This is a genomic window from Acinetobacter sp. neg1 (assembly GCF_000788125.1).
GTDB lineage: Bacteria > Pseudomonadota > Gammaproteobacteria > Pseudomonadales > Moraxellaceae > Acinetobacter > Acinetobacter vivianii.
This window is the reverse complement of sequence record NZ_JSZD01000014.1, coordinates 51-115,393: the sequence shown is the minus strand read 5'-3', so window position 1 is coordinate 115,393 and position 115,343 is coordinate 51. Positions and strand designations below refer to the sequence as shown.

100 protein-coding genes, 4 tRNA genes and 1 pseudogene (1 of these 105 only partly in view) are annotated in these 115,343 nt (G+C 42.6%); 29 read left to right on the top strand and 76 right to left on the bottom strand.

Going from position 1 to position 115,343, the window contains the following annotated elements; all coding sequences use genetic code 11:
* A protein-coding gene (locus PJ15_RS10125; protein ID WP_004775981.1) for an FAD-binding oxidoreductase crosses the window boundary here: on the bottom strand, positions 1-580 show its start. Its footprint begins 830 nt before the window's first position; the window shows 580 of its 1,410 coding nt (coding positions 1-580); its start codon is at positions 578-580; the stop codon falls past the left edge of the window.
* A 347-nt stretch (positions 581-927) separates the two neighbouring features.
* Between PJ15_RS10125 and serA the strand changes: the two genes are divergently transcribed.
* The 5 genes from serA (at position 928) to PJ15_RS10100 (ending at position 5,489) form a co-directional block, all read left to right on the top strand.
* Positions 928-2,160 carry a phosphoglycerate dehydrogenase gene (serA, locus tag PJ15_RS10120; RefSeq protein ID WP_004775983.1) on the top strand — a complete coding sequence of 411 codons (1,233 nt, stop codon included), beginning with the start codon at positions 928-930 and terminating at the stop codon, positions 2,158-2,160.
* A gap of 104 nt (positions 2,161-2,264) precedes the next feature.
* Positions 2,265-3,146, top strand: coding sequence for an EamA family transporter (locus PJ15_RS10115; RefSeq protein WP_047430385.1), 882 nt, complete (start codon positions 2,265-2,267; stop codon positions 3,144-3,146).
* Positions 3,147-3,168: 22 nt separating this feature from the next.
* Entirely contained in the window at positions 3,169-3,639 is a 471-nt protein-coding gene (locus tag PJ15_RS10110) for a GNAT family N-acetyltransferase (RefSeq protein WP_047430383.1), read from the top strand.
* 39 nt (positions 3,640-3,678) lie between these two features.
* The gene (locus PJ15_RS10105) at positions 3,679-4,536 is read left to right on the top strand and encodes an EamA family transporter (RefSeq protein ID WP_047430672.1); all 858 of its coding nucleotides are present in this window, start codon (positions 3,679-3,681) and stop codon (positions 4,534-4,536) included.
* Positions 4,537-4,571: 35 nt separating this feature from the next.
* Positions 4,572-5,489 (top strand): LysR family transcriptional regulator, encoded by a 918-nt coding sequence (locus PJ15_RS10100; RefSeq protein WP_004775986.1) that lies wholly within the window; start codon positions 4,572-4,574, stop codon positions 5,487-5,489.
* 54 nt (positions 5,490-5,543) lie between these two features.
* On the opposite strand, the gene madM is transcribed toward PJ15_RS10100, so the two are convergent.
* From madM to ispH, 29 genes are all read right to left on the bottom strand, one after another.
* Entirely contained in the window at positions 5,544-6,305 is a 762-nt protein-coding gene (gene madM / locus PJ15_RS10095) for a malonate transporter subunit MadM (RefSeq protein ID WP_005259911.1), read from the bottom strand.
* 39 nt (positions 6,306-6,344) lie between these two features.
* Positions 6,345-6,746: a malonate transporter subunit MadL gene (gene madL, locus PJ15_RS10090; protein WP_004657521.1), complete on the bottom strand. Its 402-nt coding sequence runs from the start codon at positions 6,744-6,746 to the stop codon at positions 6,345-6,347.
* Between the two features lie 40 nt (positions 6,747-6,786).
* Positions 6,787-7,731 (bottom strand): malonate decarboxylase subunit epsilon, encoded by a 945-nt coding sequence (gene mdcH, locus PJ15_RS10085; protein ID WP_047430379.1) that lies wholly within the window; start codon positions 7,729-7,731, stop codon positions 6,787-6,789.
* 12 nt (positions 7,732-7,743) lie between these two features.
* Positions 7,744-8,352 carry a malonate decarboxylase holo-ACP synthase gene (locus tag PJ15_RS10080; protein WP_155766458.1) on the bottom strand — a complete coding sequence of 203 codons (609 nt, stop codon included), beginning with the start codon at positions 8,350-8,352 and terminating at the stop codon, positions 7,744-7,746.
* Positions 8,343-9,170 (bottom strand): biotin-independent malonate decarboxylase subunit gamma, encoded by an 828-nt coding sequence (gene mdcE, locus PJ15_RS10075; RefSeq protein WP_047430375.1) that lies wholly within the window; start codon positions 9,168-9,170, stop codon positions 8,343-8,345. The genes PJ15_RS10080 and mdcE overlap by 10 nt, the downstream gene beginning before the upstream one ends.
* Positions 9,167-10,018 (bottom strand): biotin-independent malonate decarboxylase subunit beta, encoded by an 852-nt coding sequence (locus PJ15_RS10070; RefSeq protein WP_047430372.1) that lies wholly within the window; start codon positions 10,016-10,018, stop codon positions 9,167-9,169. The genes mdcE and PJ15_RS10070 overlap by 4 nt, the downstream gene beginning before the upstream one ends.
* On the bottom strand, positions 10,011-10,310 hold the full coding sequence (locus PJ15_RS10065) for a malonate decarboxylase subunit delta (RefSeq protein WP_047430667.1): 300 nt from the start codon (positions 10,308-10,310) through the stop codon (positions 10,011-10,013). The genes PJ15_RS10070 and PJ15_RS10065 overlap by 8 nt, the downstream gene beginning before the upstream one ends.
* Before the next feature lie 2 nt (positions 10,311-10,312).
* On the bottom strand, positions 10,313-11,197 hold the full coding sequence (locus PJ15_RS10060) for a triphosphoribosyl-dephospho-CoA synthase (RefSeq protein ID WP_047430369.1): 885 nt from the start codon (positions 11,195-11,197) through the stop codon (positions 10,313-10,315).
* On the bottom strand, positions 11,197-12,876 hold the full coding sequence (mdcA, locus tag PJ15_RS10055) for a malonate decarboxylase subunit alpha (RefSeq protein WP_047430366.1): 1,680 nt from the start codon (positions 12,874-12,876) through the stop codon (positions 11,197-11,199). Before mdcA ends, PJ15_RS10060 begins: the two co-directional genes overlap by 1 nt.
* Before the next feature lie 160 nt (positions 12,877-13,036).
* Positions 13,037-13,810, bottom strand: coding sequence for a sulfite exporter TauE/SafE family protein (locus PJ15_RS10050; RefSeq protein ID WP_047430363.1), 774 nt, complete (start codon positions 13,808-13,810; stop codon positions 13,037-13,039).
* A 12-nt stretch (positions 13,811-13,822) separates the two neighbouring features.
* Entirely contained in the window at positions 13,823-14,716 is an 894-nt protein-coding gene (truB, locus tag PJ15_RS10045; RefSeq protein WP_005259935.1) for a tRNA pseudouridine(55) synthase TruB, read from the bottom strand.
* 138 nt (positions 14,717-14,854) lie between these two features.
* Entirely contained in the window at positions 14,855-15,226 is a 372-nt protein-coding gene (gene rplS, locus PJ15_RS10040; protein ID WP_004657502.1) for a 50S ribosomal protein L19, read from the bottom strand.
* Positions 15,227-15,418: 192 nt separating this feature from the next.
* Positions 15,419-16,159: a tRNA (guanosine(37)-N1)-methyltransferase TrmD gene (gene trmD / locus PJ15_RS10035; protein ID WP_005259937.1), complete on the bottom strand. Its 741-nt coding sequence runs from the start codon at positions 16,157-16,159 to the stop codon at positions 15,419-15,421.
* 45 nt (positions 16,160-16,204) lie between these two features.
* Complete coding sequence (gene rimM / locus PJ15_RS10030; RefSeq protein WP_004776004.1) at positions 16,205-16,753, bottom strand: ribosome maturation factor RimM; 549 nt, start codon at positions 16,751-16,753, stop codon at positions 16,205-16,207.
* Between the two features lie 16 nt (positions 16,754-16,769).
* On the bottom strand, positions 16,770-17,027 hold the full coding sequence (gene rpsP / locus PJ15_RS10025; RefSeq protein ID WP_004776006.1) for a 30S ribosomal protein S16: 258 nt from the start codon (positions 17,025-17,027) through the stop codon (positions 16,770-16,772).
* Positions 17,028-17,190: 163 nt separating this feature from the next.
* Positions 17,191-17,625, bottom strand: a complete 435-nt coding sequence (locus PJ15_RS10020) for a type IV pilin protein (RefSeq protein ID WP_406935476.1) — start codon at positions 17,623-17,625, stop codon at positions 17,191-17,193.
* 109 nt (positions 17,626-17,734) lie between these two features.
* A complete protein-coding gene (locus PJ15_RS10015; RefSeq protein WP_047430357.1) occupies positions 17,735-22,261 on the bottom strand; it encodes a pilus assembly protein PilY in 4,527 nt (1,508 codons plus the stop codon).
* A gap of 12 nt (positions 22,262-22,273) precedes the next feature.
* The gene (locus PJ15_RS10010; protein WP_005259943.1) at positions 22,274-23,005 is read right to left on the bottom strand and encodes a PilX N-terminal domain-containing pilus assembly protein; all 732 of its coding nucleotides are present in this window, start codon (positions 23,003-23,005) and stop codon (positions 22,274-22,276) included.
* Positions 23,002-24,030, bottom strand: coding sequence for a PilW family protein (locus PJ15_RS10005; protein WP_005259945.1), 1,029 nt, complete (start codon positions 24,028-24,030; stop codon positions 23,002-23,004). The genes PJ15_RS10010 and PJ15_RS10005 overlap by 4 nt, the downstream gene beginning before the upstream one ends.
* Before the next feature lies 1 nt (position 24,031).
* Entirely contained in the window at positions 24,032-24,517 is a 486-nt protein-coding gene (gene pilV, locus PJ15_RS10000) for a type IV pilus modification protein PilV (RefSeq protein ID WP_005259948.1), read from the bottom strand.
* Complete coding sequence (locus PJ15_RS09995) at positions 24,514-25,017, bottom strand: GspH/FimT family protein (RefSeq protein ID WP_005259950.1); 504 nt, start codon at positions 25,015-25,017, stop codon at positions 24,514-24,516. Before PJ15_RS09995 ends, pilV (PJ15_RS10000) begins: the two co-directional genes overlap by 4 nt.
* A gap of 320 nt (positions 25,018-25,337) precedes the next feature.
* Positions 25,338-25,802, bottom strand: coding sequence for a type IV pilin protein (locus tag PJ15_RS09990; RefSeq protein ID WP_005259952.1), 465 nt, complete (start codon positions 25,800-25,802; stop codon positions 25,338-25,340).
* The gene (locus PJ15_RS09985) at positions 25,796-26,290 is read right to left on the bottom strand and encodes a type IV pilin protein (RefSeq protein WP_005259954.1); all 495 of its coding nucleotides are present in this window, start codon (positions 26,288-26,290) and stop codon (positions 25,796-25,798) included. The genes PJ15_RS09990 and PJ15_RS09985 overlap by 7 nt, the downstream gene beginning before the upstream one ends.
* Before the next feature lie 9 nt (positions 26,291-26,299).
* Positions 26,300-30,127, bottom strand: coding sequence for a pilus assembly protein (locus PJ15_RS09980; RefSeq protein ID WP_005259956.1), 3,828 nt, complete (start codon positions 30,125-30,127; stop codon positions 26,300-26,302).
* Between the two features lie 17 nt (positions 30,128-30,144).
* Positions 30,145-30,933, bottom strand: a complete 789-nt coding sequence (locus PJ15_RS09975) for a pilus assembly PilX N-terminal domain-containing protein (protein WP_005259958.1) — start codon at positions 30,931-30,933, stop codon at positions 30,145-30,147.
* Positions 30,930-31,988: a PilW family protein gene (locus PJ15_RS09970; RefSeq protein WP_005259959.1), complete on the bottom strand. Its 1,059-nt coding sequence runs from the start codon at positions 31,986-31,988 to the stop codon at positions 30,930-30,932. Before PJ15_RS09970 ends, PJ15_RS09975 begins: the two co-directional genes overlap by 4 nt.
* Before the next feature lies 1 nt (position 31,989).
* Positions 31,990-32,493, bottom strand: a complete 504-nt coding sequence (pilV, locus tag PJ15_RS09965) for a type IV pilus modification protein PilV (protein ID WP_005259961.1) — start codon at positions 32,491-32,493, stop codon at positions 31,990-31,992.
* On the bottom strand, positions 32,493-32,975 hold the full coding sequence (locus PJ15_RS09960; RefSeq protein ID WP_005259963.1) for a Tfp pilus assembly protein FimT/FimU: 483 nt from the start codon (positions 32,973-32,975) through the stop codon (positions 32,493-32,495). The genes pilV (PJ15_RS09965) and PJ15_RS09960 overlap by 1 nt, the downstream gene beginning before the upstream one ends.
* Positions 32,976-33,115: 140 nt before the next feature.
* Complete coding sequence (ispH, locus tag PJ15_RS09955) at positions 33,116-34,066, bottom strand: 4-hydroxy-3-methylbut-2-enyl diphosphate reductase (RefSeq protein WP_005259965.1); 951 nt, start codon at positions 34,064-34,066, stop codon at positions 33,116-33,118.
* Between the two features lie 103 nt (positions 34,067-34,169).
* Between ispH and gmk the strand changes: the two genes are divergently transcribed.
* The 6 genes from gmk to bfr all read left to right on the top strand — a co-directional run bounded on the left by gmk (position 34,170) and on the right by bfr (position 39,117).
* Positions 34,170-34,793 carry a guanylate kinase gene (gene gmk / locus PJ15_RS09950; protein ID WP_004776023.1) on the top strand — a complete coding sequence of 208 codons (624 nt, stop codon included), beginning with the start codon at positions 34,170-34,172 and terminating at the stop codon, positions 34,791-34,793.
* A 69-nt stretch (positions 34,794-34,862) separates the two neighbouring features.
* Positions 34,863-35,141 carry a DNA-directed RNA polymerase subunit omega gene (gene rpoZ, locus PJ15_RS09945; protein WP_004657467.1) on the top strand — a complete coding sequence of 93 codons (279 nt, stop codon included), beginning with the start codon at positions 34,863-34,865 and terminating at the stop codon, positions 35,139-35,141.
* Between the two features lie 207 nt (positions 35,142-35,348).
* Positions 35,349-37,463 carry a RelA/SpoT family protein gene (locus PJ15_RS09940; protein ID WP_004776025.1) on the top strand — a complete coding sequence of 705 codons (2,115 nt, stop codon included), beginning with the start codon at positions 35,349-35,351 and terminating at the stop codon, positions 37,461-37,463.
* 165 nt (positions 37,464-37,628) lie between these two features.
* Positions 37,629-38,009 (top strand): RidA family protein, encoded by a 381-nt coding sequence (locus PJ15_RS09935; RefSeq protein WP_004657462.1) that lies wholly within the window; start codon positions 37,629-37,631, stop codon positions 38,007-38,009.
* Between the two features lie 181 nt (positions 38,010-38,190).
* Positions 38,191-38,385, top strand: coding sequence for a bacterioferritin-associated ferredoxin (locus tag PJ15_RS09930; protein ID WP_047430351.1), 195 nt, complete (start codon positions 38,191-38,193; stop codon positions 38,383-38,385).
* A gap of 267 nt (positions 38,386-38,652) precedes the next feature.
* On the top strand, positions 38,653-39,117 hold the full coding sequence (gene bfr, locus PJ15_RS09925; RefSeq protein ID WP_004657459.1) for a heteropolymeric bacterioferritin subunit Bfr: 465 nt from the start codon (positions 38,653-38,655) through the stop codon (positions 39,115-39,117).
* Positions 39,118-39,178: 61 nt separating this feature from the next.
* Here bfr and PJ15_RS09920 read toward each other — a convergent pair whose 3' ends face one another.
* The 18 genes from PJ15_RS09920 to PJ15_RS09835 all read right to left on the bottom strand — a co-directional run bounded on the left by PJ15_RS09920 (position 39,179) and on the right by PJ15_RS09835 (position 60,992).
* Positions 39,179-40,831 carry a PglL family O-oligosaccharyltransferase gene (locus PJ15_RS09920; RefSeq protein WP_047430347.1) on the bottom strand — a complete coding sequence of 551 codons (1,653 nt, stop codon included), beginning with the start codon at positions 40,829-40,831 and terminating at the stop codon, positions 39,179-39,181.
* An 81-nt stretch (positions 40,832-40,912) separates the two neighbouring features.
* Positions 40,913-41,647, bottom strand: coding sequence for a TfpX/TfpZ family type IV pilin accessory protein (gene tfpZ / locus PJ15_RS09915; RefSeq protein ID WP_047430344.1), 735 nt, complete (start codon positions 41,645-41,647; stop codon positions 40,913-40,915).
* A 35-nt stretch (positions 41,648-41,682) separates the two neighbouring features.
* Positions 41,683-42,198, bottom strand: a complete 516-nt coding sequence (locus PJ15_RS09910; protein ID WP_047430341.1) for a pilin — start codon at positions 42,196-42,198, stop codon at positions 41,683-41,685.
* Positions 42,199-42,395: 197 nt separating this feature from the next.
* On the bottom strand, positions 42,396-42,917 hold the full coding sequence (locus PJ15_RS09905) for a pilin (protein WP_406935475.1): 522 nt from the start codon (positions 42,915-42,917) through the stop codon (positions 42,396-42,398).
* A 435-nt stretch (positions 42,918-43,352) separates the two neighbouring features.
* Entirely contained in the window at positions 43,353-43,913 is a 561-nt protein-coding gene (locus PJ15_RS09900; RefSeq protein ID WP_047430335.1) for a TPM domain-containing protein, read from the bottom strand.
* Positions 43,907-44,974, bottom strand: coding sequence for a TPM domain-containing protein (locus PJ15_RS09895; RefSeq protein ID WP_047430332.1), 1,068 nt, complete (start codon positions 44,972-44,974; stop codon positions 43,907-43,909). The genes PJ15_RS09900 and PJ15_RS09895 overlap by 7 nt, the downstream gene beginning before the upstream one ends.
* Before the next feature lie 37 nt (positions 44,975-45,011).
* Positions 45,012-45,602 carry a LemA family protein gene (locus tag PJ15_RS09890; protein WP_004776042.1) on the bottom strand — a complete coding sequence of 197 codons (591 nt, stop codon included), beginning with the start codon at positions 45,600-45,602 and terminating at the stop codon, positions 45,012-45,014.
* A gap of 178 nt (positions 45,603-45,780) precedes the next feature.
* The gene (locus tag PJ15_RS09885; protein WP_047430330.1) at positions 45,781-46,671 is read right to left on the bottom strand and encodes a metal-dependent hydrolase; all 891 of its coding nucleotides are present in this window, start codon (positions 46,669-46,671) and stop codon (positions 45,781-45,783) included.
* A 170-nt stretch (positions 46,672-46,841) separates the two neighbouring features.
* Positions 46,842-48,263: an FAD-dependent oxidoreductase gene (locus PJ15_RS09880; protein ID WP_004776047.1), complete on the bottom strand. Its 1,422-nt coding sequence runs from the start codon at positions 48,261-48,263 to the stop codon at positions 46,842-46,844.
* 71 nt (positions 48,264-48,334) lie between these two features.
* Positions 48,335-52,813, bottom strand: coding sequence for a glutamate synthase large subunit (gltB, locus tag PJ15_RS09875; RefSeq protein ID WP_171248586.1), 4,479 nt, complete (start codon positions 52,811-52,813; stop codon positions 48,335-48,337).
* 461 nt (positions 52,814-53,274) lie between these two features.
* Complete coding sequence (locus PJ15_RS09870; protein WP_047430324.1) at positions 53,275-54,132, bottom strand: hypothetical protein; 858 nt, start codon at positions 54,130-54,132, stop codon at positions 53,275-53,277.
* Positions 54,133-54,151: 19 nt separating this feature from the next.
* Complete coding sequence (gene aroB, locus PJ15_RS09865; RefSeq protein WP_047430320.1) at positions 54,152-55,234, bottom strand: 3-dehydroquinate synthase; 1,083 nt, start codon at positions 55,232-55,234, stop codon at positions 54,152-54,154.
* Between the two features lie 19 nt (positions 55,235-55,253).
* Positions 55,254-55,823: a shikimate kinase AroK gene (aroK, locus tag PJ15_RS09860; RefSeq protein ID WP_104021896.1), complete on the bottom strand. Its 570-nt coding sequence runs from the start codon at positions 55,821-55,823 to the stop codon at positions 55,254-55,256.
* Between the two features lie 10 nt (positions 55,824-55,833).
* Positions 55,834-57,969, bottom strand: a complete 2,136-nt coding sequence (gene pilQ / locus PJ15_RS09855) for a type IV pilus secretin PilQ family protein (protein WP_171248589.1) — start codon at positions 57,967-57,969, stop codon at positions 55,834-55,836.
* 61 nt (positions 57,970-58,030) lie between these two features.
* Positions 58,031-58,558, bottom strand: coding sequence for a pilus assembly protein PilP (locus PJ15_RS09850; RefSeq protein ID WP_004776058.1), 528 nt, complete (start codon positions 58,556-58,558; stop codon positions 58,031-58,033).
* 3 nt (positions 58,559-58,561) lie between these two features.
* Positions 58,562-59,281 carry a type 4a pilus biogenesis protein PilO gene (locus PJ15_RS09845; protein WP_004776059.1) on the bottom strand — a complete coding sequence of 240 codons (720 nt, stop codon included), beginning with the start codon at positions 59,279-59,281 and terminating at the stop codon, positions 58,562-58,564.
* Positions 59,278-59,934, bottom strand: a complete 657-nt coding sequence (locus PJ15_RS09840; protein WP_004776060.1) for a PilN domain-containing protein — start codon at positions 59,932-59,934, stop codon at positions 59,278-59,280. The genes PJ15_RS09845 and PJ15_RS09840 overlap by 4 nt, the downstream gene beginning before the upstream one ends.
* Entirely contained in the window at positions 59,934-60,992 is a 1,059-nt protein-coding gene (locus PJ15_RS09835; protein ID WP_004776062.1) for a pilus assembly protein PilM, read from the bottom strand. The genes PJ15_RS09840 and PJ15_RS09835 overlap by 1 nt, the downstream gene beginning before the upstream one ends.
* Before the next feature lie 163 nt (positions 60,993-61,155).
* Between PJ15_RS09835 and ponA the strand changes: the two genes are divergently transcribed.
* On the top strand, positions 61,156-63,747 hold the full coding sequence (gene ponA / locus PJ15_RS09830) for a penicillin-binding protein PBP1a (RefSeq protein ID WP_081402765.1): 2,592 nt from the start codon (positions 61,156-61,158) through the stop codon (positions 63,745-63,747).
* A 15-nt stretch (positions 63,748-63,762) separates the two neighbouring features.
* Here the strand turns inward: ponA and PJ15_RS09825 are convergent, their stop codons facing one another.
* From PJ15_RS09825 to PJ15_RS09790, 8 genes and pseudogenes are all read right to left on the bottom strand, one after another.
* Complete coding sequence (locus PJ15_RS09825) at positions 63,763-64,581, bottom strand: putative RNA methyltransferase (RefSeq protein WP_047430312.1); 819 nt, start codon at positions 64,579-64,581, stop codon at positions 63,763-63,765.
* A 59-nt stretch (positions 64,582-64,640) separates the two neighbouring features.
* Positions 64,641-65,759, bottom strand: a complete 1,119-nt coding sequence (gene mraY, locus PJ15_RS09820; RefSeq protein ID WP_047430309.1) for a phospho-N-acetylmuramoyl-pentapeptide-transferase — start codon at positions 65,757-65,759, stop codon at positions 64,641-64,643.
* Positions 65,760-67,157 (bottom strand): UDP-N-acetylmuramoyl-tripeptide--D-alanyl-D-alanine ligase, encoded by a 1,398-nt coding sequence (locus PJ15_RS09815; RefSeq protein ID WP_047430306.1) that lies wholly within the window; start codon positions 67,155-67,157, stop codon positions 65,760-65,762.
* Between the two features lie 24 nt (positions 67,158-67,181).
* Entirely contained in the window at positions 67,182-68,681 is a 1,500-nt protein-coding gene (locus PJ15_RS09810) for a UDP-N-acetylmuramoyl-L-alanyl-D-glutamate--2,6-diaminopimelate ligase (protein WP_047430304.1), read from the bottom strand.
* A 3-nt stretch (positions 68,682-68,684) separates the two neighbouring features.
* Positions 68,685-70,518, bottom strand: a pseudogene (gene ftsI, locus PJ15_RS09805) (penicillin-binding protein PBP3).
* A gap of 10 nt (positions 70,519-70,528) precedes the next feature.
* On the bottom strand, positions 70,529-70,867 hold the full coding sequence (locus tag PJ15_RS09800) for a cell division protein FtsL (protein ID WP_005227681.1): 339 nt from the start codon (positions 70,865-70,867) through the stop codon (positions 70,529-70,531).
* 2 nt (positions 70,868-70,869) lie between these two features.
* Complete coding sequence (gene rsmH, locus PJ15_RS09795) at positions 70,870-71,790, bottom strand: 16S rRNA (cytosine(1402)-N(4))-methyltransferase RsmH (protein WP_004776074.1); 921 nt, start codon at positions 71,788-71,790, stop codon at positions 70,870-70,872.
* 197 nt (positions 71,791-71,987) lie between these two features.
* Complete coding sequence (locus tag PJ15_RS09790; RefSeq protein ID WP_047430299.1) at positions 71,988-72,983, bottom strand: sulfate ABC transporter substrate-binding protein; 996 nt, start codon at positions 72,981-72,983, stop codon at positions 71,988-71,990.
* Between the two features lie 405 nt (positions 72,984-73,388).
* On the opposite strand from PJ15_RS09790, the gene PJ15_RS09785 reads away from it, so the two are divergent.
* From PJ15_RS09785 to PJ15_RS09755, 7 genes are all read left to right on the top strand, one after another.
* Entirely contained in the window at positions 73,389-73,694 is a 306-nt protein-coding gene (locus tag PJ15_RS09785; RefSeq protein WP_004776077.1) for a hypothetical protein, read from the top strand.
* A gap of 104 nt (positions 73,695-73,798) precedes the next feature.
* Entirely contained in the window at positions 73,799-75,307 is a 1,509-nt protein-coding gene (gene gltX, locus PJ15_RS09780; RefSeq protein ID WP_047430296.1) for a glutamate--tRNA ligase, read from the top strand.
* 58 nt (positions 75,308-75,365) lie between these two features.
* Positions 75,366-75,441, top strand: a tRNA-Ala gene (locus tag PJ15_RS09775).
* A gap of 63 nt (positions 75,442-75,504) precedes the next feature.
* Positions 75,505-75,580: transfer RNA gene (locus PJ15_RS09770), tRNA-Glu, on the top strand.
* 111 nt (positions 75,581-75,691) lie between these two features.
* A complete protein-coding gene (locus PJ15_RS09765) occupies positions 75,692-77,098 on the top strand; it encodes an amino acid permease (RefSeq protein WP_047430293.1) in 1,407 nt (468 codons plus the stop codon).
* Between the two features lie 212 nt (positions 77,099-77,310).
* Positions 77,311-77,386: transfer RNA gene (locus PJ15_RS09760), tRNA-Glu, on the top strand.
* A gap of 96 nt (positions 77,387-77,482) precedes the next feature.
* Positions 77,483-77,558, top strand: a tRNA-Glu gene (locus PJ15_RS09755).
* 56 nt (positions 77,559-77,614) lie between these two features.
* On the opposite strand, the gene PJ15_RS09750 is transcribed toward PJ15_RS09755, so the two are convergent.
* A complete protein-coding gene (locus tag PJ15_RS09750; protein WP_047430291.1) occupies positions 77,615-78,553 on the bottom strand; it encodes a hypothetical protein in 939 nt (312 codons plus the stop codon).
* 173 nt (positions 78,554-78,726) lie between these two features.
* Positions 78,727-80,346: a hypothetical protein gene (locus tag PJ15_RS09745; protein ID WP_047430288.1), complete on the bottom strand. Its 1,620-nt coding sequence runs from the start codon at positions 80,344-80,346 to the stop codon at positions 78,727-78,729.
* Positions 80,347-80,564: 218 nt separating this feature from the next.
* Here PJ15_RS09745 and PJ15_RS09740 point away from each other — a divergent pair, with 218 nt between their 5' ends.
* Positions 80,565-80,903, top strand: coding sequence for a hypothetical protein (locus PJ15_RS09740; RefSeq protein ID WP_005260013.1), 339 nt, complete (start codon positions 80,565-80,567; stop codon positions 80,901-80,903).
* Between the two features lie 32 nt (positions 80,904-80,935).
* On the opposite strand, the gene PJ15_RS09735 is transcribed toward PJ15_RS09740, so the two are convergent.
* The 7 genes from PJ15_RS09735 to PJ15_RS09705 form a co-directional block, all read right to left on the bottom strand.
* Positions 80,936-81,874: a cation diffusion facilitator family transporter gene (locus PJ15_RS09735; RefSeq protein ID WP_005260015.1), complete on the bottom strand. Its 939-nt coding sequence runs from the start codon at positions 81,872-81,874 to the stop codon at positions 80,936-80,938.
* 244 nt (positions 81,875-82,118) lie between these two features.
* Entirely contained in the window at positions 82,119-85,286 is a 3,168-nt protein-coding gene (locus tag PJ15_RS09730) for an efflux RND transporter permease subunit (RefSeq protein ID WP_047430285.1), read from the bottom strand.
* On the bottom strand, positions 85,276-86,517 hold the full coding sequence (locus tag PJ15_RS09725) for an efflux RND transporter periplasmic adaptor subunit (RefSeq protein ID WP_047430282.1): 1,242 nt from the start codon (positions 86,515-86,517) through the stop codon (positions 85,276-85,278). The genes PJ15_RS09730 and PJ15_RS09725 overlap by 11 nt, the downstream gene beginning before the upstream one ends.
* Complete coding sequence (locus PJ15_RS09720; protein WP_047430279.1) at positions 86,517-87,938, bottom strand: TolC family protein; 1,422 nt, start codon at positions 87,936-87,938, stop codon at positions 86,517-86,519. Before PJ15_RS09720 ends, PJ15_RS09725 begins: the two co-directional genes overlap by 1 nt.
* 53 nt (positions 87,939-87,991) lie before the next feature.
* The gene (locus tag PJ15_RS09715) at positions 87,992-88,390 is read right to left on the bottom strand and encodes a cation efflux protein, CzcI-like (RefSeq protein WP_205620025.1); all 399 of its coding nucleotides are present in this window, start codon (positions 88,388-88,390) and stop codon (positions 87,992-87,994) included.
* A 181-nt stretch (positions 88,391-88,571) separates the two neighbouring features.
* Positions 88,572-88,748, bottom strand: coding sequence for a hypothetical protein (locus PJ15_RS18620; RefSeq protein ID WP_171248585.1), 177 nt, complete (start codon positions 88,746-88,748; stop codon positions 88,572-88,574).
* 234 nt (positions 88,749-88,982) lie between these two features.
* Positions 88,983-89,381, bottom strand: coding sequence for a cation efflux protein, CzcI-like (locus PJ15_RS09705; RefSeq protein WP_205620024.1), 399 nt, complete (start codon positions 89,379-89,381; stop codon positions 88,983-88,985).
* A 147-nt stretch (positions 89,382-89,528) separates the two neighbouring features.
* On the opposite strand from PJ15_RS09705, the gene PJ15_RS09700 reads away from it, so the two are divergent.
* A complete protein-coding gene (locus tag PJ15_RS09700; protein WP_047430269.1) occupies positions 89,529-90,221 on the top strand; it encodes a hypothetical protein in 693 nt (230 codons plus the stop codon).
* Positions 90,222-90,366: 145 nt separating this feature from the next.
* On the opposite strand, the gene PJ15_RS09695 is transcribed toward PJ15_RS09700, so the two are convergent.
* Positions 90,367-90,960 carry a hypothetical protein gene (locus PJ15_RS09695; RefSeq protein ID WP_005260030.1) on the bottom strand — a complete coding sequence of 198 codons (594 nt, stop codon included), beginning with the start codon at positions 90,958-90,960 and terminating at the stop codon, positions 90,367-90,369.
* A 184-nt stretch (positions 90,961-91,144) separates the two neighbouring features.
* Complete coding sequence (gene ettA, locus PJ15_RS09690; protein WP_004776096.1) at positions 91,145-92,806, bottom strand: energy-dependent translational throttle protein EttA; 1,662 nt, start codon at positions 92,804-92,806, stop codon at positions 91,145-91,147.
* Positions 92,807-93,105: 299 nt separating this feature from the next.
* Here ettA and PJ15_RS09685 point away from each other — a divergent pair, with 299 nt between their 5' ends.
* Both PJ15_RS09685 and PJ15_RS09680 read left to right on the top strand, forming a co-directional pair.
* Positions 93,106-94,383, top strand: a complete 1,278-nt coding sequence (locus tag PJ15_RS09685; RefSeq protein ID WP_047430266.1) for an O-acetylhomoserine aminocarboxypropyltransferase/cysteine synthase family protein — start codon at positions 93,106-93,108, stop codon at positions 94,381-94,383.
* A gap of 255 nt (positions 94,384-94,638) precedes the next feature.
* Positions 94,639-95,526, top strand: coding sequence for an SDR family NAD(P)-dependent oxidoreductase (locus PJ15_RS09680; protein WP_004776098.1), 888 nt, complete (start codon positions 94,639-94,641; stop codon positions 95,524-95,526).
* A 60-nt stretch (positions 95,527-95,586) separates the two neighbouring features.
* Here PJ15_RS09680 and PJ15_RS09675 read toward each other — a convergent pair whose 3' ends face one another.
* The gene (locus tag PJ15_RS09675) at positions 95,587-96,690 is read right to left on the bottom strand and encodes an SDR family NAD(P)-dependent oxidoreductase (RefSeq protein WP_047430263.1); all 1,104 of its coding nucleotides are present in this window, start codon (positions 96,688-96,690) and stop codon (positions 95,587-95,589) included.
* A 105-nt stretch (positions 96,691-96,795) separates the two neighbouring features.
* Here PJ15_RS09675 and PJ15_RS09670 point away from each other — a divergent pair, with 105 nt between their 5' ends.
* Positions 96,796-97,173, top strand: coding sequence for a heavy metal-responsive transcriptional regulator (locus tag PJ15_RS09670; protein ID WP_047430261.1), 378 nt, complete (start codon positions 96,796-96,798; stop codon positions 97,171-97,173).
* 630 nt (positions 97,174-97,803) lie between these two features.
* A complete protein-coding gene (locus tag PJ15_RS09665; protein WP_005260039.1) occupies positions 97,804-99,096 on the top strand; it encodes an MFS transporter in 1,293 nt (430 codons plus the stop codon).
* A gap of 69 nt (positions 99,097-99,165) precedes the next feature.
* Here PJ15_RS09665 and PJ15_RS09660 read toward each other — a convergent pair whose 3' ends face one another.
* A complete protein-coding gene (locus tag PJ15_RS09660) occupies positions 99,166-99,927 on the bottom strand; it encodes an HD domain-containing protein (RefSeq protein WP_047430259.1) in 762 nt (253 codons plus the stop codon).
* 406 nt (positions 99,928-100,333) lie between these two features.
* Here PJ15_RS09660 and PJ15_RS09655 point away from each other — a divergent pair, with 406 nt between their 5' ends.
* Complete coding sequence (locus tag PJ15_RS09655; protein ID WP_047430256.1) at positions 100,334-101,641, top strand: CitMHS family transporter; 1,308 nt, start codon at positions 100,334-100,336, stop codon at positions 101,639-101,641.
* Between the two features lie 89 nt (positions 101,642-101,730).
* Here the strand turns inward: PJ15_RS09655 and PJ15_RS09650 are convergent, their stop codons facing one another.
* On the bottom strand, positions 101,731-102,615 hold the full coding sequence (locus tag PJ15_RS09650) for a LysR family transcriptional regulator (RefSeq protein WP_047430253.1): 885 nt from the start codon (positions 102,613-102,615) through the stop codon (positions 101,731-101,733).
* A gap of 106 nt (positions 102,616-102,721) precedes the next feature.
* Between PJ15_RS09650 and PJ15_RS09645 the strand changes: the two genes are divergently transcribed.
* Positions 102,722-103,477 (top strand): SDR family oxidoreductase, encoded by a 756-nt coding sequence (locus PJ15_RS09645; RefSeq protein WP_004776112.1) that lies wholly within the window; start codon positions 102,722-102,724, stop codon positions 103,475-103,477.
* Between the two features lie 46 nt (positions 103,478-103,523).
* On the opposite strand, the gene PJ15_RS09640 is transcribed toward PJ15_RS09645, so the two are convergent.
* The 5 genes from PJ15_RS09640 to PJ15_RS09620 all read right to left on the bottom strand — a co-directional run bounded on the left by PJ15_RS09640 (position 103,524) and on the right by PJ15_RS09620 (position 110,500).
* Positions 103,524-103,841, bottom strand: coding sequence for an AzlD domain-containing protein (locus PJ15_RS09640; protein WP_004776114.1), 318 nt, complete (start codon positions 103,839-103,841; stop codon positions 103,524-103,526).
* Positions 103,838-104,551: an AzlC family ABC transporter permease gene (locus tag PJ15_RS09635; protein WP_047430249.1), complete on the bottom strand. Its 714-nt coding sequence runs from the start codon at positions 104,549-104,551 to the stop codon at positions 103,838-103,840. The genes PJ15_RS09640 and PJ15_RS09635 overlap by 4 nt, the downstream gene beginning before the upstream one ends.
* A gap of 77 nt (positions 104,552-104,628) precedes the next feature.
* Positions 104,629-105,459, bottom strand: coding sequence for an AraC family transcriptional regulator (locus PJ15_RS09630; RefSeq protein ID WP_047430247.1), 831 nt, complete (start codon positions 105,457-105,459; stop codon positions 104,629-104,631).
* 231 nt (positions 105,460-105,690) lie between these two features.
* Positions 105,691-107,880 (bottom strand): SulP family inorganic anion transporter, encoded by a 2,190-nt coding sequence (locus PJ15_RS09625; protein WP_047430243.1) that lies wholly within the window; start codon positions 107,878-107,880, stop codon positions 105,691-105,693.
* A gap of 274 nt (positions 107,881-108,154) precedes the next feature.
* Positions 108,155-110,500 carry a Tex family protein gene (locus PJ15_RS09620; protein WP_005260062.1) on the bottom strand — a complete coding sequence of 782 codons (2,346 nt, stop codon included), beginning with the start codon at positions 110,498-110,500 and terminating at the stop codon, positions 108,155-108,157.
* Positions 110,501-110,916: 416 nt separating this feature from the next.
* Here PJ15_RS09620 and ompR point away from each other — a divergent pair, with 416 nt between their 5' ends.
* Together ompR and PJ15_RS09610 are read left to right on the top strand one after the other, a co-directional pair.
* Positions 110,917-111,681, top strand: a complete 765-nt coding sequence (ompR, locus tag PJ15_RS09615; protein ID WP_004657337.1) for a two-component system response regulator OmpR — start codon at positions 110,917-110,919, stop codon at positions 111,679-111,681.
* 17 nt (positions 111,682-111,698) lie between these two features.
* Entirely contained in the window at positions 111,699-113,156 is a 1,458-nt protein-coding gene (locus PJ15_RS09610; protein WP_004776124.1) for an ATP-binding protein, read from the top strand.
* A 238-nt stretch (positions 113,157-113,394) separates the two neighbouring features.
* Here the strand turns inward: PJ15_RS09610 and PJ15_RS09605 are convergent, their stop codons facing one another.
* Positions 113,395-115,332 carry an NHL repeat-containing protein gene (locus PJ15_RS09605; RefSeq protein ID WP_227504690.1) on the bottom strand — a complete coding sequence of 646 codons (1,938 nt, stop codon included), beginning with the start codon at positions 115,330-115,332 and terminating at the stop codon, positions 113,395-113,397.
* Positions 115,333-115,343 lie beyond the last annotated feature (11 nt).

Below are 115,343 nucleotides of genomic sequence, written 5' to 3'. Positions count from 1 at the left end.
CCGTCGCATTCTTAATCATGCCTTTGTTTAAACGCAGGACATCACCTTTACCTGTAACGACTGTCAAGCCAAGTACCCAGTTACGGGTCATACCGTATTTAATGACTTTAATACCGCCCGCATTGGTCCCGATATTACCGCCAATCTGGCTTGAGCCCGCTGATGCAAAGTCCACTGGATAGTACATACCTTGCTCTTCGGCATAATTCTGTAATTGCTCAGTCACCACACCTGCTTGTACTCGTACCATACGATCCGCTGGGTAGAATTCAAGAATCTGGTTCATCTTGTCAAAGCTAATTACAATCTCGCCATTGGTTGCGACAGCGCCCGCTGAAAGACCTGTACGACCGCCTGATGGGGTAATTGCAACATTAAACTGGTTGGCAAGTTTGACAATGGCCTGCACTTGTTCAGTGCTTGAAGGGAAAACGATGACTGATGGGTTCGGATCAAAATGTTTAGTGTGATCACGTCCCCAATTTTCCAAACTGTCGGCATCGGTTTTAATACGGTTTTCACCCACAATTGCCGTTAATTGGGTCAATAACTCAGGTGTTAAAGCGACTGAAGCATTCATCGTTTACAGGCCTAGCAAGAAGTAAAGATAGAGCGTCTGGATAACAATATAATATTTTTCAATATTTTAAATTGTAGTATCCAACATATAGAAACTCGGCAGAACAGCGCAAACCTGATGGTTTCAGGTTTGACTATCAGATACCTGCATTTTACATAGAAGCAGGCATGGGATAAAGCGTAGGTTAAAGATACTGTGATAACAAAATGTGTTTAACCAATAAAATTCACTCTTAACTGAAAAATTATCATCAATTCTGATGCGGTAATTTTAAACGAAATATTTATATCTCAAAGCTGTATGCTATAGTACTGCAACTAAATTTTGGCCTTTGTAGCGGAGCCGTAATGAGCCAACATCTATCACTACCTAAAGACAAAATCCGTTTCCTTCTGTTAGAAGGTGTGCATCAAAATGCCATCGATACCTTAAACGCAGCGGGTTATACCAACATCGATTACCACAAAACTGCGCTTGAAGGCGAAGCTTTGAAAGAAGCGGTTAAAGACGCTCACTTCATTGGTATTCGTTCCCGTACACAATTGACTGAAGAAATCTTTGCAGCTGCGAATAAACTGATCGCGGTTGGCTGTTTCTGTATTGGTACAAACCAAGTCGATTTAAAAGCGGCAATGTCTCGTGGTATCCCAGTTTTCAATGCACCGTATTCAAATACACGTTCGGTTGCAGAATTGGTTCTTGCTGAAACGATTCTGTTGCTTCGTCGTGTACCTGAAAAATCGAAAGATACGCATGCGGGCGGTTGGAATAAAGCTGCGGTGGGTTCGTTTGAAACTCGTGGTAAGACTTTGGGTATCGTCGGTTACGGCTCGATCGGTTCACAACTTTCTGTATTGGCAGAAAGCTTAGGTATGAAAGTCATCTACTTTGATGCTGTGACTAAATTACCATTAGGTAATGCACGTCAAGTTGGCTCTTTAGATGAACTTTTAGAAACTGCGGATGTGGTGACTTTACACGTTCCAGATGTTCCATCTACGCGTAACTTCTTCAAGAAAGAACAGTTCGCGAAAATGAAAAAAGGCTCAATCTTCTTGAACGCAGCACGTGGTACATGTGTTGTGATCGAAGACTTGGCTGACGCAATCAAATCAGGCCACATCGCTGGTGCAGCGGTTGACGTATTCCCGAAAGAACCAAAAGCAAATGGCGAAGAATTCCTGTCTCCACTGCGTGGCTTAGACAATGTGATCTTAACCCCGCACGTGGGTGGTTCGACGATGGAAGCGCAAGCAAACATCGGTTTAGAAGTTGCTGAAAAATTCGTTGCTTATTCAGATAAAGGTATGACCCTTTCTGCGGTGAACTTCCCAGAAATCGCATTGCCACTTTCTGATGGTCAGCACCGTTTACTTCACATCCATAAAAACGTTCCAGGTGTGTTATCGAAGATCAATACATTATTTGCTGAACAAGGGATCAACATCTCTGGTCAGTCTTTAATGACCAAAGGTGATATCGGTTACCTCGTCATGGATGTTGATGCATCTGCGTCTCAAGAAGCGCTTGATACATTGAACCACGTTGAAGGTACCATCCGCGTTCGCGTATTGTTCTAATCTCTGTCTTAGAACAATCCAGAAAAAGCCACAGTTGATGCTGTGGCTTTTTTATAGGCATTTGAATTATTATGTGAATATTATACTGAATGTAAAAAAATAAGATGTCTAACCCTGTACTGAAAACACCTCTACATGCTTTATTGCTCCTGATGATTGCCATGTTATGTGTACAAGGCAGTGGTTCTTTAGCCAAAGTCCTGTTTCAAAGCTTTCCTGTACTGACCGTCTCTGCGATGCGCCTATTTTTTGGTGCAATCATTCTGGCCATCATTTTTAAGATCTGGACTATTAATTTCAAAGTGGTTCGCTGGAAAGCCATTCTGACTTATGGTGTCGCCCTTGCAGGGATGAATGCCCTGTTCTATTTATCGCTTGAACGTTTACCTCTTGGTCTAGCTGTAGCCTTTGAATTTATCGGCCCCTTAAGTGTGGCGCTCTATCATGCTCGCCAAAAATACGATTTTATTTGGGTCGGCTGTGCCATTTTAGGTCTGGTCTTATTGTTTCCATTACAGCAAGCGCAACAAGGTCTGGATCTCGTCGGGGTATTCTTTGCTGTGAGTGCGGGTGCATGTTGGGCACTGTATATTATTGCGGGGCAAAAACCGTCAGGTATTTCGGGTAATCACACCGTCTGCTTAGGCATGTCGATTGGTATGCTCTGCTTACTGCCTTTTGCGCTCTTTTCAGGGGCAATAGATCGGGTGTTTGAACTGCCAAATTTATATTATTTTATTGGTCTTGCGATTTTAGCCAGTGCCTTACCCTTTACCTTAGAAATGATCGCCTTGCGCAGTTTAACTCCGCTTAGCTTTGGTACATTGATGAGTCTGGAACCCGCGGTTGCTGCACTCTCAGGCTTTATCTTTCTGGGTGAAATGTTACTTTGGAATCAGTGGCTTGCCTTGGGTACGATTATCATTGCTTCGATTGGTTGTACCTTTACCACACAACATGCTCGACAGCAAAAAGAGGCTGGATAATCAAAGTATTCAGTAAGTGCATATGGAAGAATATTTAGAACTCACGTTGATGACCTTAAACACCTTGTCTGAGCAAGCTGGTAAACCCATCAACCAGTCAGCTTATCTGGCCTCTTTAATGCAGGCTTCAACTCAAGGCTATCTATTCGAATACCGAAATAATCAGCAATTACTGGGTTACTTCACTGTTGAGTACATGGAACAGCAGACCTGGTTTGTTCCAATTTTAGTTGTTCATCCAAAGTACCGAACACGAAAGGTATTTACATCATTACTTTCGCAACTCATTCAATTTATTGAAGCTAAACAGGCGACAACTTTAATCAGCCACGCATTAAAAAATAATACCTTATCTATAAAATTCCATAAACGATTAGGCTTTAACGTCATTCGAGAGAATCACATCGCTTTTGAATTTCAACTCGATATTAATGAAACAACCAAAAAGGCATGGTGTTCTTTTTATTCACAAGGAATACATTCTCATGGCTAAACACCTTATCATCGTCCTATGCATGAAGTGGCTACCAACATGAAAAATCTTCAGTTAGTCGCTGTGTTGTACATGGTTTTATCCATGCTGTCTTATCAAATCAGTGCTTCATTCGCCAAGCAATTGATTGCCACACTCGATCCACTCACAGTGACGATTTTAAGACTGTGTTTTGCCACCATTCTGGTTGCAGTCATGTTTCGTTCATGGAAAATCATTTCCAAATTAAAGGAACTCAAATGGCGTGATTTACTGTGTTATAGCGCTGCCTTATGCTGTATGAATATTCTGTTCTATACCTCTTTAGGCAAGCTTCCTCAAGGAATTGCTGTTGGTCTGGAATTTATTGGCCCGCTGGGTTTGGCACTGCTCTCGATTAAACAGCGCAGTGACTATATTTGGGTCGCATTTGCGATTTTAGGTATTGCTTTAATGGTGCCGTGGCATGATGCCAATGCGCAACATTTTTCCTATATCGGTGCGGCATGTGCATTGAGTGCAGGTTTCTTCTGGGCACTGTATATTTATTATGGACATCGTGTGGTACAGCAAAATATCGGCATGCATGCGCTGACCATTGCGATTGGTTTATCCGCCATGACCTTACTGCCTTTTGGTCTATGGAATAATGCTCCTGTACTTCTGGACACGCAATATTGGGGCAAAGCACTGGTCATTGCACTGCTAGCAACTGCGATACCTTATGCACTGGATTTAATGGCACTGAAACGTCTCAGCAAACTCAGTTATGGGACGCTTTCCAGCCTTGCGCCTGCACTTGCAGCTTTAGCAGGTCTGGTATTGTTACACGAGCGAATTAGCCTGATTCAATGGGTGGCTTTGGCTTGTATTATGGTCGCGTCGATTGGTGTCACGTTGCGCGGAGGGAAGACATAATTTTTTAAGGAAAGTATTAGGAACTGGAGATTGATATGGAAATTGATGAAGAGCTCACCCTTAAAAAAATACAAATCTTTCTGGCTTTTATGCGTTGTGGAAATCTTTCCAAAACAGCAACTGAAATGCAGCTCAGCAATGTCAGTGTTCATAAAGCCTTACACTCACTGGAAAGTGCCCTACGTTGTCCACTTTTTAAAAATGAAGGTCGTAATTTAATTCCATTAAAGAGCGCTTATGTATTTGAAGAACGTGCGCAAAAAATCGTACAGGACATTTTTATTACGGTAAATAAAACCAGAGAAGCTGCGGGCTTTGCAGCCAAAGTTCTACATTTAGGTTCTCTTTATTCTTTAACCGTAAAAACGATTCCCAATGTGATTAGCGGACTCAAATTAAGACGTAGTGAACTCGATATTCAATTACTTCTTAGTTCCAATCAGGATCTGGTGAAAAAGCTTAAAACTACAGAACTTGATGCCATTATTGTGGCACTTAATGAAACAACACAAGATGATGACTTTGAAATTTTACCGATGTTCTGTGATGATATTTTTTTAGCGGTAAATAAAGACTCTAAATATGCTGATTTTGAGGAAATTGATCTCAGTCTACTCAAAGAAGAGACCTTTTTGACTTTAACTCAGGGCTTTGCCACCCATAATGACAGTGATTTCATTTTTAAAAAAGCTGGTTTTTCACCTAAAGTCGCCTTACAGCTCAATGATATTTTTACTTTAATCAGTATGGTTAGCTCAGGCGTTGGTTTTGCTCTTTTGCCCGGCCGTATTTCTGCGGTATATGAAAGCTCAGTTAAGCTCATTCCTTTAAAACAGCAATACCATCTGCAACAGGAAATTGGGCTGGTATTTCTAAAAAGTAAGGAACGTGATCCCAATTTACTGGCATTAATTGCAGAGTGCCGTATGTTTGCTTCTCATGTGCAGAAATGAATGATAAGCAACTTATAACAAATGAATAAGTTGCAAATATTCATGCTTGATTAGTTAGCCGAAAATTGCATTTACCGTGAGAAAAAAGACAGATGGGCCAAGTAAACAGCCTAGACCTGTATAAAAGGTTGCCACTAATGCACCATAAGGAACTAATCGGACATCTGTACCTGCCAATCCTGCGGCTGTACCACTGGTTGTGCCAGCCAGCCCACCAAAGACCATGGCTGAACGTGGACTTTTTAGATACATGAATTTTGCAAGGAGTGGTGTGCCAACCATAAAGAACACCGATTTGATCAGGCCAATTGCGATAGAAAGCGCAATCACATCTGAACTTGCACCAATGGCTGTGCCTGTAATTGGACCCACAATATAAGTCATAGCGCCTGCGCCAATCGTTGTCATGGAAATCGGATCTCGATATCCCATAACCCATGCAACCATTACACCAATTACAAAAGGAACAATACAGCCAAGCGTGAGTGCAATCAGGCCAATTTTTCCTGCTTTTTTGACTTCTTTGACATCCACTTCAAACGCAGTCGATGCAATTGCCAGATCACGGATCATTGCACCGCCCAACAGCGCAAAGCCAGAGAAAATAGCAATATCAGAAATCCCTTTTGTACCTTGTGTATAGACGCCTGCAAAATACGCCACCACAAGCCCTAAAGTAATGGCGATTGCTGAGCTTTGCAGTTTTCCTTTGGTCAAATATTTTGACAGCAGATGAGATACAAACATCATCAAACCTGTGACCGCAAGTGCAGTCACCAAAGCATTTTTTGTAAATACCGTAATTAACTCGTCCATTGTTTAAGTCCTTTTGTTATTCATTATCGTGAGGATTATTTATGCTGCTTTTTCAGTGCCTTCTATTGTCCATTCATAGGTTTCATAATCACCACTTAATCGATTTAAATGGCGAATAACCAGCACCGTCCCAATCAGGGAGGTAATAGAAACGATCAGTCCCAACATACCGCCAGATAACGCTGCAACCACATTTTGCCCTGCCGACATCGCCACCACGATTGGAATATACATACCGGACCAATATAAGATTCCAAACTGTGTCACCTGTGGTAAATAACCTTTTTTTGCTAATAATTCTTTAGCGAGAATCAAAAGAATCATAGAGATGGCGACACCACCCACATTGGCTTTTACCCCGATAAGGACGCCTAAGGTATTGCCAAGATAATCACCGAGTAAATGACAAATCGCTAAAATTGCTGTTCCATATATAATCATTGTAAATCCCTCATATCCTTGGATTACTTACATTTTTAAATCACATTCCCATAGAAATCTGATTTTCCTGTTCTTTTTGCATTGCCATTCGAATGCTATCTAAGCGCGTTCCCTGAAATGACAATACAGTTCCTTCTTGAAAAGTTCGACGTGCAAGTGTCGTCAGTACCGTTCCCGGTAAAGCTTCAATCTGTAATCTGACACCTCGTTCCCATGCCGCCTGAATAGTGCTTTCCCAATCTACAGTGCGACTCATATTAAAAGCCAAGTCATCACCAATCTGTTCTGGCCTGCCAAGTGTACGCGCCGTTGTACCACTTAAATAACGTATTTTAGGCTGCTTTAAAGTCACTCCCTCCATAGACGCTGCAAGCTGCTCAGCTTGCTGACTTAATAATTCGCAATGCGATGGCACCGATACATCTAATTTTTTTGCCACTACACCTTGTTGCTTCGCCAAAACTGCAACTTGGTTCATGGCTTCAAAGCGACCTGAAATAACGATCTGGTTATGTGCATTAATATTGGCGACAAAAACCTGTGGCGTTATTTCATAAACTTGATTCACCCACTTCTCAACAGATGTGCGATCTGTACCTATTAATGCGGTCATGCCATATCCCGAAGGATAGGCGTTTTGCATAAGTTCACCACGATAGGCAACCAAACGAACAGCATCTTCATAGGCTAAAACGTCTGCTACAACTGCAGCTGACCAAGCACCAATCGATAGACCCGCGACATAATCAGGCATTAATTTTTCAGCAGTTAATAGGGCTGAACTCACCACACCTGAAATCAGTAAACATAGCTGTACTGAACGTGTCGATTGCAATGCAGCCGAGCTGTCCAACAACAAGACATCTTCTTTAAGTGCATCCGATGCACGCTCAAGGTATTCTTTAATCAGAGTCGTTTGTGGCAGGTCGTGCAGCATATTGCTTCTTTGCACTCCCTGTCCTGGATACACCCAAATCGAAGCCATGATACCTACTCCCTAATTCCATGGGTTTTCTACTAAAACAGCACCATCAGGACGCTTCAATAAAACTTTTCCACGATTCCCAGCCCATTCTTTTAACGCCAATCCACCTTGTGGAAGTTGAAGCTGTATATCCACATTCAGCCCTACTTGCTGAAAATTTTCGAGTAGCTTAATTGCCTGCTTTTTGGCAAAAGGTTGTTCAGCTCGAATCAACAAATCTATATCACTTTGCTGAGTTACCGTTTTAATGCCAGTTGCTAGCTCAAACCCGAAACTTCCTGTATACCCCCAACATCCTGAAAAGTTTTTCATAATGCTAGAAATGCTCTGTAAACGTTCTGCCAAGTGCTCAAACTGTTGCGTATCTACGCGAGTCAGCGCTTCTGGCTTAAGCTGTTTGCTAATTGCAGATCGTGGCATCTGAGCTGCATAGCGTTGATGACGAAATTGCCCTCTTACACCCACAGCCACCTGATCTACAGGAGTAATTGCCCGTCGAACGACAACAGGATCGCCTCGTAATAACACCTCTCTCACCCAAAGTGGAGCATCATCAGCCAAGCAATCGACCGTCATGCCCCACAGTAAATCATGGGCTTCGAGTTTAAGTTTCATGACCATTGCTCACGCAATAATTCACGGACTTTTTTAGACATCTGACGATTTTGTCCGTGAAGTCGTTGTTCCAGACCTCTGGACGGCTCAGCATGAATCTCTTTAAATGCTCGAGCAACTATCTGCTTCACTAACAAAAGATCTTCGTTTGTCGGTTGTTCAGGGTTTTCGACAGATAACAGTTCAGATAACAAACCAAGCGTGGCATAACTTTCAATGTCATAAGCCATTGGCGGAATGCTTGATGCCAATTGCTCTAACTCATCAACCGACCGCAAGGTAACGCGTGCAGCAGATTCCTTACCCATCGCATGCACCATAACACCTGAATCTTTTAAGGCAATAATACGATTGGCTTGGTATCCATGCGCCAGGAAAGCACCCGACATCGACTTACCAACCAATAAACTGACAATAGGATGGCCTGCTAATCTAGCTCTAGCATAGCTATCTACTGCACCCGCTAAAGCTTGATGAATACCTAATAATTCTTCGCGGCGCCCATAGGCCTGACTCGGGACATCAACCAAACATAAAATGCCGCGTTTATTTTCAGTCTGAGCATCGGCTTGAATCACGTCATCAACTGCTTTTGCTAAATTCCAGCCTTCCAGCAGTCCAACTTCACCTTGTCTCGCGCGTGGGAACAGATTATTACTGTCTTGGACAACTGCAATCACACGTACTGCTTGCTGATCGATCAGACCATCAGCCACCCAAACAGAAGCTGGAAAACCTTCAACTGTCTTAAAGTCCTGTGTAAATGCTTTAAACCAATGTGCACCACGAGTAGATGCTTTTAATGTATCAACGGCGATATTCATGCTTGCTCTCCTTGATACAAAGCCTGAACCTGTGCCGGAGTAATTTGCTCGGCAGTATCGACTTGTTGTAGCTGCGCTAAATAGAATGCGTAATTTGAACTGCGATGTTGATGAGGCAAACCTTGTTGCAAATAATCAATCACTTGTTGACGGATTATATTACGGTCATCATCAACATAAGCATCGGCCAAACCACTGGCGAAGCGCTGATTACCACCTGTAATACTCCAAATAAATGGACGATCTTTGGCGTTATATTCTTGTATGCCTGCTTCCTGCTCAATCACTTGTGGGCCATTCAACCCCAATCTGCCTTCTTGCGTCATCACAATATAACTGCATAATCCAGCAGCAATTGACATACCACCAAAGCACCCGACACTCCCAGCAACCACAGCAATCACGGGTTGATACTGACGTAAATTCACAATTGCGGCCTGAATTTCAGCAATTGCAGCCAAACCCAGATTTGCCTCTTGTAAACGAACGCCACCCGTCTCTAACAGTAAAATTGCAGCAGTAGGAATACCCTTGAGATTATCTTCAACCGCAAGCTCTAAAGCGCCCGCAATTTTGGCACCACCAACTTCACCCAAGCTTCCACCTTGGAATAAACCTTCAATTGAAATTAAAACTACTGGCTGTTCTTGAATAGAACCTTTTGCAATCACCACGCCATCATCGGCTTGCGGGACAATATTCTGCCGAATCAGCCAAGGTGACATGACGCGTGCAAACGGATCAAGCAACTCTCGAAAAGTGCCTTTATCTAACAATGCTTTGGCACGTTCCCTTGCGCTGAGTTCAATAAAATCCTGTTTATTTAACAAGCTCTCGATATCAGTCATGCGCAATCTCCTCTAATGCTTGTTCCAGACGTAAGCGAACCACACCGGGGGTTGCACCAAAGTCATGAATATCAATTTTGACCGCTGGCGGTGTTTGTGCAGTAAAAATTCGTTCAAACAGATTGTGCCAACGTGCCGCACTACCATCTACCGAAGTGACGACATGAATAGAAGCTTTCCCTTTCTCGCCAGGTTCCATCAAAATTTCTAAATCACCCGAGCCCACACATCCAACCAATGCTTTTTTTACAGGTGGCTCTGTCGCAACAAACTCAAAATGAAGTGTTTCCATCATCAAAATCCCTCTTTATTTTTTAAAGTTGACTGCTCAACACGATCTATAAACAAGGTTGCTGCCAACAAATCTGCAGCACCGCCGGCAGAAGCTTTCATACGAAGCAGATCAATCTCTAAAAGATGCAAAGCACGTCGGCCTTCCAAGCTTGAGCTTCCGCCCAAATCCAGTACTTGCTGTGCCCCTTGTTGCATACGCTTTAAACCCGATATGCCCGAGCGATAAAGCACGCAGGTATCGGTCAGGTCAGTCATCATGGCAAGCAAGGCATCTAGACGAGCGAACGCTTCTTTCATAGGTTTACTGCGACTTTGATAAAGCTGCTTTAAACCAAAATTCACAATCGTTGGAAAACCTTGTTGAGCCTGTTCTTTGGCGCCTAAGATGCCTAATTTCTTTTGTACCTGCTGACCATGACTTAAAGCCTGCTCAGGAATAAAACGATCTTCAAGCTGGGCAATCTGACCTGCTAACTGACATAGCTCAACAGCCGATAAATATTGTTGATTGGTACGTGCCAATGCTGCCGCCGTCACCATTAAACCCAAGGCCCAAATTGCACCGCGATGTGTATTGACGCCATCTGTCGCCAACATCATGACTTTTTCACCTTGGCGGCCAATTTCACCAATGTCTTCACGCAAAGCTAAACAAACTTTCCCGTGATGCACTGCGGCTTGAGCCATTGTCTCGAACATGGGCTGTAAACTTTTTGCAGAGCGCTCCATTAAGTCCAAAGTGAGATCATCATGTGCACCACTACCACGGCGATCAACCAAGGCAGGTTTTGGTGTCAGATTCACTTCATCAATCAGAGCCTCGACCGCCATATCTGCCAGAAGCTGACTATCGCTGAGTGTTTGATATTGAACTTGTGCCATCATTACCAACTCCTGAATTTTGCAGGGGGTTGATATAAACCATCTGACCATGTCACCAAGTCGGCAATATTTTTCGCAGCTAACAGCTCACGCGTTGCATCGGTGCGGCGAATGCCTAAATCCTCAGGAAATACCACCAAACCTTCACGTCTTAAACGCGCTGTCGTTTTAGGGTCTTGGCTTAAACCAATACTGGTCACGCCTGCCACCGCAGCAATCATGGCTTGACGCTCTTCTTGGCTGCTTGCTTTATATAGATAAGCAATGCCTTCTTCGGTCAGTAGATGGGTGACATCATCGCCATAAATCATGATTGGGGCTAAAGGTAGACCTGCCGTTTTAGCCACATCAATGGCATCAAGACGATCTACAAAAGTCGGCTTGCCACCCTCTTGGAAGGTTTCCACCATTTGAACAACTAACTTTTTACCACGTGCCAAATAGGTTTCTGTTTCATTGGCACCTTGCAAACGCATATCAAGCCACGCTGGCGTATCATGACGACGTCCACGCGGATCATGCCCCATATTTGGTGCTCCACCGAAGCCCGCTAAACGCCCTTTGGTCACAGTCGAAGAATGACCCATGCCATCAACCTGCAACGTTGCACCAATAAATAAATCAACCGCATATTGACCTGCCAGTTGACACATCATGCGGTTGGAACGTAACGCACCATCACGACCTGTAAAGAAAACATCGGGACGAGCTGCAACATATTTTTCCATACCGAGTTCGGTACCAAAACAATGCACACTTTCAACCCAACCCGTTTCAATTGCTGGAATTAAGGTTGGATGCGGATTCAATGTCCAGTTTCGGCAAATTTTTCCTTTTAAACCTAAAGACTCGCCATAGGTCGGCAAAATCAGTTCAATCGCCGCAGTGTTAAAACCAATGCCATGATTTAAAGATTGCACATTATGCTTTTCATAAATTCCGCGAATTGCCATCATCGCCATAAGCACATGCACAGGCTTAATGTGTTTTGGGTCACGAGTAAATAACGGTTCGATGTAAAATGGCTGGTCTGCCACAACCACATAATCAACCCAAGAGGCAGGAATATCGACACGTGGTAACTCTGAGACGTCATCAACCAGTTCATTCACCTGAACAATCACGATACCGTCGCTAAAAGCCGCTGGTTCAATGAGTGCAGGAGAATCTTCGGTACTTGGCCCTGTATAGATATTGCCATGACGGTCTGCCATAAAGCCCGCCGACAGCACCACATTTGGAATTAGATCGACCACCAAACGCGAATACAGTTCGATATAAGTATGAATCGCACCGACTTCCAATAAACCATCTTCAATGAGCTGGCTAATGCGCAAACTCTGGGGACCAGCAAAAGAAAAGTCCAGTTTTCGTGCAATGCCTTTTTCAAATAGATCTAGATGTTCGGAACGACCAACGCTTGGCATGATCATATGCAGATCATGCAAAACATCTGGATTGGTTTGCGCTAAAGAACGCGAGAGGAAATCTGCCTGTTTTTGATTATTGCCTTCGAGTACAACTCTGTCGCCCGGTGTAATCAATGTTTCTAAGACTTTAATAATGTCTTGAGTTGGAATGACCACACCATCGGTATATTGGTTTGCCATATCCAGCTTTAGCTGTTTAGCATGACGCCGCTTTGTCCATAACCGTTCTTTATTCTGAACTGAGCCTTCCATGTGTACTTACCTATAGATCACAGTTTTATTCTGAATCTATAAAAGCGCTTTATGAAATTTTGATCAATCAACCTACAGCGCTGGTTATTAACCTGAAGTTAATGGTTTTTCAGAAATCGCTGTAATATCAAAGGGTTTAAGCCTTTATTTATTAAAATATTTATGATGTTCCATTCAAAATCTGATATCCCAATCGACAAATCAAGATACTCACCAAAATCAGGAATAAAATACGGATAAAGCCACTGCCATATTTTAAAGCCAAACGTACACCCAATAATGAGCCTGCAATATTAGCAACCGCCATCATCAAGCCTAGTTCAAACAGCACATGACCAGTTGGAATGAAGAAGCTTAATGCCGCCAGATTGGTCATTAAATTGCCAATCTTTGCCAATGCCGAAGCATGTAAAAAATCGACCTGTAGAAAACGAATAAAAAAGAAAATAAAGAAACTGCCCGTACCAGGGCCAAAAATACCATCATAGAAACCAATGGCTAGACTACCCATTGCAGCCAGTACCAATAATTTTGGCGTGATTTGTTGATCGACATGGACTTGCCCAAACTGCTTTTTGGCGAAGGTATAAATCGCAATCACAATCAGCATGACCAAGACAATGGGTCTTAAGATATGTGTCGGAATCAATGATACACATGCTGCACCAATAAAGGAGCTAATAAAGGCAAACAGTGCAATCACGCCCAACAGCGACCACTGCAATTTCACCCGACGTACAAATGAAAATGCAGCAGAGCCTGTCCCAAAAATGGATGCCAGCTTATTGGTTCCAAATAAGGTGGCTGGTGCGGTCTGCGGTAAAGCGCCCATCAATGCGGGAATCTGAATCAGCCCACCTCCGCCTACGGCAGCATCAATTGTTCCTGCACAAAAAGCAAAGAACACCAGTGTCAGAATCAGTTCCCATTCCATGGATAATACCTTTTATAAATTTAACAAGCGTTTTGGTACCAAACGTTTTTTATCTGTGATTTCAGCCAGACCTAGACAACGTTCGCCATCGAAAACCAGTACTTCAGGCGCAGCTTCATGATCAATATTACTTTCCTGACCATTGCCAAAATATTTTTCACGGCCTTCTGGCAATTGCACACGCGGAAAATGCTCAACGGGTGCATACACAGGTAGCAATAAAGCATCCCGTTGTTCTAAAGTCAGGCCTTCAAGATATTCGATGGTATAATCTGGATTAATTTCAAAATGCCCGGTTTGGGTACGGTGCAACTTGGTTAAATGCCCACCACATCCCAAAGCTTCACCAATATCTTCACCCAATACACGAATATATGTGCCTTTCGAGCAGGTCACATCTAGCGTCAGGCTATCTTCGGTAAAATCAACTAAGCTTAAATCATAAATCGTAACTGGACGTGCTTCACGTTCAATCTCAATGCCTTTACGTGCCAATTCATATAATGGACGGCCTTCACGCTTCAATGCTGAATACATTGGTGGTACTTGCTGAATATCGCCTCTGAATTGCGCCAGCACCTGTTCAATACTTTCTGCCGTTAAAGTTGGTACTTCTCTCTGCTGGAGAATTTCACCTTCAACATCACCCGTCGCCGTGGTTTGCCCTAACTTGACCGTAGTTTGATAGCGTTTGGTTGAATCGAGTAAATAATGCGAAAACTTGGTCGCCTCACCTAAACAGATGGGCAATAGTCCTGTTGCCAATGGATCAAGTGCACCTGTATGCCCTGCCTTTTGAGCATTAAAAAGACGACGCACCTTTTGCAATGCTGAGTTAGAACTTAAACCTAAAGGCTTATTTAATAGGAAAACACCGCTTAAATGGCGGTAAGCACTTTTTTTCATAAAAAGAAAAATCAAAGCATAAAGACCTATTTTAGCAAAACTAGGTCAAGGATTTAGAAAAGGATTGGCTTTTAAGCACAAACAGACATAAAAAAATGCGCCAAAGGCGCATTTTTTTGCTTTACAACAAAGTTAAAATTAACCTTGTTTACGAGCTGGTAACTTTTCACGAATACGTGCAGCTTTACCAGACAACTCGCGTAGGTAGTAAAGTTTAGCACGACGAACGTCACCACGACGTTTCACTTCGATCTTAGCAACGATTGGAGAGTGAGTTTGGAAAACACGCTCAACACCAACACCGCTAGAGATTTTACGAACTGTGAAAGCAGAGTTTAAACCACGGTTTTTCTTCGCGATTACAACACCTTCAAATGCTTGAAGACGCTCACGGTCACCCTCTTTTACTTTAACTTGAACGATAACTGTATCGCCCGGTGCAAAAGCAGGGATGTCTGATTTTAACTGTGCATTTTCAACAGCTTGAACTAAAGGATGTTTACCACTCATGTGGAATCTCCAATATGTGCGGGAGAGAAGAGGTCTCTGACACCGCTGGGAATAGAGGCTAAAGCGCATATTTCCCGTTTAACTTTCCCCTTAAGACAAACGTCCTAAAGAGCCTATTTTTAACTTAAACCAAGTTTAAGTAGAACTCGAAGCGAAGCTTCTCGTTGGGTGCGAAGATAAACTGATACCAGTTTAACCTTTCGAATTTTTTAACCATTTAATTTGCTGTTTGCTCAACTCTACTTTTTCAACCAGTTCTGGTCGACGATCTAAAGTTCGTTGATAACGCTGCAAAAAACGCCATTTCTCAATATTGGCATGATGTCCTGATTTAAGTACCTCAGGCACATCTAACCCTTCGAAATGGTCAGGCTTTGTATATTGTGGACAATCCAGAAGACCATCTACAAAAGAATCTTGTATCGCAGATTGCTCGTCAGTCATAACATTGGGCAAACGGCGAATAATACTATCGAGCAACACCATGGCAGGAAGTTCACCACCCGATAAAACGTAATCCCCGATTGACCATTCTTGATCAACATAATGCTGGATTAAACGCTCATCGACGCCCTCATAACGCCCACACAATACAATCAAACCATCATAATCAACGAATTGTTGTACTGCCTGCTCATTTAAGGTTTTGCCTTGCGGTGACATATACACCACTGGGGCATGAACACAGCCTGCTTGTGAAGCAAGTTGTTTGGCATGATTAATTGCTTTTGCCAAAGGCTCAGCCATCATCACCATACCTGGGCCACCACCGAAAGGACGTTCGTCCACCCGTTTGTAATTGCCCTCAGCAAAATCTCGTGGGTTAATGCAAGTCACTTGCACGATGTCACGCTTTGCTGCACGTCCGCTAATCCCGTACGCTGTAATCGCTTCAAACATTTCAGGAAACAATGTGATGACTGCAAAAAACACCGCAGACTCCTCTATTTTCCTGCTGCGCTACTTTCCCTAAAAGGATTAGTAGTCTACGCCCCAATTGACGTAAATACGACCAGCTTCAAGATCAACGCGTTGTACCACATCTTTATGCCACGGAATCATTCGCTCTTCAGCATCAACACTGTCAGCAGTCGCTTTAACGACCATGACATCATTGGCACCTGTTTCAAACAGTTCGTAGATTTGACCGAGATTGACTTCTTGTTCTTCATCATCAAGACCTAACACCGTTAGACCTTTAAGATCAGACCAGTAGTACTCGTCTACATCTGCTTTTGGAAGCTGAGATTTGGCAATCCAGATATTTGCGCCAACCAGATTTTCTGCACCAGTGCGATCATTTACGCCCTTTAATGCAACAACCAAGCCTTTGCCATGTGGTTTCCAACGTTTCACATCTATTGTTTGCCAACCTGCCTTGGTCTCAATGTACCAAGGAAGGTAGTCAAACATATTACTCATAGGTTCAGTATTTGAATAAACCCAGAGCCACCCATTCAATCCATAAGCTGAACGTAACTGTCCAATCTGAATACGATCTTCTGGCACATTCTGTGTCGATGTCATGGGCTACCTACTACTATTACGCAGCAGTTGCAGCTTTTTTAGCTTGAGCAGCTAAAGAAGCAACGCGCTCTGAAGGTTGAGCACCTTGAGCAACCCAGTGAGCAAAACGGTCAGCGTCTAAACGAACTTTTTCAGCTTTACCTTGTGCAGTTGGGTTAAAGAAACCAATACGTTCGATGAAACGACCGTCACGTGCGTTACGGCTATCAGTTACAACGATTTGATAGAATGGACGTTTTTTTGCACCACCGCGCGCTAAACGAATAACAACCATGAGAACAACCTTATAATTTTTACGGATTATCCCTGCGCCGACCATCGGCAACACTTCAAACCCCTTTCATAGAGGGCGATATTCTACGTTAAATTGACTTTGAAATAAAGATTATTTTTCGGCTTATCCACAGCTTTGAATTTAATTGATAAAATCTGCTGGCTTACCAGTCTTCTTTATCTAATCCACAATCTTGAGCTGTAATATTTGCAGGTGTTTTGGTCTTACATTTAATGCCCGCACTGGTCAAAAGTAATGAATAATTTCGCGGGCTCTGGCTCACTGCTTTTAAAGACCATGTTTGAGCATTCACAGTTAAGGTAAGGGTAAATTTCTGCTTGCCACTGCTTGCGTCTAAAGGTAAAAGTAGACTGTTATTGGTTGCATTCGCTACCGAGTAATAAGGTCCCTGATTTGTAGATGTGCCTTTTAGTACAAATCCATCATAACTAAAGTTACGCGCCCGATGCTTTTCCAGCAGCTCTGCAACCTTTAGCATTTCCTGTTGTGCTGTAGATAGTTCTGCACGGCGGATATAAACCTGATAACTCGGAATAGCGATCGCTGCGATAATCGCAATGATTGCCACCGTAATCATCAGTTCAATCAAAGTGAAGCCTGTAGCTTTAATTAATTTACGCTCGTCGCAGGAAGGAGAGTGCACATCTCTCCTTCCTCTTAAGGCAACATAATAGTATCGCTTCCTTTTATTCATTACGTTCATACCAAGTCAGTGGAACCAGTTGGCGACGCATGGTATTCGCAGATAATTTGCTACTTCCGATTTTGTCTTTGGCATTTGGATTGAGCAGCTGACGTGTAATTCCATTTTTGTCACCCAGTCCAATACCCGCACCCACCATCGACTCAACAATTCCATGCCCAGCCCCAAAACTCATCGTGGTATCTTTGACATCTTGTTCACATACACCAAAAGGTAAGCAATAACGTTGCACTGTAGTTGCGCCATTGGCCTGAATTTTACAACCATTCCCTGCAGTGGTGTTTGGATTATAGACGCTGACATAGAGGCTCTTATTCATCACCACCATTTCACCCAGCACCTTACTTCCAGTCTGACTGGTTAAAGCAGTTTCATTGCCCTGAGCATCCAGTTCTTTTCCAACCACACTATTTGCCTGTACATACCAGCCATTTGGAATCATGGCCTTCACTTGTACCAGATTTTTGCCTTTTAGTTCACTTGCTGTCAGCATTGCTTTAATATCCGTGGCTAAAAATTTTGGCGTGCTATTACTGCTACTTGCAGTGGAGAAATTACGACGAACCACATCCTGATCAAAAAGATTATAAACAGTGCTGCTTGAATTCTTATCGCTATATGGCAGGCTGCGATTTCCTGATGCAATACTAATCACAGCAAGGGGTTGTTCATAGCCGTATACACTAAAGTTTAGTGCTTCATAGAAACGGCTATTGGCATCTTTAAACAGCATACTGTAACTACCACATCCGCCATCTTTGGTTCCGAAATCTTTACTCAAATCGATCCGCCAGACTTGACCTCCCAAATCACCAAAATAAAGATGATCAGTCACTCCATCTCCGTCTCGGTCAACTGCATTGATACGGCTCACAACACTATATAAGTCTTTCATTTTCATGCCATGATTGGTATCACCTGAACCACATGATGTGCTTTGATTATCGCCGCCTGCATACCAGATCAGGTCACCATTGTCTGCATCGAACATATACACCATACGTCCTTTGGTTGCATTTGAAATCACTGGTGCGGTTTTTTCATATTCCATATCATAGCCACCACCAACAATCATGACGCGTTTTGCTGCACCTTTATACATGATGCTGGTAATGGTCGGTTTAGACCAGCTTTGTCCCATTGCAGCTAAAGCCGTATTGGTTGTGGTTTTATAGGTTCCATCAGCTTGCAGACTAATAATACGATTGCGATCTGGATCAATGTGGAATTTAAGTTTAGGTTGACTGATATCGCTGAGATCTAAGGCATAGTAACTACGCCCTCCCATACGTAAACCACCATAGGCGATTTGTTTGCCTTTCGCGACCACTTTACCATCGCTCTTGATCTCACCAACAGTCGCGACAATTTCACTGCTGACACTGCCACTACTTACTGCTTTCATCCCATAAGCATATTCGCTATAAATAGTCCATGCACCATCAATGCCGTATGCCATATCTGCTTTTACGCCAGCTGGTTTTTCTAAAAATGCTTTGCTTTGTTGGGTATTTTCCAGCATTTCATTGGGTACAAAAGCAAAGCTTTCTTCACCCGTTTTGGCATCAACGACATGCAACAAACCTTGTGTGGTGCCAAATAACATATAATCCTTGCGTTCTTTAACACTGTTATCTGCATTAAAAACAGCTTCCTGAGTCAATTTAACAGGTGTTGAATGCAGGTTCATGCCCACTTTCCAGTTGGTACGATTTGCTTCAGTCAGGTCTGCTGTGGTTGCGGCATTACCCACGTTATATCCCAACAGATTCATAAGCAGATAACCTTTATCATCTGAACGGACTGTAGTTCCAGAACCGCATTTAACGTCCAGATACTTATTATTAATTGTCTTTAAGGCACCCACCTCAGTGAATTGATAGGCGGTTGTATTGTCAATTTGCTGACAGTCGCGATTGATCAGAACTTTACGCTCTGTAATGATCGGCTTGGTCGGATCTGAATTATCCGTTTTATTTTTCAGATTTTTGAGCTTGGCAAGCAACCCGCCCTTATTCCAATCCTGAACATCATAGCTGCTTGCTGAAATATCCCAGGCATCTTTCAGCTTATTCACAGAATTGTCTGTTTCAACATAGTATTTTTTGAAGTTACCTATCCAACTGGCTTTTTCAGTTGGTTCAAACATACTTTTATAAACATCATTACTCATACGATAAGGCGTAAGTGGATCTTCAGGAATGGTTTGTAAACCAATCGGATCACCGTCTGTTACACCTAAATTATCGTGAAAGTCTTTAATACTTTGTGCAATATTCTGGCTATTGGCTGCGTTATACCAGCCACCACCACCAATCACACCCCAACGTGCCATATTCTTGATATCTTCTGGATTACGCGGTAATAAACGATCTAACAAACTGGTAATTCCAGTTGTTAGGCCACTACCAATCAGACTATTCGGTAATAAACCATCTAATAGAGAACCCGTTACGCCAAGCAGATCCCTTACTGCTTTTGGCACAATACCCGTTAACAACTGATCCTGTGCAACATTGGTACTTGAAATCTGGGTCAAACCTTTAGTATCAGTGCTATTTTCTTGCCCAGCGATATAGTCAGGAAGTTGCAAGAAAGAGCGATCAAGTCCAATCACGGCCGTCTTAATTGGATTCGTTTTTAGTGCGCGAATATCACGTGCATAGGCGCCGATACACTGCCATGTCGCAAAGTCAGTATTGTCATTTGAGTTCTTATTATTACCTAGGGTGGTCGACTTCAAATCTGTTGAATTACATCTAAAGCTCCAACTATCATTCAAACGTCCATCTTTATATTGAACATTTAAACTCTGAGAGTTATCCAAAGAACGCGCCATTAAACGTTCCATTGCGACCTTAGTCGCTTCGGATTGGCTGCCTTTAGGTTGTAATAAAGAGTCAGTTAAAGTTGGAGCTATTGTCGGTACACCGCCAGCAATGACCATTAAGCCATTTGCATCACATTGTGGAGCAGTTGAAGGTGCTTGATAAAAATTACCATTACTTTTAATCAATGGATTAATTGTACTGTTATTCTTTTGGCTATCAGTAAAACCGCTATATTTCGCACTAACATCTGAGCGATATTCATAAAATATTTCTTGTGATCCTACACTTAATATCCCCAACACATTGAGCAAATTCGCATCAACAGATTTATAACCATTCGTATCTAGATTACCTAGACCTAAAAGCCCAACAAGTTCCCATTGTCCACTTGCACACGTTGTACCATCTGCCTCCCATCCAGTACACTTATAACTTGTTGGAATTCCCAAACCTCCTAATTTAAGAAGATAATTACGTTTTCCATATTGTCTTGCTCCAGTCCCTTTGGTGGTATTGCCAAGTAAATAAGCTCCTGTTTCTGCATAAGTACTTGCCATTGGGTTGTTCCCACCTAACCCCAGCATATTCAAAACATCTTTTAATGCATTGTTCGTATTTTCTAAATTTAAGAGCTCACCTACTGCATCAAATGGATTACTTAAAATTTTTCCTAATGTCGCAACTACATCATTCAGCAAACCACCCACCAGCTTAGGAACAATAGCCAATAAACTTTGTAAATTAAACTCACCTTTTGAGTCCATATTGGCGCTAGCAATATAATCAATGATATGTTGACGATGACTCTGTGTTTTTCCGTTATAGGTATAGACATCACTCAGCAATTTAGGCTCAAATACAATTGCCCCAGCACGATCATTCGCAATATGGTTATAAGGTGAAATTGATAACCCGACCATAGTGCTATCAGGTATCCGCTCCATATCTGGCAGACCCGCCTCACCCTTCTTACCTTTTAACACATCAGTCAGCGCCATACGGACGCGGGAGTTTTTATCATAGCAACGATAGATTCCCACAGTAGATGAATTGGTAATGGATTTGAGTAAACTAATATCAATCAACGGATCGCAGGTTTCACGAATATACTGTTCTGCCGATAAACCTGTTTTTACCCCTAATAGACCATTCAATAAATTATCTAACAGCTTGACGGTTGCATCTGTAGTTACGACCGTACAGGATTGGCGCGGGAATGGATAAGTTGTATTCGGCTGTTCAGTTTTGATTTCAGCAATAGAATCTAAAATTCCCTGCCCTTGTCCATTGCCGAGCACGCCTTTCAAAATTGCTTGATTAATAAGATCAGTTGCTTCTTTTGTGACATTAATTAGATCAGTCTGACCCGCAATTTTTATACCGAGATTTAATCCGTTTTTGCCCAGTACATCCGTAACACCTTGATCTACACACAGTGGATAATCTTTCACCAGATCCAAAAGACCAGCTCCCCCCATACTACGAGACTGATCTACCATCAACATTAATCGTTTTTTATTGCCCGCTGCAGGTTGATAAATTTCAATATCACTGGCCGATGTCACCGATGACAGGATTAAAAGGCTAGACAATACCGTACAACCCAACAGCAGGCCTTTAACTTTGTTCTTTTGTTGTTCTTCACACCTGTTGAGTTTCTTCATCTTCTTATTATTCATGGCATTTCTCCCTTATGAACCTGTAGGTTCAAAGTCAGACAAGAAACGATATTCTGCGACTTGTATGTTATATATTGGCTTTTCTGTATTTTGTTTTAGGCAGGCGGCAACAGCATTGACGCCATTATTGTCTATGCTTTTCGTCAGGCAACCTTTGTCAGGATCATTGTCGGCTTTAAATAAAGCATCGGCCGTTAATAATCCCTGCATTACCGATACAACATAGACACGCAAGCGAATATTGTTTTCAGTTTTTGCCCCTGTTACCTCTGTACCACGAGATAGGTCTGCAAAAGGTGACGTTGGTGTTAAGGCTCTTTTGATATAAACCTGAGTCACAACCTGTTTACGGCCACTTGAAGTTTTTGCTGAAGCCTCTGTACATGCACCTGCACCAGAACTATTAATATTAAAAGACTGACTATTTAGCCGATAACCCGCTTTACTTAATGCAAATGGATCCGTTCCTGAAAAACAAAATACGAGTTCTGCATCTTTGTTATTTTCGTTTTTAAAGAATCCCACAATGCCATTTGCAGAGGCTAAATTTTGTTGAGTGTTGGGATCTTGAAAATACATCAATGCTGCGTCCGCATTTTGGGCCAGCAGAGTCTGGATCTGATGATTACTCACCAGCTTTAATGAACTCACACTTTGACGTATCGCTAGCGTCCCAATAATCGTAATCATTAATAAAATCATGAGTACAACGATGAGTGTCGCACCACGTTGAGCCTGAATCATGTTCCAGCCCCCCCATTTGTACAGGTTGTAGTCTTACTGCTATCACAACCTTCCGAAACCCAACCCATTGCGTTTCGTAAAGAGATCGTTTGATTCACGACCTGACGTAAATAATTATCCTGATAAGTCGGTGTAAGTTTCACCGAGGTCCCCAAGACCTGAAATGGCTCTTTGTTCCGTTCTTTTATGATCGACTGATTACCCGTTCTATCATCAGAACGAACTAGCACTCCCAATTGAATGGCATGGACATGTGGCCGAACAGCCTGTGTGACTCCATCAATATTTTTTGACGTTGCCTTTAAGGCCATATAGTTTTTAATATCCGCATAGGCCAAGGTACTATTTGCACTATTGAGGTCGCCATCCATATACCCCAAACGCACCTGAAAGAAATCAACATTAGGTAAAATGACCTGACTATCTTCCCAAGCAAGTTTTAAACGATCAGTCGATGTCTTGGCATCCAATGAGGTTTGACTATATTGCGCAGCTTGGCAGCGTAAAGATTTACGTGAATCTTTTACAGTAGAATCAACATAGTAGCGCTGTACCACAAATGTTCCGCTACTCACATCCTTGCCTGAGCAGTCCAACCCACCTTGTGGCGCTTGATAACGGATGAGTAATTGATCATTGGTTAGGCCCGTCACATTGGCATTACCAAAACTGGTGAGCTGATTATTGGCAAAGCAATCTGCACAATTCAGATCAATCTTTTCACCAACATTGTTTGAGGTCAGCAAAATTCCCGCATAACCAATCTGGTCATTAACGGCGGGTACAGGCGAACTCAGATTGGCTTTACGAATATCATCAACAATAAAATTCAAGCCCAAACTGGCATTGTCCTGAATATGTGCCATGGCTTTTTGTAATTTATAGCTGGTAATCCCAGTAATAAACAGTTGAATTGCCGCAGCGACAATCAACAAACCTAAAGTCAGTGAAATCATTAGCTCAATCAATGTAAAGCCTGATTGACTGTTGGTATATGGCTTAAAATCTGCAAGGCTTCTTCCCATTTTAATAAGCCTCCAGAAATAGACAATGTGATCCTGAAACGTAAGCCCCATCTTTTATGCATGAAGCAATTCCAGTATTTCCTGCCAGATTGGTCTCGTCCCAGGCGACATAAATACATTGTCGGTTATTTCCAGTTGGACATTGATCCACAGCGAGATTCATTCCACTATCTTTGGCTTGTAGCGCAGCATTTTGTAAATCTTGTAGCGCGATCTTTTCAGGTTTATCCGCTACATTTGATACTGCTATTTTTGGCACCTCTACTGCTGCAACCTTATATTTCCCTGCTCGGGTCGCCTGTGGATTTGCACGCATTTTCTCTGCCAGATCGCGTGCAATGGTGAGTGCTATCACCTGCTTATTGGCTTCCAGACTGGAATCCACCGCCCGTAACTGCAAAGCAGCAAAACCCAATACGCTGATCGCTAATAAAACCAGCGCGACCAAGACTTCAACCAGTCCAACCCCTTGTTGTTTTATATTCATGGGCAGGCTCCTTCCGTGATAATGGTATCCCCAATGACACCGACCCGAACACAATAAGAAAGACCTTGTCGCTCTAACATAAAGTCTTTTTGTGCAGCAATGCTGCCATTGGTTCTAAAACTGAGACTTGTGGCTGAGGCATTTGTTTGAGACACGCCATTTTCTAAACGGGCAATAAAAATTCGTTGTGTTTCAGTTTTGGGAATCGAAATTGCAGTTGCACAATCATCGATTGATAAAGATGCTAGACATATACCAGTGCTTTGACGGAGTAGAACTGCTTGGCTTCTTGCTTCAGAAACCTTCATCGTCAGTTCACGTACAGAGGACTCTAACTTTTGGCGGTTATACATGGAGGCGAATGAAGGTGCAGCCATTAAAGCGATAATTGCTAAAATAGCGATGGTAATGATCAGTTCAACCATCGTAAATCCCGAGCAAGGTTTGGCCTGTGCACAAGATAAAGCGCGATGCTCCGCGTCGTAATGGGCTTGTTGCATATAGTCCTCCATATGCACAAATCTTTTTGTTGTAACAGCGCTCTCAAGTATTTTAAGTAAGTAAAATCAATTCATTATATAAATGAGAGAAGCACTATTTTTCGTGATTGTTTTCATGTTTAGTTATCAATCTCAACCTAAAATACACGAAAAGCTACCATTAGGGGATAAAAGGTATAGAACAGCAGATAAGTGATAATTTGATCACATTCACTTGTTATTATTGTCAATAATGTTAAATAACATCAAAAATTATTCATAAAAAAAGCAAACCTCTTTGGGTTTGCTTTCTCTAGTTTGCCAATCATCGTTATAAAAAGTTAGCGACCGTCCCAGTTAGTAGTTGCGGATGGAACACAGGCGGTACCACTATTTTTATCAGAACCTTTGGTCCAGCAGCGCTCTCCTCGATGGTTTAAAACGATGTGACCATCCCCTATTTGCGCTCCCGTTGGGGTTGCGGTCAATGTCCATGTGCCAGCAGTAACATTGGATAAAGCCAAGGTATATAACGCTGCGCCACCTGATTCTGGCAGTGTACCCGTATGCCCAACATCAGCAATTGCGATCGGTGTGGTACCATCGGATTTTAAAAATGTAAAATTCGCGATTCTGTAGCGTTGCAAACGTCCGGCAAGCTCAATCATATCTGCCTGTGCATCAACACGTTTGGTTCTCCGAACATATTCTTGATATGAAGGGTAAGCAATCGCAGCTAAAATCCCGATAATGGCCACGACTATCATCAACTCAATTAATGTAAAACCTCTGTTTTGCTTTACCATGTTGACTCAACTCCAGATCCTGAGCAATCTAACGCAATAGTTTTATCCTGTCTTTTACAGCGTAGACCATTACTGTTCAGAACAAAACTCCAATTTTTTGCATCAGCAGCTTGTGCCCGAATGGTCCAGCTTTGCCCATTAACGCCATTCGCAAAGAGTGTTTTTGTCGGATCATCGCCATCTTGCACAGTGATTGTATATTTGATTGCTGCACCTGTTGCACCTGCAGGTAAAACCACCTGATTCGTAGCTGGAGATGCATTGGGCACTATCGAAAAGTTAATATAATTAAAATTACGGCTTTTATGCTTTTCCAGCTCTGTTGCCAGCCGCTGTATTTCTTGCTGAGCTTGAGAGGCCTGAGCTCGGCGGGCATATAACTGGTAACTCGGTATCGCTATTGCCGCCAAAATAGCGACAATAACCACAACAATCATCAGTTCAACTAGAGTAAAACCCTTAGAAGGAGTGAATCTCTTATTTAACATGACTCATTCCTATCTTGAACGTTCATACCAGCGTTGAGGGATTAAACACATTTCACTACTGCCAGAAGAGATAACACCATTATTCGTCATCGCCCCACGGTTCCCTGTTGAAACACAGTAATTTTTATTGTTTTTCCCATCTCCTGGCCCAGGTCCACCATTACCACCTCCGCCACCACACTCTCCTAGGGTCGGATCACAGTCCTTAGCATCATCCACAATGGCAGTGTATTGGATTCCTGCCCCTAATGAACAGCCATCACCAGTACTACACGCAATACCTGAACCGGATACAACCGTCTTATCACATTGGCCATATGGCATACAGAACTGATTTAGGAAGCTTTCGCCTTTGACACCAGCACCACAGTCCCCAGATAAACCGGGTTTACTTCCATCAAATGTCGAGACAAATAGACGATTATTTAAAGCAATTGGTGTGGCAAAAACTTTGGCACTCTGTAGTTTGTTAGATTGGAAACGGTAAAACCATCCCTTCTTGGTATAAGGTGCAACAAGTGTCGTATTGTCATTTCGATTACTTGCTTTGACCTCCCCTAAATTTCCATCGCCTAAGTCTGCTAATGTCACTGTAGTAGTTGAATAGCTATAACCAGAATTATATAAACCACGGGCAGCTACATCTTTATCATAAATATTATAGACAGCATCATAATCATAGCCGGAAGTGCCAACAGTATAATCCTTCAACGGCGTACTTCTGTTACCACTACCAATTGAAACGACTGCAAAAGTACTTCCCGCATAATCATAAATCGAAAAAGCTGGCATCTCATAGAAACGAGGGCTTGTACCCGTAGTTCCTGAAGCTTTGTGTAAATTCAACAATAAGCGAGGTGTCTTAGCAAAACTTGAGGCTGTACTGGCTTTATTGTCTAAATCGATGCGGAATAATTGCCCACCTAAATCACCAAAATATAAATGATCGGCCAAGCCATCCCCATCACGGTCTTCAGTGCGAATTTCACTGACCACACTATATTTCATCTCAGAAACTGGAACTTTGGTTACACCTGTAGATGCTGCTGTAGTATTTGCTCCTGCCCACCAGAGTAGTTTTCCGTTATCGGCATCAAACATATAAACACCGCCACCTTTTTTATTGGCTTGTTCATAGGTATCACTTTCATATCCACCATTAACTATTCGGTTACCGCTTGCATCCAAGCCATCACCCTTCACCCCACCAGCATCATAACCACCACCCACAAACATTACACGCTTACGTTGGTTATTCCATTTAACCCATGCGATTGCTGGCTTTGACCAACTCTCTCCCATATCATCCAGTTCGTTATAAGTAGTCGCAGTTCCATCACTGCTATAAACTTTTTTATCGTCTGGCGAAATATGAAACTTCAATTTAGGGTCATTTATATTTTGCAGATCTAAAGCATAATAGCTTCGCCCCCCCATACGTAAGCCACCATAAACAATTTGTTTACCTTTCTGATTAATTCCTTTACCAGAACCGACGGTTAAGTTACCCGAACCATCTATCACATACTCGGTATAAGCAGTCCAAGGTCCATCAATTCCATAATAAAGATTTGCCATACCACCAGTTGTCGTATCATATTTTTGGAAAGCTTGTTTTTGTTTCTCAATCATTTCATTAGGAACAAAGGAGAACTTCTCTTCACCCGTTTTAGCATCCACAACATGTAATAAGCCTTGTGTCGTACCAAACAGCACATAATCCTCACGATTCTCAGAACCTATGACACCCTTCGTATACGTTACCTTCCCTTTGTTGGTTACCAATAGAGGAGATGAATGCATGACTGCACCAATCTGGCGTAACTCAGGTGCAGCGCTAAGTGAAGTGGTCGTAATTGTATTCGGATTTGCCGCATCAACCCCATAGCCTAAAAGCAACATCAGATAACCACGATTTGCATCATTTCGATAAGTTGCGTCAGTTAAATCAGCACTCGTCACACGTCGTAGACTTGAACCTGTAATGAATGTAGCCGCAGTACCCGTCCCACTTGCAATACGATTGGTTAATAATTTACGGTTTTCGGTTGTTTCGCCTGCGGTGATTTTTAATTTAAGTTGTGACCAAGCTCCTCCTCTGAGTGCAAACTTGGTACTTCCTGGGGTATTTTCATCCGCATCTTTAATTGCTTGTTCAGAGCTGACTGTCTTAGACCATAGATCGTAGTTATCAACGATTCGTCCTGTAGTATCCGTAATTTTATTACCGCTTTTATCTCTTAAAATTCCATTAATAACATTGTACTTTTTCAGGTTTCCTGCCCAAAGTTGATACGGCTTATCAGGTGTAGGCTGGAATTGAGGAAAATAAGCCTGTTTTTGTAGCACAGCTGGGTTCAAGCTATCTTTAGGAACGGTTGGGGATCCCGTCGTTACAGCAGGAATATCTGTGCCGAGCTCGCCCAAGAATGCATTTACACTATCGACAACGTCTTGAGAACTATTACCAGAATACCAGCCACCTTCTCCAAGAATACCCCATTGTGCTGCTCTCTTTACATTGGTATTAATCGTTCCAAGAGCATCAATATTTTGTTGCTGGGTTTTTGCCTTGTCGTAAGAGGGAATACCGTTAAAGTCACTACCAAACCCAACAACTGCTGTTTTAAACTTTAATCCTACTGGATTTTTAGCTGGATCTAGTAAAGCAGCAGAAAGTTTATTTAGACAATCGTAACTTGTATTATCGCAAGTAAAATTTTGGCCATTTAGACCTAATGCGCCTTGCATAAGAGGTAAAGAATCAGAATCCTGAGAAGGTTCACCATCAGTTAAAACATATACACCTTGCCCACTACATTTTTTTATGTCATCTGTTTGTGTGAGTGAAGCAGGCATTTGGTATAAGGTTTTATCAGTATTTTTTGTATCGCTTGCAGAATAAGAAAAGCCTGAGTTACTGTTTGCAATATTTATTACGCCTGTATAGTCATAACAGGTTTGACTTCGATAGCTACTACTTGTCTTTCCACTAATTGTACAACTATAACTATTAATTGAGTCTCCTGAAGGTAAATTGCTTGATGTACTACTCCAAGAATTACATGCAGAATAACTTGCATTCCAAGCTGTACACACCTCAACTTTAGCATTCCAACTAAACAAAGACTTTTGCTCGTAATAACGATAATACGGCATATCAGAAACAGTTCTTTGTCGAGCCTCAGTCGTTTTCCCCATTAGGTAGGCAACGGTTTCAGCATAAGAACGGGCTGTAGGTGTATTGGTCCACGTATCAAACCCAGCAATAGTATCAATCAATACCTGTCTTTGAGTTTTCGTACCAACCATCGCACCTAACTTTCTAGCAGGGACTAATACAGCACCTGAGTTTTGATAGTTTTTATTGCTGTCCACTGCTCCAAGTGTAGATAAACCTAATACTTTATCATCAGTAATACGAATAATACCCTTTGCACTATTTCCATAAAGCAAATCCATCATTCCATCTTTTAGGCGCGTGATCCGATCATAATATTTTGTGCCATTACTTCCCAAGCACCAAGATCTCACATATTTAGGACCACCAGAAATCGGTTGCTCTGTTGCCTGACTACGACCTCGATCCGAAACCCCACTCGGCAAATCACATCCATAGCCACTAGTATTACCATTATATCGGCTCATACTGCCCGAAATATCCAGCATGAACATCAAGGAAATCTCACCCGACTTAGCTTCCTGATAAATATCAATATCGCTGGCTTGAGTAACACTGGTGCTCACCACTCCCGTAAACAACCCTGCAATACTCATGGCGAGTAATTTTTGACGATAAAATGTGGTTTTACGATTCTGTTTCATATTTTTATTCATCTATATTTACCCCCCATTTAAGAGAAATTCTGAGTAATGTTGTATTCACTCACTTGCGTTGTGAAAGGCACATTTAAACTGGTTAGACATTCCGTAACGTTTTTCAAAGGATTATCTTTTACCGCTACTGCATTTTCATCAATTACAGGTGCAGTGGTTCCATCTGGAATAGTGACTTCACTCATATGCGACTGTAAGCATGTATTAAGCTCTGAACGATCAACATTGGTTAAACTTGGCATAAGCGAAACAGCAAAAACTTTGACTAGTTTTGCTTCCTCAATTTGTCCTGTTTTGGGATCGTGCCCTCGTGGACGACCGTAGAAAGGATCATTCTGAGTTACGGTTGAAAACTTTACTGCAACTTGGGTCATGACTGTTTTACGGCCGCTGGTGAACCAGTTCCCACTCGTATCAACCGCATCACAATAACCATCTGATCCCAAACTGTTGTTTGTAGGTTTCTTTGCTCCATCTTCCCAAATCATCAAACTTGCACGATTCAAATCAAAGAAACTGGTCTGATCGCCACGAAAACAAAATACAAGTTCCTTATTCTTATCACTTGCACCGCTGATATAACCAAACATCCCATTGGCACCTAAGCTTTGAATCAGTTGATCTGCCTCTTCGATATTAAAAAAAGATGCATCGGAGTTCTGCATGACCAATTGCGACACCTGACTATTGGTTGCAATATTCAGCCCCACCATACTTTGGCGAATCGCAAGTGTTCCTATCACGGTAATGGCTAATAAAAAGATCAACACAACAATTAAGGTTGCGCCAGTTTGATTCTGCCTCATAGTCCACGCTCCCCAATAACGTTACGTAAAGCAATTGTTTGCGCTACGACCTGTCTTATGTATTTAGGACTATCTGCTTTTGTTTTTTTAACTGTGACCTCTTGATCTAATACCCTAAAAGTCTGGTCATCATTAATACTATTCTCTTTATTAACAGCTTGAGCCGAGCGCGCCAATATACCGATTTGTACCGCTACAATGCGAGGACGTGGAGAAGCTAAAGTCATATAATCATTGAAGGTAATATAGCGTCGGCTAGCTGCGGGTGCTGTCACACTATCATCTTGAATGTTGAGTAGGACCCTAAAATGATCAACCCGTTTCATAATGATTTCACCTGCACCACCATATCCCGTAATAGCCATAGCTGGTAATGGATCTGTAGGGTTGACTGGTTTTGCGGCCTCAACTGGATAATGTCCAGCATCACAAGCTAAAGCTAGAGACTGATTTGGCTCATTCCCATTCTTATTATTGTCGACTCTTAGGAAATAGCGTTGAACGATAACTTGCTGTCCAAATTCACCACCTTTAGCTGGTTGGGTCACAGGAAAATTTAGGGCATTCCCCTCACAATCGTATCCCCCATTCCAGATTGTCCCTGCTGGATTCAGAACATACTGCGGCACATATTGAATCACCAATTGATCACTTAAAACATCAGTACCTTTAATCTGTACATTCGAGGGAGCTATACCACTTGCAGACAGAAATTTAGCTGCGACATTACTTCCTTCAACCTGATGAAAGATATTACTTAATGCCGTACCTTGCGCATCCTTCTGGGCATTTGTTGAAGAGGTTAGAACGATTCCTCCATAAGCCGTCTGATCATTAATCACTGCTTTAAAATTATTTAGATTCGCCAACCGAATATCTTGGGTTAAATAGTTCAAACCGAAATTGGCATTATCCTGTATATCGGCTACCCCCTGTTGCATCGATAAACTTTTTTGACCTGCTAAAAATAACAGGACCGCAGCAGCCGTAATAATCAAACCTAGCGTTAAAGAGAGCATTAATTCAATTAATGTGAAACCTGCTTGTTTTATCATTTTAATAGGTCTCCATAATCACACAGGTTGAGACTGGGTTATAAGCATTCCCATTCGTACAATCTCCTACTCCTGTCCCATCCGTTGCACTTGAATCCCCCCAAGCAACATAAATACATTGACGATTACTGGTATTTTGACAGTCCATAATATTCATGGTCATACCTAAAGAAGCAGCTCTTGTGGCAACCTGTGCGATATCAAAATCAGCTAACTCTTTATCTGTACATACTGTTGTACCAATGCATTCTTTTGCTGATGTTTTCTGTTTCTTAGAATCAGACAGTTCTTCCTGATATACACTAAATGAATTGCGATTGACCCGAATCCGCTCAGCTAAATCCCGAGCAAGCGTTATGGCCTGTACACGAGAAGTACTTTCAGCACTTGCCTCTAATGAGCGATACTGCAATGTCACAAAACCTAATACCCCAATGGCAAGTACTAATAGCGCAACCAAAATTTCAACAAGACCAACACCACGTTGATGATTTAAGCGTTTCATTAACATGCCCCATCTGTTGTTTGCTGAATGGTTCCCATACGTGAAACACTGACAGTTTTTGACTTGTCACCAGAACTTTTATTGCAGATTTCAATACTTGTATCGCTATTTACAGGAATGCATTTTGCAGGTGTACTACCATCTAAAGCACAAACCCCACCCGTCAAATTAAAGTAAACAGAAGTGTTAGAACCAGACTTTAAAACTGCTTTACCCACTGGCATCCAATTGAATTGAGAATCCGTATTTGCACTTGGTGTAGATGTAGAATCTGATTTTAAGGAAACCTCTACTTCTCTTCTTTCCTGTACAGCTTTTGCTCTTGCTTGATTTAAAGTCAGGATTAATTCTTGTGTACTTTTATTAAAGTTCTGGGCCAGCATCATATTGTTAAATACCGGCACAGCCATCATCGCAATCACAGCCAACACCGCAATTGTCACCATCAATTCAATTAAGGTGAATCCCCGAGTTTTCCCCATTTCCCCAGCACCTAATTTTTAAAAATTCACTACTCTATCTTAATTTTTATTTTTACAGAACCAATACAAAGCAGATAAGCAGCAAAAAAAACGGATGGAGTGTCCTCCATCCGTTTCCAGTTCACATTTTTCTAATAAAATTAGGCTTGTATCACCTGTATACGCAACTCTTTTGGTAGACTAAAAGTGATATTTTCCTCACGTCCTTGTAACTCTTTTGGTGGTGTTGCACCCCAATCTTGTAAACGTTGGATCACTTGTTTAATTAAAATTTCAGGTGCAGATGCACCCGCAGTCACACCAATTTTACTATCCGATTTAAACCAGTCTTTTTGCAGTTGATCTGCATTATCGACCAGATAAGCAGATTTACCCATACGCTCAGCCAATTCGCGTAAACGGTTTGAGTTGGAGGAGTTTGGCGAACCGACCACTAACACCACATCACACTGCTCAGCAAGATCACGTACTGCATCCTGACGGTTTTGCGTGGCGTAGCAAATATCATCTTTACGCGGGCCTTGAATTTGTGGAAATTTCGCCCGTAACGCATCAATCACTTTCGCCGTATCATCAATTGAAAGCGTGGTTTGAGTAACAAAAGCCACTTTATCTGGATGATTAACCGTTAAAGCTTCAACATCTTCTTCGTCTTCGACTAGATAGATTGCGCCACCTTTGGTTTTATCATACTGGCCCATTGTGCCTTCAACTTCTGGATGGCCTTCATGCCCAATCAGAATCGCTTCAGTTCCTTCACGTGCATATTTAGTCACTTCGATATGCACTTTGGTGACCAACGGACAGGTTGCATCAAATACTTTTAAACCACGGCGATCAGCTTCTTGCTGTACCGCTTTAGATACACCATGCGCACTAAAAATCACAATAGAATCATCAGGAACCTGATCTAGCTCATCAACAAAAACGGCGCCACGCTGACGTAAGTCATCGACTACAAATTTGTTGTGTACCACTTCATGACGGACATAAATTGGCGGATTAAAACATTCCAATGCCCGATTGACGATTGCTATAGCACGGTCAACACCAGCACAAAAGCCTCGTGGATTGGCCAACACGATTTCCATAACAACCTCTCTGATCAACTGAATTTTTACGCCAAACTATTTCGTTTAATGGCACGCTACACTACAATAGCCAAGATATTTTATCATATTCAGGAAAAATATCATGTCGGGTCTCTTGTTTGTCGTTTCTGCAGCCTCAGGAACGGGCAAAACATCTTTGGTCAAAGCCCTACTCGATCGAGTCAGCAACCTACACGTTTCTGTCTCACATACTACACGCGGTCAGCGTCCTGGTGAACTTGATGGTGTTCACTATCATTTTACCAGTAAAGAAAGTTTTTTAGCACAAGTCGATGAAGGTGGTTTCATCGAATACGCAGAAGTATTTGGAAACTATTACGGTACTTCGCAAGCCAAAGTAAAAGAACAACTCCAGCAAGGTCACGATGTTTTACTTGAAATTGACTGGCAAGGTGCTGAACAGGTTCGTCGACTTTTTCCTGAATCAAAACAGATCTTTATTCTCCCTCCAACCCAGTATGACTTAAGACAGCGCCTATCGAATCGCGGTACAGATTCTGTCGACGTGATCGAGCATCGCTTGAGTTGTGCCGTGGAAGATATGCGTCATTTTGCCAGTTTTGACTATGTCATTATCAATGATGATTTCAACAAGGCAGTGCATGACCTAGAAGCCATTATTACAGCAAACCGTTTGGTGACCTTGCAACAAAGCAACCGCCACCAGCAATTAATTGAAAACTTGATCACCCTTAATCGCGAATAACTTGAGTCTTGTATAAAAGCCTTTTATACTACTCAGTCTTTCAAATGTGATGTTCAGACGAGACAACTTATGGCACGTGTAACCGTTGAAGATTGTTTAGACCATGTAGATAACCGCTTCGAGTTGGTACTGGTAGCGAGTAAACGTGCACGTCAATTGGCACGTCAAGGTATGGAACCAACTGTAGAGTGGGATAATGACAAACCAACAGTGGTTGCATTACGCGAGATCGCAGTGGGTCATGTCACTAAAGAAATTTTAAAACAACGCGACCAAGACTACCAAACATCAAATCTTGATATGGTATTGTCAACAAATTCATTAAACTTAGAAGGTTTCACTTTCTAAATCGAATTTGCTTTGCTGAAAAGCCCATTGTGAAGACACTGGGCTTTTTTGTTTGTTGTAAAATTCAGCGTTATATTGGTAAAAACAATATACTTCATTGAAAAAATTTACGAGTTTTTATAATGAACAAATTGACAAGCTTTGCAATTTGCTTTTCATTAGAAGATAAGCTTATTCATTACTGAATTCATGTTAAAAAGGTGTTATATGCCAGGCGAAGAAGTCAGCCAAGCCAAGCAACAGCTCAAAGTCATCATTGAAGCCTATCTCAAGGATAGCGACGTTCAACGTGTGCTTGCTGCCTGCGATTTTGCTGATTTAGCCCATAGCGGTATTACCCGTAAAAGCGGTGAACCCTATGTATTACACCCGATTGCAGTCAGTTGTATCCTCGCGCATATGCGTCTGGATGCGGATACACTCATGGCAGCTTTACTGCATGACGTAATTGAAGATACTGAATTTACCAAAGATGAAATCGGGCAAAAATATGGTCTGGTGGTTGCCGAGCTGGTCGATGGTGTCACCAAACTTAGCCATTCCAGCGATAAAGAATATAACAAAGCCGCATCATTCCGAAAAATTCTGCAAGCAACGCTACAAGATCCGCGTGTCATTATTATTAAACTGGCAGACCGCTATCATAATATGACCACCTTGGGCGCGCTCCGTCCCGATAAACGCGCGCGTATTGCGCAGGAAACTTTTGATATTTTTGTACCGATGGCACGTCTGGTCGGTATGAATGAAATGGCAGACAACCTTGAACATCTCTGCTATCAAAATCTTGATCTGGATATGTTTAATGATGTGCAAACCGCATTATTAGAAACCAAACCAAAACGTTGTGAATATCAGGCGATCTGGGAACAGAAACTGACTGACCTGTTAAAAAACCATGACTTAAAAGGTCGTATTAAAAAGAAAAATAACAATATCGAATTACTCCGCCACTTTGTTAAAAATGAAATCGACCTGAATGAACTCAGCCATAGCCATGCCTTTGAAATTATTTTACAAAGCATCGCTGACTGTGACCGTTTAGTCGATGCGCTCAAAGATAATTTTCAGGTTTTACAATATAGCGATCATATTCGTCGTCCACTCCCTGGCGGCAACCAGTCCTTAATGATCAAGCTGAAAGGTGAGAAAACCACGCTTTCCTTGACCATTCAAACCGAACTGATGCGTAAAGCTGCGCGTTTCGGAGTAGTCCTTGGGGAAAATGCGCCACAGGCCTGCCGTTCTGCGATTCAAGCGTCTATGCAGAATCTGAATACATTGATCGATAGTGGTTGCGCGAAAACGACGTTTAGCGACTTACTCGATTATTTACACCAAGAAAAAATCTGGGTCTATACCCCACACGGGCAATTACACGAATTACCGCAAGGCGCAACTGTTGTTGATTTTGCCTATTCAGCTAGCCTATTTTTAGGCAACCATGCCGTAGGCGCCAAAGTAGATGGAGAAATCCGTCCTTTATCGACACCGTTGCACAGTGGACAAGTGGTCGAGATCATTACCGATGTCCTTGCGACACCAAATCCGGACTGGCTCAGCTTTATTAACACCCAAAAAGCCCGTCGTGCCTTACAGAACATGCTGCGTGAACAAGATATTGATGAACAACGTCTAGTCGGACAGCAAGCACTGAATCGTGCCTTAAAACTGTTCCAGCGCTCAATCAATGATCTTTCACCAACCGACTGGATCAATGTTCTGGAATGGCGTCATGTCAGCAGTAAAGATACGCTTTTTGAACAAATTGCGGTGGGTGATTTATTACCTCAACTGGTGGCAAATCATTTATTTTCGCAAGACTATTCACAGCATCAGGAAACTTCTGACCGCCTTATCGTGGGTACAGAAGGCGTCGATGTAAAATACGCACATTGTTGTAATCCTGTTTTGGGCGATCCGATTCAAGGGCATTTATCACGACGTGGTTTAATCGTGCATCGCTCACGTTGTCGTAATTTATTGCATGAACAACATCTACATCCAGAAAATATTATGCCGCTCAACTGGCAATCTGAAGAAATTGATGATGTCCGCTTTAGTGCCTACCTATGCATTCATATGGAAATGAATGATGAACAAATTTCCGATCTGATCTATCAATGCCGTAAAGCCAAAACAGGTGTTGAAATGGTTCAATCTCAAGACCATAAAACCTATGTCAACATCGTCGTCAGCAACCGTAATCAGATTGCACAAATCATTCGTGACTTACGTATGCACTTCGGTTTCCCTCGTATCGAACGCCTGAATATGCCAATTGTGCAACCTGAAGTGACTAAAGCCGAAACAGTGAATTAAGCCAACGTTACGGCTGCAACGTAAATCACAAACATGCGACCACAATAAAAGACTCAAGAATAAATTCAAACAACAGCGACTAAACAGTATTCAGCCCTTTCGTGTCTGCGCTTTTGTGTTAAAGTCGCATTGTTTAAGAGGAAACATAGGACTTAGGAGAGCTTAATGTCACGTCAAGTTATTCATACTGAACACGCCCCTGCTGCTATCGGAACATATTCTCAGGCAATTCTTGTTGGCAACACGCTCTATCTATCAGGCCAGATTGGCTTAGATCCGTACAGTATGGAACTTGTAGAAGGAATTGAAGCTCAAATCCGTCGTGTATTTGATAATCTGAAAGCAGTATGTACCGCTGCTGGCGGTAGCTTGGCAGACATTGCCAAACTCAACATCTTTCTGACTGATCTATCGCACTTCCAACTCGTGAATCAGATTATGGGCGAATATTTTGCTCAACCCTACCCAGCACGTGCAGCACTCGGTGTTGCCAGCCTGCCAAAAGGCGCATTGGTCGAAATGGATGGGATTGTGATCATTCCATAAGATATTTTTAACTTATAGTTATCAATAAGATAAAAAATACTCAAAATACCGCCGATAAAGCGGTATTTTTTTATTCAAATTCCCAATAAGCTTATTGTCTGCATTAGAATGAAATTCATTGACAAACGATAATAATTATCAATAATATCAATTATCGCATTTATATTTGTGGATCACTCCCATGTATGTCTGTTTATGTCGTGGAATTACAGATCAGGATATCAAAGACGCTGTTGCAAACGGCGCTGAAAGCTATCGTGAAATCCGTGACCTACTCGACATAGGCACGTGTTGTGGTCGTTGTGCACCTGAAGCACGCGCAATTATTAGTGATGAGCTTGCTGAAATTGCAGCACGCATCTCCATCGCAGCCTGATTTCGTTTAAAAATTACCTCTTAATTTACCGCATCTTTTACGACTCCACCGCTTCTTGCAGAACTTTTAAGTTCCTCATCCAGCGGTTTTTTTATGAAAATCATATTTCTATAATGATGTTACGGAGTTTCAAATACTCCACTTATGATTGTGATTTTCATTTGCCGTTCTATAAATTACTCGCCAGAACATTATTTGTTGATTAATATAAGATAAATTGCCTTAGCTACTAGGGCATCAACACTTGGTGTTTTTGGAGTAAACGCAATGAAAGGCAATCGCGAAGTTATCAACCAACTGAATCAGGTGCTTTACCACCATTTAACCGCCATTAACCAATATTTCTTACACTCTCGTATGTTTAATGATTGGGGTATTGAGCAGTTAGGTTCAGCCGAATACAAAGAATCGATCCGTCAAATGAAACACGCAGATAAAGTCATCGAGCGTATTTTATTTTTGGAAGGTTTACCGAACCTACAGCATTTAGGCAAACTCTACATCGGTCAACACACCGAAGAAGTTCTAAACTGCGATATTCGCAAAGTGAAAGAAAATATCGAAGCAATCAAGCAAGCGGTTGAACTTGCTGAAGCAGAACAAGATTATGTCACCCGTGATTTAGTTCAGGAAATTCTAGAGAAAGAAGAAGAATATTGGGACTGGCTCGATACACAACTTGATCTGGTTGAAAATGTGGGCATTGAAAACTATATTCAAAGCCAGATTTAAAAATACCCCAAATAAAAAAACCAAAGCATTGCTTTGGTTTTTTTATTGCAAAAAGCCTAACTTAAGACTTTTTGACCTGCGCCTTTTTATTTAATTCGATGATGTCTGCCAGACTCACCTTTTGTTTATACAGCTGTCTCAACACAACAAGCTGTTGCTCTGCTTCTTCTAACTTTTGATTGTAAGCCAGCAACTGTGCATACTTCTTCAAGTTGTACGGCGTGGCTTTATTCTTCACCATTTCCCCAAGCAGTCTTAAATCCACCTCAGACATCTCTACCTGTGGCTTTAACGCAATCCAGTCAAGACGTTGCTGGAACTGCATCAAAACTAAAATTTTAGAACTTCCTAGAACTTCTGCTGTCGGTTGTTGGTTTTTAAAGACCAGACGGCTATTGTCCTGATAAAGTTTATAATCACGCCAAATTAGCAATACCACGATAAGTGAGCACACGCCAACAACGCGAATGACATTGTTATTGACCATCACTCCTTTTAACTTCGGAGTCTGCGCCTGAATAAGTCCTAGCAAGAAACCCATTGGCAGCAAGAAATATGCATAGCGTTGTGGAAACTCGAGCATCGCATGAATCAAGATGGCACAGACCATCAAAATCGCAATGATCGAGGTGATATCCTTGGCATTTTTATTGAGCCAGAATAACCATAATGAGATATAGCCAATAATCAACAGCCCCAGAGGCACGCCATTCCAGACCAGTAAATCGAGCAACACATTATGTGCACTGTTATACCAGACTTGTACGGTATTAAATTGAATGCTCTCGACCACCGCTATGCTGGTTTGACTCCAGCCATAGCCAAACCAAGGTTTGTCAGCGATTGCATGTAAGATCTGTACCCACATACCAAGTCGTTCATGTCCTGAACCTGCACGTTGCACAATTGACGCTGTTTGAGTTACACCCGTATCGATACTTGAGCTTAAAAGCTGTGTCAGAACAGGCAATAAGTAACCCGCAATGACAAAGTACAACCCTACCCAAAGCAATAATCTTGGAAAATTAAATCGAGGTGAGTTTTTGTATTGCTTATAAATCCAGTAAAAGAACAGGAAAATACAGACTACCCAAGAGGTTCTTGATTGAGTCAGCGTGATTGCAAATAGTGTGACCAAGCTGGCTGGGATTAATAACCATAAGGTCAGCCTTCTTTTCTCATATAAATATAAGCCACCCATCAAGCCCATAATTAAAAAGGTTGCCAGATTATTCGGTTGTCCAAAGTTGGCATAAGGCCGTCTGGTTTTGAGCGGTATAATTCCATCAATATAAGCTTCGAGATTTAACCACTGTACGATGGCCATGATCGCACTGATGAACGAAATACTCAGCAATAGATAGCTTATGCCCAGCATGATGCGTTCCCGTTGCTCGGCTTGGAGGCTTAGGTTGTATCCTGCAATGATCATTAACCAGAATACAAAAAGATAAGCGGAGCTGAGGAATGCTGTACTGAAATCCGTAATTAGGCCAAAAGCCCACTGGCATAGCGGAATAAGAGCTATACCCAACATCAAGATTTGAGGACGCGGGATTTTTACATTTTTATTGAACAGCAGAGCGAGTAACGCCACGCCGCCGCCAAAGCTCGCCAGTTCACTGGAAAAAGTCACCCAGGGATAGGTATGGATTGGGGATAGCCAGGCAAAACTAAACGAGATGCTGGCAAGTAAAAAGCATAAAAATTGCATAGGTCATACATGAAAAAAGGCCTAGCGAATTATATCGTTAAGCCTTGAGATAGAAATCGAATATTAGATAAAAACTACAATTTACTTCCACGGACGTAAGTCGACAATCTTAACCACTTCGCCCTTTTCTTTGTTAATGAGAACGGTCATGTCTACTGCATTGGCTTTTAGAGGGACAAAGGCAGTTGCTTGTGGATAGTTAGATAACGTCTTTTCCACCAAAGCGTTATCGTTAAATTGGTTTAATACATCCAAATTTTGAGCACGTTGGTGAATCTGGTTTTTCACTTTATCTAATGGGACATAGCGTTCTGGCTTCTGAGCAATCGAAATTCCTCCCAGAACCTCAGCAAACATTTCATCACTGCGGATTTTTTTATCTGTGGCAAATTCAACACCGACAAATTGAGGTTTCAACCAAGAAGGTTGTTGATATTGAGGACTTGCTTGAGCTATCTTTTCGGTAAGAATCTCGTTATTACGCACAAGCTCAAAGCGATCTACATTATAAGCCAACCATGCTGGACGCCCTTGAGCAATGCTATAAACACCATAACCTAGTGCAATGATCTGAATCAGAATAATGATACTCAAGTCCATTTTTAAAGACTTCTTTCCTTCTTTATAAACCAGTAGCCCTAGTAATGGCCCAATAATGACGTCAATCGCTAACATCATTAAAAAGATATGCGTCACTCCAACAGCTTTTGCCAATGGAGATGGATACCAAATAAAAAATACAATCCCAACCACAATTAAAGCAATAAAGAAAGAAATTACTAAGTGACCTAGAAAAAAATTAAGGCGTTTTGACACTAAAATTACCTATCTATTCTCAAACATTAATATTTCTACCTACATTCTGCAGGTGCATATTTTGCAGGTAAAGTGCCCAAATCAGCAGCTAGGCCTTTTGCTGTAGCATTCGTAGCAGACGTAGTCGCACAGGCCCAATCTATTGTTCCATTTGATGTTGCTGTTAATTTAGTTCCACCGATATTCGGTGTTAATACTACCGTCTCTCCCAGTACATCATTTGGCAAACCAACTGCTGTATTACTCGTTAATGTCACAGTAATCACACCATCATTATTAATTTTTATATCATCGACATAACGCGTCTTTTTTTCGCTAGCAGCCCTTGCACTATAATTTGCTGCTGTACTCGCCATTACAGTAGCTCCACCCACAAGAAAGGATTCACTGATCATTGTTTTTGCAGCACTCGCCATCACCAAAGCTTCACTGACTTTTGCACGCGCAGCATGGTATTGATATGCTGGAATTGCAATAGCAGCCAAGACCCCAATAATTGCCACAACAATCATCAGTTCAATAAGGGTAAAACCTTGTGACGATTTATGCATGACCCAACTTCCTAAATATAATTTACTTCTCTAATTCAAGAACCATGCCATAAATTTTATCAATTATAATCAATAACTTAATTAAAATTAAATTTATTACATAACTACAATATAGTCATAATATGACAACTTTTAAAACTATATGTGTAAAAAAAAGAGTGCCTCAGCACTCTTTTTTAAAATTTCTTAAATAGAAATTAACGGCATTCTGATGGAGCAAATTTAGCAGGTAATGCATCAGCGCCCGCATTTCCAGCCATACCACGTGCTGTTGCTTGAGCATCAGTTGAAGTTGCACATGCCCACTGTACTGAACCTTCTAAACCATCCGCCAATGCAGTAGCTGTACCAGAAACGTCAATATAAGGTTTCATTACAACAACTTTCTGACGAGCATCAGTTGGTAAGCTATCATCAGCTGTAGTTTTAAGTGTAAGAATACCTGTAGCAGTAGCCGCAGTGATTGATTCTAAATATTTACTTACAGGTGCAGCACTTGTACCTTTAGTAACGGCTGTAGCTGCTGAATTTACGCCAACCATACCATTAGTTTGAAAGCCTTCCGAAATAGCAGATTTAGCAGCAGCGCCCGCAGCAATCACTTCTGATACTTTCGCACGCACTGTATAGTCTTGATAAGCAGGAATTGCAACTGCCGCCAAAATACCAATGATCGCTACAACGATCATCAATTCGATAAGAGTAAAACCCTTTTGCATTGATTTCATAACATTTCTCCAATGGATATTTTTATAAGCTTTTTTCAGCTACTTAGTATTTAGCATGTTTTATGCCAGTCCTTAGCTTAGCCAATTTTACTCTAAAAAAACAGGGACTTAAAAAATTTTCATATTGGATAAAAGCAGAGCAATTTAGACATTTTAAGAAAAAAAATGACAAATAACGTCATCTTTACTGCTTTATTATTCATTTTTTTAGATATCAAATTTGACTATTTTCTAATTGTATTTAAATTGAGCGACCTAAATCACACAAAATTTATTTTAATTATTTTTTATTTTTTCTTGCCGTTTATCGGAAGCTGGTAGCAAAGCTTGCGATTTAGAAATTTATATATACAGAATTGTCTGCACAATAATTTATTTTTTCTAAAATAACAAGCCTGATTTTTGATGAGAAATTAAAAACCGAACTTAATTTAAAATAATCGGTTCGTTTGGCAGTTCATTTTGATCATTCAGGTCTGACTTTACATAATACTGATCTAAAATCTGTCCAATTTCAGTAACACCATTGGTCACGGCTTGCAGATATTGCTTCTGAGCCAGCAATAACACAATACTTTGGCAAATCCCGTTCCAGATTTCAGTTTGGGTGGCATTCTTTAAGCCACGATCAATCACGATTTCAACTTTACGTTCGCACAAGTTCAAATACAGCAATACGCCGCTATTCAGCTCAGTATCCCAAACACCTAGTTCAGCAAATAGTTGCTGCGCCCGTAAGCGGGTATTTTGGTGATAGGCTTGCGAACATGGGATATGTCCTTCGATCACCATCTGTATTTCTCCTACATGGCCCTTTTCCGCCTGCTGTACCGCTTTAGCAATCTCGGTTCGGTCCTGCTTGCTAAAATAACGATGCGCCGAGGAGACATAGAGGAAATGCTTAAACCAACGTTTCAAACTTGGTTGCACATGATCATCCAGTTTAGGCTGGGTAATAATCTGTGTTGTATCTGTCTTGGTTACCATGAGCCTGATGCTCCTCCCCCGCCAAAGCTACCACCGCCGCCACTATAGCCACCGCCGCTGCCGCCAAAACCTCCACCACCACCGCCTCCGCGGCCGCCACCTGACAAGAACATCTGGAAAATCAGTTGCGCGAGTGAAGTAATCAATAAAAAGAAGATCCCGACACCAAGTAACAAGCTCATCACCAGACCAGCACCATTCACAAGGCCAGCGACTGTTGCTGCCACGGCAGCTGTTGAAGCACTTAAACGATTACCGACAATAAACGACCCGACCACACCTGCAATCAGAATAAATAAAGCCATGGTGAGGGTATTGTCTTTGGCTTGTTGCGCATGTAAGGCCTGCTCATGACGGTCTTTTAACTCTTGAGCGGCTTGTTGGGCAATCTCAGGGTCTAAATTCACAATACGGGTGATTTCATCTAGACCTGCTGAAATCCCCTGTGCGTATTGCCCTTGCTTAAAATAAGGCGTGATCTGATTTCGAATAATTCGGCTCAGCACCAGATCTGGCAGTACACCTTCCAGACCATAACCAGTTAAGATCTGGATATTACGGTCATTTACCGCAATCGCCATCAGCAAACCATTATCACGCTTGGCTGAACCCAGTTGCCATTTTTCTCCAGCACGGAGCGCAAAATCAAAGATCGCTTCTTGTCCCGTGGTCGGCACGATAATCACACCGACTTGGGCCTTCCCTTGCTGATAAAGACTCAGGATTTTCTGATTGAGCTGCTGCATTTCAGCATCACTCAATATCTTAGCCTGATCAATAACGGGCTGATTTAAGCTCGGCAATCCACGTATGGATTCACCTTCAGCCATATCATCAGCAACTTTAGGCAATACAGGTGTTTCATTATTCGATGTACTCGAAGGCGCGGGCTTATTCTTTTGCTGTTCCTGAATAATTTTGCCTGCAACCACCAGATCACTTTGATCCGTTGCGGTTGCAACCTCGGCCCAGACCGTATGTTGAAAACAAAGTGTCGCAAAAACGAGTAACAAGGCAGGCAAAAGCTGCTGTTTTAATTTTTGCTGTAACGCCTCTAACATACGGTCACTCCCCACCATTTAAAAACAATTTCAGAACTTAGTTAAATGAAACTGTTGGTGCTTGTTGAGCAGACTGTTCCGCCTTGAAGTTTTCTTTGGTTTTCATGCCAATCACTTTAGCTGTCAAGGCTTGAGGGAATTGACGTACATAGCCGTTATAGTCCTGAACGGTTGTAATATAACGGTTACGGGCAACCGCAATACGGTTTTCAGTGCCTTCTAACTGAGCTTGCAGGTCACGGAACTGCTCATTGGCTTTCAGATCAGGATAATTCTCTGAAACGGCGATCAAACGCGACAATGCACCCGTCAATTGGCTTTGTGCCTGTTGATATTTCTCAAATAATGCAGGATCTTCCAGCACTTCTTTATCGACTTTCAAGCCTGCAACATTAGAACGTGCCTGAGTCACCTCAGTCAGCACTTGTTCTTCATGTTTGGCATAACCTTTCACGACATTGACCAGATTCGGCACAAGGTCAGCACGGCGTTGATACTGGTTCTGTACTTCAGACCAAGATGCACTTACCGCCTCATCTTTCACTTGCAAAGTGTTATAACCACAACCTGTGAACAGGAGTGTGCTTGCCAATACGGTTGCGAGTGCTGTTTGCTTAATTGCTTTCATAAAAATTTATCCTCAGGTTTTTCTTTATATTTTTGCGATAGTTCATTGTAATGTGATTTTTTTGCTGGCTGTGTAACATTTATTAAAGTTGATTTATAACTGTTTAAATAAAAAAGGCATTACTCAACGATATTGATGTAACGCCATGCTAAGCAAACTTTATTTTTAAATGCGGCGATTAACTATACAGTTGAGAGGCCGTCCCCTCCTGAAAACTCACCATCCCATATTCATCCGCCATACGCGCTTTCCAGTAATTGACCAATTGCGTGTAATCATGTTTTGCAGGATGAAAATCGGCTTGATAGTAGGACAAATACTCTGGAATCAATTGAATAAACATTTTCGCCAATAAGTAAGTGCCAAACAGATTGCCACCCAGCTTTGGCAAGCTTTTCCATTTGTCCTGCCAGATGAGCCGTGAAGTCGCATAAAAAGTGAGGCTGGCAAAGCCTGTGGTCACACTACGCATCAGTAAACGACGGATACGGTCATCACCATAGACTTCCTGATAGACATCAAAAGCCACGGAACGATGCTCAATTTCTTCAATGGCATGCCATACCCACAATTTCATGGCATCATCATCCAGCGTACTTAAAATTTCTGGATGTTTCAGAATATAGCCACCTAACATTGCAGTGAAATGTTCAAAAGCACAGGTCAAAGCCAACTGTAATTTAGGATGAATATTACGCAGCAAATCATCCCGTTTCGCCAGCCATGCCTGAAAACGGTCTAAATTATAATCATCCCTACGCCATGCATCATTAAACTCGGTATGCGCTTTGGAATGCATCGCTTCTTGCCCAATAAAGGCCGCAATTTGCGCCTGTAATTGTGGATCTTTGACTTTGTCACGAACATTACGGACACTATTCACAAAATACTGTTCGCCAATCGGGAAGGTCGAAGAAAGTGCAGTCAGCAGATGTGACATGACAGGTGAGTTGGCAAAATAATGGCGTTTGATTTTTTCTGGATTAAATTGCAAACGGCGCACGGTAATCCCCAACGCTTTGGGGCGATTTAAATAGCTTTTTTCTACATTCGCATTTGCAAGGGCCATCGTGATTACCTTGTTCATTTTATAGTCCGTCTTCGAGTATTGCGCTGTACAAACATCTAGGACAGGGCAAAAAAGCTTAGAAGATTTGCCAAAACTACCAAAATGACAAGATGAAAAAATAAAGCCTGCATTGAGCAGGCTTTATTTCTATAGAATCTATCTTGTGTTGATTAAACGCCAAGATAATCCAGAATACCTTCAGCAGCTTGACGGCCTTCCCAGATTGCAGTCACAACCAGATCAGAACCACGTACCATATCACCACCCGCAAAGATTTTTGGATTCGAAGTCTGGAACTTGAACTCTTGTTGTTCCGCAGCAACAACGCGGCCTGAACCATCGAGGCTCACATTTGCACCACCAAACCAATCTGCTGGGCTAGGACGGAAACCGAAGGCAAGCAATACCGCATCTGCTGGCAAGATTTCCTCTGAACCAGGAACAGGCTCAGGGCTACGGCGACCACGGCTATCAGGCTCACCCATTTGGGTAGTCACCACTTTAACACCTGTCACTTTGCCATTCTCACCCACAATCTCGATTGGCTGACGGTTGAACAGGAATTTAACACCCTCTTCATAGGCATTTTTTACTTCGCGCGCAGAACCCGGCATGTTGCTTTCGTCACGACGGTAAGCACAGGTTACATCATGCGCACCTTGACGCAATGAAGTACGGTTACAGTCCATCGCGGTATCACCACCACCCAATACGATGACTTTCTTGCCATCGACACTGATGTATTCGCTTGGATCTTTTTCCCAGCCTTGGCAACGGTTGACATTGGCAATCAGGAAGTCCAATGCATCGTAAACACCATTCAGGTCTTCACCCGGGAAACCACCTTTCATATAGGTATAGGTTCCCATGCCCATGAACACGGCATCGTATTCAGCAAGCAATTGTTCAATGGTGACGTCCACGCCAATCTCGGTATTTAAGCGGAACTCAATGCCCATACCAGTAAAGATTTCGCGACGACGTTTCATCACATCTTTTTCCATTTTAAATTCTGGAATACCGAATGTGAGCAAACCACCAATTTCAGGGCGTTTATCAAATACGACTGGCTTTACGCCACCACGTGCCAAAATATCCGCACAACCTAAGCCCGCTGGGCCTGCACCAATAATCGCAACTTTTTTATTGGTCCACTTTACGCCAGACATGTCTGGACGCCAGCCCAAAGCGAAAGCAGTATCATTGATATATTTTTCAGCATTACCAATGGTCACTGCACCAAAACCATCATTTAAGGTACAAGCACCTTCACACAAACGGTCTTGCGGGCACACACGACCACAAACTTCTGGCAAGGTGTTGGTTTGGTGGCAAAGTTCAGCGGCTTGGAAAATCTGACCTTCTGCAATCAGTTTTAACCAGTTTGGAATGTAGTTATGTACTGGACATTTCCATTCACAATACGGGTTACCACAGCCTAAACAACGGTGGGTCTGATTCGCAGCCACTTCCGCAGTAAAAGGTTTATAAATTTCCACAAACTCTGCCTTGCGGACAGTAATATCTTTTTTCTCTGGATCTTGGCGTGCTACATCCAGAAATTGAAAGTCATTATTAAGGCGCTCTGCCATGTCTCTCTCCGTGGGTAGGCGCATCGATGTCCCTCATCTCTGCACCTGCCTATGTCTATGCAGTCGTGGAATTATTGTGGATCAGCTTGGGTTGTTTTCAAAAGCGTCTGTAAATTAGCAGCTTTTGGTTTCACCAGCCAGAACTTACGACTATAGAAGTCGAACTCATTACGGATCTTGTAAGCCCATGCACTACCCGTCTCTTGAATATGTTCATCCAAAATACGGAGTAGGTTTTCTTTATGGTCTTCCATCGCTTCTGTCGAGATACGATTCAGATCAATAAGTTCGTGGTTATAGTAGTCGACAAAGTCATTATCAAGGTCGAGTACATACGCAAAACCACCAGTCATACCTGCACCGAAGTTATGACCCACTTTACCTAATACGGTTACCACACCACCCGTCATATATTCACAACAGTGGTCGCCCGCACCTTCAATAACCGCAAATGCGCCTGAGTTACGAACCGCGAAACGCTCACCCGCAGTTCCCGCAGCAAAGACTTTACCGCCAGTCGCACCATATAAACAGGTGTTACCAATAATTGCGGTATTTTGGGTCTGGAACGGTGAACCTTTTGGTGGGAAGATCGATACACGACCACCAGCCATACCTTTACCGACATAGTCGTTGGCATCACCTTCAAGTTTGATATGCAAACCACCCGCATTCCATACCCCGAGTGACTGACCCGCAGTACCAATCAGGTTCATGACTACTGGATTATTTTCCATACCTAGATTGCCATAACGACGTGCAATCTCACCTGAGATACGCGCACCAATCGAACGGTCACAGTTACCTACAGTGAAGTTGAATGAACCACCTGTACCCGCTTCAATTGCTGGCAACATTTCTGCCACCATTTGCTCAGCCAAGACACCTTTATCAAATGGTGCATTGCCCTGAACTTGGCAATATTGCGCCTTACCGTCAGCAGCAGGATGTGAGGTCAATAATGCACTAAGATCAAGATGTGCATGTTTATCCGTTTCACCTGGTAATACTTCAAGTAAATCAACACGGCCAATCAAATCTTTCAGTGAGGCAACACCCAATGCAGCCAACCATTCACGCGTTTCTTCTGCAATAAACTTGAAGAAGTTGATCAGCATTTCAGGTTCACCAATATAGTGTTCCTGACGTAAATGATCTTGCTGTGTTGCAACACCCGTTGCACAGTTGTTCAAGTGACAGATACGCAGGTATTTACAACCCAATGCGATCATTGGCGTAGAACCGAAACCGAAGCTTTCCGCACCTAAAATAGCCGCCTTGATGACATCCAGACCCGTTTTCAAACCACCATCGGTTTGTACACGAACCTTGCCACGCAAGTCATTTACACGGAGTGCTTGATGCGCTTCGCTTAGACCCAATTCCCATGGTGAACCCGCATGGTGAATCGATGAAAGTGGTGATGCCGCTGTACCACCGTCATAACCTGAAATGGTAATGAAGTCGGCATACGCTTTTGCAACACCCGCAGCAATTGTTCCAACACCCGGTTCAGATACCAGTTTGACTGATACCATCGCTTGAGGATTGACCTGTTTTAAGTCAAAGATCAATTGTGATAAATCTTCAATCGAATAAATATCATGATGCGGTGGTGGTGAAATCAAGGTAACACCAGGTACTGAGTAACGTAAACGTGCAATTAAGCCATTCACTTTACCACCTGGTAACTGACCACCCTCACCCGGTTTTGCACCTTGTGCTACTTTGATCTGTAATACTTCAGCAGATGTTAGGTAAGCTGGCGTTACACCAAAACGACCTGATGCAATCTGTTTGATTTTCGAGTTACGAATCGTGCCATATCGAGCAGGATCTTCACCGCCCTCACCCGAGTTCGAACGACCACCAATGGTGTTCATGGCAATCGCAATCGCTTCATGTGCTTCTGGTGATAATGCACCTAAAGACATACCCGCAGAGTCAAAACGTGGCAGAATTTCTTCAATCGTTTCAACCTGATCAATCGCAATTCCATCCGTGGTTTTTAACTTGAATAAGTCACGAATCGTTGCAACTGGACGGTTATTGACCAGTTCTGCATATTCTTTAAAGTCAACATATTGGCCTGAACGTACCGCCTTATGCAAGGCATTGATCACGTCTGGGTTAAACGCATGGTACTCTTTACCAAATACGAATTTAAGCAAACCACCTTGATCAATCGGCTTACGGTTCTGCCAAGCAGTCGTCGCCAATTTCTTCTGGTCATTTTCTAGGTCAGCAAAAGTCGCACCTTGAATACGGCTTGGTACGCCAAGGAAACATTTATCAACCACTTCAGAAGATAAACCCACTGCTTCAAATAACTGACCGCCACGGTAAGAGGCAACCGTCGAGATACCCATTTTAGAAAGAACTTTGAGTAAGCCTTTCTCAATCCCTTTACGGAAGTTTGCTTGTGAATGGATTGGGTCACCCAATAATTCGCCTTTAGCAACCAAGTCATTGATGACATCATAAGCCAAATATGGATATACCGCAGTCGCACCAAAGCCTAGCAATACCGCAAACTGATGTGGATCACGTGCAAAACCTGTTTCAACTAAAATGTTCGCATCAGTACGCAAACCCGTTTTAATCAAATGATGGTGTACTGCACCTGTTGCCAATGCAGAGTTTGCAGGCAAGAAACCTTCACGGAAGTTTTTATCTGTTAATACAATCAGCGTTTTGCCATCACGTACCGCCTGTGCTGATTCTTCACAGATACGTGCGATTGCTGCTTGTAAACCTTCAGTTTCAGCATAGTTCAGATCAATATCAACCACGCCATAGCCTTCGCGCTCTTTTTCAACATCGCGAAGTTGCTGCATTTTTGAATTAGACAATACAGGGCTTGAAATGATGATACGGTCGGCATGCTCTGGGCCTTGCTCGAATACGTTCTGTTCACGGCCTAAACAGGTTTCCAGTGACATTACGATCGATTCACGTAATGGATCGATTGGCGGGTTGGTGACCTGAGCAAACTGCTGACGGAAATAGTCAGAAACATGGCGCACTTGACGAGACAATACCGCCATTGGGGTATCATCACCCATTGAACCGACAGCTTCCTGACCACTTTCTGCGATTGGACGTAACAGTTGATCGCGCTCTTCAAATGTTACCATGAACATTTTTTGCGCTGCTTTTAACTTATCACCTGTAAGACCTTGATCCACCAGTTGCTCTTCAAGCTGTGGATTTGCCTGTAAGCGAATCGCATGATCACGTAACCATTCACGGTATGGACGCATGTTTTTCAGGTGATTGCTGACATCTTTAGTATCAAGCACTTTGCCAGTTAAAGTATCGACTACAAGGATTTGACCAGGGCCAACACGGCCTTTAGATACGACATCTTCTGGCTCATAACCCCACACGCCAATTTCAGAAGCAAGTGTGATGTAATCATTTTTTGTGATTACCCAACGCGCTGGACGTAAACCATTACGGTCAAGCATACAGATCGCATGACGACCATCCTGAATCACCAGACCTGCCGGGCCATCCCATGCTTCCATATGTTTCGAGTTGAATTCATAGAAGGCACGTAAGTCAGCATCCAGAGTTTCAACGTTTTGCCATGCTGGTGGAACAAGCATACGTAGTGCACGGAACAGATCCATGCCACCGCCAACAAGAATTTCAAGCATGTTATCTAGGCTTGATGAATCCGAACCTGTACGGTTTACGATCGGATTTAACTCAGTCAGACCTGGAAGTAATGCATTTTCAAATTTTGGTGTACGTGCCAATGCCCAGTTACGGTTCGCCGTAATGGTATTAATCTCACCATTATGTGCAAGGTAACGGAATGGCTGTGCCAATGGCCAACGTGGCAAGGTATTGGTCGAGAAACGTTGGTGGAACACCACGATATGTGATTTTAAGCGCTCGTCAGCCAAGTCGGTATAGAAGTCAGCAATCGCTGCTGGCATCATGAGACCTTTATAGCTGATCACTGTAGTCGCTAATGTGGTCACATAGAATAATGGATCATTTTGTAATTTTTGTTCTGCACGACGACGAGCCAAGAAGAGCTTACGGTTAAACTCAACTTCGGTTAAGCCCATTGGGCAGTTCACGAGAATCTGTTCAAATGCAGGTAAAGATTGAAGTGCAATCTCACCTAAGGCATCGTTATTGGTTGGAATGACACGCCATGCTGCAACGGTCAGGCCCGCAGCTTCGATTTCCTTATTTAAAATGTTTTTCGCATTTTGCGCTAAAGCAGGATCAATATTTAAAAATACCGTACCAGCAGCAAAAATCTCAGTCAGGTTGGTTCCCAGTTTCTGAGCTTCGTCACGGAAAAATTGTTTCGGCATCGCCAATAACAATCCGCACCCATCTCCTGTTTTACCATCCGCGGCAATACCACCACGGTGCGTCATGCAACTTAAACTGTGAATCGCAGTTTCGACCAGATGATGGCTTGATTCACCCTTCATATGGGCAATCAGACCAAAACCACAGTTATCCTTAAACTCGTCAGGCTGATATAAACCTTGAGCGGGAGCTACAGTATTAGGCGATGGCATGTGCATAGCGTACCCTTCTTTCAACATGGCTCTTTCGAGCAACAAACATTCAATTCATTTTCTGCGATATTGCCGATCAACTCATTTAAAGTTCAATGCTTCGCGAAAACATTTTTACTGGCGGATTTGCAATATACGCCTTTCTTTTTAAAGACGCAGTGCATTTCGCCATCTAAAGTGTTTTCAGTTATTACACCCTCAAAAAAGTTTGTAAAGCACAAAAACTTTCCATTTCACTAAACTAATGAATCATTTAGTACCAAAAGGCGCAATGAGCAGACAAATTAGCACCACAAGAATGCAAAAAACATGCCATGTAAAATAGGATTTACTAAATCATTAAAAAAATTAAAATAACTTTAAATTATAAGGGGCAAAGAACTTGCCCCTAGTTATAAAACGCACCAAAAAAAATCATGTTGCTATAAAAAGAATCACTTCTGCACAATTTTAGTGCAACATCAATTAAATGGGTCGCTTACTTCTCGTTTAGAAGAATCTGAATTTTCTTTTATTTTTTCAGCATTTGTCGGTGCTGGAGGGGCCGATTGGCTTTGTTTAACGTTAACGACATTACCTTGTGCATCACGTTGAGTCACAGTCGTTTTAACAGTTGTTGATGAATCTGCCGCCCGATTGCTCGTTGCTGGTGCTCGATTCATTAACAAGGTTTCATCCACTCTAGGCAGTGCTGCAGGTCTTAACTGTACTGCATAAAGCTGATTGGTCGCCGATTTCATTTCATCAGAGCCCAAATCATTCACAAACTCAGCATATGTTGTCAGCTGTTGTGCTTTCGGCTTTATCGACTCAGGAAGTGTCAGATTGAGCTGGGCAAATTGACGGGTGGCTTCTTCTGCATTTGAAAAAGCACCATAAGTAAGCACATATTGCTCAACCTGATCTTCACCACTCAGACGGAAATAAACAAACTTCTTGCGATCAGCTCGATTTAACAAGAAATTTTTAATAATTGCTTCATCTGAACTGCGGAAAATTTCCATCGTCCACTGACGTTGATTATCCTTAACATATTTGGTTCCACGGAATTCAGGTGCATGATCATTAGAGACAACAACACGTGTCGTGGTATCTAATGGCTTCACCTCATCCGAGAGTGCACCCAGATGTGCAGTCGCTGCCACCTTTTCAGGTTGAATCTGAACCTGTGTTTCCGTTTCAGTCGGCTGTTGCTCTTTGACCAGGGCTTTAGTATCCGTAACGCCCCAGAATATCAATGCAGCAATTAAACAAGCCAACGCGAAAACGAGCCAGCTATATTGTTGAATATTTTGCCAAATTGATCGTGACACAGCCATGCTTTACCCAAATAATTAATTATGCAGATTGATTTGCAAGAATAGATTGTTTCATTAACTCAACATCAAAGTCTTTGGTAATCACCGCCTGACCTAAAGTTTTCAATAAAACCAGACGTAACTGCCCATTTAAGACTTTTTTATCATGAGACATATAAGCCAAGAATTCATCTAATGGAATTTTTGGACATGATATCGGTAAATTGGCACGTTGAATGATATTTTTTGTACGTTGCACATCTTCGGCTGAAATCCAGCCTAAACGGTGCGACAAATCTGCTGCCATTACCATACCCGTAGCGACAGCTTCACCATGCAACCATGTGCCGTAACCCAGATAAGATTCAATCGCGTGTCCAAAAGTATGCCCAAGATTGAGTAAGGCACGCTCGCCCTGCTCTTTTTCATCGTTTGCAACAATACGCGCTTTATGTGCGCATGAGCGATACACCGCTTCTGCCAATAAGTTTGCATCACGTGCAACCAAAGCATCCATGTTCTGTTCTAACCAGACCAGAAAATCAGCATCACCCAATAAGGCATATTTAATCACTTCTGACAGGCCCGCAGACAATTCACGATCTGGCAACGTCTCTAGCTGAGCCATATCCGCCAGCACCACTTGTGGCTGCTGGAAAGCACCCAGCATATTCTTGCCCAACGGATGGTTAATACCCGTTTTGCCACCTACGCTTGAGTCAACCTGTGACAACAAGGTGGTCGGTACCTGAACAAAATAGACGCCACGCTGGAAACAGGCTGAGGCAAAACCTGCCATATCGCCAATGACACCACCACCCAGAGCCAGTACGGTACAATCCCGATTAAAGCCTGCTTCAAGCAAAGCATCGAAAATAAGATTCAAATGCTGAAGGTCTTTATATTTCTCACCATCTGGCAAAATGCATTGAGCGACTTGTTTATCGAGCTGGGTCAAGGCATCCATATAATGTTGTAAATATAAAGGCGCAACCGTTGAGTTAGACACCAGCATGACTTGTCGACCATGTAAATAAGGCTCAAGCAATTCTTTTGGATCTAAATGACTACCAATAAATATTGGATAACGACGATCACCCAACTCAACATGTAACGTTTGCATAATGACAACCAACCAGCGATTACTTAACTTGTTTAGATAAAATGACGTGCAAGATACGTTGTGCTAAATCCCGTGCGGCACCTTGATTTGTTTCAATAACATAGTGTGCGACCTCGCGATATAAAGGATCGCGCAGTGCCAATAAGTCACGTAGTTTTTGCTCTGGATTTTCGACTTGTAATAAAGGGCGATTTTTATCGCGATAGGTTCGCTGTAGTTGTAACTCTACAGGAGTATAAAGATAAACAACGATTCCACGCTGTTTAAGAAATTCTCGGTTTTTCACTTGGGTGACTGCGCCACCGCCTGTAGCCAATACCAATAATGGACGAGAGGTTAAGTCATTCAATACATTGGTTTCGCGTAACCGAAATCCAACTTCCCCTTCTTTTTCAAAAATCCATGGAATTGTGGCACCTGTTTTACGTTCGATTTCATGATCGCTATCAATAAAATCACGGCCTAGCAATTCTGCTAAATGCCGGCCAACTGTTGTTTTTCCTGCCCCCATTGGCCCTACCAAATAAATATTTGGTAGGGTTTCAAACGCTTTGCTTGGCAACGCGCCACCTATATGAATTGCGATTATTGAAAATATATTAATGATTTCTGGTTAAAGTGTCATTAACAATTCTCGGCGTAATAAAAATAAGTAGCTCACGTTTATTGTCTGTTTTCAAGTCACGGCGGAATAAGCGTCCGACATAAGGTAAGTCACCCAAGAATGGTACTTTCACTTGAGAACTGATATTTTCCTGCTCAAAAATACCACCAAGCACTACGGTTTCACCATTATCCACCAGTACATTGGTATCAATCTGGTTTTTATTAATGGTGAGCTGTCCTGTTGGTGTCGGCGTACTTTGCGAGTCTTTGGTAATGTTCAACTTCATCATGACTTTACCGTCAGGAGTAATGCTTGGTGTCACATCCAGACTTAAGGTCGCATCAATAAACTCTGTTTTAGGCACGGCATTCGCACCACCACCCGTTGATGAGGTATAAGGAATTTTCTTACCCGATTCAATTTTTGCAGCTTGCTTGTCGGCAGTCATGACTTTCGGTGTCGAAATCACTTCGCCATAGCCATCGGCCTGTACCGCTGAAAGTTCTAAATCCAGCATAAAGTCTGACAGGCTAATTAAACCAAAAGCAATACGGCTTGCCCCAGGTGTAACTGCACCCAAGTCGACATTCAGGTTATCTGGACGTTCAATTTCATATTTCCAGCCACCTGTATCGCTATCTTTTTCAGGCTTTCTTAAATCCCATAATGTCTGATCACTACCGCCCACTAACAGGTCATTATTTTTAGTAATCCCTTGAGACAAGATTCCCCATTTCACACCCATCTCTTTGGTGAAATCAGTACTGGCACTGACAATACGCGCTTCAATCATGACCTGTTTAACCGATACGTCCAAAAGATCAACCATCTTACGGATCTGGTCAATTTTCTGAGAAGTATCATTCACGATTAAGGTATTGGTACGCGGGTCAATCGAAATAGTTCCGCGAGGACTTAACAAGCCACCCGCTAAATTGTCATTGCTGATTGAATTGGAAGAATTACCATTATTAGTATTCGCGTTCTTTCCTTGGGTAATCAGCTTTTCAATATCCGCTGCTTTTGCATAGCTTAACGTAATATATTCAGTTTGCAGAGGCGCCAGTTTTACGCTTTGTGCCTGCGCTTTGGCTTCTTCTTCCTCAGCCTTAATCAGCTCTGAAACTGGTGCAATCCAGATCACATTACCATTACGACGCTTGTCCAGATTCTTGGTTTTCAAGACAATATCCAAAGCCTGATCCCACGGCACATCTTTAAGACGTAAGGTGATATTACCTTGCACCGTATCTGCGGCAACCATATTAATACCCGTAAAGTCTGCAAGTAACTGCAATACACGGCGTACTTCAATATCCTGGAAGTCTAAAGAAATTTTATTCCCAGTATAGGTTTGGGTCTTGGCCTTGGTCGGTGATTTATCTTCAGGACGCTTTAAACTGATGGTCAGTTTATTTTCTGCCTGATAAGCCATATATTCATAGCTACCCGCAGATTGAATGGTGATGACACCATTTCCCTTGTCGTTATAGGCATCGATACTTGCGACAGGCGTTGCGAAGTCATTGGTATTTAAACGACGGGCCAAATGCGTCGGGATTTTATTCCCCATGGTACGCACAACAATCTTACTGCCTTGTTGTTGCACATCTACTGGTGTGTTATTCCCTAATAAATCAATAACCACCAGCCCTTCGCCTTGATTGCCACGCTGGAAACCAATATTGGAAATACCTTGTTGCGCCTGACGCACAGCAGCGACTGGAGCCGCCATTGCCGCAGGCTTGGCTGAATTAATTTTCAATACAAAAGTATTGCCTTCCACACGTGTCGTAAATGCACCAGCATCTTTCAAATTCACAATCACACGAGAACGTTGGTCGTCTGCCGCAACTTCAACAGAACTTGCTTCATTGGTTGAAACTGGAATAGAAGTTTGTTTTAAGGTTTGTTGTGCTTTATCAAAATCCAGAATCAAGCGAGCAGGCTGTTCAAGCTGATAAGCTTGTGGTTGCGGTGGCAAACCATTAAACATGACGCGGATTTCTGTACCTTGTTCAGCCAAATTCATGGGTACAATATTGGTCATGCTGACTTGTGCTGATGCAACCTGCATCACTGCAAGCGTAATCGCAGCCATAGAAAATTGACGGAATGCATGATTCATGGTCTTCGCTTCCCCAAATAAAGAATCTTTAAACTGTTTTTTCATTGTTATTCCCTTAATCTTATGGTGCTGGTCCAATGAGAACGAGTGTTCGAGGTCTTTCTACGTAACCTTCTCGTCCATCAGGTACGATTTCCACCAAATCTATCTGAGTCGGGCTAATTTTAATGATGCGCCCCTGATTCATCCCCAAATAACTACCCACTTGTACGCGCTCGATTTGCCCATCAGGTGTTTGAATCAAAGCAATCGTCTCGCTGCTTCTGCCACGCATACTACCCTTCATATTTAATGATTCCAGCGCATAGCTCTCTAGAGGTTGTGGCTGACGATTAAAGTTCGGATACACACGTTTGCCTGCCATAATCTTTAACTCGGCAGCTAAAGAACTTGGCATAAATGGGCTTTTCAGCTGATGTGCTGAATAGTTAAATAACGGTACAGGTGTAAATACAGGTGCAGGTTCAATCGGTAAAGGCGGCTGATTTCGGATTTCAGCCATCTTCTGGTTGACTGCATCAATACGCGAATCACATCCAACCAACCCCAATCCAAGCAACAAGCTAAGTAGTAATTTATAATTATTCATGGCTTACTTTCCTCCTGCAGCAGGTGGATTATTTGTCGCTGCCGCAGCGGCATTGGCCTGATCATCCGCACCTACATAACGGTAGGTCTTGGCTTTCACAGTATAATTCACCACAGGAATATCAGATTTTTTCTGGGTATCTTCTTTTGCTTCAACCGTAAAGTCATGCAAAGTCACAATACGAGGCAAGGCTGCAATACCTGTCACGAAAGCACCAAACGCATGGTAATCGCCTGTCGCATCGATACTGATTGGCTGCTCAATAAAGAACTCTTGTTTGACTTCATTTTCCAGACGGATGTTTTTAAATTTCAAGCCAGAGTTGACACCCGTCAAGTTGATGTCTTCAACCAGACTCGGAATCTCTGTTTCTTTTGGTAGCTGTTCTAATTGTTGATTAAAATTCGCTTCCATTTCTTGCAACTGCGCTTGATATTGTTGCAAGTTACGCAGTTTGGAATCTTTTTCTCTAAATTCATTGAGTAAGCTTTGTTCCTGCGCCTGAGCATTCTCAATCGCTTCGAGCTGAGATTTAATCACCACAAAATAACCCAGCGCAATCACAGCTAAAAATACGAAGATCCAGCACGTGATTTTGACGGATAAAGGCCAACTGCCGTAATTGTTCATGTCCAGCGTATTAAATTGCTGGAAGAACTGCTCGACCGTCATTTTCTTTTTCTTGACAGCAACGGTGTCTTGATTCAATTCATCTTGGTTCATTTCGCGGTCCCCACAGCTACTGTCCCTGATGCTGCCTGTTCTGTTGTTGGTGCAGCCTCAACAGTTGTACCAATCTCACCCAAATCTACAGTGACAATAAAACTTCCATAATTTTCCTCAACCCGAGGAACCAGCGAGCTTGCTGCTTTATCTTTGTTTTTATCTTCATCTACTGCAAGGAATGAATTCATAAAGGCATTGCGATACCACGGCGAAGCTTCAAGATTACGCAACAGTTCAGCCACGGTATTTGGGCTTTCTGCTTTACCTTCGATGGTGAATTTATCACCTGTACGGGTAAACTTGGTCAAGTACATGGTTGGTGGTGTGACGCGAACCAGTTCATCCACTAGACGTACCGTAACTGGGCGCTGCCCTTGTAAACCCTGAATCAGCTTCATGCGCTCAATAATGGCATTACGACGTTCTTGCAAACCATCCAGAGCTTTCAGTTGTGTATCCAAATTCTGATTGGTACTCACAATCAGCTGATTGGCCTGTTCCTGATCACTCAATTTATGGTCAAAATACATCCATCCTGAAAAGACCGATGCAACCCCTAATGCAGCAACCCCAACACAAAAAGCGACAAACTGTTTCTTTCTTTGTTCTCTTAGCTCATCACGCCAAGGGAGTAAGTTAATCTTTGCCATTAATCAAAACTCCTCATTGCCAAACCACATGCCACCATCAAAGAGGAAGCATCATTTTCAATTTTTTTAATATCAATTTGGGGAGAAAAACCCATTTGTAAAAATGGATTGGCAATGGTCACTCGGTAACCGAGCTTTTGTTGTAATAATTTCGCCAGACCAGGAATATTGGCATTCCCGCCAGCAAGTAAAATATGATCAATCTCATTGAACTGAGAAGATGAAAAGAAGAACTGGAGTGAACGTGCAGCTTGCTGAACGACTGCATCAAGGAAAGGCTCAAGCACCTCGGTATCATAATCGTCTGGCAGTGTTCTTTCTTTTTTGGCACGACCCGCTTCCTCAAAAGACAAGCCATAACGGCTTTGTACATCTTGAGTCAGTTGACGACCACCAAACACTTGCTCACGGGTATAGATAATTTTGCCTTTCTGCATCACAGAAAGTGTGGTCATGGTGTGACCAATATCCAGAATACCGACAGTATTGGCACCCATTGGCAAGGTATCGGCAAAGACACTAAAAGCACGCTCCATTGCGTAACTTTCAACTTCTGCGATTTTTGCGGTGAGGCCAGCCAGTTCAAGCACTTCGACACGCGTATCTACATTTTCTGTTCGCGTGGCCACGAGCAGTACGTTTACCCGGTTTGCATTGGCCAAACGGTCAGGTAAAACTTCAAAATCCAGACTCACTTCATCTAACGGGAACGGAATGTATTGCTCAGCGTCCATACGGATCTGAACTTCACGTTCTTCATCCGACATGTCAGCATCCATTTCTATAATCTTGTTAATGACCATAGAAGTAGGCACTGCAAATGCAACATTGGTGGTGTGAGGATTCGCAAGGTTGACGACTCTCTCAAGCGCATCACCCACCGCCTCTGGGTTCAGAATGCTTTTTTCCACTACACTATTTTCAGGTAATGGCATCACCGCATAACTTTCAACCCAATATCTACCGTTCTTTACAGAGAGCTCCAATAATTTAACAGTTGTCGAACTAATATCGACACCCACTAACCCCTTATTTGGTTTACGATATAACCTGAGCACAGTACTTTCCTATTTATTTTTTTATCCCCAAAAATTCAACATACTAATTTTGTTTTGGTCTTTAATTGATACGGATACAATAACTCATCTAACAATCCGCATGTCTAAAGGATATACTGACCACAATTAGTTTGCCATTCGCTCTTATTAAAACTTACTTATTATGAAAAAGCTATCCAGTTCTGGTATTGTTCGCCCATTTTTTTTGATCGTTATTATTATCTTAGTCTCACTTCCAATGGGATTTTATGGCATGTATCTCTATCTCGCGCCATCATTGCCAGATATGAGCTCATTAAAAAAAGCGCCTTTATTAAAACCATTGCAAGTCTATACGGCAGATAATAAGTTGATTGCGGAATATGGCGGGAAATTATCAATTCCTGTTAAGTATGAACAGATTCCTCCGACCTTTATTCATGGTTTCCTTGCAGCAGAAGACTCCTCATTTTTTGAGCATAACGGCATCAGTTTTAAAGGCTTAGGGCGAGCTTTGACTGAATCTGTTACGGGTTCTGATGTCCAGACTGGGGGCTCAACCATTACCATGCAGGTTGCGAAGAACTATTATTTAAGTCCAGACCGAACACTAAGACGTAAACTGACTGAGGTTTTTCTTGCACGAAAAATCGAACAGAATTTAACAAAACAGGAAATTTTGACGGCGTATGTCAATAAAATTTTCTTGGGTAAAAATGCCTACGGTATCGCTGCGGCTGCTCGTATCTATTACAACAAAAACCTGAATGAGCTAACCACCGCACAAATGGCAATGATTGCGGGTTTACCGAAAGCACCATCAAAATATAATCCTGTGGTTAACCCAGAACGTGCGCTTGAGCGTCGTAACTGGATTTTGGGACGTATGCTGCAGCTGGGTTATATCAACCAGAATCAGTACCAGCAAGCGGTTGCTGAGCCGATCAATCTAAACATGGTTGATCGCTCGGTGAGTAACGTTTTTCCCTATGTCGGAGAAATGGTCCGTTCCGAATTAGTTGAGCATTTCGGCGAACAGGCGATTGATTCGGGTTATAAGGTTTACACCACCGTTGATAGCAACCGTCAGCGTTATGCAGAACAAGCGATTCAAAATGGACTGGAAGCATATGACCGTCGTCATGGCTGGCGCGGTCCAGAAGCACATGACAAACCATTAAAACAGTTCATGGCTTATGCGAACACCTACCCTGCTCAAGTCACCAAAGTGAATAACAATTCTTTTGAAGCATTAATGCAAGATGGTTCAACCGTAACAGTAAACTGGTCAGGCATGTCTTGGGTACGTCCATATCGCAACGCCAATAGTGTGGGTGGCGCGCCATCGAATGCTTCACAGATTGTCAAAGTCAAAGATATTGTGCGTTTACGCCCAAATGAAGGCAAAACGGTATGGGCTTTGACTCAAGTACCAAAAGTACAGGGCCAGCTCATTGCCATTAATCCAAATGACGGTGCAATTGAAGCGGTTGTCGGTGGCTATAACTTCTATCAATCGAAATTTAACCGTGCTTTACAAGGTTGGAGACAACCTGGTTCGACCATTAAACCATTCGTGTATGCGCTGGCTTTAGAGCGTGGTATGACGCCATATAGCATGGTTAACGATAGCCCGATTACCATTGGTAAATGGTCACCAAGAAACGCGGATGGACGATATCTTGGTATGATTCCATTACGTCGTGCTCTTTACTTGTCACGAAACTCGGTTTCTGTTCGTTTATTACAAAATGTCGGGATCGAACGTACCCGCCAACTGTTTATGGATTTTGGTTTACAAGATGACCAGATTCCACGTAACTACACCATTGCCTTAGGTACGCCACAGGTATTACCGATTCAAATGGCAACAGGTTATGCGACATTTGCCAATGGCGGTTACCGTATCCAGCCGCACTTTATTACACGTATTGAAGATGCGTATGGCAAAGTCATTTATGAAGCAAAGCCTGAGTATGCATGTATTCCTTGTATTGCCACTGCAAAGAACGATGCGAAACAACAAACGGCTGATGCAAGCAAAAAAGATGAAGTAAAAGAAATCACCAATGCGACTTTGGATGATACAAATGCAGCCTCTGAAGTACCAATGACTGCTACTGATACTCAAAAAGCAAGCAAGCCAAATGGTGACTATCGTCAGGCACAACGTATCCTGAAATCAAGCTCGGCTTATGACATGGCCAACATCTTACGTGATGTAATCCAACACGGTACTGGACGTGCCGCGATGAAAATCGGCCGTGATGATTTGGGTGGTAAAACAGGAACAACCAACGATGCAAAAGATGCATGGTTCGCGGGCTTTAATGGCAAGTTGGTTGCTGTGGCTTGGGTTGGCTTTGACCAACCGCGTACTTTAGGTCGTCGTGAGTACGGTGGTGTTGCAGCGCTTCCGATCTGGACCAACTTTATGGGTCAGTCATTAAAAGACACGCCATCAGCATGGGTACGTCTGGATAAAGAAGCAAAAGATCCAATTTCGCGCGATAAATTACAGATCCAGCAAAGTGAAGACAAAAAAGAATATCGTGCTTCACCACCACTGGCTCGTCCACTTTATCGCCCAGCTCCGCCTGTACCAACACGTTCAACTCAGAATGACTTTTCTGACCTGCCGGGAACAACGCCACCAACCTCAGTTGAGGAACGTCCGATTGTCCCTGCCAAAAAGCAGCCACCAGCAATGGGGAATAATCCAGCACCTCAAAAAGAGCGTGACGGAATTGAAAATCTGATTAATCAGATTCAGTAACCAAAAAAGAAGCCATCAAATTGATGGCTTCTTTTTTTTCTGGAACAGATAAATCTGAAAGGAGGCGGTCGCTGCAAATTGTGATGACTGCTCTAGCAATTTGCGTCGTTCAGGATTGGCCTTATAAGCATACGGCGTCATGGCGATCAGATTTTTTAAAGCCTGCTGATCCAGTGACATGATGCTCTCAACCACCCGTTCCTGTTTTAGCTCAAACTGTGCATCCAACTGTTCCACAAACTTCTGTGGCTCATGCAAGTTCACTTGCTCAAACAGGGCTTCGCGCAAATCGTATAAATGACGTGGCGCAGGCGTGACCACAATCAGATAGCCATTCTCTTGTAGCACTCGCATGATTTCATCTTGGGGAATTGGACTAAACAGACTGGTGCAAAGGTCAATTGAATGATCCTGAACAGGCAAAGTCGCTCCTGTTCCCACCACCCAAGTCACTTTTGAATTCAGCTTGGCGGCTCTTTGCACCGCAGTTTTGGCAATATCCACCCCGATACACTGTTGAGTATGCGCCTGCATTGCACTGGTGTAATAGCCTTCACCACAACCAATATCCAGCACAGCTTCAGGCTTAAGCTGTTGCAAAATTTCCACTACAGCCTGCTGCAAAGGTTGATAAAAACCTGCTTGTAGAAACTCACGGCGTGCCAGTACCGACTCAGGCGTGTCCCCAGGTGACTTGCTATGTTTATGCTGCACCACATGTAAATTGACATAGCCCTGTTTTGCTACATCATAGTGATGCCCTTTTTCACAACGCCAGGAGTTTTCAACCAAATTCAATGATTGGCGACAAACAGGACACATCAACAAACTCATCTATTTTCTCCAAACATAAAAAAAGCTGGTCAATACCAGCTTCTTTCTTGAATCTTGGTTTAACGTAATTTTAAGGTCATTAAGCCTAACACGACGAGGAAAATCGTGATAATCCAGAAACGAATCACAACCTGTGTTTCTTTCCAGCCTTGTTTTTCATAATGGTGGTGCAGAGGCGCCATCAAGAACACGCGCTTGTTACGCATACGCAATGAACCGATCTGCAAGAATACAGAAATGGCTTCCATCACAAAGACACCGCCCATAATCGCGAATACGATTTCCTGACGAACCATCACCGCAATGGTACCGAGCATCGCACCGAGTGCCAATGCACCGACATCGCCCATAAAGACTTGGGCTGGATGCGCATTGTACCAGAGGAAGGCCAAACCAGCACCGACCATTGCCGAACAGATGACTACCAGCTCAGAGGTGTATTTTACATAAGGAATATGCAAATATTCAGCGAAACGGATATCACCCGATAAATAAGCAAATACACCTAAACCTGCTGCAACCATTACGATTGGCATGATCGCCAAACCATCCAGACCATCCGTCAGATTCACAGCATTCGATGCACCGTTAATCACCAGATAAGTAAAGACAATAAATGCCAAGCCTAGTGGAACCGCTGATAATGGAATCGAGAGATTCTTAAAGAAAGGAATCAGCAAGTCCAGCATATTCGCTGTATGTACCGCGCTATCCTGCTGTTTTGCAATCACATATAAGGTAATACCTGCACCTAGAGACGCTACCGAAGTCCAGAAAAACTTCTTGCGTGCCGGCAAGCCAGCATTGTCTTTATAACGAACTTTAATCCAGTCATCGGCCCAACCTACCGCACCGAAGACCACCATCACGCCAAGTACGATCCAGACATATGGATTGGATAAATCAGCCCACAATAACGTACTGATCCCGATAGAGAGTAAAATGAGGATCCCGCCCATGGTTGGGGTACCCATTTTTTTGGCATGGTTTTCTGGCGCAAAAGAGCTCACCGCCTGACCATATTTTAATGCCTGTAATTTACGAATCATGACTGGGCCTAATACCAGTCCGATCGTCAAGGCAGTCAGCAAGCTCAACAAAGAGCGCAACGTTAAATAACGAACAACCTGAAACGAACTGTTATAGTCCGCCAATTGTTCAAATAACCATAACAACATTTAAATTTTCTCCATCAAGTCAGCCATCAACGTTTCCATATGGGTATAACGAGACCCTTTAAACAGGAAACTCATTGACTGGGGTTGATGTGTTTGGACTAAATTAATTAAAAACGGTAATGCTTCTGCCTGTGTTGCAAAGGCATGTAACTTTTCTGAATGAGATGAACCTTGTTGCGCTGCTTCAGCGAATTCACCGACGACAACCAGATGCTCTAATGGTAACGATGCCAAGTCTCGGCCGAGATCATGATGCTCTTGCCAGCTACTGTCACCCAGCTCACCAATATCTCCCATCACCATGACTTTTAAGCCCTGCTGCTGCAAGAGCACCTGTGCTGCTGCACGCATGGAAGTCGGGTTGGCATTATAGGTATCATCAATAAACAGATGATTCTGCTGCTGAATAAAGTTCAGACGACCTTTGGCACCTTGTGCTTGCTCCAAGCCTTGCACAATATCATCAAGCGCAATACCAAGCGCTAAAGCAAATGCGGTCGCTGCTGCAGCATTCTGTACATTATGCGCCCCTGCAAATGGCAAGTTCACTGCACGAACACCTTGTGGCGTATGCAAATTAAATTGTGCCGATTGAGGATGAAGTTGAATATCGGTCGCAAAGACATCGCCGCCTTCACCAAAACTCAGAATCGGGTGTGCCTGTGCATTTTCACGAATAGTAGCTGCATAATCATCTTGTGCAGGAACAATTGCGGTGCCTTGCGGCAAAATATGTGCATAGATTTCTGATTTAGCACGGCAAATGCCCTCGCGGCCACCAAACTCACCCAAGTGCGCTGTACCAATATTCAAAATGCCTGCCACATGTGGCTGCACCAAATTCGAGGTGTAATCAATTTCACCTTGATGACTAGCACCCAGCTCCATCACGGCATATTGATGTTCCTGACGCAGTTCCAGCAATATCATCGGCACACCCAAGTCATTATTCAGGTTGCCACGCGTGATCAGGGTCGGTGCTAAACGGGATAAAATACTGCCCAGCATTTCTTTGGTGGTGGTTTTACCACTGCTACCCGTTAAGGCAATGACTTTCAACTGTTGGTTTTGCTGACGGCGATAGGCTCCAAGATGTCCTAATGCCAAGCGTGTATCTTTTACGACGAGCTGTGCAATATCAGCATCAACAGGATGCTCTACGATGGCAATCTGACAACCTTGTGCAGCCACTTGTGCTACAAAATTATGCGCATCAAAACGCTCACCCTTTAAAGCAAGAAACGCATCGCCAGCCTCAGCGTGACGTGAGTCAGTCAAAATACGCTTAATTTCACCCTGTGGAACATTTTGCTGATGCCACTCCCCTTGGGTGGCGAGTTGTAATTGTTCTGCTGTCCACAGTTCTAATGGAACAGTACTGGTCGTTGAGGTATGCATCGTTTTTATTTACCTTTTTTCACACTATTGCGCAGGATAAGCAGAATGTACCGAATGTGGCTGGGCAGCAATTGCAGATTGCACTTCAACCACGTCATCAAACCAATGACGCACGCCATCGATTTCCTGATAATTTTCATGCCCCTTACCCGCAATTACCACGATATCTCCCGCTTGGGCTTGCGCTACAGCAAACTTAATTGCTTCACGGCGGTCATGGATTTCATGCATCACATGGGCAGTAAAATCAATACCCTGCTTCATGTCAGCAAAAATCTGTTCAGGATTTTCAGTTCTCGGATTATCCGAAGTCAGCATGACTGGATTGGCATGCTCAAGCGCGGCCTGAGTCATGAGTGGACGCTTGCCACGGTCGCGATCTCCGCCACAACCAAATACCGCCCATAACTGTCCAGTGACATGACGTTTCAATGTGGTGAGTACCTGAATCAAGGCATCCGGTGTGTGTGCATAATCCACCACAAATAGACGCTCAGCATCCTGAATCACCTGCATACGACCCGGCGCACCTTTCAGTTGCGGCACAAACTGCACCAAATCTGCCAGCGCAAAACCTGCATATTCAGCTGCAATCAAACTCGCCAATAAGTTTTCGACATTAAAATGCCCAAGCAATGGGCTTTGTACCGAATAAGCACCCGTTGGGCTCATCAGCGTAAAACTCGCGCCACTTAAACGATATTGCAAATCAGCAATATGATAGTCGGCAGAGGTTTGCGTCAAAGAATAGGTGAGGATTTTAGGTTGCGATGGATTGGCTTTTGCCGCATCCAACATAAGCGGTGCATGTGCATCATCTAGATTAATGACGACAGCTTTTAAGGTCGTAAATTTGAACAGCAACGCTTTTGCTTCAGCATAGGCTTCTAGCGTACCGTGATAATCTAGATGGTCACGGCTTAAATTGCTATACACCGCAATTTCAAGATCACAGCCATTGAGACGGCCTTGTTCCAAACCATGCGAACTGGCTTCCAGTGCAACAAAACTCGCGCCTTGTTTGGCATAGTCATGCAGCGCATGTTGCAACTGCAACGCATCTAAAGTGGTGTGCGTTGATGGCGTCAAGTTAGGTAAGATCCCGTTGCCTGTGGTTCCCATGACCGCACAGCCTTTGCCTTGCGAGCTAATCAACTCTGCAATCAGACGAGAAATCGTGGTTTTGCCATTGGTTCCCGTCACCGCAATACCACGTAAGGGCTGCACAGGATCAACTGCCTGCAAATACTGCTTTTGCCATTCGCCCATTTGATAGCGAACATCAGGACAAACCCATTCATTGGCAAAGCCTAAAGCCGTTTCACTAATTACCGCCAATGCACCTGCATCTAAAGCATTCTGGGCAAATTGGCGTGTTTTTTCTGGTTGGCTATAACTACTCAAGGCAATAAAAATTTGTCCCTTATCAACCTTACGGCTATCCAGAGAAAAGCCCTGAAAAGGTTGGCTATACCAAGCCGCATCTATGCTGATCGGATGTATCTGTTGAAAACTAATCGACATAATCTACCTACGGATTGGATTTTATAGAAGTATCAAGTGGCTTATCTAAAGGCACGTTGAGGAGACGCAAAGACTCCTGCATCATCCGTGCGAATACTGGGGCAGCAACCAGACCACCGTAATAACGACCTTGCGGGTTTTCGACCACAACAATCATCGCCAGACGCGGATCACTGATTGGCGCAACACCGGCAAACAAGGCACGATATTCACTGTTCGAGTAACCTTTACGGTCTGCACGTAATTTATGTGCTGTCCCTGTTTTACCGCCCACGCGATAACCCGGAATCACCGCCTGTTTCGCAGTACCGCCCGGCATGGTCACTTGCTCAAGCATGGTAAGTACTTGGTCAGCAATTTTAGGTTCGAGAACTTGTGTTCCTTCTGGCGCTTTGTCCAGTTTGCGCAAGCTCAATGGCATTTGTACGCCATGATTCGCCAACATGGCATAGCCTTGTGCCACCTGTAAAATGGTCGCATTCAGACCATAACCGTAGGCCATAGTTCCCAACTGCGATGGATTTAACTTGCTACCTGAATAGAGTAGACCCGCACTTTCCCCTGGGAATTTAACGGCTGAACGATGACCAAAACCTGCACGTCTAAAGAAAGAAGGTACTGTATCTTTAGGCAGAGACAATGCGATCTTGGCTGAACCCACGTTTGACGATTTAATAATGACCCCAGATACAGTCAAAGCACCATAGTTATGCGTATCACGAATCGTATGCCAACCTAAACGCATTGAACCCGGTGAAGTATTGACGATGGTATTTGGTGTGTATTTGCCACTTTCCAGCGCCGCTGCCACCGTGAACGGTTTCATGGTCGAACCCGGCTCAAACATATCAATCGCACCGCGGTTACGCATTGCATCTTTATTGTTGAGACCATTTTTATCATTCGGGTTATAAGATGGCCAACTGGTCATCGCCAGAATTTCACCTGTTTTAACATCGACCGCAATCGCTGTTGCTGAACGTGCATTATTGGCAACACCAGCTGCCGTAAGCTCGCGATACATAATGTATTGCAAACGCGAGTCGATACTAAGCGTGATATTTTCGCCAGACTCAACTTCTTTAATGACTTCAGAAACCTTAAGACGATTACCTTTTTTATCACGAATGATTTTTTGCTCACCATCGACACCAGAAAGCTGTTTATTCAACTGCATTTCCAGACCTTCAATCCCCACCCCTTCACTATTGGTCAAACCAATAATCTGTGCATTTGGTTGAGGTTGAGGATAGTAACGCTTATAACTTTTTTCGGCATAAACGCCCTGAAAGTTGCGTTTAATAATCAGGTCAGCTTGCTGTGGTGGAATTTCTTTTTGTAAAACCAGATAACGTGAACGTGGGCGTGCCTGCATTTGTTTCTTTAAATCGGCACGATCAACACCAACAACATCTGCCAGTTCGTCCAGATTCAGGTTTTTATCTGGCAATTGACGCTTTAATTTACGGTTATTCGGGTCTTTTTTCAGTTCAGCAGTAATTTCATCAAACTGCTGTTTGGTTTCCCAATAATCTCGTGGGTCGATCACGATTTTCATGATCGGGGTACTAATCGCCAAAGGCACACCGTGGCGGTCACTGATCACCCCACGCATCGCCTCAAGACGTTCGGTACGCAAAATATTGGCATTGGCTTTATTTTGTAAAAAGTCTTTATTGACCACTTGAACATAGAATGCACGTGCAACCAACACAACAAAGCAAAGCAGTACCGTGCCCCAAAGCAAATAAAATCGCCACATGTCCAAAGCAAGTGTTGGTCTTTCAGAAATCGACTGCTGTTTTTTTCGTATTGGTTTGCTTCTCTTATCTGCCATACAGCATGCCTTATTTATCTTGCTTTGAAGTCATAGGTAAAGAAATCACTACAGTTTGCGTAGCGGGTGGTGAGAACATACGGAGTTGTGTCACTGCCCGAGAACCAATCTGGGCAGTCGCACCAAAGGTTTGTTGCTCGATCAGCAAACGCCCCCACTCTGCATTCAGATCATCTCTTTCACGCATATAAGCGCTTAAGTCACGATAATCATGACGATATTCAAAGACTTGAAACACCACCATCATTGCACTGGTAAATACCAATGCAACGAGCACAGCATAAACAACAACTTTTTTCAGTCCCTTTTTGCTGCTTGGTAAAACGTCATCATCATTCTTGTTGTTCATTCTCAGCCTTTTTGCTCTAAACGCTCAGCCACACGTAGCCACGCACTACGCGAACGAGGATTTGCTTTTACTTCTGCTTCACTCGCACGAATACGAGAAACTTTCTTTAAACGTCGAGTATCAACCTGTGCTTGAGGCATGCCCCAGCCTGAATCTTCGGCCAAACTCGATTCTTTTTGAATAAATTGTTTGATTAAACGGTCTTCTAGCGAATGAAAGCTAATCACGGCCAATTGTGCGGTTGGTTTTAACAGAGCAACCGCTTGCGGCAAGAATGTCTCGATATCATCGAGTTCTTTGTTAATTGCAATACGAATGGCCTGAAAAGTCCGCGTTGCCGGATGCTTATGCTTTTCCCATTTTGGATGTGCTGTTTTAACCACTTCTGCCAGTTGAGCTGTTGTTGTCATTTCACCTGCCAGTTTAATGGCTTTAGCAATGCGGCGGCTATAACGTTCTTCACCATATTGGTAAATAATGTTTGCGAGTTTTTCTTCTTCGATATCCAGTAGCCATTCTGCAGCAGTTGGGCCTTGCGAATTGTCCATACGCATATCCAGCGGGCCATTTTGCATAAAACTGAAACCACGTTCGGCTTGGTCAAGCTGCGGTGATGATACCCCTAAGTCAGCCATAATGCCGTCGACTTCGGTAATACCAATATGAGCGAGTTCAGCCTGAATATCTGCGAAGCTGGCATGAATAATTTTAAAACGCGGATCTTCTTGTTCTAATTGTGCTGCAACTTCAAGGGCTTGAGGATCTTTATCAAAAGCATAAACGCGTGCATTTTGATCAAGTTTTGACAATAAAAGCTTGGTATGTCCCCCACGACCAAAGGTCGCATCGACAAAAATACCAGTATCGCGGCCTGCCAATACGCCATCAACGGTTTCATGAAGTAAGACAGAAATATGCGACATAAGAATTGGATCAACAGCTGAAAATGTAACTGCACATTATCACCTTGTTTTACGCCAGCACCAAACGACTTTTTGTAGAGAATTCTTAACTTTTCATAGATAAAACCGTTTTCTTGTCATTTTTCATGCAATAAAAAAGCAAACACCATCAGTATTTGCTTTTCAATCTTTTATGTTGATCTGAATGAAGATTAAATTTATGGTTTTTCTGCATAAATCTGATCAAAAACTGCACCATTTACAAAATGTGTTTTTTGCGCTTTTGCCCAACCACCAAACACATCATTTATATTGAATAATTTAATCTTTGGAAATTGTTTTGCGTATTTTGCCGCAACCTGAGGATTACGTGGACGGAAATAATGTTTTGCCGCCAACTCCTGCCCTAAAGGTGAGTAAAGGAAATTTAAATACCCTCGCGCCAATTGACGGTTGCCATTCTTATCTACCGTTTTATCCACGATAGCTACAGAAGGCTCTGCCAGAATGGAAATTGAAGGATAAACGATTTCAAATTTATCTTTGCCTAAACCTTGTGTTGCCAATAAAGCTTCATTTTCCCAAGACAACAACACGTCGCCAATGCCACGCTCAGCAAATGTCATGAGAGAACCGCGCGCACCTGAATCCAGAACTTTGACATTTTGATAAAGTTTTTTCACCAATTCCCGTGCTTTGGTATCATTACCGCCCGGCTGTTTCAAGGCATAGCCCCAAGCAGACAAATAGATCCAGCGAGGCGCACCACCTGTTTTCGGATTTGGTGTAATGATCTCTACCCCATCTTTGGTTAAATCATTCCAGTCACGAATATTTTTAGGATTACCTTTACGCACCAGGAAAACTACGGTTGAAGTATAAGGCGCAGAATTATCTTTAAACTGTTTTTGCCAGTCTTTACGGATTAAACCAGCATTGGCAATTTCATCAATGTCATTTGCCAGTGCCAAAGTCACCACATCGGCCTGCAAGCCATCAATAACTGAACGTGCTTGTTTACCTGAACCGCCATGAGACTGTTTAAAATCAACCTCCTGACCTGTTCTTTGTTTCCAGTATTGACCAAAGGCCTGATTATATTCTTGATAAAATTCACGTGTAGGATCATAAGACACGTTTAAAAAAGTCGTTGCGGCTTGTGCCATCCCATTTAAACCCAAGGCCAACAATGCCGCTGCAATCACTGTTTTCATTTATTGTTTATCCAGTCCACCCCATTTGTAACCACTATATTTATTTAAAAATAATTTACAATCAGTCGGTTATATCAATAAATTTATTACTTTGCAGTTTTTAAGCTAAGTTCAAAACCCACTGACTGGATTAAAAGTAGGCGGATGAGGACTTGTCCTTTAAAATGAGAAAAATTATCATTCTCCACTTTTTCTACACATTTGCTTGCTAAATTGCGCTTGTATACAAAGTAGTCATATTGCTATAAATGTAGATAAGGATGTGTCAAATTTTAATATTTTTGTAAAAAGTGTGACGTAGTTCTACTTTTTTATTAAGATTTATGTTTAAATCGTATTATTAAAGCAATACTATAGTAGTTTGGTTAGTCTTGTAGACTCAAATTCAAGAGGGGAATGTTAGCGATGCCAACATTAAAATTGAAGAAAACAGCATATATAAGCTTATTTTTGCTATGTTCTGTTCAAGCTGGACACGCAGCAGCAATTAAAGAAAGCAATAACATAAAAACGCTTGATAAATCATCTTCAAGCTTAATCGTCAAAGCACTTGATCAGCAAAAACGTAATACAACGATGCTGCCTTCAACCGATGACGAATTAAAAATGTTAAATACGATTCGTACTACACCAACGCAGACTTTTTTCGCGAGTCAACATGAGCGTTTTTCTCGTTTCGTTCAAACCATATTCCAGCCGCATACCTCATAATTTTTAAATATGTGCCCCTCACATGTTTAAATGAAGCCTAGTCATGTTGTGACTAGGCTTTTTCGTTATAATAGTTTCAATTTTAATTTAATCTCCGATAATTTATGAAAGTCCGTACCCGTATTGCCCCTTCTCCTACAGGTTTTCCACATGTAGGTACCGCTTATATCGCATTATTTAATCTATGTTTTGCCAAGCAGCATGGTGGCGAATTTATTTTACGTATTGAAGATACGGACCAACTTCGCTCAACACCAGAATCTGAAAAAATGATTCTGGATTCTTTGCGCTGGTTGGGTCTGAACTGGTCTGAAGGCCCAGATGTGGGTGGCCCGCATGCACCTTACCGCCAGTCAGAACGTATGGGAATTTATAAGCAATATGCGCTTGAGCTGGTAGAAAAAGGCCATGCATTTTATTGTTTCGCAACAGCAGAAGAATTAGATCAAATGCGTGCAGAACAACAGGCACGTGGCGAAACACCAAAATATGACGGTCGCGGTTTAAAATTATCAGAAGAAGAAGTACAACACCGTCTTGCTGCGAGTGAACCTCATGTCATCCGTATGAAAATACCTGAAGAAGGCATCTGTAAAATCAATGACTTACTCCGTGGTGAAGTCGAGATTCCATGGGCGCAAGTCGACATGCAAGTGCTGTTAAAAACAGATGGCTTGCCAACGTATCACCTTGCCAACGTGGTAGATGACCATTTAATGGAAATCACTCATGTCTTACGTGGTGAAGAATGGTTACCGTCTGCGCCTAAGCATCAGTTGCTTTACCAATATTTTGGGTGGGACATGCCAACACTGTGCCATATGCCATTGTTGCGTAATCCAGATAAATCAAAACTCTCTAAACGTAAAAACCCAACCTCAATCAACTACTATCGTGACATCGGTGTATTACCAGAAGCCTTGTTGAACTATTTAGGTCGTATGGGCTGGTCAATGCCAGATGAGCGCGAAATCTTTACATTACAGGACATGATTGAGAGTTTTGACGTGCAACGTGTTTCTCTTGGTGGTCCAATCTTTGATGTTGAAAAACTCAACTGGCTGAATGGTCAGTGGATTAAAGGCCTGACACCAGGACAACTTCTAGACCGTTTATTGACATGGAAGAGCGACCGTCAAACACTTGAAGATATTGCAGCTGCCATTCAGCCACGTATCAACCTACTCTCTGAAGCAGTGAACTGGGCAGGTTTCTATTTCAACCATATGCCACAAATCAGCAAAGAACAGTTCGAAAGCAAAAAACTGACGGAAGAACAGGTTCGTCAAAGCCTACAGTTTGCGATTTGGCGTTTAGAAAGCCAATTCACATGGAATAATGACACGGTCAGCCAGACACTGATGGATCTTGCCAATCAGATGGAAGTTAAAGTACGTGACTTCATGCCTGCATTCTTTATCGCCATTGCCGGTTCAACCAGTTCGACGCCTGTGATGCAAGCTATGGTTACACTTGGGCCTGATTTGACCTTTGCCCGTTTACGTCACGCACTCGAAATTGTGGGTGCGCCGAGCAAGAAAGAACTGAAAGCTTGGGAAAAGTTAAATGAATCACTAAAATTGCCGAAAAATGATGCAAATAGTGAGACTTAATTCAGTTTAATGATTGACGTGTGGGCGCATTCCCCCTAATATTGCGCTCACACATTCTGGGGTCATAGCTCAGTTGGTAGAGCGCTACAATGGCATTGTAGAGGTCAGCAGTTCGATCCTGCTTGGCTCCACCATCGTTTCGAAATACGAAACGAAAGCAAGAGTTATGCTCAAGTCATCCGTGTGTTGCCTCATCTGTCCCTATCGTCTAGAGGCCTAGGACATCGCCCTTTCACGGCGGTAACCGGGGTTCGAATCCCCGTAGGGACGCCATATTCTATACTCTAATAATTATATTTTTCTCACAATCTTGCCTCAAGCAGATTGCACATTTTCGAATTTTACATAAAATAGCCGCTTCTCTATGCTTGGACAAATTGTCGTATGCAATCTTCCAACTCAAATGCGAATTCAGAACCAAAAACGCTAAAGCGTGCCATGAGCACTCGCCATTTAGTCATGCTTTCTTTAGGTGGCGCGATTGGTACAGGCTTGTTTTTAGGTTCTGGGGAAGTTATCGCTCAAACTGGACCTGTGGGTGCAATTATTGCCTATATCCTAGGCGGTCTGATTGCCTATATGGTCATGCTCTGTTTAGGTGAACTTGCAGTACATATGCCTGTTGCTGGATCTTTTGGTGCATACGCTCAAAAATATATTGGTCCAGGCACAGGTTACATGATTTCGTGGGTGTACTGGCTCACCTGGACAGCAACTTTAGGTACTGAATTTACCGCTGCTGCTCTACTGATGCAGGAATGGTTTCCACATATTTCTATGTGGATCTGGACTATTATCTTTGCCGTCACGATCTTGGGGCTAAATTTAACCTCCACCCGCATGTTTGCCGAGTCCGAGTTCTGGCTCGCCTTGGTCAAAGTAGTCACGGTTATTGCCTTTATTATTCTCGGTTTGTTGGCAATTTTTGGTCTGATTCCATTTCATGGCTATGAATCAGCCCCACTCTTCCACAACCTGACTGCACATGGCTGGTTCCCGCAAGGTTTAATTCCAATTTTCACTACCATGTTGATCGTTAACTTTGCCTTCTCAGGTACAGAGTTAATTGGTGTTGCTGCCGGTGAAACCAAGGATCCTGCTGAAAATGTGCCAAAAGCAATCAATGCCGCTATCTGGCGTTTATTGATTTTCTTTGTGGGTACTATCATTGTAATCAGCGCACTCCTTCCTTTCCAAGTTGCTGGCTTAGGTGGTGAAGGTGTGAGTAGCAGTCCGTTCGTGACTGTGTTTAATTACATTGGTATTCCTTATGCCGATGACATTATCCGCTTCGTGATTATCACAGCGCTTCTTTCTGCTGCCAACTCGGGTCTGTATGCTGCATCACGCATGATGTGGTCTTTATCCGATCAGCGCCAGTTGCCAAGTGTTTTCTCTCGATTGTCAAAAAGTGGTACGCCAATCATTGCATTGGTGGTCACCATGTTTGGTGCAATTCCAGGTTTATTATCAGAACACTTTGCGCCTGAGACAATCTTCAAGAATTTACTCGGGGTTGCTGCATTCACTATGGTCATCGTCTGGATGAGTATCTGTTGGAGTCAATTTAACTTTAGACGCCAATGGTACAAGGCAGGACATACCGCAAAAGACTTAAAATTTGCTGCGCCGCTTTACCCGATTGTTCCGATCTTGGGTTTTATCTTCTGTTTCATTACAGGGCTAAGTATGGCAGCTGACCCTGAGATGCAAGCAGGCTTTATTGGTTGTTTGCTGTTTATTGCAGCATGTTATTTGAGCCATTACATTTTCTATCGTAATCGCAAATAATTAGATCACATAAAAAATGCAGCTCAGGCTGCATTTTTTATGCCTAAGGAAAAACTCTATTTCTCATATTTTTGAGCTTAACTGCTTATTTTTGATTATTTATTCCTCGATATGTTTTATTTTTAAACACTTGTTTGGTTTTTTTAATTTTTCTTGAGAAAAGTGTTTGACACCCCACCTAATTCAACCTAATATACGCCCACCTCTGAAACGTCCCTATCGTCTAGAGGCCTAGGACATCGCCCTTTCACGGCGGTAACCGGGGTTCGAATCCCCGTAGGGACGCCACTAAATTCGAGGAAAGGCAAAGATAAATCATCTTGCTGAGAATTTAGGCTTACAATCGATATGTTTCATATTCTGTAAGTAAATCTCCTCCGATAAGTCCCTATCGTCTAGAGGCCTAGGACATCGCCCTTTCACGGCGGTAACCGGGGTTCGAATCCCCGTAGGGACGCCAAATTCTAAAAAGCCACTGCATTGACAGTGGCTTTTTTCTTTTCTACTTTTGCTTTCTTAATCTGTGCCAATGCCGACCTGTACTTCCAAACGACCCGATTGCACGCGTAAACCACGAATCTCAAACTGATCAACCAGTTGCTGTACCAGTTCACGACTTTCTTGCAAAATATTCAAACCCGGCAAAATACTAAAATCAGTCAGACTTAATAGTTTATCGACCATCCACGAACGGTTATTAATGAAATCGATAAAACCTGCTTCCTCCAGATCGATATACCACAGGCGATGACCTTCTTTCTGAATCCCGGGGACATCACGAATCAGATGATTAATCAGAAAAGGAATCGGTAAAGAATTAATCAGTTCAAAACTGGCATTGCCCACTCGACGTGCCGCCCAATTGGTGAGTGTTCCCCCATGACGGATTTGCAAATCAAGATGTTCATCGACCTGACGTAAGCGTAAATATTTTTCTTGTCCAATGCGGCATTCCAAGACATTAAATTCGAGTGAAAGCCGATATAAAAACCGATGGTAATGTCCATCAAGTTCAATATGAAAACGGTCATTGCCGCATTCAATTTTAATATCATCAATCTCTGAGCGATCCATGCGCTTGCGAATCTGGTTATTCAGCAACATTTCTGGCAAGTATAAGGTAAGACTACTTTTGCCCAATGAGGCTCTTGCCATCGCCAAAGCCACCTGACGTGCAGCCTCACTGGTTTCTGAGACCATATCTCGAACCGTATTGCGCATCCCTTCCACACCACGCTTGGTATGATGCGTCACCTGATCCAGCGCATCTAAAGCAGCATCCGCTACACCTGCGATATTGCGTGAGGTGTCACTGGCAAATTCAACGGCATCTTGTGCGTGTTGCAAGGTCTTATTGATGAGTCGACGTGATAATGATGGTTTCACACCAGATACCTCTGTATCTGCTGGCATAATATCGAACATCGCCTTTTTTTTATCATCTTGTCGATTCAAGATGTTCTCCCTCTTCCCTTTCTTACTGGCTCATTTCTTATGAGCAACGATCTGCTTTCTGAACTTATTCGACGTTTTTCTGTAGATTATCATGCCCTACAAGACAATTTGCGTATTTTTGTTGCACAGTTTCATTTATTTCGGCCACTGATTTATCTCCTGATCACATGAATTTAGTCATCATCTGGGTTCATTGGCGCTGCGGCTTGAACAGGTTGTAGTATCTGAGTTTGACTTAAACGAATACGCTTATACTGTTCCAATGCCAGCTCAATCTGTTGCACTTTTTGTTGGGCAAATGCCTGCTCAAAATTCGGTAATTCTCGCAATGCCACCCAAGCTACCTGCATGTGCTCAAACGTATTGCCCTTTTCCAATTTGGTCTGCATCCAGCTCGCAAGATCCTGTACTCGCTGCTGCACCTCAAACTGTAATGCAAATAATCCACTACTTAATGCGGTTTCATCTAATTGCAGACATACAGCATGGATCTGTTTAAACAGGTGAGTCTGTTGTTGAAGATAAGGCGATAAAATTTCCATATAAAACCAATCTGCAACAGCAGTCATCTCAGTCACCACACGTTCGCGTTGGACATATAATGCATCGCATTCTGGATGCTGTTTATCCAAACGCACTTCACCTAAATACGCCATCAAACCGTGTTGCAGAATGAGCTGAATATTTTCAGAACGTGTTGCATCTTTGCGTTGTGATGTGCGCTGCTGAAGCCTCTCTATCAATTGATCATATTGAGCAGGCTCTATCAATAATTCCAGAATTGTGGGTTCCTGTTGCATTAGTTGCCATAGGGACTGGAGTAATGAAGGGTCCTGCCTAAATGTAAGATGAGACGATTTTCCTAAAGAATGTTGTAAAGCATTCTGCATCGTCTCCGCCTGAGCCAAGCCCGCCAACACGCTGTGCTCGCTTAAAAGCTGTGGTGCGCTGGCAATCACCTCCTGACTAAAAGGTAGATGATGTTCCCGTCCACCCCATATGCCATTTAATGTTTTTCCCAAAGCATTTAAGCTGCGCCCAACATCAGCCACCATAGTGGTTGCTGTCGCCCGCGTTTGTAGAATGGATTCAGGTAAGAGTAGGCTGACTGCCTGCTGCAAGATGTTCCGATATGCTTTGTGATCAATCGGTTTCTGATATCGTGCCAGCAGATCAATCGCATATTCGATATCGCTGACCTGAGATTGATATTCGGGCTGATTACGCTTGAGTAAACATTGAATATACGCATAAAAAGCCACTTCATTAAATTGAGATGATTGTGCTGCGGCCCATTCAAAATACTCAATCGCCTGCTTATATTGCCCTGCACCTGCATAAGCCTTCGCAAGTGCATTGGCATGCGGTGCGCACGGATAATGCTGCTGAAAATAGTTTAATAGCTCAATTTTCGGTTGCTGATCCAGACATTGATCCAGCTGACGTAAATAAGTATTGATTTGCTGTTGGGTTGGTTGTGGGGCGACAAAATTAAGCTGATACATCAAGCATTGCTCATACCAGCCATATTTGCGTGCGTGAGCGCTATAAGCCTCAATAAACTCGTCTTCAATGAGCTGAATCAACTGTGAGGCATAGACAATGTCTTCATCATTTTCATGATGAAATTTCCATTGCTTGGGCAAAGATATTTTAAAAAGCCGCAATAAAAAATTGGCGCTCAGATCTGGGCTTTCCGATGTCACCAGCATCAACTTATCTTGTGTAGAAAGATGCTGTGCTCCCTTCTGGATTCGGGACAAGCGTAACTTTAAAATTTTGGTGGGTAACATGCGTATCCTTTCGCATTATTCAGCCAACTCATCCAGCAAATTAACATGACTGTCGAAGCTTTTGCGACTAGCTTTAGACGAGCTGTAGTTCCATATTTGCAATCCTCATCACAGAGGCTCAACGCCACAAATAAGTAAAGTTATGTATTTGAATCGCTCAGCATTTTTGCTTTTACATAAATTTCGCTAAAATGGACAAAACAGAATAGGAACCCTCTATGCAATACCGTTGCCCTAAATGCCAAAGCGTGAAAATTATGCCTGCGAGTCAGGGTGCCAACAGCCCGCGCCCGAATGTGCCAAAAAGTCTGGTGCTTTTAGTGCCTGCGATTTTTATCTTACTGTTTTTAGTGCTGATCAGCATTGGGATGTGGATTTTCGGTAATGGTGCTGGACAAACCCTCCAAATCGCAACGGTTGTGGTTTTTGCAGTCTGTGTGATTGCAGGGGTTTTATTCTGGCGTGATCTGCCAGATTTCAAAATTTCGATGCAAGCATTTATGCAAGCGCAAAAGCATTGGAAATGCCGTGACTGCAACCATGAATGGCAGAATTAATAGCGCATCACAGCATTAATATTCACATCAGCCTAATGCTGATGTGAATGACCATGTTCCTCAGCATGTTGATGCGTATGTTCGCAATTCATTTCTGCATCATCTTCGATTTGGAGTGTCACCTCGGCAATACCATGTTCATGCGATAGCATCTCGGTTGCAGTACGATATAGCTGATTACGATCTGCATTCGGTGCAAACAAATGTACGGTCAGATGAATATTCTTTGAGGTAATCGCCCAGACTTTTAACTGGTGAATACTTTCCACCCCTTCAAGTGCCAGCAAATCATTGCGTAGTTTCTCGACATCGACTTCTTCTGGTACACCTTCTAACAGGATATTGATACTCTGCTTGAGTAAAATCCACGTTCTTGGCAAGACCCAGAAACCAATCGCAACAGCAATAATGGTATCGACCCAATACCAGTTGGTGAAATAAATAATCACCGCACCAATAATGACACCGACCGAACCCAAAGCATCACTCAATACTTCTAAATAGGCACCTTTCATATTCAGGCTTTCAGAAGCACTCGACATTAAAATCTTCATCGAAATCAGGTTAATCACCAGACCGATTGAAGCCACGATCAACATGCCCAAACTCTGGATTTCAGGAGGTTGGGTAAAGCGCTGATAGGCTTCATAAAGAATATACATCGCCACAAAAAACAGCATGGAAGCATTAAACAATGCCGCCAGAATTTCAAAGCGTTGATAACCAAAGGTTCGCTTATTGTCTGCTGGGCGTTTGGCAATCTGGATCGCTGCCAATGCAATGGCCAGAGCCGCTGCATCGGTAAACATATGCGCTGCGTCAGACAGCAGAGCCAAACTTTGAGTGATTAAACCTGCAACAAATTCGACAATTAAAAATGTTGTGGTCAGCACCAATGCAATCGTAAGTTTTTTGGCATTACCTTCCGTAACAACTGCATGACTATGGTCATGCCCTTGATGTCCACTCATGTTGGACTCCTTATAATTTTTAAATTCAACTTTCTTTCTACACTATCTCAAATCATCGATGAATAGGATGAATGAAGTGCAACGAATTGTCCTAAAATCTTTCTCGATCCAATCTCTAACCTATATTTACGATCGTGGTGGCGGCATGAATGCCGCCTGTTGATCTGCGGCATCACTGAAGTGCCGTCAGACCAACAAAGGATTTTTGTTACTTTTGATTCTTCAAAAGTTAATCCAATACCTCTCACTTATAAATGTCTGATGTGTGCTCAGAGAACTTCTCATTCATCCAGCGATACACCACAGGCAAAATCAGCAAAGTCAGTAAGGTGGATGAAATAATCCCGCCAATCACCACCGTCGCCAATGGACGCTGTACTTCCGCGCCCGTACCCGTGGCAATCGCCATGGGAATAAAGCCCAGCGACGCCACACAGGCCGTCATTAATACCGGACGCAAGCGTAATACGGCGCCATGCCATGTAGCATAATGAATATCAAATTGTTCTCTCAACTCCTTGATAAAACTCAGCATCACTAGACCATTCAGTACCGCGACACCCGATAAGGCAATAAAGCCTACGCCTGCGGACATCGACAATGGAATATCGCGTAGCCACAGCGCAACCAAGCCGCCAGACAAGGCAAATGGCACACCACTAAACACCAATAAACTTTCTTTAAAATTATTAAAGACCGCCATTAGCAGAATGAAAATCATCAGCAATGCGAGTGGCACAACAATTTGCATTCTGGCTTTGGCAGAAGCCAGATTTTCAAACTGCCCCCCATAGCCGAGCCAATAACCGCTTGGTAATTTTTGCTGTGCCAGTTTCTGCTGCATCTCACCGACGAATGAACCCAAATCACGATCTCGAACGTTGGTGGTTACCACAACACGGCGTTTACCATTTTCACGGCTCAGTTGTGCCAGACCCAAGATATTTTCAACTTTCGCTACATCTTGCAGCTTGATCAGACCACCATTCGGGAGCTGAATCGGCAACATGGCTAACTGCTGCGGGGTACGCATTACATCATCTAAACGCACCACAAAATCGAAACGACGGTCACCCTGTAAAATCTGCCCGACACTTTGTCCACCAATACTCGCGGCGACTAGATCCTGAATGGATTTGACCGATAAGCCATATTGCGCAGCAAGTTCGTGATCAATATCGACATTGAGTAGCGGTAAGCCATCAGTTTGTTCGACTTTGACTTCACTCGCCCCAGTAATCGTTCTGAGCGTTTGAGCCACCTTTTCTGCTTCTTGGTTTAATACCTGCATATCATCGCCAAAAACCTTCACCCCAATATCACTACGCACACCTGAGATCAGCTCGTTGAAACGAAGTTCAATCGGTTGAGAAAATTCACTATTGTTGCCTGGGATTTTTTCCACATAAGCCAACATACGGGTACGCAGTTCATCAATGCTTTCCGACTTGTCAGGCCATTGATCACGGGGCTTTAACAGCACCACTGCATCAGAAATATTCGGCGGCATGACATCTGTTGCCACTTCCGCAGTACCTGTACGTGCAAAGATCGCTTTAATTTCAGGAAACTCTGCAAGGAGTTGCTTCTCAACACTTTCCTGAATCTTGAGCGACTCCTCAATGCCTGTACTCGGCGCACGCATTAACTGTAAAGCAAAGTCACCTTCACTGAGTTGTGGTGCAAATTCACTTCCTACACGAGAACCAATCGCAGCCGTGAGGATCAAAATACTCACTGCACCAGCGACCACGACATAACGGAAAGCATAGGCTTTATCCAATAAGGCCTCATAATTACGTTTCAGTGCAGCCATCCAGCGACTTTCTTTCTCTTTCACTTCGCCAGTGACAAATAAAGCCACTGCCGCAGGAACAAAGGTCACCGATAAAATAATGGCTCCAATCAGTGCCAATACAACTGTCATCGCCATTGGATGGAACATTTTCGCCTCTACACCAGCGAGGGCGAAGATGGGCAAATACACCACCATAATGATGATTTGTCCAAAGATCAGCGGGCGTCTCGCTTGCTTCGCTGCCAAGAACACTTCGGTAAAACGCTCAGAACGTGTGAGCAATCGGCCTTTATGGTGCTGTGCTTCGGCCAAGCGTCGAATACAGTTTTCGACAATCACCACCGCACCATCGACAATAATTCCGAAATCCAGTGCCCCCAAACTCATCAGGTTGGCACTGATTTTCTGCTCTGCCATACCTGTTAGGGTAAACAGCATCGACAACGGAATAATACAGGCGGTAATCAATGCAGCTCGGAAATTACCAAGGAACACAAACAGAATCACAATAACCAGAATTGCGCCTTCAATCAGGTTTTTAGCAACCGTCTTAATGGCTTTATCCACCAGATGACTACGGTTATACACCGTTTCGATTATCACCCCTTCAGGCAATGACCGTTTGATTTCCTGCATCTTGAGATCTAATGCCTGAGCGATGGATTTACTGTTCTCGCCCATCATCATCATCGCGATCCCGAGTACCGTTTCTTCACCGTTATAGGTCGCGCCACCTGTTCGAAGATCATGCCCAATCGAAACCGTTGCAACATCGGCCACACGAATCGGCAAACCATTTTTGGTACTGACCGTGACATTTTCAATATCCTGAACGGTCTTCAACATCCCAGGAATACGAACAGTAAGCTGCTGCCCATTTTCCTCAATAAAGCCTGCACCACGGTTTTCGTTATTTTCAGACAACACCGTTTGCAAATCAGTTAAGGGAATTTGCAGTTGTTGCAAACGTTTCAGATCAGGAGAAACTACATAGGTTTTGTTATAACCGCCAATACTATTGATTTCCGCCACACCCGCAACGCGTTGTAATTGAGGACGAATAATCCAGTCCTGAATTTCACGTAAATCCATCGCTTGATACGGCGTACCATCAGCCTTTTTGGCATTTGGTTCGGCCTTGACCACCCATTGATAAATCTCGCCTAAACCTGTGGAGATCGGCGACATTTGCGGATCAATATCGTCAGGCAAGGCACTTTTGGCCTCTTGCAAGCGTTGATTGATCAACTGACGCGCCCAGTAAATATCCGTGCCGTCTTTAAAAATCACCGTAACTTGGGATAAACCATAACGGGAAATCGAACGGGTTTGCTCCAGATTTGGAATCCCAGACATGGCATTTTCAATCGGATAGGTAATCCGTTGCTCAACTTCGGGCGCAGTAAATCCACCTGCCTGACTGTTGATTTGTACCTGCACATTGGTAATGTCAGGAACGGCATCAATGGAAAGTTTCTGATAGCTATAAATCCCGACGCCGATCCATGCCACCACAAACAGCATCACCCAAATCGCATTGCGAATGGAAAATTGAATAATACGGTCGAATAGGCCTTCCGCAGGTGGAAGTCCTAAATTATCTTTAGTGTCCATGCTCGGCCTCTCCCTTCTCCATCTCAGATTTCAAAAGGAAACTGCCTTGACTGACATATTGCTGTTTTTCAGTCAGGCCTGATTGAATTTCGACCCATTGCCCATCACTTGAGTAATTGCCCAGTTGTACAGGGGTTGGGGTGAAATGCAATTTATCTTTTTCCTGCTTGGCTACAAAAACAGTCGTTTTACCTTCGATCTGCTGAATCGCGGCTTTGGCAACACGCAGGACGGGTTTTTTCTCTGTGCCATCCAAAAGAACATTAACCATCAAGTTCGGTCGTAGTTCTTTGGCAGGTGTGAGAACTTTGGCACGTACTTGTAAACGTCCCGTTTGGGTATCTGCTGCTGTGGTTAAAGTCTGAATTTGTGCTTTAAACGTATTGCTGGTTTGCAGTGACTTAAATTCGATCTGCTGGTTTGGCTGTATGTTGATGTTATTCACGCTGGGTAAAATAAATTCAATCCAAAGCTGATCAAGCTGGTCAATCACGAACAATTGCTTATCTGGCGTAATCTGCTCACCCACCACAATATCTTTCAGACTAACAATCCCGCTTAAAGGTGCAGTCAATACATAACGACCTTGACTGCCACTCGATGCTCCCAAAGCAGATAAACGACTACGAGCCGCTTGTACCTGAATCTGAGCCTGACGATAAGCATTATAAGCACGCTGGTAATCCTGACGTGCAGATACGCCTTGTTCCCAAAGTTGCTTTTCACGCTGATAATCTTGCTGGGCAAGCGTTAAAGCTTCCTGAGCAATACTTAAATTGGCTTGTTGATCCACCAGTTCTGGAATAAACAAGGTCGCGAGAACCTGTCCTTTCTTTACTTGTTCGCCGAGTGCAGCATTGACACTTTCTACTCGTCCCGCAAAAGTTGCAGAAACATGAGCTTGTTGATCGGTATTTGGCACCAGTTTCGCAGGATATGCATATTGCTGCCCTACTTCTCCGACACCCACCTGAGCCAGTTTTACGCCATATTCAGTCATCTGTTTTGGTGTCAGATTTAAGCTGCCTTCCTCACTTTCATCACCATGTCCTGCTTCCCCCTCAGTATACCCCCCCTCTTCGCCTTCGGCATGCTCATGCTCCTTTGAAGCTGCTGCATCCTCTCCTGTTTTATTTTTTCCAGAGAAAAATAGCAGTGCACTGAGTACCAAACCGCCCACCATGACAAGGATGACCCAAAACCACTGTTTCTTAGATTGATTCGTCGACATTATTCTGCTCCTACAACAGCGGGAAGGTTACTGGTCTCTTTCCAAAGGTTTTGATTGATCTGATTTAAGGCATCGCTTGAACTCACCACACTAGGTTCTATACCCAGTGCCAGACTCTCTGCCTCAATCTGTTTCTGCCATGCACTTTTAAGTAACTGCACTTTATTCAGGCGTTGCTCTTGCAGTTGCATGGTGGCTTGCTGTACATCGGTAATGGCATATTTACCCACTTTGAAACCGAGCAGCATTTTTTCCTGCACCGTTTCAGACAATGGAATTTGTCGCTGATTCACCAGATCAAACTGTTGTTTCAGGCCAGCTAACTCTGCACTTAAGGTCTGAATGGCATTTAGGTTTTGTTGCTTATAAAACTGTTGCTGCTTGACCAGCAAATCCTGTTTGGCGTTGGCAATCCGCAATGAATATTGTTGGCGATTGAAAATATTCAATGGGATATCAATGCCGACTCTGAACTTGTTATCTGTTGAATTGGTTTCCGCACTTTTGCTTTGTACCATGCCTAAATTGACCGTCGGATTTGGTCGGTTAGAAACTTTTAAATAATCAATATTGGCTTTTTGTCGCACAATATCGAGCTGAATCGCTCGCTCAAATAAGTTGTTCTGCACATAAGCTTGCAAATCTTTTTGTTGCGGCCAGACATTGCTTACCTGAGCAGAGAAACGATTGTCCGTACTGCCCCATAAATTTGCTAGTTGACGCTTTGCTGTCGCCAGCGCCAGTTCGGTTTGCTGAAATAACCGTTGATTTTCAATATGTGCCATCAAGGTACGGTCTAAATCGACCTGTGCAATACTCCCCGCCTGAAGTCTTAAACGCGTCGCATCCAAAGTCGCCTGACTGGTTTTTAGCTGTGCCCGAACAACGTCATGCTCTAGCTCAAGAACCACGACTTGTGACCACAAATATTTCACCGCTAATTCGAGTTGCGCATCGTATAGCTCTTGATTCAGACCAACTTGGGAAGCTTGCACATCAGCGAGTTTCACCGCTGCGCGACGTTCGCCAAAAACATCGAGCTTTTGTGAAAGACCAAATTCCAGTTCCTTATCTTTACCTGAGCGAAAATCAGTTTGCTGAATCGAAATACTGGGATTTGTCCATAAACGTGCTTGTTTAACATTGGCCTCGGCAATGCTTTGCTGGGTTTGCCAGACACCAATACCCGCCTGATGCTGTTTCACATCTTGCAAGACTTGTTCAAAGTTCACATTCCGCTGTGCCACTGAAGTTGAAGCCTGATTGGCATCAAGCAAAGACGCTGCTGTTGCAGACTGGCTAAAAAGCACAGCTGTTAGTGCAAATGCTAACGCTGACCATTTAAATGAGGATGAATGCGCATGATTGTCTGATGCATTTTTTTGCAATGCATAGATACGCTGATTTAAATTTAAAGACATATAAAGCCCCGCAAATAATAAGGTTACGGTGGGCTATTTTTCGGCTACCCCACCTATAGCGGGGTCAATACAGGGGGCGGATTTAATCCAGAGAGATGTGGAGACTGATACGAGTTAGACCAGTAATATTTTTGTTCTGCCTGATGCATCCGTAAAATCGGTTCATCCAGTTGTTGCTGGGCTTCCGTTACCACCACATGAAAACAGGACGGCAAGTGATCGTGATGATCCTGCAAACTTAAAGGCATCGGCAAATCAGAAGCATCTTGGTCGACAACAACAGCATGCTGAGCAGAAACTTGAGACTTTTCTGGGACATGATGCCCAAAATGATTGAATGAACTGTACTCGCCCGATTTTTCATGCGCACAAAAAGCTGCCGCCACATTCCAGAAACCCTGAAACATGAACAAACTCAGCAAGACGGTGATGAAAATAGTAGAACGACGCAAAGTTTACTCTTTAGACAAAAATTGCTCGGATGAACTATAGCAAGTAAAGCAGATGTAATAAAATTACATGTTCTGATTTAACTACAAAATCCCAGCTTAAGGCGAAATCATAATGCGATCACAGCTTAAAAGCAGGAAACGACCAAACTTATTCAGCCGCTTCCATTCCCATTAAAATAAATTACTTACACGTCTGTTTACACTGCTTATGCTCAATATAATTTTCTAGCTTGGCTTTGGCTTGTTGCTGAGCCTGTAGATTCTTTTCCAGAAAAATCAAACCACCATCTGCATTGGCCCAGCTTGCTGAAACCAATAAAACCAAAGCACATACTGCTGTATTTAATTTAAAAGACATAACATTCACCTTATTTAAATCTGTGGATTCATGCTCCATTTCCATCATTTAGAAACAGAGTGAGGGTGAATTCATCTTCAATAACGCTTGATTCAGAAACAACTTGGAGATGCTAAAAGTCTCAAGAATGCACTGGTGATCAATACACGTTCGAATCTTTCAAGCGTTTGATTAAGGACAAACAACCCATTGAAATAGATATATTTCTAGTGAGTTATTTTGGGGCTACCTCACCTATAGCGAGGTCAATATCGGAGGCGGATTTAATCCGGATAAGTGCGGCGACTGGTAAGCGTTAGACCAGTCATAATTATGTTCGGTCTCATGCGACCGCAAAACAGGGGCATTCCACGGTTGCTGGGTTTGCATCACCACCATATAAGAGCAGGATGGTAAATGATCATGATGATCTTGCAAATTTAAAGATGAGGCGACATTCGCATTATCCTGAACAGCAGAAGATGAATGCGTTGCAGAACCATGATTCTTTTCAGGAGCATGATGCCCAAAATGGTTGAGTTCACTATACTGGCCCGACTTTTCATGCGCGCAAAATGCTGCCGCCACATTCCAGAAACCTTGGAACATGAACAAGCTTAGCAAGAGGGTCATAAAAACGATCGAACGTTGCAACAGCGCACCATTACAGTAAATTGCACAAAGGCACTATAGCAAGCGATGCCAATGTAATAAAATTACAAAACAATGTTCGGTCAATTTAAGACTGATTTAAAAAAGTTTTTTCTTTAGAAAAATGAATTTCTGATTTGAGTTCCCATAATGCATAAATTATTTTCTGCCCTGATTGCTGTCGCCTGTTTAAACTTGAGTGCTTGTGCCACAACATTGCTTTCACAAGCACTTCCCAATGAAACCACACGAACCGAGACTATCACTTTAGCAAAAGATCAAATCCTTGCTTTAGGTCAGGCTGTTCAGAATCAGCAAGAACAAGGTATTGTTTTTATAGGTCAGGATTTCAATTATTTAATGACTGAAGGTAGCGATGAGCTGTCCAAATTACTACATGCGATTCCAGCAGATCAACGGAGTCTGACCAGCCCTTCCCCACTGGTACTGACGATGGATGATCCGAATCATTTTCATGGTGTATTACAAATTCGCTATAACACGCGTATGGTAGATTTAAATGACGCGCAAAAAAATTTATTAAAGTCTCTAGGCTTTAGACAAAATTTTAATATTATTCACAATCAACAGACAGCGCCTTATCCGTATATCAATATTTTCTTCAAAGGCCAACTCTATCAAACGCAAGATGCTAAAAAGGTTGAGAAGACACTCGCGCAACCTTATCCAATTATTCTGCAACAGGAAAATAAAATTACCAAAAAGCATCCTGTGAAAAAGGCGACCCGCATGGTGCTGTATCCATTTGCCATGACTTTCGATGTGATTACCGTTGTTCCATCACTGATGTGGTCTGACTTACGTGGTGAATTTAATAATTAAACGTCGAGCATTGGCTTTTTTATATACCCTGCTGATCTACCCAATTTTTAATGAATATAAAAAAACCAGCCTGAAGGCTGGTTTTTATCTAAATATTAGGTGGCAGAATATAATTCCAAATGGCTTATTTATTCAGCCTAAATATTTACTGCTGTTTTTGTAGATCATAAGAAAAACGTATTACAACATCATCAACAACTTTATTGAATGCTTCATTGATCGACATTGGTTGTACGTTTTCAACAGGAGCTTTTTTATTTCCAACTGTTGTTAAAATCATATGAGGGTAACGTTGAGATGTTTCTTTGCCTTGAGCATCAATATAGTTAAATTTAAACTCATATTTATCAGCAATTGCATTACCAACAGCACCAAAAGTCAAACCTGTTAAAACGCCTTTGCCTGCAGCCTCACCCAAATCAGCCACATTATTCGCGGTTAAATGTAATTTTGCCTGCTTATCGCCATTAGACTGAGCTATTGGGGAAAATACACCCGTTGCTCTTAAACTGCGCTCGACTGCCGATTGTAATTCTTTACCTGCTTTCGGAATAACCACTCCATTTCTCTGAAATTCAGTCGTTAAAACTACAGGAATAGGCTGAGCGGGTCTTTTAATATCCGAATAGGTAACAGACTTATAAGCTGGATCAACATAAGATTTTACTGAAAGACATCCAGTAAGTTGCGTCGCAACAGCTACCCCTAAGGCAATAGAATAAAGTTTAATTTTTTTCATAATTTTCCAGAAAGGTATATTTACCTTTTAATAAATTGAGTCTTAATATTAATCTTAATAAATTAAAAATATAAGTATAAATTCAATGACTTTAGGGAATTTTAGATCCTTATTACTTAATATTTTTGATGACCTATAAAATAAAAAAACCAGCCCTCAGGCTGGTTTTTTTATTCACGGAAGATTAACCCGTAATTTTTTTGTATTTTGTACGTTTTTGAGATGCATCATCACCTAAACGTGACTGACGGTAAGCTTCGTATTCTGCATAGTTACCTGTGTAGAATTCTGGCTGTTCGTTCTCAAACGACAAGATGTGCGTTGCAATACGGTCAAGGAACCAACGGTCATGCGATACCACCATGACTGTACCTGGGAATACAAGAATTGCATCCTCAAGTGCACGTAAAGTTTCGATATCCAAATCGTTCGATGGCTCATCCAGTAAGATCACGTTTGCGCCCATCTGCAAGATCTTCGCAAGTTGTAAACGGTTACGTTCACCACCAGACAATTCACCTACACGTTTTTGCTGGTCTTGACCTTTAAAGTTAAAGCGACCGATATAAGCACGTGATGCGATTTCATAATCACCAATTTTCAGGATATCTAAACCGCCAGAAACTTCTTCCCAAACCGTTTTGTTGTTATCCAAGGTGTCACGAATCTGACCTACGTAAGCCACTTTAACTGACTCACCTAAAGTCACAGTACCCGTATCTGGTTGCTGTTCGCCAGTCATCATACGGAATAAAGTGGTTTTACCCGCACCGTTTGGACCAACAATACCCACGATCGCTGTAGGAGGTACAGTGAAAGTCAAGTTTTCATAGAGTAAGCGACCATCGAATGATTTACTGATCCCTTCCACTTCCACAACTTTGTTACCCAAACGTGGGCCAGGTGGAATGTAGATTTCAGATGTTTCATTACGTTGTTGGAATTCTTTAGAGTTAAGCTCTTCAAAACGTTCCATACGCGCTTTGTTTTTCTTTTGCTGGCCTTTGGCATTTGAACGAACCCATTCAAGTTCTTTTTTCAATGCTTTAGCAAAAGATTCTTCTTGTTTCTGTTCCTGCTCTAGACGGGCATTCTTTTGTTCCAACCAAGAAGAATAGTTACCTTGGTAAGGAATACCATGTCCACGGTCAAGTTCAAGAATCCACTCAGCCACGTTATCCAAGAAATAACGGTCATGCGTAATCGCAACGATTGTGCCAGGGAAATCTTTCAAGAAACGTTCTAACCAAGATACTGATTCAGCATCCAAATGGTTCGTCGGTTCGTCTAGAAGCAACATGTCTGGCTTAGAAAGCAATAAACGGCACAATGCAACACGACGACGCTCACCACCTGAAAGCAATGATACATCGGCATCCCACGCTGGAAGGTTCAATGCATCAGCAGCAATTTCAAGCTGGTTATTGAGGTTGTGTGCATCCCATGCATGGATGATTGATTCTAATTTTTCTTGCTCTTTCGCAAGCGCATCAAAATCAGCATCTGGTTCAGCATATTCAGCAAAAACCTGATCAAGACGTTCTAAAGCGTCAAGTGCTTCACGTACACCATCTTCAACGTTACCACGAACGTCTTTAGTTGGATCAAGTGGTGGCTCTTGTTCTAAGTAACCGATTTTGATTCCTGGTTGTGCACGAGCTTCACCTGAGAAATCTTTATCTACGCCAGCCATAATACGGAGAAGGGTTGACTTACCTGCACCGTTCAAACCAAGCACACCAATCTTTGCGCCTGGGAAAAATGATAAAGAGATGTCTTTTAAGATTTCGCGCTTCGGCGGAACCATTTTAGACACTCGGTTCATCGTATAAATATATTGGGCCACGCAGGACTCCTCAATTGAAAAACCAGTACATCGCAAATAAGCGAAAAAATATCTGGCATATTATACGCTGAAACCCCATTGACTTGAAGTTAAGTTGGCATTTGTTTGGCTTCAACAAAGGATTTTCTTTTTCAAGACATTACAGGCCTGAATGATTTACAGTGGATAAAAAATTCATCTGCTTCAGATCAACCGTGCTATATCACTAAAAACACTATAGAGCGCAAAATTTATGCACCATTGTGGATAAAATATAGGCTAGACTCGATGATTATTTAACTCACGTAGATGATGTAATCATGACCTATAAAGATGAAACTTTAGCCATTCATGCGGGATATTCACCAGAAGCCACCACCAAAGCTGTGGCCGTGCCAATTTATCAAACGACCTCTTATGCCTTTGATAATACCCAACATGGTGCAGATCTATTTGACTTAAAAGTTCAGGGCAATATCTATACCCGCATTATGAACCCAACCACTGCCGTGCTCGAACAACGCATTGCAGCACTGGAAGGTGGCATTGGCGCTTTGGCTTTAGCCTCAGGTATGGCTGCTATTACCTACGCGATTCAAACCATTGCCGAAGCAGGTGACAATATTGCATCGGTCTCAACCTTATATGGCGGAACTTATAATTTATTTGCCCACACGCTGCCAAAGCAAGGCATCGAAGTTCGTTTCTTTGATTATCAAAATCCAGAGGCCTTACACCAGATTATTGACGACAAAACCAAACTGGTCTTTGTTGAGTCGATTGGTAATCCACTTGGTAATATTATTGACCTTGAAGCCATTGCCAAGATTGCACATGAATACGGCGTGCCTGTGATTGTCGACAATACGGTGGCCACCCCTGCGTTATTAAAGCCCTTCGAGTTCGGTGCTGATATCGTGATTCATTCCCTAACCAAATATATTGGCGGACATGGCAACAGCATCGGAGGCGTGATTGTCGATAGTGGCAAATTCCCTTGGGGCAAATATCCTGAGCGCTTTAAAGCTTTGAATACACCTGATCCAAGCTATCACGGCGTCAATTATGTCGAAGCCTTAGGTGAAGCCGCCTTTATCGCTCGTGCCCGTGTGGTGCCGTTACGTAATACAGGGGCTGCAATCAGTCCGCTCAGCGTGTTCCTGATCTTGCAAGGGCTGGAAACTTTAAATCTGCGTATGGAACGTCATACTGAAAATGCCATAAAAGTTGCTGAATATCTAAAACAACATCCAAAAGTAAAATGGGTGAATTATGCGGGTCTCAAAGATCATCCACAGCATCATCTGGCGCAAAAGTATGTGAAAGGTAAACCTTCTGCCATCCTCTCTTTTGGGGTACAAGATGGCTTACAAGGTGGCACTCGCTTTATTGATGCATTGCAGTTATTTACCCGTTTGGTCAATATCGGTGATGCCAAAAGTCTGGCTTGCCATCCTGCAACCACAACCCACCGCCAGCTCAATGCAGAGGAGCTAAAATCAGCAGGTGTCAGTGAAGATTTAGTCCGTTTATCGATCGGGATCGAGCATGTTGATGACCTGATTGCAGATCTTGAACAGGCCCTTGCCCAAGTTTAATTTTAATGAAATCAACAAGCCCCAGAACAGGGGCTTATTTTTTGTGCAAAACTTTAAAAATATGATTGCTTTTTCAACTAATACAAGACCTTGTTTTAGAGTTTTTACTCTAAAAAATCTATTATTTTTCAGATATTTACACTAGACAAACCAAAAAGATCGGTTAATATTAGACCAAAATAAATTGCAGTGTTAAGCGATATAGGACAGCATTGCACACAACAGCATTATTCGTGATGAATGTAGGATACTTACATGAATGCAAAACTCAAAAAACTTTTTCAGCAAAAAGTCGACGGTAAAACAATCATTGTCACTGGTGCATCAAGTGGTATTGGTTTAACAGTTTCAAAATATCTTGCGCAAGCAGGTGCCCACGTCTTATTGCTCGCTCGCACCAAGGAGAAGTTAGATGAGGTAAAAGCAGAAATCGAAGCTGAAGGTGGAAAAGCCTCTGTTTTTCCATGTGATCTCAATGAGATGGAATCAATTGATGCAGTTTCAAAAGAAATTTTGGCTGCGGTCGATCATATTGATATTCTTGTAAATAATGCTGGCCGTTCAATCCGTCGTGCTGTGCATGAATCGGTTGATCGTTTCCATGACTTCGAACGTACCATGCAGTTAAATTACTTCGGTGCAGTTCGTCTGGTTCTCAATATCTTGCCGCATATGATGCAACGCAAAGATGGTCAGATCATTAATATCAGCTCGATTGGTGTGCTTGCCAATGCCACTCGCTTCTCGGCCTATGTTGCATCAAAAGCAGCTTTGGATGCATTTAGCCGTTGTTTATCTGCTGAAGTGCATTCACATAAAATTGCAATTACCTCTATTTATATGCCTTTGGTACGCACACCAATGATTGCGCCAACCAAGATTTATAAATATGTGCCTACGCTTTCACCAGAAGAAGCTGCTGACCTGATTGCTTATGCCATCGTAAAACGTCCGAAGAAAATCGCAACCAACTTAGGTCGCCTTGCTTCGATTACTTATGCGATTGCACCAGATGTCAACAACATCCTCATGTCGATTGGCTATAACCTGTTCCCGAGCTCTACCGCTTCTGTCGGCAAACAAGAAAAACTCAATCTGGTTCAACGTGCTTATGCCCGCTTGTTCCCAGGTGAACACTGGTAATCTCTTTTTTCGAGTTGAGTAAAACAGCCAATCTTTTGATTGGCTGTTTTTTTTAATAAATCAGGAATGAGTCGTATGATTAACCCAGTCAGTGGTTTTACGAATTGCTTGTTCGAGATTGCCCGTTGAAATCTGCCACCGCTGCTGAAATTGCTGTAAAACTGTTTGTTCCAAGGGCTCAGTTCTAAGGAAATTTAACATTTCCGTAGATAATTCCAGCTTTCTCGCCAACCATTGCCATTTTAAAATGAACGTCAATAAGCCAATCGGGACATGTCGTGTAGGTGCAGTGACCTGTAACTGGTCCGCAATCAAATGGGTCAATTGATGCAGAGCAAGATGATGTTCGCTGACGACTAACATTGCTTGGTTTGCCAAATCCTGATCCAGCGATGCCTTTACCATTATCTGACATAAATCATCGACACGAATCAAAGGCAGATAATGCTGTGCTGTTGCAGGAAGTGCACTCATTTTTTTGCGTTTTAGTAAATTAACCATTTGGGCAATCGGTTGATTTAAAGGAATTTCACCTGAAATATCATCCCCTAACACAGTCGCTGGATGGATCACAGTCCAGTCCACAGATAAGTGCTGTGCACATTGTATCCATGCAAAATGCGCTTCTATCTTAGAAGCTTCATAGGCACCTAAGCGCTGATAAACAGCTTGCCACTCCGTCTTGTCAGGCTGTTCGAGACAGACGCCTGCCTGTTGTAAATGGTCAAGCAGCGTTAGCATATAACCAGACACATGCACTGCCCGTTTTAAGTCACAATGCTGATGTACACACGTCAATAAATTCAATGTGCCTTCAACATTAACAGCCCGTGCTTGCTGCATACCCAGATTCCATGCAAACAACGCGCTACTATTATATAAAGTATTCACAGATTTTAGCTTTTCCCAATCTTGCGGATGAATGGCAAGATTTGCCTGAGTGACATCTCCCTGAATAAAAGCCAGGTGATGCAAAGATACATTTTTCTGGGTAAGCCAATGCGTCAGTGTTTCTTGCTGCTCAGCCTGATTCCGAACCAAAGCAAAGACCGAATACCCCTGTTTCAAGAGCTCCAAAACTAAATATCGGCCAATAAATCCAGTTGCGCCTGCAACCAATGCAATTTGTCTATTCTGCTGAATGCTTAAGTTGTTATTGTCCATTTCACATGCCTTTTGATTGAATGTAGGCACAGGCTAAAGGATGGAGTACACTCAATGGTCAAGTGGTTGATACACCACTTTTTAAAATAATAAAGGATGCTCACTATGTTGATTGGACAGTTGGCTAAACAGGCAGATTTAAGCCGAGATACCATTCGCTTTTATGAAAAAATGCAACTGATCCAGTCTATTACCTGTAATAATGGCTATAGAGATTACCCGGAACAAACCTTACAACAACTACAACTCATTCGCTCTGCTAAAAATCTGGGTTATACACTAAATGAAATTAAACAAATTTTAGCAATGACGGCGCAAGACGAAATTCCCGCGGCACAAGTTCAAACAATCGTTCAAGAAAAGCTAAATCTCATTGATGAAAAAATTGCCCAGCTTTATCAAATCAGAACCATGCTCAGCAAACTGACCCAAGGAGAGCCGTGTCCATTACGAGCAGACTGCCCGATTCCATCATTCGAATGATTATTTTTAAAAGTTAGAGGACAATATTGAAGACTGTTCTGACATGATTTCTCCAACAAAACAGTCAAAGTCATATCTTTAAAGATCCCCTTAGTCGCCAATGCGATGTGACTCCAAAACTGAAATGACAGTTTGACGAAAAACACCCAATAAAAAGAACGATTAAGCGTGTGTATAAACTAAAACTTATCCACAGCTTCGCTGTTTTAATCACCAGCCCTAACGATTCGGCCTGTTTATAACCTAATTAGAGGATATCCATTTTTAATACATTGACCAAGATTTAATCTCCACATAGCCATTTAGTAATTTCAAAGAAATAGTGCAAATACCATGCACCAAAATAGTTCTTTTACATTCCATTTACACAAATTAAATGAGCGAGCTAAAAGTATTATCCCTGTGTAGCACTCAATTATTTGCTTTTTAAAAGATTAAAACCTATACATTGACCATTCTGACATCCTATATCTGTCAATGATTTAGCTCAAAATCACGCATATTCTCCGCATACAAAAATGTATTCATAAAAAGCATACAAAATAGTGTCATTTTCATGCTTCTTTAGCGGTATATAACATTCTGTAAAGATTCAGTTACAGAATCTTGCTTGGTTGAAAAGGAACGTATATGAGTCAGGTATATAGCAAGGAAGAAAAAAGAAGTCGCATCAAAGGTATTGTCGGTGCGGCATCAGGGAACTTGGTTGAATGGTTTGATTTCTATATTTATGCCGTCTTTGCTGCTTATTTTACGCATGCATTAACTGCACCGGATATGGAGCCAACCACGAAAGCGATTTATGTCTGGGGTGTATTTGCTGCTAGCTTCTTTATGCGTCCAATTGGTAGCTGGTTATTTGGACGTATCGCTGACCGTAGCGGTCGTAAACAGTCCATGGTGATTTCTATCTGTCTGATGGCGTTGAGTTCATTCCTCTTTGCAGCATTACCAACGTATGATCAAGTCGGTATGTGGGCACCCTTCTTGCTCCTGATGGTTCGCTTATTGCAGGGTCTTTCTGTCGGTGGAGAATATGGTGCGGTAGCCACCTACATGAGTGAGCTGGGGTTAAAAGGACAACGTGGTTTCTTTGCTTCGTTTCAATACGTCACACTCTCAGGCGGTCAGTTACTCGCAAGCTTACTCGGGGTTATCTTGCTTGGCTTTATGACTGAACAGCAATTGAATGATGGCGGCTGGCGTATCCCATTCGTGATTGGTGGTATTGCTGCGATCTTGTCTTTACTTGCGCGTAGTCGTTTAGAAGAAACCTTATCGCATGAAGATGCGGAACGTGAGGAATCAGGTAGTTTAGTTGCCTTACTTAAACAGCACTGGAAAACCTTCCTGCTGGTAGTGGGTTATACCTCTGCGGGTTCACTAACTTTCTATGTTGTTACTGTTTATTCTAAAACTTATCTGACCAACATTGGTATGGATGGCAAAACCGTTGGTTTCATTATGACCACGGCTCTGTTTGTCTTCATGTTGGCGCAACCTTTGTTTGGTATGCTTTCAGACCGAATTGGCCGTCGTGCTTCCATGCTGGCTTTCAGTTTACTCAGCGCAATCTTTATCTATCCAGTGATGGTGACAGGTATGCGAAGCTTTGTTGATTCGCCTGTCATTATTACCTTACTGCTGATTTTCTTGATGATGCTGCTCAGCTTCTACACCTCAATCAGTGGTTTGGTGAAAGCAGAAATGTTCCCTCCGCATGTTCGTGCCTTAGGCGTTGGCTTCTCTTATGCAGTGGGTAATGCCTTGTTTGGTGGTTCAGCACCTTCGGTTGCATTACTCTTTAAAGATGCAGGCATTGAAAATATCTTCTTTATTTATGTGATTATCATGCTGACAATCTGCTTCTTCTGTAGTTGGGCATTACCGAAGAAACCAGAATATCTGGAACATGACCACTAAATAAATTCGATTCAAAATACTGAGAAACCACTTTTGTTTAGGCAAGAGTGGTTTTTTTATTTTGGCTTATTACACGTAAGGATTTAAATTCACCAATTGTTTAAAACCGCTCTGTACAATCATTGCAGTACGGGATCGGGGCCGTTTATGTGCTTCTTGTTGCGTAAATTCAATCATGATCCGATTAAAATCGAGACGAGGATATTTTTGCTGCAATTGCCGTCTAAACTGTTTTGAAAACTCAAAGCCACGGCTTCCAATCACATCACAGCTAGCAGCTTGTTGTAATAAATGAGCCTCAACGCCTTCCTCAAGTCCAACATATGGATTCATATGCATACTGATCACATCAAAAAGCTGATCAGCGCGTCCCTCTTCCCAACCTTGTTGAATTGACCAGTCTTTTGCAGCATAAGCACCTTGTCCAGCAAAACAACGACAACCTGCATGATGCTGATCGTGTTGTGCCGTCATCCCCAAATCATGTAACAGACAGGAGACAGCTAACAGTTCATGATCACATTGATGTTGGTGTATTTTGGCAAAGGCACTGGCATAGCACCATGTTCGAAGACAATGATTCTGTAAGGCCTCCGTACTGCAAGATTGCATTTGGTCTAAGGCATGTAGCACATCTGCGCTATCAGGTAATGTGAGATCCGCGATACTCAGCTCATGCTGTTTATCCACCTTGTCATGATGTGCTAAGGCGTAGCTTTTAATCGTTTGTTGAATAACAGGAAATAAGCTATGACGGAGTAACGCCAAACGGTCTTTTAACGCTAAATCACCTGAAGTCCGTGTCATCCATATTTGTCGACCAATTTGCATTGCATTCCCCAAATTAGAGTAATTACTCTAATTTTTAAAGCAAAGAATTCATAATGTCAAAATCTTTAACTTGCTTTGATTCAGATGTTCTAAAAAAATAGGTCGTTATTAAAAAAATAATCCTCAACTTCATCACAAAGAACTCGACTATATCTCCTAATTATACGAATAAGAAAATGCTGATAACTTATCCACTTTTCAGATAGTTTTGCTCATCATTTAAAGTCTATTTTTGCAATAAATTAAACAAATTGTTCATTTATTCATCTTTTCGTGCAGTTTTTCTTCTTAAATTTAAGCTTATTTTAAGATTTTATGCATAATGGACGGCGCTTTATTTTTTTATTTTTGGTGTACTTTTAACACTTTTTTTATGGCAAGAGGTTACGGCTTAAGGGAGTAAATAATGCTTACGCTGATAGGTATTCTAATTATTGTAACGATTGTCGCGTTACTCATGTCTGGCAAAACCAGCCCGATCGTCGCAATGTCGATTGTTCCACTTATTGGGGCTTTAATTGCTGGTTTTTCTATTAGCGAGATTTCTGGTTTCTTTGAAGCAGGGCTATTAAAAGTCAGCAAAGTGGCCACCATGTTTTTATTTGCCATTTTGTTTTTCAGTATTTTAAAAGAGTTACATGTCTTTGATCCGATGATCCGAAACATGGTGCGCATGACCCGCGGTAATGTGGTGATTGTTGCGGTGATGACCACCCTGATTGCTGCCGTTGTCCATCTGGATGGTTCTGGCGCAGCAACTTTTCTCATTATTATCCCCGCTTTACTCCCGCTCTACCGCAAACTGGGTATGAGTCCTTATCTGATGCTTCTTTTGATGGCTGGCAGCATGGGCGTCATGAATATGGTGCCGTGGGGTGGCCCGCTAGGCCGTGCTTCTGCGGTAACGGGTATTGAAGCCGCTGAACTCTGGCGTAGCCTGATTCCTGTTCAGGTCATCGGGGTCGTCGGTATGATGGGCTTTGCGGTATTGATGGGTTTACGTGAAAAGAAACGTATTCTGGCAGCGCAAGCGTTAGGGACCACACCTTTTGAGCAAGACTGCATGGCAGCTGACATGGCTGAAGATGTACAAGAAGAAGTAAAACCTAAGAAATTCTGGTTTAACATCGGCTTGGTTGTTGTTGCAGTGATCTGTCTGGCTTTTGGTCTGTTCTCAGCGCCCTATGTCTTTATGATTGCATTATCACTGGTATTACTGGTGAACTTCCCGAAACCAAGAGAACAAATGGCGGTGATTAGCCGTCATGCGCCTCAGGCATTAAGCATGGTTGCAATCATTTTTGCTGCAGGTGCTTTCTTGGGAATTCTCTCAGAATCAGGCATGTTGAAGTCCATCGCACTGGATCTGATTCATATTTTACCAAGTACTTGGGTCGGTAGCTTACATATTCTGGTCGGTATATTGGGTGTTCCAATGGACCTGTTTACCAGCACCGATGCTTACTACTTTGCCCTCTTGCCAATTGTTCAGGAAGTGACTGCAACAGCTGGTGTAAGCGCTGATTCAGTGGTTTATGCCATGGCAATTGGTAATAACGCAGGAACATTTGTCAGTCCATTCTCACCAGCAACATGGCTTGCCATGGGTCTTGCAGGTACAGATATGGGACGTCATTTACGCTATTCATTTGGCTGGATCTGGCTATTTAGCTTCTTTATCTTAGGCGTTGGATTCTTACTCGGCCTCTATTAATCCTTGCCAAAATAAAAAAGCATACTTCGGTATGCTTTTTTATTGCCTGAATATTTGAGATTTATTCAGATAAAAGTTGAGGTGATTGCCTAAAGCTGACTTTTTAATAATTCGTCCAGCCATTCAATAAAATCCTGAAAATATTTAGGGCGATACTGACGATCCGTCAACAAAATATTCACTGGTAATTGCAAACTTGGGACTTCGATAAATAAGCGCTGTAATCGTCCTTGCTGTACATATGGTGCAGCATCAAATTCGGGAATCTGGATAATACCAATCCCTGCTAAGCCTGCCTGAATATAGGCTTCGGTATTTTCAATCAATAAACGATATGGCATTTTTATTCGCTGATCCCGAAATACCAATTCACTCCATTCCCGATAATGTTTCGCTACATGATAGTCCACAGCGTAATGCTGCTGGAGTTCCGCAAAGCTCTTCGGCTCACCAAATTCGGATAGATAATTCGGTGCCGCTAGCGTCCAGATGTGGGTCTGTGTGATGGGTCGAATCAGTAGATATTCATCCTGCACCTGCCCAACCCGCACCACACAATCGAGTTGCTGCTCAATCAGATTGGAAAAATCATCACTGCTATTGACCAACACTTTGACTTTGGGATAACGCTGATAAAAATGTAGTACGTGAGGAATCAATACCTGTGTCGCCAACCGTTTGGGTAAGCCAATACTGATCTTGCCTTCTGCACTACGCACATGAGTTTTAAACCGATTGAGCTCTTTTAATTGCGTCACCAGACGCATCGCTTCCTCATAAAACAGACTCCCCTCATGCGTTAAAGATACTTTGCGCGTAGTGCGATAGAACAATAGCACTTCATATTCTTTTTCAAGTGCTTGTATTGCGTAGGTCACATTAGAACGTGGCAACCCCAGTTGCAATGCAGCTTGTGCAAAAGATTGCTTCTCTGCCACTAAACAAAAGATTTTTAAGCGGTCAATCTTATCCATTTTATTATTCAACTTTGTTGCACAATCAGTTCAATCCTAACAACTATTTCAAACAAAAAAATTCAATTAGCATGATTTTTATACAAAACAAGGCGAGGATAAATCAATGTCAAAGCATGCTCTAAAAGGAAAAACCGTATTGATTACAGGCGGTGCCAAAAACTTAGGTGGCTTAATTTCACGTAAGTTTGCTGAACAAGGTGCAAACTTACTCATTCATTATAATAGTGCGGCAACGCAAGCGGATGCAGAAGAAACTTTAAAGGCCGTGCAGGCGTTCGGGGCAAAAGCAATTTTGGTGCAAGCAGATTTATCCGATATCCAGAATATTGAAGCACTCTTTGTTAAAGCCAAAGCAGAATTTGGTGGCGTTGATATTGCCATCAATACCGTTGGGCGTGTCCTGAAAAAAGCATATCTGGACACCACGGAACAAGAGTTTGACGGGATGAACGATATTAACAATAAAATTGCTTATTTCTTCATTCAATCTGCAGGCCGTCATCTCAATCCGCACGGAAAAATCTGTACCATTGTGACCAGTTTACTTGCTGCTTATACGGGCCTTTATTCAACTTATGAAGGCTTAAAAGCACCAGTAGAACACTACACCCGAGCTGCATCGAAAGAGTTTGGCGAGCGTGGCATTTCGGTGACTGCGGTTGCACCAGGTCCAATGGATACACCATTTTTCTATGGTCAGGAAGCACCAGAAGCCGTGGCTTATCATAAGTCTGCATCAGCCTTAGGTGGACTGACCCAAATTGAAGATATTGAACCTCTGGTTCGTTTTCTGGTGACAGATGGCTGGTGGATTACAGGCCAAACCATTTTCGCAAATGGCGGTTATACCACCCGCTAATTCCAGAAATGAAATGCTTGGGTACTTTATTTAACAGCCCAAGCATTTAATGCAACCAAAACACCAACCCGTAAAAACAGGCCAGACTCAAGATAATTGTCAGTAAGGTATGCTTCACCTTGTAGGCAATTACAATGGTAAGCAGCGTCGCCAGAAAATAGGGATTGAGTAAAGTGCTACGAAAAGCACCATGCTCATCCATAAACACAATCGGCGTTGCAATCGCGGTCAATAAACACGGCGCAGAATACTGTAAAGACTGCTGGAACCATTTCGGTAAACGTAATGGAATATTCGGTTCCAGCAGAATATAACGATTCATGAATACGACGATTGCCAGAATAATCAGAAGAAACCAACTCATGCCGCACGCTCCCGAAGATTCTGTAAGCAGGTTGCCGTCAACATGCCAATCACACCAGCCAAGATCGCTGCACTTTTAATCCCCAGACTCAAGAAAATGACGGTCAGAATCACGGATACCAACACACCGACCAGCGTATTCAGGTTCTTAATAAATGGAATCACGATGGCAATAAAGGTAGCAACAATAGAGAAATCTAAATGATATTGATCCAGATTGGGTACCGAAGCTGCCAACAATACACCACACAGGCTGAACAAGACCCAGCATAGATAAAAACAACTGCCTGCACCCAGCAAGTAATAAATATAGTGCTGCTGTTTTTTAATGCTGACTGCAAAAAGTTCATCGGTCAGTAAAAAGCCCAACATGAGACGATACTTTAAAGGCTGTCTGGAAATATCTTCACGGAGATAGAGTGCATATAGATAATGCTGGGTCGTGATTAAAAAGACAGAGATGATGATCGTTAAAGCAGGTGTCCCAGCCATCACCAAACCTAAAGTCATTAATTGCGCTGCACCTGCAAAGACCAACGCCGACATCCCCACCGCCTGTAAGGTGGTTAGCCCAGCCTGAATTGCCATAGAACCTGCAAGTAAACCCCACGGTAACACGGCAAAACACAGCGGCAATATTTTGACGACGCCATTAAAAAATGCCCGCGTTACGGTCATGGGTGTGTCATCAGTTACGCTGTCAGTTAACATCAAAATCACAATCGTTGATCAAAGACGGTATGACTATGCCAAAATTTGATTCAGGAGAATTGTATAAAATTGCTGTTTTATTTGAGATAGGCAATATAACCGCCGGGGGTAATACCAAAGGTCTGACGAAAATGACGACTAAAATGACTTTGATCCGAGAAACCACATTGCTGTGACACTTCAGATAAATTTAGTCCTTGTCTTAATAATCTTTGCGACTTCTGCAAACGCGCCTGTACCAACCATGCATGCGGTGACAATCCGACATGCTTTTTAAATTGTCTCAAGAAATGCCACTGGCTCAGATTGACCATTTCTGCCAGCTCAGCCAAGGAAAACTCTTGCTCAGGCATACTTGCCATCAGTTCTTTAATATTGAGGATTCGTTGCTTGGCATTGCTCAAGTCGGTCACATGCGGTTTGACCTGACTGTATTTGGACACCAGCCATGCAATCGTAGATAAGAATAAGGTCTGTTTTAATAAGGTATTATTCGGTTGTTCAAGTAAATCAAATAATATGCGGAATTGTTGAGCCAAACCTTCATCATGCAGGACCGCTTCACGAAACCACGGCGCAGTGCCATGAACAGTGGTCAGATCTCGAGTAAGTTCATTAAACACTTCAGGCGTCGGATAAATCGCACGATAACGCCAACCCGTGTCTACAGCCGAAGATCCAGTATGCACTTCATCGGCATTGACCAAAATAATATCGCCCTGTGGTGCTACATGATTGCCGCCTGTACGATAAAAGCGTTGTGCGCCCTCTTCAATCACACCAATACAAAATCCTTCATGAACATGTCGTGAAAATTCCTGCTGATAGTAACTTGCTTTCAGCATTTCCAGCCCACCCAGTTCTTCCAGGTGTAAGTAATCAACTTGTTCCCGAGGTCTACGCGACATCACGACCTCCTTTGAATTTTTTGCATCATGTCAGGTTAGCGCGATTGAATGAAATTTATAGAATAAAATTGCTGTTTATTCGGGCTATTCTACGCCTAAGACAAAATTGCGTAAGGCCTTATTCTCCTTTTCACTCAATAAAATTCCAATTCAAGAGACAAAAAAAAATAGATCTAACACAACGCAAATAAAAAAAGCGCCTCAGAACAGGCGCTTTTTTAGCTTTAAAGATCAACTATCCAGAAACTCGACATGTCCTGTTTTAACATCATAAATTGCCCCGACAATTGCAATCTCACCTCGCTCCAGCATCTCTCTCAATACTGGACTATGGGTAATGATGTATTGAATATTGTAGTGGACATTCATCGCTGTCACCTGATTGATAAAAGCCTTACTCAAATCACGCGGCTGCATGATGTCATAGACACTGTCGACTGAATGCATCAGCGGTCCCAGTACATACTGAATATGTGGCATCTCTGGGACATCGGCAACCTGTTTATGCTGCAAACGTAATTGGCAGGCACTGGTGACAGCACCACAATCGGTATGACCCAAAACCAAAATCACCTTTGAACCTTTGGCCTGACAGGCAAACTCAAGTGAACCCAGTACTTTTTGCCCAGCAATATTCCCAGCAATTCTTAAACTGAATAAATCGCCAATCCCGACGTCGAAAATCATCTCGGTCGGGGCACGCGAATCCATACAGCCCAGTACCGCTGCAATCGGATGCTGTCCTTCATCCGCAGTCACTCGGATCTGGCGATAAATATCCCGTTGCAAGCGTTCATTTTTCACAAAACGTTCATTTCCCTCTTTGAGTAATGTAATGACTTCTTGCGGGCTTAATTTACGTTGCAGTTCCCGAGTACTGATATAAATATCCAGTGCTGCTTCATCGACATCCTGATAATGTTGTTTAAATCCGATGAGCTTGAGATCAATCTGACGTTTACTGGCAGTTTCATTCTGATAGTCCTGAATCACTTGATAAATATCTGGATCAATCGAATCACACTGGGTTGCATCAATAATTAACTGCTGATGTTTATGCACATGTTCCAAGGCTGAGATCAATGCAGAACGGTTTAGAAAGGTCACTTGTGAAGGCAGTTCAATACGTGTCACGATGCCGTGCAAATGCTTTTCTTTATAAACCCGTACGCCTTTATTAAAATTACCATAGAGAATGAAGCCACTACTGGTCAGCAAACCAATTACGATGCCAGTCAATAAATCTGTCAGTAAAATTGCAACCAGCGTAATGATAAAAGGTAAGAACTGTTTCCAGCCTTTCTGATACAACTGTTTGAATAGTTTGGGATGAGTGAGTTTAAAACCCGTCAAAATCAAAATAGCGGCTAGTGCAGATAGCGGAATCATGTTCATCAATGGCACAAAGAACAAGACCGCCAATAACAAAAGTACCCCATGAATGATGGTAGAACATTTACTGCGTGCGCCTGTATTGGCATTGACCGAGCTGCGTACAATCACCGATGTCACTGGCATTCCACCAATTAAACCCGACACAATATTGCCCGCCCCTTGTGCCCACAACTCACGATTGGGGGGAGACGATCTTTTTTGTGAATCCAGTTTATCTGCCGCTTCCAGATTCAATAATGTTTCTAATGAAGCCACGATGGCCAAAGTAACCGCTCCAGTGTAAATCAATGGCTCAGCCAGATAAGCAAAGTCAGGGAAAACCAGCACCTCTTGAGGCGCCTCTAAGATATTAGGCAATTGGATCAGGTTATCGGTTTGTACCGCCCACGGCGAACCAATATAAATTAAAATAAAATTTAAACCCGCAGCCAGTACAACGGCAATCAAGGCAGATGGTAGGGCCAGTTTTTTCAATGGACTGCTATCCCAAGCCAGAATCAAAAATAGGCTCAGCAGGCCAATTAAGGCAGCACCCAGATCAAAATGCTGAATCAAGGCACTCGGTGTACTGGTCCACAACATATCCCAAGAAAAGTTGGATAAACCGAATAAATAAGGCAATTGAGTCACTATCAGAATTGCGCCAATTGCAGCCAGTAATCCCAAGATCACATTATTGGGAATAAAATTCGCAAAGAAGCCCAATTTAAAGAGCCCAAATAAAATCTGTAAAATCCCAGCAAAGACGATACACAATAAAAAAGCGGCATAATTGCCGCCTAATTGATCCAGTTGTACCAGAATGACCGCAGTCAGTCCTGCTGCCGGACCCGAAACGCTGATGTGAGAACCACTCAGCAGCCCGACAATAATCCCACCAACAATTCCAGCAATAATGCCTGAAATAATGGGCGCTCCAGAGGCTAAAGCAATACCTAGACATAAAGGCAAGGCCACGAGAAAAACGACAACGCCGGAGAGGAGGTCATTTAAATGGAATCTATTTTTCAGTGTTAAACTTGTCATGAGGCAACCATTTATAATAAAAAATAATTAATTTTTACTGCCTGAAAGTGTTTTCCCTACTTTAAGGCTTGCATGATATTGTCCGACAAAGTGCAAGGTTTAAAGTTTGGTTACGTTATAACGTTGTATATTTATTTATCGATTTAAACCTATTTTTGTTGATCTTAAGATTCGCCTCATCTTGGATTTCAACAGACTTTAAATCTACAGTGCATTAAATGAACCACAGCAATAAAAAAACCTCCCGAAGGAGGTTTTTTTAGGAATTATAAATTTACTTAGAACCTTTAATCCCAGCTTGTAATAACAATGCACCTAAACCACCAATTTTTTGCTCTTGAGGTTTATCAGATTTCGGCTTGTTATGTTGTGGGCGTTTAAAGTCACCTTCTTTGCGTGGTGGACGTTGACCCTGTGGCTTACGCTCAGTACGCTCTTGCGGAGCACGTTGCGGGCGCGCTGCTTTCGCTGGCGCAGAACCTTCTGCACGCATACTTAAGTTGACACGATTACGTTCCACGTCAACCTGCATCACACGTACTTGTACGATTTGACCTGGTTTCACTACTTTATGTGGATCAGATACAAATTCATTAGCAAGTTCAGAGATATGCACTAAACCATCTTGATGCACACCCACATCAACGAAAGCACCGAAATTGGTCACATTGGTTACCACACCTTCAAGCTGCATGCCTTCAGTCAGTTGAGCAACCTCAGTAATGTCTTCACGGAACTTCGCAGTACGGAACTCTGGACGTGGGTCACGGCCTGGTTTTTCCAATTCAGCTAAAACGTCCTGAATAGTCGGTAAACCAAATTTGTCATCAACAAACTCATCTGCCTTCACTTGGCGAATGATTTCAGTGTTGCCAATAATATCTTTTACCGTAGTTGCTTTTGCCGCAACAATTTTTTCCACCAAGCCATAACTTTCAGGGTGAACAGCAGATGCATCCAATGGCTCTGAACCATTTTGAACCCGTAAGAAACCTGCTGATTGTTCAAAAGTACGTTCGCCTAAACGTGGTACTTTTTTCAATGCTTGACGGTTATCAAAACGACCGTTTTCTTTACGGTATTCCACGATTTGCTGAGCAATCGATTTATTCAGACCTGCAATATAAGCAAGAATTGCAGGAGAAGCTGTATTCACATCTACACCAACAGCATTCACACAGTCTTCAACCACTGCATCCAGTGTTTTTGCCAAACCAGTCTGATTCACATCATGTTGATATTGACCTACACCAATTGATTTTGGATCAATTTTAACGAGTTCAGCCAATGGATCTTGCAAACGGCGTGCAATTGAAACTGCACCACGAATCGACACATCAAGTTCTGGAAGCTCTTGTGAAGCCAACTCACTTGCAGAATAAACTGATGCACCCGCTTCACTTACGGTAATACGCGTCAATTTCAAATCAGCATTGGCCGCCATCATTTCTGCAACCAAAGCTTCGGTTTCACGACTTGCAGTTCCGTTGCCAATTGCAATAAGTTCCACGTGGAACTCTCGGCATAAACGAGCAAGTTCTGCAAGCGAACCTTCTTTATCTTCTTTTGGTGCAAATGGATAAATCGTGCTATGCGCCAGTACATCCCCTGCATCACTCACGACAGCAAGTTTCACGCCAGTACGGATACCAGGATCTACACCTAAAGTCGTGCGGCTACCTGCAGGTGCAGAAAGCAATAAATGACGTAAGTTTTCAGCAAAGACATCCATCGCTTCAGCTTCAGCAGCTAAACGCTTATCTGTTAATAATGAATGTTCAATTTGCGGACGGATTTTACCCAACCAGAATAATTTAGCGGTTTGCTTTAAATAATCCTGACGGCTTTGTGGTTGAAGCTGCTCAAGATTATATTCTGTCTCGATACGTGCCAATGGTGCATCATCTTCACCATCCACTTTCAAGCCAAGTACATTTTCCTGACGGCCACGTAACATCGCCAATAAACGATGTGAAGGCACTTTATTGAGATTTTCAGAAAATTCAAAATAATCACGGAATTTTTTGCCCACTTCTTTTTTCTCATCAGAAGCGACTGCACTTTTCAATACTGCAGTTTTAGCAAAAGTTTGTTTTAATTCAGTGGTTAAGGCAATGTTTTGTGCCCAGTCGTCAATCAGGATATGCTGGATTGCATCGAGCTGACTTTCAGTATCTGGATAGTCTTCATGACTAAAACCAGCCAAAGCTTCAGCAGGATCAATTTGATCTGCAAGAATTTTTTCAGCAATTGGCCCTAAACCAGCTTCTTTTGCTTTAAATGATTTGCTGGTGCGTTTTGGACGATAAGGTGCATAAATTTCTTCTAATGCATTTTTCGTTTCAGCCGCATTTACACGTGCTAATAAATCATCGCTTAATTTATCTTGTTCTTGTAAAGATTGAATTACCTTCTCACGACGCTCGTATAAATCACGTAAATAAGTTAAACGTGTATCGAGTTGACGTAATTGCGTATCGTCTAAGCCTTGCGTGACTTCTTTACGGTAACGTGCAATAAAAGGAACGCTAGCACCTTCATCAATTAAACGAATAGCAGCTTCTACTTGGTTTGGACGTACGGCAAGTTCATTTGCCAACTGCTGAACTAAGTCAGTCATCGTGATTGATTCCACAAGGGTTAAGTCTAAAAGCAATGATTATAAAGTTCATGGCTATAAAATCCACCATTGTTTTTTTGAATATTGTGTTTTAGCTGTGTATAAATTTTAAACATAGCGCTTTATTTCGTCATTATGGACAGGGTTTTTAACAAAATCAGCCCCCTTATCTTTTATGCAAATCGCCGAATGTTTCTAAAATAAGCTACATTTCCTGCCTAAATATTGAAAATTAGGATGATTGTCATAATTTTGCCTGTATATATTTGGTATCTATCTCTTGATTTTATTGGCAATATTTGTTGCTTTATAACATAGCCAAAACTGTGCAATGAATCGTATACTCGAAGGTCTATAGATATTTCACACTCGCATTGCATAAAGACGATGACAATAAACGATAAAGGAGCACAATCATGAGTTTAGTTGTACCTGCTGAATCGACGGAAACCGTACACCATGAGACAGACCGGGTCGAACGCATTTTAGTGGTTGATGACGATGTGCGCTTGCGTACGCTTTTACAACGTTTCCTCGAAGATAAAGGTTTCGTCGTAAAAACTGCTCATGATGCGACACAAATGGATCGTTTACTACAACGTGAACTATTCTCTCTAATCGTGCTTGATTTTATGCTCCCTGTAGAAGATGGTTTAAGTATTTGTCGTCGCTTACGTCAGTCTAATATTGACACGCCAATTATCATGCTCACTGCACGCGGTAGCGATTCTGACCGTATTGCGGGTCTTGAAGCGGGTGCAGACGATTACCTGCCAAAACCGTTTAACCCAAATGAATTACTTGCCCGTATCCGTGCGGTATTACGTCGCCAAGTGCGTGAAGTACCTGGTGCACCAAGTCAGCAAGTTGAAGTAGTTAGCTTTGGCCCTTGGTCACTCGACCTGTCTACACGTACCTTGACCCGTGAAGGTCAGGTAGTGACATTGACCACAGGCGAGTTTGCGGTATTGAAAGCGCTGGTTCAGCACCCTCGTGAGCCGTTAACACGCGACAAATTGATGAATCTAGCGCGTGGCCGTGAATGGGGTGCAATGGAGCGTTCAATCGATGTCCAAGTTTCGCGTTTACGTCGTTTAATTGAAGATAACCCTGCCCGCGCACGTTACATTCAGACCGTCTGGGGTGTGGGTTACGTTTTTGTTCCAGATGGCGCAGAGTAAGTTCAGGAAATTAAACGTTGAAACTTGAACCAATTGACCCACAAGAATTTACCGAGTTCGCGGCTTATTCCGAAAGGCCCCGAACGAAATGGGAACGTTTTTTAGATAAAATTAAACCGCGTTCCGCTGCCATGCGCACCACCATTCTGGTCTTGTTCATGGTGTTTTTTAGCCTGTTTATGTCCTTGTGGTTCTTTTGGCGAACGCTTTATCTTCCTGAATTGCAGCAACATGCCCGCTATCTTGCGATTGAACTGGAACTGGTCAACAATCCAGATATCCGTATTTTGCATCGTGATAGCGAAGTGGATGTCGATACATGGTTAAAAAATCGTATCGGCATTGAATATGTAACTGATCCTAAAGAATTTCCAAGAGTTGAAGATAAATTCCTAGCAGAACTGTTTACCAACCAGATTGAAGAAAAGCTGGCGAAAGAGCTGGGCGTTAAAGACGTTACCGTTTATTTTAAATTTAAACCCATTCCACGGATCTGGATTCAAACGCCTGAAATGGATGGTAACTGGGTCAGAGAGCCTTTAAAAACCTATACCAACTATAGTGTTGAGCTGATTGCTGGCTGGTTATTTGGTGTCCCGATTGTCTCCTCTATCATTATTTTAATTCTGGTTCGCCAAATGAATCGACCTTTACGTCGATTGCAAAATACCGCGAATAATTATAGTAAAACAGGGAAAGCCCCCTACCTCGATACCAATCATGGCCCACTCGAAATCCGTCAGGTCAATCAAGCCTTTAACCATATGGTGTATACGCTGGAGCAGACTGAGCGTGATCGTCAAATCATGCTGGCGGGTATTTCACATGATTTACGCACGCCATTAACACGTATTCGCTTAACCGCTGAAATGCTGCCTGATGAATTTTTCCGTGAAGGTCTAATCTATGACGTGGATGATATGGACGCGATTCTGAATCAGTTCATTTCCTATATGCGTGATGGTTCCGATGAAGAACTCACAGAGACCAATCTGAATAGCCTGTTGCAAGAACTGGTAGTACAATTCAAGCCACTGGATATTCGTTTTGAAGCACAAGAACTCCCGATCATTGCTGCCCGTAGTTTGTCGTTGAAACGTCTGATTGCCAATCTGATCAATAATGCCAAGCGTTATGGCGCAGAACCGATTGAACTGTCTGCCAGTCATGTCGATGATCATATCCTGATTACCGTCGCGGATCATGGTGAAGGTATTCCACCTGATCAGGTCGAAGAACTGATGCAACCTTTTGTCCGCGGTAATTCTGCACGCACCATTCAAGGTAGCGGACTTGGACTGGCAATTGTGAAACGTATTGTCGACATCCATCAAGGCCAGATCAATATTCGCAATCGTGAACAAGGCGGCTTGGAAGTGGTGATTTCTCTCCCTATTCCAACGGCTGCATCAGCAACCGAATCACCGAATAATGCCATTGATAAGATCAAGCAGACTCTTACAGGGCATTTTTGATTGCAAATGCCCAATTGAGCTAAATCAAGGAATACAAAATTCTATCCAGTTAGCCATTCCTCTTATTTATCTCACCGAAAATACATATATAATCAACTTTAAATCAAATATTGAAACACATTAATCTGGCTTAGAGATTCAAATCTTACTATTTTTACAGCCTCTTAGTTTCCATGTTTATAAAAATAAGAGGCTATAAGTAAAATAAATTAATGTTCTGAACAGTTTCTTATTTTTTCTACCGCCAATTTGTTAGTGCGGTGGTTAGAACCGCATTAAGAGCAGTAATGTACATAAGACCATTCGATGAAATTGCCAAATCTTTTGCATTATACATAACAGCATATTTAAGCACTTGAAGTTTACAACCTGAGGTTGTTGCATCACAAACTTGACGAGCCATGAGTATAGTTGATTCTATCGGGTTAATAATATAAAAATTACCGTTCGCATCTAATACTATTTTGCGAAGATTGAAATTTACTCCACCGCCTTCTATCGGTAAAGTACTCACCAGACCTGAAGGGGTAATTTTACGTACCGTACTTTTTTGATCAACTACATATAGATTTCCACTACTATCAACTGTAATTCCCGTAGGTAAATAAAACCGTGCAATATCCCCTTTACCATCAGCACTTCCCTTTACTCCAGCCAAACCTGCAAGAGTAGTAACAGTGCCAGATGGACTGATTTTTCTAATAATAGAATTTCTTGTATCAGCTACATAAATATTTTTGTTTCTATCAATTGTAATTCCAGATGGTAGAAGGAATCGTACAGTTGCTCCATTCCCATCAACATCACCACTTTCCCCAGCTAATCCAGCTAAAGTAGTGACTACTGCTGATGGACTAATTTTACGTATAGTATGATTGGCAGTATCTGCCACATAAGTATATCCACTGTTATCAATAGTAATTGCCGAAGGCCAACTAAAGCCTGCTTTAATCCCTATGCCATCATTTACAGTAGATTCACCTGGAATGCGCAACCCAGCTAAAGTAGTAACCACACCTGTGGAGCTAATCTTTCTAATATTGTCATTAAACATATCAGTTACATATGCATTGTTATGTTCATCAACGGTAATTCCTTCCGGATTATCAAACAATGCTGCAGAACCTGTTCCATCAGTATTACCCACTTTACTCGCTGTGCCTGCAAAGGTGCTAACAACGCCTACTGAGTTAATTTTGCGAATGGTGCTATTTAGGCTATCGGCTACATAAACATTACCATCTATACCGACAGAAATTCCATGAGGGGAATGAAATCTAGCAGCATTGCCTTTACCATCGACACTCCCCCACTCTGCATCCTTTCCTGCTAGAATGCTGACCATGCCTGTAGGACTAAGTTTTTTGATAATATTTCTTATTGATTTTGTCGCATAGATATTATCCTGTAAATCAACTGATATTCCGTCACAATCAAAACCACCAAGAATAGTGGTAACATCAGCTTTAGGACTAATTTTACGAATAGTATAGCTACCACTATCACATACGAAAATATTATCATTATTATCAATAGCAATTCCTACAGGTAAACGAAATCTAGCGTTAGTACCATTACCATTGATATTACCCTCCTCTACCGTTCCTGATCCTGCTATCGTAGTAACAACACCCGTAGGACTAATTTTGCGAATGGTTCTACTGAATGAGTCGGTTACAAAAACGTTACCATTCTTCCCTGCAGCAATCCCACCGACATATACAAATCTGGCCATTGAACCTTGACCATCAGCATAACTAGATTTTCCCACGGCACCAGCTAAAGTAGTGACATTACCTGTAGGGCTAATTTTTCGAATAGTATAGTTACCAGTATCAGATACATATACGTTATCACTACTATCAACAGCAATTGCTGTTGGAGCATTAAATCGGGCAGTAGTACCAACTCCATCAGTACTACCCTTTACCATAGCTAGACCTGCTATGGTTGTAACAATTCCTGCAGGGCTAATTTTTCGAATAGTGTGATTAGAAGTATCAGCCACATAAAAGTTACCATGTCGATCACTTGCAATACTCTGTGCTCGACTAAATCTTGCATCAACGCCTTTACCATCAACAAAACCTTCCCCCCCTGTATTACCCGCCAACACTGAAAATGCAGATGCAGCCACAAGTGTCGGTGTTGGTGTTGGTGTCTGTGTCTTATACACATCTCCGAGCT

Coding starts and splice junctions, on each gene's coding strand:
- serA (WP_004775983.1), top strand. CDS start 928: ATGAGCCAACATCTATCACTACCTAAAGACAAAATCCGTTTCCTTCTG.
- PJ15_RS10115 (WP_047430385.1), top strand. CDS start 2,265: ATGTCTAACCCTGTACTGAAAACACCTCTACATGCTTTATTGCTCCTG.
- PJ15_RS10110 (WP_047430383.1), top strand. CDS start 3,169: ATGGAAGAATATTTAGAACTCACGTTGATGACCTTAAACACCTTGTCT.
- PJ15_RS10105 (WP_047430672.1), top strand. CDS start 3,679: ATGAAAAATCTTCAGTTAGTCGCTGTGTTGTACATGGTTTTATCCATG.
- PJ15_RS10100 (WP_004775986.1), top strand. CDS start 4,572: ATGGAAATTGATGAAGAGCTCACCCTTAAAAAAATACAAATCTTTCTG.
- madM (WP_005259911.1), bottom strand. CDS start 6,305: ATGGACGAGTTAATTACGGTATTTACAAAAAATGCTTTGGTGACTGCA.
- madL (WP_004657521.1), bottom strand. CDS start 6,746: ATGATTATATATGGAACAGCAATTTTAGCGATTTGTCATTTACTCGGT.
- mdcH (WP_047430379.1), bottom strand. CDS start 7,731: ATGGCTTCGATTTGGGTGTATCCAGGACAGGGAGTGCAAAGAAGCAAT.
- PJ15_RS10080 (WP_155766458.1), bottom strand. CDS start 8,352: ATGGTCATGAAACTTAAACTCGAAGCCCATGATTTACTGTGGGGCATG.
- mdcE (WP_047430375.1), bottom strand. CDS start 9,170: ATGAATATCGCCGTTGATACATTAAAAGCATCTACTCGTGGTGCACAT.
- PJ15_RS10070 (WP_047430372.1), bottom strand. CDS start 10,018: ATGACTGATATCGAGAGCTTGTTAAATAAACAGGATTTTATTGAACTC.
- PJ15_RS10065 (WP_047430667.1), bottom strand. CDS start 10,310: ATGGAAACACTTCATTTTGAGTTTGTTGCGACAGAGCCACCTGTAAAA.
- PJ15_RS10060 (WP_047430369.1), bottom strand. CDS start 11,197: ATGATGGCACAAGTTCAATATCAAACACTCAGCGATAGTCAGCTTCTG.
- mdcA (WP_047430366.1), bottom strand. CDS start 12,876: ATGGAAGGCTCAGTTCAGAATAAAGAACGGTTATGGACAAAGCGGCGT.
- PJ15_RS10050 (WP_047430363.1), bottom strand. CDS start 13,810: ATGGAATGGGAACTGATTCTGACACTGGTGTTCTTTGCTTTTTGTGCA.
- truB (WP_005259935.1), bottom strand. CDS start 14,716: ATGAAAAAAAGTGCTTACCGCCATTTAAGCGGTGTTTTCCTATTAAAT.
- rplS (WP_004657502.1), bottom strand. CDS start 15,226: ATGAGTGGTAAACATCCTTTAGTTCAAGCTGTTGAAAATGCACAGTTA.
- rimM (WP_004776004.1), bottom strand. CDS start 16,753: ATGACATCGACACAGAATGTGCCAGAAGATCGTATTCAGATTGGACAG.
- rpsP (WP_004776006.1), bottom strand. CDS start 17,027: ATGGTTGTTATTCGTTTAGCGCGCGGTGGTGCAAAAAAACGTCCATTC.
- PJ15_RS10020 (WP_406935476.1), bottom strand. CDS start 17,625: ATGATTACGGTGGCAATCATTGCGATTATCGCAGCGATCGCTATTCCG.
- PJ15_RS10015 (WP_047430357.1), bottom strand. CDS start 22,261: ATGAATAATAAGAAGATGAAGAAACTCAACAGGTGTGAAGAACAACAA.
- PJ15_RS10010 (WP_005259943.1), bottom strand. CDS start 23,005: ATGATTCAGGCTCAACGTGGTGCGACACTCATCGTTGTACTCATGATT.
- PJ15_RS10005 (WP_005259945.1), bottom strand. CDS start 24,030: ATGGGAAGAAGCCTTGCAGATTTTAAGCCATATACCAACAGTCAATCA.
- pilV (WP_005259948.1), bottom strand. CDS start 24,517: ATGAATATAAAACAACAAGGGGTTGGACTGGTTGAAGTCTTGGTCGCG.
- PJ15_RS09995 (WP_005259950.1), bottom strand. CDS start 25,017: ATGCAACAAGCCCATTACGACGCGGAGCATCGCGCTTTATCTTGTGCA.
- PJ15_RS09990 (WP_005259952.1), bottom strand. CDS start 25,802: ATGGTAAAGCAAAACAGAGGTTTTACATTAATTGAGTTGATGATAGTC.
- PJ15_RS09985 (WP_005259954.1), bottom strand. CDS start 26,290: ATGTTAAATAAGAGATTCACTCCTTCTAAGGGTTTTACTCTAGTTGAA.
- PJ15_RS09980 (WP_005259956.1), bottom strand. CDS start 30,127: ATGAATAAAAATATGAAACAGAATCGTAAAACCACATTTTATCGTCAA.
- PJ15_RS09975 (WP_005259958.1), bottom strand. CDS start 30,933: ATGAGGCAGAATCAAACTGGCGCAACCTTAATTGTTGTGTTGATCTTT.
- PJ15_RS09970 (WP_005259959.1), bottom strand. CDS start 31,988: ATGATAAAACAAGCAGGTTTCACATTAATTGAATTAATGCTCTCTTTA.
- pilV (WP_005259961.1), bottom strand. CDS start 32,493: ATGAAACGCTTAAATCATCAACGTGGTGTTGGTCTTGTTGAAATTTTG.
- PJ15_RS09960 (WP_005259963.1), bottom strand. CDS start 32,975: ATGGGGAAAACTCGGGGATTCACCTTAATTGAATTGATGGTGACAATT.
- ispH (WP_005259965.1), bottom strand. CDS start 34,066: ATGGAAATCGTGTTGGCCAATCCACGAGGCTTTTGTGCTGGTGTTGAC.
- gmk (WP_004776023.1), top strand. CDS start 34,170: ATGTCGGGTCTCTTGTTTGTCGTTTCTGCAGCCTCAGGAACGGGCAAA.
- rpoZ (WP_004657467.1), top strand. CDS start 34,863: ATGGCACGTGTAACCGTTGAAGATTGTTTAGACCATGTAGATAACCGC.
- PJ15_RS09940 (WP_004776025.1), top strand. CDS start 35,349: ATGCCAGGCGAAGAAGTCAGCCAAGCCAAGCAACAGCTCAAAGTCATC.
- PJ15_RS09935 (WP_004657462.1), top strand. CDS start 37,629: ATGTCACGTCAAGTTATTCATACTGAACACGCCCCTGCTGCTATCGGA.
- PJ15_RS09930 (WP_047430351.1), top strand. CDS start 38,191: ATGTATGTCTGTTTATGTCGTGGAATTACAGATCAGGATATCAAAGAC.
- bfr (WP_004657459.1), top strand. CDS start 38,653: ATGAAAGGCAATCGCGAAGTTATCAACCAACTGAATCAGGTGCTTTAC.
- PJ15_RS09920 (WP_047430347.1), bottom strand. CDS start 40,831: ATGCAATTTTTATGCTTTTTACTTGCCAGCATCTCGTTTAGTTTTGCC.
- PJ15_RS09910 (WP_047430341.1), bottom strand. CDS start 42,198: ATGCATAAATCGTCACAAGGTTTTACCCTTATTGAACTGATGATTGTT.
- PJ15_RS09905 (WP_406935475.1), bottom strand. CDS start 42,917: ATGCAAAAGGGTTTTACTCTTATCGAATTGATGATCGTTGTAGCGATC.
- PJ15_RS09900 (WP_047430335.1), bottom strand. CDS start 43,913: ATGGTAACCAAGACAGATACAACACAGATTATTACCCAGCCTAAACTG.
- PJ15_RS09895 (WP_047430332.1), bottom strand. CDS start 44,974: ATGTTAGAGGCGTTACAGCAAAAATTAAAACAGCAGCTTTTGCCTGCC.
- PJ15_RS09890 (WP_004776042.1), bottom strand. CDS start 45,602: ATGAAAGCAATTAAGCAAACAGCACTCGCAACCGTATTGGCAAGCACA.
- PJ15_RS09885 (WP_047430330.1), bottom strand. CDS start 46,671: ATGGCCCTTGCAAATGCGAATGTAGAAAAAAGCTATTTAAATCGCCCC.
- PJ15_RS09880 (WP_004776047.1), bottom strand. CDS start 48,263: ATGGCAGAGCGCCTTAATAATGACTTTCAATTTCTGGATGTAGCACGC.
- gltB (WP_171248586.1), bottom strand. CDS start 52,813: ATGCCATCGCCTAATACTGTAGCTCCCGCTCAAGGTTTATATCAGCCT.
- PJ15_RS09870 (WP_047430324.1), bottom strand. CDS start 54,132: ATGGCTGTGTCACGATCAATTTGGCAAAATATTCAACAATATAGCTGG.
- aroB (WP_047430320.1), bottom strand. CDS start 55,234: ATGCAAACGTTACATGTTGAGTTGGGTGATCGTCGTTATCCAATATTT.
- pilQ (WP_171248589.1), bottom strand. CDS start 57,969: ATGAATCATGCATTCCGTCAATTTTCTATGGCTGCGATTACGCTTGCA.
- PJ15_RS09850 (WP_004776058.1), bottom strand. CDS start 58,558: ATGAATAATTATAAATTACTACTTAGCTTGTTGCTTGGATTGGGGTTG.
- PJ15_RS09845 (WP_004776059.1), bottom strand. CDS start 59,281: ATGAACCAAGATGAATTGAATCAAGACACCGTTGCTGTCAAGAAAAAG.
- PJ15_RS09840 (WP_004776060.1), bottom strand. CDS start 59,934: ATGGCAAAGATTAACTTACTCCCTTGGCGTGATGAGCTAAGAGAACAA.
- ponA (WP_081402765.1), top strand. CDS start 61,156: ATGAAAAAGCTATCCAGTTCTGGTATTGTTCGCCCATTTTTTTTGATC.
- PJ15_RS09825 (WP_047430312.1), bottom strand. CDS start 64,581: ATGAGTTTGTTGATGTGTCCTGTTTGTCGCCAATCATTGAATTTGGTT.
- mraY (WP_047430309.1), bottom strand. CDS start 65,759: ATGTTGTTATGGTTATTTGAACAATTGGCGGACTATAACAGTTCGTTT.
- PJ15_RS09815 (WP_047430306.1), bottom strand. CDS start 67,157: ATGCATACCTCAACGACCAGTACTGTTCCATTAGAACTGTGGACAGCA.
- PJ15_RS09810 (WP_047430304.1), bottom strand. CDS start 68,681: ATGTCGATTAGTTTTCAACAGATACATCCGATCAGCATAGATGCGGCT.
- PJ15_RS09800 (WP_005227681.1), bottom strand. CDS start 70,867: ATGAACAACAAGAATGATGATGACGTTTTACCAAGCAGCAAAAAGGGA.
- rsmH (WP_004776074.1), bottom strand. CDS start 71,790: ATGTCGCATATTTCTGTCTTACTTCATGAAACCGTTGATGGCGTATTG.
- PJ15_RS09790 (WP_047430299.1), bottom strand. CDS start 72,983: ATGAAAACAGTGATTGCAGCGGCATTGTTGGCCTTGGGTTTAAATGGG.
- PJ15_RS09785 (WP_004776077.1), top strand. CDS start 73,389: ATGCCAACATTAAAATTGAAGAAAACAGCATATATAAGCTTATTTTTG.
- gltX (WP_047430296.1), top strand. CDS start 73,799: ATGAAAGTCCGTACCCGTATTGCCCCTTCTCCTACAGGTTTTCCACAT.
- PJ15_RS09765 (WP_047430293.1), top strand. CDS start 75,692: ATGCAATCTTCCAACTCAAATGCGAATTCAGAACCAAAAACGCTAAAG.
- PJ15_RS09745 (WP_047430288.1), bottom strand. CDS start 80,346: ATGTTACCCACCAAAATTTTAAAGTTACGCTTGTCCCGAATCCAGAAG.
- PJ15_RS09740 (WP_005260013.1), top strand. CDS start 80,565: ATGCAATACCGTTGCCCTAAATGCCAAAGCGTGAAAATTATGCCTGCG.
- PJ15_RS09735 (WP_005260015.1), bottom strand. CDS start 81,874: ATGAGTGGACATCAAGGGCATGACCATAGTCATGCAGTTGTTACGGAA.
- PJ15_RS09730 (WP_047430285.1), bottom strand. CDS start 85,286: ATGGACACTAAAGATAATTTAGGACTTCCACCTGCGGAAGGCCTATTC.
- PJ15_RS09725 (WP_047430282.1), bottom strand. CDS start 86,517: ATGTCGACGAATCAATCTAAGAAACAGTGGTTTTGGGTCATCCTTGTC.
- PJ15_RS09720 (WP_047430279.1), bottom strand. CDS start 87,938: ATGTCTTTAAATTTAAATCAGCGTATCTATGCATTGCAAAAAAATGCA.
- PJ15_RS18620 (WP_171248585.1), bottom strand. CDS start 88,748: ATGTCTTTTAAATTAAATACAGCAGTATGTGCTTTGGTTTTATTGGTT.
- PJ15_RS09700 (WP_047430269.1), top strand. CDS start 89,529: ATGCATAAATTATTTTCTGCCCTGATTGCTGTCGCCTGTTTAAACTTG.
- PJ15_RS09695 (WP_005260030.1), bottom strand. CDS start 90,960: ATGAAAAAAATTAAACTTTATTCTATTGCCTTAGGGGTAGCTGTTGCG.
- PJ15_RS09685 (WP_047430266.1), top strand. CDS start 93,106: ATGACCTATAAAGATGAAACTTTAGCCATTCATGCGGGATATTCACCA.
- PJ15_RS09680 (WP_004776098.1), top strand. CDS start 94,639: ATGAATGCAAAACTCAAAAAACTTTTTCAGCAAAAAGTCGACGGTAAA.
- PJ15_RS09675 (WP_047430263.1), bottom strand. CDS start 96,690: ATGGACAATAACAACTTAAGCATTCAGCAGAATAGACAAATTGCATTG.
- PJ15_RS09670 (WP_047430261.1), top strand. CDS start 96,796: ATGTTGATTGGACAGTTGGCTAAACAGGCAGATTTAAGCCGAGATACC.
- PJ15_RS09665 (WP_005260039.1), top strand. CDS start 97,804: ATGAGTCAGGTATATAGCAAGGAAGAAAAAAGAAGTCGCATCAAAGGT.
- PJ15_RS09660 (WP_047430259.1), bottom strand. CDS start 99,927: ATGCAAATTGGTCGACAAATATGGATGACACGGACTTCAGGTGATTTA.
- PJ15_RS09655 (WP_047430256.1), top strand. CDS start 100,334: ATGCTTACGCTGATAGGTATTCTAATTATTGTAACGATTGTCGCGTTA.
- PJ15_RS09650 (WP_047430253.1), bottom strand. CDS start 102,615: ATGGATAAGATTGACCGCTTAAAAATCTTTTGTTTAGTGGCAGAGAAG.
- PJ15_RS09645 (WP_004776112.1), top strand. CDS start 102,722: ATGTCAAAGCATGCTCTAAAAGGAAAAACCGTATTGATTACAGGCGGT.
- PJ15_RS09640 (WP_004776114.1), bottom strand. CDS start 103,841: ATGAGTTGGTTTCTTCTGATTATTCTGGCAATCGTCGTATTCATGAAT.
- PJ15_RS09635 (WP_047430249.1), bottom strand. CDS start 104,551: ATGTTAACTGACAGCGTAACTGATGACACACCCATGACCGTAACGCGG.
- PJ15_RS09630 (WP_047430247.1), bottom strand. CDS start 105,459: ATGTCGCGTAGACCTCGGGAACAAGTTGATTACTTACACCTGGAAGAA.
- PJ15_RS09625 (WP_047430243.1), bottom strand. CDS start 107,880: ATGACAAGTTTAACACTGAAAAATAGATTCCATTTAAATGACCTCCTC.
- PJ15_RS09620 (WP_005260062.1), bottom strand. CDS start 110,500: ATGACTGACTTAGTTCAGCAGTTGGCAAATGAACTTGCCGTACGTCCA.
- ompR (WP_004657337.1), top strand. CDS start 110,917: ATGAGTTTAGTTGTACCTGCTGAATCGACGGAAACCGTACACCATGAG.